The organism is Ruegeria sp. BB7, assembly GCF_056539365.1.
On the sequence record NZ_JBQFUV010000001.1, the window covers coordinates 628287 to 740822 of the forward strand.

The following is a 112536-nucleotide window of genomic DNA, read 5'->3' on the forward strand; positions in this document are numbered from 1 at the left end:
GGATGTCTTCCTCGGTCACGACGCCAATATCAGCGTTGCGCTGTTTGAAGATGCGGTTTTCGGTCAGCAACCCATCAATATCGTCGAGAACAGCGGGGAATTCGTGGCTCCATGCCTCGATATCGTCCAGCAGTTCCGGCGGCAGGTCCTGATGGACACCACCGGGACGGAAATACGCTGCGTGCAGGCGGGCACCGCAGGCACGTTCATAGAACACCATCAGCTTTTCACGCTCTTCAAAGCCCCAGAGCGGCGGGGTCAGCGCACCAACGTCCATCGCCTGCGTGGTCACGTTCAGCAGGTGGTTCAGAATGCGCCCGATCTCGGAATACAGAACCCGGATCAGCGAGCCGCGGCGCGGCACTTCCACACCGGTCAGCTTTTCGATGGCCAGACACCAGGCATGTTCCTGGTTCATCGGTGCCACATAATCCAGACGGTCGAAATACGGCAGGTTCTGCAGATACGTCCGGCTTTCCATCAGTTTTTCGGTTCCACGGTGCAGCAGGCCGATATGCGGGTCGCAGCGCTCGACAATCTCGCCGTCCAACTCCAACACCAGACGCAAAACCCCATGCGCCGCAGGGTGTTGCGGGCCGAAGTTGATGTTAAAGTTGCGGATCTTCTGTTCTCCGCTCAGCGCGTCTGTGCTGCCGTCATCGTATCTTGAGCCGTCCATCAACGCCCTCGTTTCTTCTTTTTCGCCTCGGCCCGTACCCGGACCTTTTCGGCTTCGGCTGCTTTGACAGCAGCCCCTGCAAGCAAGACGCCCAACGCGCCCAAAACGATCAGTTCGCCCATCATGTCAGCGTCGCTCCATCTCTTGCAGCTTCATCGCCATCATCCACAGCAGGACAATCACAACCGGAGAGATGATGCAGGCAAACGCCCAGTTCTTGTTGATCCCGAAATGCGGCAGCAGTTTCAACATCGGTATAACCGTCGCCACCACCAAAATTATCCAGATCAAGAACTCCATGATTACGTCTCCTGTTTCTCATCCCCTGGCAGAATGTAATTCGCGCCTTCCCATGGGGACATGAAATCAAACTGACGGTATTCTTGCACCAGACTGACCGGTTCGTAGACCACGCGCTTTTGCGCCTCGTCATAGCGAACCTCGGTATAGCCAGTGGTCGGGAAATCCTTGCGCAGCGGATGGCCGCGAAACCCATAGTCGGTCAGAATACGCCTCAGGTCTGGATGGCCCGAGAACAGGATGCCGAACATATCGAACACCTCACGCTCGAACCAGTTGGCCGAGGGGTGCACATCCACGATCGAAGGCACCATGTCCTCTTCACGAACCGATACCCGCAAGCGGATACGCTGATTCTGGTACATCGACAGCAAGTGGTAGACCACGTCGAACCGTTTGGCCCGCTCGGGGTAATCCACACCCGTGATGTCTACTAGGGTCGAAAATCTGCAGTTCTGGTCGGATTTCAGGAATTCCACAAACTCGACAAGGTTCGACGGGGCCACATCGATGTTCAGTTCTCCGTGGGTCACGTCCCAGGACAGAACGCAATCGACTCGTTTCAATTCCAGTTGCGCGCCGAGTTCCTTGAGTGCTTCGCTCATCTGCCCTCTCCTCAGCGTACAATGGTGCCGGTACGGCGAATTTTGCGTTGCAGCTGCATCAGCCCGTACAACAGAGCCTCGGCAGTCGGGGGACAACCGGGCACATAAATATCAACCGGAACAATGCGGTCGCACCCGCGCACTACGGAATAGGAATAGTGATAATACCCGCCGCCATTCGCACATGACCCCATCGAGATCACATAGCGCGGCTCAGGCATCTGGTCGTACACCTTGCGCAGCGCGGGGGCCATTTTGTTGGTCAGCGTACCAGCCACGATCATAACATCGGACTGACGTGGAGAGGCGCGCGGAGCGATACCAAACCGCTCTGCATCGTAACGCGGCATCGAGGTGTGCATCATCTCAACCGCACAGCAGGCCAGACCAAATGTCATCCAGTGCAGCGAGCCGGTGCGCGCCCAGTTGATGATGTCCTCGGTCGAGGTCAGCAGGAACCCTTTGTCCTGCAGCTCGGCGTTCAGGGCCTGAGTGGCGACTTCCTTGTCGACACCAGCGGTGTTTGCGCCCGTCATCACTCCCATTCCAGGGCCCCCTTCTTCCATTCATAGGCAAAGCCGATGGTTAGAACGCCCAGAAACACCATCATGGACCAGAAACCTACATCGCTGATGTCCTTGAAGCCCACAGCCCACGGGAACAGGAAGGCGATTTCCAGATCGAAGATGATGAAGAGAATCGATACCAGATAGAATCGGACGTCGAATTTCATCCGCGCATCATCGAAGGCGTTGAAGCCACACTCATATGCGCTGACCTTTTCGGGGTCGGGATTGCGGACTGCCAGAACCACAGCCGCCAGAATCAGGACGATTCCAAGGCCGACAGCAACGGCCAGAAACACCAGGATCGGGAGATATTCCCGCAACAGGTCTTCCACGAATAGCTCCTTTCCCGCGCACCTCAATCCGGGAGCGCCGTCAATTGGCGTGTTGACTGGACATTCTCTATCCGCGCCGGGTCAGAGGGTCAACCGAACACAAACGCGCAGGGCTTAATATTCCGCTTGCCAAGGCTTGCCGAAATCCAAGGAGATTGGCGAATCTGTAACGGGGTATCTTTGAATTAAACCTAACTATTCCATGCAGGTTTTCGCTTTTCGAAAAAGGCACTTATGCCTTCTTGCGCTTCTTCAGTTTCCCAGAGGTCGACCAGTGCCTGGATCGTTTGATCGATCACCTTATTGTCAATGGTCGGCCCCAGTGCCCGCACCAGTCTCTTGGCCGCGCCCACGGCCCCCGGCGCGCAGGACAAATAGGGCAGAATTTCAGCTTCGATAGCCTCGTGCAGATCGGTGACAGGGACAGCTTTGGCCAACAGCCCAAGCTCGACCGCTTCGGCAGCTTCGAACACCCGCGCGGACATAAACACGCGCCTCGCACGGGCCTCGCCCATACGCGCGATAACATAGGGGCCTATGGTTGCTGGAATCAGGCCAAGCCGCGTTTCGGTCAGAGCCATCTTTATTCCGTCCACACCGATTGCCACGTCGCAGACCGCAGCCAGACCGACGCCGCCGCCGAAGGCATTGCCCTGTAAAGCTCCGATCAATGGACGGGGCATGGTGTTCAGCGCCTGCAACATTTCCGCCAGTTTGCGTGCTTCGGAAAATCGGGTTTCGGGATCTGCGGCCATTTGGTCCTGCATCCAGCCCAGATCTCCGCCAGCGCAGAAACTCTTACCCGCGCCAGTCAACACAACGGCGCGAACCTTGTCATCGGCACCCAACCGGTGCGCTGCCTGTGTCAGTTCAGAGATCATCTGCGCCGACATCGCGTTGTGCTTTTCCGCCCGGTTCAGCGTGAGAGTCGCAATCCCACGCGCATTGGTGGTGACCGAAATCGTTTCAAACATGCCCATCCCTCACTCTGGCCTCATGGCCCGCGCCATCTGCGCAGCCTCGTCCACAATCGCCAGATCAAGCCCGGTTTGGTAGCCCAACCGCTCAAGATGGGCGGCCACCGCTTCGGTGGCGACATTTCCAGCGGCTCCGGGCGCGTATGGACAGCCACCAAGACCACCTACGGCGGTATCAAAGGTCCGCACGCCCAGCGCCAGCGCGGCGTCGATATTGTCGATGGCCCGACCGTTCGTGTCATGGAAATGACCAGCGAGGCGCGTCACTGGCACACGCTCACGCACCGCCAAAAGCATATGCGCGATGGTATCCGGCGTGCCCTGCCCAATCGTGTCGCCCAGCGAGATCTCATAGCATCCAAGCGAGAATAGTTTGTCGGCAACCTCGGCCACCTTCTCGGGCGGCGTCGGGCCATCGTATGGGCAATCGGTCACACAAGAGACATAGCCCCGTACCGGCAGGTCAATATGACGCGCGGCTTCAAGGATCGGCATGAACCGTTCAATGGACTCTTCAATTGTCGCGTTGATATTTGCTTTTGAGAAACCCTCGGAGGCGGACGCAAAAACAGCGATTTCATCCGCTTTGGCCGCCAGAGCATCCTCGTATCCGCGCATATTCGGTGTCAGCGCGGCATATCGCACCCCGTCTGCCCGCTTGATCCCGGCTAGTACATCTGCGCTGCCAGCCATCTGTGGCACCCACTTGGGAGAAACGAAACTGGCCACCTCGATGCGGTTGAAACCGGCACGGCTGAGGCAATCGACCAGCGCCACCTTCTCGGCCACCGGAATCTCACGCTGTTCGTTCTGCAAGCCGTCGCGCGGCCCTACTTCGAAAATCTCGACCCGCTCGCCCATGGCTGCGCTCCTTCCGGTTTTGTCACATTCTTCAAATGGATGACCTGACTGTGCCACGTGATGTTGCGCAGGAACAGGTTACTCTTCCTCCAACCTGATCAGGGCAGCTCCGGCTTCAACCTGAGCACCATCATCAGCCAGCACTTCGGCAACGATGCCATCACGGGCGGCTAGCAGAGAATGCTCCATCTTCATGGCTTCCAGAATGGCAAGCCGGTCGCCTTCCTGCACCGTCTGTCCCACGGTAGCAAACACAGCCTTGACCAGGCCTGGCATGGGTGCCTCGATCACATTGGTATCACCCGCGGCGCTGGTATCGCGGTCGAGTGGATCAACGACGTCAAACGCCTGCCCATAGTTTTCAAATACCGTGACCCGCCCGCCTGAAATCGCAACACACGGCATCGGCGTCCCATCAATGGACCAGGTACCGCCATTACGCTCGGCAATGACGGTTTCTCCTCCCACCGTCCAAGTCTGACGGTTCGGACCTTCAACCTGCACATCCAGATCAATGACGTCCCCGGCCGCCAATTGGACCGCCCTGTGCAATGGAGCCCAGAGGGAAAAGCCGGTCTGTCCAGATGTCTCAACAAGACCCAACGCCGTCATTGCAGCGGCCACGCTGGTCGCTGCCGAGACACGAGCGCCCTGCGTCAACGCCTCAAGATCGCGTCCGATCAACCCGGTATCCACGTCACCTGTTGCAAATCCTGCATGCCGCGTCAGCGCGCCCAGAAAGGCAAGGTTCGTGACGGTGCCCGCGACTTCGGTCTGATGCAAGACGCGGTGCAACTGCTCCAGCGCAACCGCGCGTGTGGGACCGTGGACGATAACCTTTGCGATCATTGGATCATACCACGGGCTGATCGTGTCCCCCGCACGGACACCACTGTCGGCGCGGCATGCGGGCGGAAACTGCAGATGGGTCAATGTCCCGGTCGCAGGCAGGAACCCCTTGGGTACATCCTCGGCGTAAAGCCGGGCCTCGAACGCATGGCCATTGATCGACAATTTATCCTGCGATTTCGGCAGCGTCTCACCCGAGGCGACCCGCAATTGCCACTCGACAAGATCGACGCCGGTGATCGCCTCGGTCACCGGATGTTCGACCTGCAGGCGGGTGTTCATCTCCATGAACCAGAACCGATCCGGGCGCAGACCGTCCGAGGCATCGACGATAAACTCAACCGTCCCTGCCCCTTTGTAGCCAATCGCCTCAGCGGCGCGCACACCAGCCTGTCCCATCGCTTCGCGCATCTCGGCTGTCATACCGGGGGCTGGAGCTTCTTCGATCACTTTCTGATGCCGCCGTTGCAGCGAGCAATCGCGTTCAAACAGATGCACCGCGTGGGTGCCATCACCAAAGACCTGCACCTCGATATGGCGTGGCTTTGCGACGAATTTCTCGACCAGCACCGCATCATTACCAAAGGCAGTGCGCGCCTCACTTCGTGCACTGTCGAGCGCGGTGGCGAAATCTGCGGGGCCTTCGACTAGGCGCATCCCCTTACCGCCACCACCCGCAACCGCCTTGATCAGCACCGGATAGCCGATGGTATCTGCAGCACCCGCCAGATGCTCGGGGTCTTGATTGTCACCGTGATAGCCGGGCACGACAGGCACCCCGGCCTGCTCCATCAGCACCTTGGCCGCATCCTTCAGGCCCATCTTGCGGATTGCATCCGCCGACGGGCCGATAAAGGTCAGCCCAGCCGCCTCAACCGCATCCACAAATTCGGGATTCTCGGACAGAAAGCCATACCCCGGATGAATCGCCTGCGCACCAGTATCCAGCGCAGCCTGAATGATCACATCGCCTTTCAGATAACTTTCTGAAGGGGCCGCACCGCCGATATGGACAGCTTCATCGGCCATCTGTACGTGCTTAGCGGAAGCATCCGCATCCGAATAAACCGCGACGCAGGACACACCCATCTTCTGGGCGGTTTCCGTCACCCGACAAGCAATCTCGCCTCGGTTGGCAATCAGAATTTTGTTAAACATTTTTTTCATCCTTCCGCCGCCAGATCCTCGATCAGATGAAACCGCTCGCAGACCAGTTCCATCTTGGGGTCAAACCCGCCATTGCGTTCGAAATACCGGCGATGCCCATCGCGCCAACCGTCCAGCGTGTCGTTTTCACCCTCTGCCAACGCGAAATCCTCGGTCACGTCACAAAACCTGCGTATCGAAACATCCACCGTTTCGATGACGAGAGCCGGTCTTCCATCCCACTCCAAAGCGATGTCGCGCCGACCGGGCTTTGGCATATCCGCACTGCCCTCGGGAAAGTCCCTAAGAGCGCCACACGTGGCCGTCTTCGCCCCAGATCGAACCAATGAAAGCAATTCGTCGCACAAGATTTGACTGTCACCGAATTTGAATGTCTGAGCTTCGGGATAGCGCGCTTTTATTCTGTCCAGTTCAGCGTTCATGCTACATCCTGAACACGCCGAAACGTGTCTCCTCAATCGGGGCGTTCAGCGCGGCGCTCAGTGATAGGGAAAGCACATCGCGGCTTTTGCGCGGATCGATGATGCCGTCGTCCCACAACCGCGCCGAAGCATAAAGCGGGTGCGACTGTTCCTCGAACATCTCCAGCGTCGGGCGTTTGAACTCGGCTTCTTCCTCGGCGGTCCAAGTGCCGCCCTGCCGCTCGATCCCGTCGCGCTTGACGGTGGCCAGCACGCCCGCCGCCTGCTCACCGCCCATCACGGAAATACGCGAATTCGGCCATGTCCACAGGAAGCGCGGCTGATAGGCGCGACCCGACATACCGTAGTTTCCAGCCCCGAATGAGCCTCCGACAAGCATGGTGATCTTGGGCACTGAGGTCGTGGCAACCGCCGTCACCATCTTGGCCCCATGCCGCGCGATGCCCTCGTTTTCGTATTTGCGACCGACCATGAACCCGGTGATGTTCTGCAGGAAGACCAGCGGGATACGGCGCTGAGAACACAGCTCGACAAAATGCGCGCCCTTCTGTGCCGACTCGGAAAAAAGCACACCGTTATTGGCGATGATCCCGACCGGGCAGCCTTTGACATGGGCGAAACCGGTAACCAGCGTCTCACCGAACCGAGGCTTGAACTCATCGAACCGGGACCCATCGACCAGACGCGCGATCACTTCGCGGATGTCATAAGGTGTGCGCAGGTCGGCAGGAACGACACCGAGAATTTCCTCGGGGTCATAGGCCGGGTCCTTGGGGCTGGCCCAGTCCACTGTCAGTGGTTTGCGCAGGTTCAGCGACCCAACCGCGCGCCGCGCCAATGCCAATGCGTGCGCGTCATCCTCGGCCAGGTAATCCGCAACACCGGACAGGCGGGTGTGGACGTCACCACCGCCCAGATCCTCAGCACTCACAACCTCACCCGTCGCGGCCTTGACCAGAGGCGGCCCGGCCAGAAAGATCGTGCCTTGTTCCTTCACGATGATGGTCACGTCCGACATCGCAGGCACATAGGCTCCGCCTGCAGTACATGAGCCCATCACGACGGCGATCTGGGCGATCCCCTTGGCACTCATCCGCGCTTGGTTATAAAAAATTCGGCCAAAATGGTCGCGGTCAGGGAAAACCTCATCCTGGTTGGGCAGGTTCGCACCGCCGCTATCCACCAGATAGATGCAGGGCAGATGGTTTTCCTCGGCAATCTCCTGCGCGCGGAGGTGTTTTTTGACGGTCATCGGATAATATGTGCCGCCCTTCACGGTGGCGTCGTTGCACACCACCATGACCTCACGCCCCTGCACCCGGCCAATGCCCGCAATAACCCCGGCACAGGGCGCGGCATCGCCATACATCCCATGCGCCGCCGTCGCACCAATTTCCAGAAATGGAGACCCCGGATCGAGCAGATTAGCCACCCGACGACGCGGCAGCATCTTGCCCCGCGATTCATGCCGCGCGCGAGATTTCTCACCGCCCCCCATGCGGGCCGCTTGGGCGGCGTTCGAGATTTGCGCCAGCGCGTCGAGATGGGCCGCGCGGTTCGCTTTGAAGCCCTCCGAGGCGGGCATGGCTTTGGATGTGAGTTTCATGTGGCCTCTATTCAAAGTTCTCAGTATTGGATGCCCAGGCTCGTTCAATTATTCGGGACGCGCGCCAACCTGCCAGTGCATCGGCGTAAGAGCATACTGCCTCTTCCGAAATATCCCCGACGTCAATTTCCCTGCAATCAGGCAGCGGCAAACTAGGCCCAAGACCAATTTCGCTTTCGGACATTTCTTTTGCTGTAGGTGGGCTTTCGAAACCTAACTTTTGCTCGTCAGGAAGCCGCTGCCAGCGGATCTCTGCGTCAAGCCGCATCCACGCAGTGACCTCACCAAGACAGTATTCGTTCTTTTCTAAATCATATGCATATTCGCACATTTTGCGAACGTGGCTAACGCACTCCCCATCCATGATAATCGCCAATTCAGTATTTGGAATACTGTCTGAACAGAATTGCAGAAGGGTGCCTACGCTGAGTTTGCCCTCTTTGGCAGCCAGCACGCTAGACATCTGGGCAAAGCCCAACATTGCCAAGAGGAATATCTTCACAATTGCTTTCACTGACTCACCTCCCCCGCAGCTCGCGCCTTCAATTCCTTGCGGATCACCTTCCCTGTCACCGTCATCGGCAATTCCTCAAGAAACGCCACCTCACGTGGGTAGGAGTAATGCGCCAGACGGTCCTTGACCCAATCCTGCAATTCCTGCCCCGAGGCCTCAGCCCCCGGCTTAAGCACCACATAGGCCTTCACGATCTCGGTCCGCAGCGGGTCGGGCTTACCGACCACGCCCACCGTCGCCACCGACGGGTGGGTCAGCAGGCAATCCTCGATCTCGGCAGGGCCAATGCGGTATCCGGCCGAGGTGATCACGTCATCATCACGGCCGACGAAGCGCAGATAGTCACCCTCCCACACGCCGCGATCTCCGGTGATCAGCCAGTCGCTACGGAACTTCTCAGCCGTTGCCTCGGGCCGATTCCAGTATTCCAGCAGCATCGAGGCCGAGCCGCGCCGGATGGCCACATCGCCCTCTTCGTCGGTCGGGTTGCCATCCTCATCAATCACAGCCACCTCGTACCCCGGCACCGGCTTGCCAATGCAGCCGGGTTGCACCGGGAAATCCTCGGCGCAGGAGGAGACGACCATGTTGCATTCGGTCTGGCCATAAAATTCGTTGATCGTCAGGCCAAACGCCTTTTGACCCCAAGCAAGCATTTCAGCCCCCAAGGGTTCACCGCCAGATGCAACCGAGCGCAGACCCGGAATCGCCTGATCCGCAGCCTTGAGCATTCGCAGAGCCGTGGGCGGGAAGAACACATTGCGCACCGCACCCCGCGCGATCACATCAGCGCAAGCTTCGGGCGAGAATTTCTCAAGACGCGCGGCGACCACAGGAATGCCCAGCGCCAAACCGGGCATCAACACATCGAACAACCCTCCGATCCAGGCCCAATCGGCGGGCGTCCAAAGGCAATCGCCATCGCGCAAATGATTATGGCTGATCGACACGCCCGGCAAATGGCCGGTCAGCACCCGGTGACCGTGCAGAGCGCCTTTTGGTTTACCCGTCGTCCCCGAAGTATAGATCAACACTGCTGGGTCTTCTGGCCCTGTATCGACAAATGGCATCGGATCATCCGACGGTGAGACCTGATCAACCAGCAACGGGTGGGCGAGATCGCCCAGCAACGCCGCGCCCTCGGCATCCGTTACAACCAACCGCGCGCCTGCATCCCCAATGCGCGAAGCCAGAGCATCACGTTTGAACAACTTGAACAACGGCACCGAGATCGCCCCCAGCTTCCAAATCGCCAGATGCGCCGCTGCGCACCAAGGAGACTGGCTTAGCAACACACCGATGCGGTCCCCAGCCTGAACCTGTGACTGAAGTACACGCGCGAGCCCATCAGCCATGCGCGCCAACTGACCATAGGTGACACGCTCGGCTCCATCATTGGTCAGGTCAATGATCGCCACGCGCTCACCAGGATGCGCGAGACACTGCTGTGCCATGTTGAGCCTGTCTGGAATCGCCCAGTCTCCGGAATTTCGCATACCGGGTATGCGCCTATCGGGATTCATGGCGAGAAACCCTTGTTTTTATAAACTTATTACGCGCCGGAAGATCTTTTCCCCTTACAAGAACTTGATGCAGATCAGAGTTCCCGGCGGTCTTGCCTTGCAGAAGCGACCCATCAACAAATTCAAAGGCCATAAAATGACCAAAACACTCGTCGCTTTGACATTCTCGACCGCGCTTGTCGCGCTTGCCGCCCCTGCAATGGCCCAAAATCAGGGCGACTGGACCGTGGGTGTCGGTGTTGGCTACCTTGAGCCGAAATCCGACAACGGCACTCTGACCGGCGGTCTCGACGTCGAAGTGGATTCGGATACGCGACCGATCTTCACCGTGGAATACTTCGTCCGCGACAACCTCGGCATCGAATTGCTGGCTGCTACCCCGTTCGAACACGACATCACTTTGAATGGCAGCATTGACGCGGGCAGCGTCAAGCACCTGCCGCCCACCCTGTCGCTGAACTACCACTTCCCGACCAACAGCGTTTGGAAGCCCTATGTCGGTGCAGGTCTGAACTACACAATTTTCTTCGACGAAGAGCTGCCCGGACTCGAGCTTGACAACTCCTTCGGCATCGCGCTGCAGGCTGGCCTGGACTACATGGTCACCGAAAAAGGTGCCGTACGTCTGAACGTCCGCTGGTTCGACATCGACTCGGACGTTTCGCTGGGCAGCACCGATATCGGCACCGCCGAAATCGATCCTTGGCTGGTCGGCGTATCCTACGTCCATAGCTTCTGATCCTTTGAAAGAACGCCCCACAGTTCCCTCGTATGTGGGGCGTTTTTTCATCACAGCATTTCGCTCATCATTTCCCGCCCGATCAGCATCCGGCGGATTTCACTGGTGCCTGCCCCGATCTCCATCAACTTGGCGTCGCGGAAAATCCGGCTGACAGCCGAATCTGACAGGAACCCGGCACCACCCATCGCCTGCACAGCCTGATGCGCCTGCGTCATTGCCTGCTCCGAGGCATAAAGGCAGCACGCTGCCGCATCCTGACGGGTTACATCACCCCGATCGCAGGCTTTGGCGACCTCATAGACATAAGCCCGCGCGGAATTCATCGCGGTGTACATATCCGCAATCTTGCCCTGCATAAGCTGGAAGCTACCAATCGGTTTTCCGAACTGCTTTCGCTCGGCCAGATAGGGCATGACCTCGTCCAGACAGGCAGCCATGATGCCCGTTCCGATCCCGGCCAGAACCACACGCTCATAGTCCAGGCCAGACATCAGAACCGCGACGCCCCTGCCTTCTTCGCCCAGAACGTTCTCGAAGGGCACCTCGACATCTTCAAAGATCAACTCGGCCGTATTCGACCCACGCATCCCCAGCTTGTCGAAATGGGGCGAAGTCGAAAACCCCGTCATCTCCTTTTCGATCAGAAAGGCTGTAATCCCTTTCGAGCCCGCATCCGGATCCGTCTTGGCGTAAACAACCAGAGTATCCGCATCCGGCCCGTTGGTGATCCAGTATTTGTTGCCGTTCAGACGGTAGTGGTCGTTGCGCTTTTCCGCGCGCAGCTTCATCGAAACCACATCAGACCCAGCCGATGCCTCGGACATTGCCAATGCGCCGACATGCTCACCCGAAATCAAACGCGGCAGGTACTTCGCCTTCTGTTCGTCGGTTCCGTTCAACTTGATCTGATTGACGCATAGATTTGAATGCGCCCCGTAAGACAGAGAAACCGAGGCCGAAGCCCGCGCGACCTCTTCCACCGCGACTGTGTGGGCAAGATAAGACATGCCAGCGCCGCCATACTCCTCGGGTACGGTTATGCCAAGCATCCCGAGATCACCCATCTCTTTCCAAAGCTCATTGGGAAATGCGTTGGATTTGTCGACCTCGGCAGCCATCGGCTTGACCCGCTCCTGCGCCCAGCGATGCACCATTTCACGCAGGGCATTCACGTCTTCGCCCAGATCAAATTGCATTGTAGCTGTGAACACGTCGCGGCCTCCTCACCAACTTAATGAACACTTGTTCAATAAATAGGTAGCAGCGAATCCCCTACAGGTCAATGCGCAGGTAGCGGGCACAAAAAATGCCGCCCTGCACAGGGCGGCATTTCACGGGAAACGAGAGTGCGCCAACGGCGCACACCTTTGGATCACGCTTGGAACACAGCCCCGACCTCCGCCCGAATGATCCGCGCGATCAATCGGCAATCGTCCAGTGAGAAAGTCAGCGGCACGCGCATATCCATCACCCCAGCAAGGATGCGGTCACTGGCGGGCAAAGGCTCGCTGTCCGCATAGCGCCAACTGTCATAGCGCGAGGTGAACCCGGTCGGTTCAGCACCCCCGAACCACTTCAATTCAACCCCCCGCGCAGCGCAACGCCGGATAACCTCGGCAATACACTCGGGCGACCAATCCAGCAACAAGAACTGGATCGACGAGCCGACATAGGTCTCTTCTTCGGGGCGCTCCACAATTGTTAAGCCGGGTGTGTCTCGCAAACCGGCTGCGATCTCGTCATAACGCTCATTCCACCGCTGCACCTGCTGGTCCAGATCGTGCAGTTGCGGGCGCAGGATCGACGCACGCAGGTTGTCCATGCGACCAGACACGTTGGGGGTTGTGTATTTGATTTTTTCGAACACCTCTGGCCCCGGCGCAGCAAGGTGGCGTTCATACAGCATATAAGACCCCGACAGCATCGTGGCCTTGGCCGCCAACTCTTCGTCGTCGGTGATCAACAACCCGCCCTCACCGGAATTGACGTGTTTGTAAGTCTGACAGGAGTAGCACCCGATCGCCCCTTGCCGTCCCGACAACTGGCCGCGCCACGCGGCCCCCATCGTGTGGGCGCAATCCTCGATCACCGTAACGCCCGCCGCATCGCACATCTGCATCAGACGATCCATGTCGCAGAGATGCCCTCGCATATGACTCAGCATCAGAACCCGAGCCTGATCCAACTTGGCTGCCAGATCATCCAGATCAATCGTCAGGTTTTCGGTCACACCCACGAAAATCGGCCTTGCCCCGACCGAGGCAATCGCCCCCGGCACTGGTGCCAGAGTAAACGCGTTGGTCAACACCGGATCACCCGGCTTTACCCCGACCGCTCGCAACGATGTCGCCAATGCATATCCACCAGAAGACACCGCTAAGCAGTATTTCGCCCCCATCTGCGCCGCGAATTCCTGTTCCAGCAGAGCAGTTTCGCCCAACTCACCGGGCACCACGTTATAACGATGCAGACGCCCATGGCGCAGAACGGCCATCGCGGCCTCTATCGCATCATCGGGAAGGGGTTCTTGCTGGGTGAAACTACCAGTGAATATCTCGCTCATTGGCTCGTTCTGATCCTACTTTAGGTTGGGGTCAAGAGATCACGCCGCCGCGCCGATCAGGCCAGTGACCAACTCGGGCAAATCATCGAAGTGATGCAACAGCGCTTCGGGCTCCAACGCTGCCATGTCTTCGCCGGACGGGCCGAATGTCACCAGCACCGAAGGCACACCCGCCGCCCGCGCCGTGTTGCGATCGGTGTCTGAATCGCCAATCAGAACGCACAGCTCGGGATGTCCACCCGCCCGGCGCGCGGCTTCGCGCAAGGGCTCGGGATCGGGCTTGCGTACTGGCAGGGTATCTGCCCCGACCAGAGATGCGAATTGATCCCGCACCCCCATCTGGGTCAACAACTGTTCAGCCAGCGCTTCGGGCTTGTTGGTGCAGATACCCACGCCGTAACCTGCCGATTTCAACATTTCGACAGCCTCAAGTGCGCCCGGGTAGAACTGCGTATGGGTATCGATGGCTTGCGAATAGGCCCTGAGCAACGTCGGATAGTAGGCATGAACAGTGCCTTCATCATAGGCCCCAAGCCGCTTGAGCCCATGAGTCAGCATCATTCGCCCACCCCGTAGTGCAACGGCTGCATCCTGCTCGTGGATCAGCACATCCCCATGCCCCATCTCACGGAAGCAATGGTTGGCAGCAGCCAGCAGATCACCCGATGTATCGGCCAAAGTTCCGTCCAGATCGAAGATAACCGTGCGCATTGTGTCTCCTGTCTCGGCGGGTTTTTGCCGCGTCATGTTGCAAACGGCAATCTTGTTTGATGGCTGAACCGCTTGCGCCTTTGTCCTCAGCGGATAAAACGGACCGCAACAAAACACAAAGAGAAATCGGTTTCATGAGCACTGCCCTTGTCATCCTTGCCGCTGGAAAAGGCACCAGGATGAATTCGGATATCCCCAAAGTTCTGCACCCCATCGCCCAGGCCCCCATGCTGATTCACGCCATGCGCGCGGGTGCCGTGCTGTCGCCCGAGCGCACCGTGATCGTCACCGGACATGGGGCCGAGACCGTGGCAAAAGTTGCCACTGCCGAAGACGAAGGCGCACAGATCGCGGTTCAGGAAGAACAGTTGGGAACAGCCCACGCCGTCGCACAGGCCCGCGACGCGTTGGACGGATTCATGGGTGATGTCGTGGTTCTATATGGTGATACACCATTTATTTCGCCCGATACACTAGAACGCATGATCGCTGCACGGGCGGAAAATGATCTGGTCATTCTGGGGTTCGAGGCCGCTGATCCCGCGCGCTATGGCCGCTTGGTCATGAAAGGCGACAATTTGGAACGGATCGTCGAATATAAAGACGCATCGGATGAAGAACGTGAAATAACCTTCTGTAACTCAGGTCTTTTAGCATGCAATGCACAGACGCTGTTTTCGCTGATCGACGCGGTCGACAATAACAATGCTTCGGAAGAATACTACCTGACTGATGTTGTCGAAATCGCCCGCGAGCGTGGATTGCGGGTGACGGCAGTGGCCTGTGATGAAACACAAACACTGGGCGTCAACTCGCGCACTGATTTGGCCGCAGCAGATGCCGTGTTTCAGGCCAGTGCGCGCGCCGAACTGCTGGATCTTGGTGTGACCCTTATGGCCCCGGATACCGTCTATCTGGCCGCCGACACCATTATCGGCCGTGATACGGTGATCGAACCTAACGTGGTCTTCGGCCCCGGTGTCACCGTCGAAAGCGGTGCAACGATACGGGCATTTTCGCATCTGGAAGGCTGCCATGTCAGTCGCGGCGCCGTTGTTGGCCCCTACGCCCGCCTGCGCCCCGGAGCGGAGCTGGCGGAAAACACCCGCATCGGCAACTTTGTCGAGATCAAGAACTCTGAGATCGCCGAGGGCGCCAAGGTCAATCACCTCAGCTATATCGGCGATGCTTCGGTCGGTGCGGCTTCGAATATCGGCGCGGGTACAATTACCTGCAACTATGATGGCGTGATGAAACACCGCACTACGATTGGTGAGAATGTATTTGTCGGCTCAAACACCATGCTGGTTGCTCCGGTGACTCTGGGCAACGGCGCGATGACGGCGACCGGCACTGTAGTGACACGTGATGTTGAACCTGATGCTCTGGCCGTGGCCCGAGCCAAGCAGGACAACAAGCCCGGCTACGCACGTAAATTATTTGACATGTTGAAGGCGAAGAAGGCTCGCCGCGACAAAGGAGCCTGAACATGTGTGGAATCGTAGGTGTACTGGGCGAACACGAAGCCGCCCCCATTCTGGTCGAAGCCCTGAAGCGGCTGGAATACCGCGGTTACGACAGTGCGGGCATTGCCACGGTCAATAACGGCGCGCTTGGTCGCCGCCGCGCGGTGGGCAAGCTGGTCAACCTCAGCGACTTGCTGGTGCATGATCCGCTGCCAGGGAAATCCGGTATCGGTCACACCCGTTGGGCCACCCATGGCGCGCCCACTGTCACCAACGCGCACCCGCATCAGGCGGGGCCGGTCGCCGTCGTACACAATGGCATCGTCGAAAACTACCGCGAATTGCGGGCCGAACTTGCCGAGCATGGTGTAAAATTCGTCACTGAAACGGACACTGAAACGGTGGCCCTGATGGCCGCGCATTACCTCGACAGCGGCCTTTCCCCTGTCGACGCTGCATTCAAGACCATCAACCGCCTTCAGGGCGCCTTTGCACTGGCCTTTTTGTTTGACGGCGAGGACGACCTGATCGTCGCCGCGCGCAAGGGCTCGCCGCTTGCAATCGGGCACGGAACTGGCGAGATGTTCGTCGGCTCGGACGCGATTGCCCTGGCTCCACTGACCGACCGCATCACTTATCTGGAAGAAGGCGATCGAGCGGTGTTGACCCGCACTTCGCTGGAAATTCGCGACGAGGCCGGAGAACTGGCCAACCGCGAGACCCGAAAAATCAAACTGGATCAAACGCGTGCGGACAAGGCTGGCCACAAGCACTTTATGGCCAAGGAAATCGCCGAGCAACCCGTTGTGGTTGCCGAGGCAATTCGATCCTACCTGCCAACTGGCGGGGATGAGGTCGTCCTGCCCGGTGATCTGGACTTCACCAAGCTGGACCGTCTGACCATGGTTGCCTGCGGCACAGCGTTCTACGCCTGCCTGACCGCAAAATACTGGTTCGAACAGTTGGCGAAGATACCCGTCGAAGTTGATATCGCCAGCGAGTTCCGCTATCGCGAGCCTCCGATTCCTGGCCGCACGGCAGCTCTGTTTGTCAGTCAATCGGGCGAAACTGCAGATACGTTGGCCGCGTTGCGGTATTGCGAGGGCAAGGCCGACAAGATCGTGTCGGTGGTCAATGTCCCCGAAAGCTCAATCGCGCGGGAAAGCGATATCGCACTCCCCATCTATGCTGGGGTCGAGATTGGCGTGGCCTCGACCAAGGCTTTCACCTGCCAGCTAAGTGTGCTGCTGATGCTGGCGCTCAAGGCTGCTGCGGATCGCGGAACGCTGAGTGACGAAGAACTGGCAGATCACGCTGCAGCCCTTCGCGGGTTACCCACGGCTTTGAACACAGCCTTGGATCAAAACCGCGCCATTAAGAAATCCGCTCAGCGCCTGTCCGAGGCCCGCGATGTGCTGTTTCTGGGCCGTGGATTGATGTATCCTCTAGCGATGGAAGGTGCACTGAAACTCAAGGAAATCAGCTATATCCACGCCGAAGGTTATGCATCCGGAGAACTGAAGCATGGCCCGATCGCCCTGATCGACAAGCACATGCCGGTGGTTGTCATGGCCCCCCGCGATGCGGTGTTCGACAAGAGCGTCTCAAATATGCAGGAAGTCATGGCGCGCAAAGGCAAGGTCATTCTGGTCTCGGATGATGACGGTATCGCCGAGGCCGAGGACGGCGTCTGGAGCACCATTCGCATGCCTCATGTCCATCCCAGCCTAGCCCCGATCCTCTATTCGGTACCGGCACAGTTGCTTGCCTATCACACAGCGGTTGCCAAAGGGACGGATGTGGACCAACCTCGTAATCTGGCAAAATCCGTTACGGTAGAGTGAGACATGGCCAAGAAATTCCCGGAACTGGACGCCAACCAGCGCAAGTTCATTGAAGAGCAGCACATCTTTTTCGTTGGCACTGCAGCGTCCGAGGGGCAGGTAAATATCTCGCCAAAGGGCATGGATTCCTTGCGTGTTCTGGGGCCGAACCGGATTGTCTGGATGAACCTGACAGGAAGTGGCAACGAAACCGCTGGGCATTTGCTCGACGCCAACCGCATGACGCTGATGTGGTGTTCTTTCACCACGCGTCCGCTGATCCTGCGTACCTACGGGACGGCGCACACATTTCATGTCGGCGACGAAGGCTGGGACGAACTGGCTGGTCTGTTCCCTGTTCACCGCAGCGCACGTCAGATTTATGATCTGAAGGTCGATCTGGTCCAGACCTCCTGCGGCTATGCGGTGCCCTTCATGGATTACCAATCCGACCGCGACACCATGCAGAAATGGGTGGACGGCAAGTCGGATGACGACATCCGCGCCTATTGGGTAGAAAAAAACCAGCAAACCATCGACGGCAAGCCCACCCGCCCCGCCGACTGAACCGTAGATGCTGAATACCTATCTCGACCAGATCAAGGCGCACGCCGAACCCGAGCGCGCCGAACAGATGTTGGCCTATCACAAGGTTGACCGCCCCTATCTGGGCGTCGCAAATCCTGTTCTGAACGACCTGACCAAAGCCTGGCGCCAGGAACTGGACATACCCATGCGCGTGAATCTGGCGGACGCTCTCTGGCAGACCAATATCCATGAGGGCCGTGTAGCGGCGGCCAAGTTGCTCACGCAGGCGCGCATTCGGCCCGACGAAACGGTTTGGCAGTTGCTGCAAAGCTGGCTACCCGATTTCGACGGATGGGCCGTGGCCGATCACGCCTGTATGGCGATCCAAAAACGGCTTTCAGCCGACCCGACCCGGCTGGACCAGGTGGAAACCTGGACAACCTCGGACCATATGTGGACCCGGCGTGCGGCATTGGTGGCCACCCTGCCCTGGACCAAACAAAACCACCCTAAAACCGATGATCTGGCGCGGCGCGACCGAATCCTGAGTTGGACAGCGGGCTATGTGCCCGACCGCGACTGGTTCATCCAAAAGGCTATCGCCTGGTGGCTGCGTGAACTGTCGAAACACGACGCCCCCAGAGTGCTCGCCTTTCTTGATAAGCATGGCGATGCAATGAAACCCTTTGCCCGCCGCGAAGCCGGAAAATACCTGAAAGGTCAGTTGGAATAGACCTGTAGCTCGACCAATTCGTCGAACGGCAGCAGCAGTTCTCGCATCGCGTCCAGCGACAAACGGCTGCCTCCGCTTTCTGGCCCCGGCGCTGGCACAAGGGTGATATAAGCCTGCGCGCCAGTTCTTGGCACAACCACGCGTCCTGTAAATTCCGTATCGACCAGCGGCGTCTCTAACCAGCGCCCCGGTGTCGTTGGATCACCCAATGCGGCAATCGTGGTTTTTGCACCAACCCAACTGGCAGCAGTGGCTGCTACGGGCTCCGGCTCGAAAACCTCTTCTGTCACGACCTCTTCTTGCTCGGCGACTACGTCGCCCTTTCCAAAAACGCGATCCGTCGTCGACCGCACGGTGTCGCAACCCGCAATAAGAACACACAAAGCCAAAAGCATAAATCTCATGCCTAAAGCCTACCGTCCTGCGCGCATCTGTACCAGCGCAAAGGAAACTTCGCCCTTGTCGCGACCCTGTCGCAGCTTTACCTATACCGAATGACTGCTCCGCTTATCGACCCGTTCGCTCGTGCGATTACCTATCTCCGCGTCTCCGTCACGGATCGCTGCGATTTCCGCTGTGTGTACTGCATGTCCGAGGACATGAAGTTCCTGCCCAAAAAGGATCTGCTCACGCTGGAAGAGTTGGATCGTATGTGCTCAACCTTTGTAAAGATGGGGGTTGAAAAGCTGCGGATCACCGGGGGCGAACCGTTGGTGCGCCGCAATATCATGACGTTTTTCAACAGCATGACCCGGCATCTGGACAGCGGCGCATTGAAAGAGCTGACGCTGACCACCAATGGATCTCAGCTGCATCGCTTTGCTGACGATCTCTATACCGCAGGTGTGCGCCGGGTGAACGTGTCACTGGATACATTGGATGAGGACAAATTCGCCCAGATCACCCGCTGGGGCCGCCTGAAACAGGTGTTGAACGGCATCGATGCAGCGCAGAAGGCCGGACTGCGGATAAAAATCAATGCGGTGGCCCTGAAGGGGTTCAACGAAGAAGAGCTGCCCACCATCACAAACTGGTGCGCCGAGCGCGACATGGACCTGACCTGGATTGAGGTCATGCCGATGGGCGATATCGGCAACGAGGATCGTCTGGACCAATACTGGTCACTGAAAGACGTACGCAAAGAATACGAAAACCACTTTACCGTCACCGACCTTGCTGAACGAACCGGTGGGCCAGCGCGCTATGTGCGGCTCGAGGAAACCGGGCAAAAGATTGGCTTCATCACGCCACTATCCCATAACTTCTGCGAAAGCTGTAATCGGGTGCGTCTGACTTGCACTGGTGAGCTGTACATGTGCCTCGGCCAAGAGGACATGGCCGACCTGCGCGGCGCTCTGCGCGACCATCCTGACACCGAGCAACCGCTCGAAGACGCAATCCGCGCGGCGATCAACCTCAAGCCCAAGGGCCATGATTTCGATTATTCCCGCCAAGCGGTCGACGGAAAGATGAGCCGTCACATGAGCCACACCGGCGGCTGACATGCCGAACCAAACTGGTCGACCGACCCTGCTTTATCACCTGTATTGCGGTGTGACTGCCGTAGCAGGCCCATTGGTCTGGCGCACGGTAAGGAAGAAATTGCAGGCAGCTGGCGTCTCCACGGACCGTCAACGGGAACGCTTGGGCTATGCCAGCCTGCCCCGCCCCGACGGTCAGCTAGTCTGGTTTCATGCAGCCAGCGTAGGCGAAACGCTATCTGTCATCAGCCTGATCACGCGGCTGGGTAAGCGGCTACCGCAGGCCGAGTTTCTGATCACCTCCGGCACACCCACCTCTGCCGCATTGATCAAAAAACGCATGCCCCCGCGTGCGCGTCACCAATACCCACCTCTGGATACTTCCGGCCCTGTGCGACGTTTTCTGGATCATTGGCAGCCAAACGCCGCCATCTTTGTCGAAAGCGAACTCTGGCCACGTCTGATTGTCGAAGGTGCCGCGCGCGGCATTCCTTTGACCTTACTGAACGCTCGTCTGTCGGACAGGTCGGTTGAAGGCTGGAAGAAACGACCCAACACGGCGCGGTTCATTCTGGACCATTTCCGCCTGTTTCTGACCCAGAACGACAAGACAGCGCAAAACCTAACCGACATGGGCGCGCGCGCCGAACGCGTGCAGCCCGGCACAAACCTCAAAGCCATGTCCGACCCCCTGCCGGTGGATCAGATCACGCTGTCTGATATTCGTGCACAGATCGAAAACCGCCCCATCTGGATCGCCAGCTCAACACACGCGGGCGAAGAGGAAACCGTACTGGCCGCACATACCGAGCTTCTCAAACGCTGGCCAGACCTGCTGTTGTTGCTGATCCCGCGCCACCCGGAACGCCGGTCCGAGGTGGCTACTCTCGTGGAACACGCCGGGCAAATCGCAGCCATCCGGTCCCAGGAAGATAAAATCACTCAACAAACGCAGGTCTACATTGCCGACACGCTGGGTGAAACCGGCACTTGGTACGCGCTCTGCCCCATCGTGTTTCTGGGTGGTTCATTAAAAGAAATCGGCGGCCATAACCCCTTCGAACCCGCACAAGCGGGCGCAGCAGTGATCACTGGCCCTGGTTTTTTCAACTTCGCCGAAACCTTCGCCCCGCTGATCGAAACCGGCGGCGCACTTCAAGTCCAAACTGCCCCCGAACTGGCCAAGGCTGTTGCAACCTGGCTATCAGATCAATCCGCTTTGGACACGGCGCGCATGGCGGCGAAATCCTGCGTAAACACCCAAAAATCGGCACTGGATGCAATCGTCGAAACGCTCTGCGCCCAACTCGACCTGACAGACCCGGATCCAAGTTCATCTGGCTAAAAATATCCCGGGGGTGCGGGGGCAGAGCCCCCGCCCTTTCCATCAAGCAGCCGGCATACGCTGCTCGACAATCTCAGCCCACCAACTGCACCCAGCCGGAATAGCTTCGTCGTTAAAATTATACTCCGGATGATGCACTGCGGCCGTATCGCCATTACCGACTAGAATGTACGCTCCCGGCCGCTCTTCGAGCATAAAGGCGAAATCCTCACCGCCCATGATTAATGGCGCCTCATCACAGTTACCCGAAACAGACCGGGCGACATCGGCGGCGAAATCGGTCTGCTCATCGCTGTTTACCATCACGGGATAACCGCGGTAGTAAGTCACCTCGGCAGTCCCACCAAACGTCGCGGCAACACCCTCGCAGATTTCCCTGATGCGTTTCTCCGCCAGGTCCCGCATCGCTGTGCTCATCGTGCGGACGGTGCCTTTGATCTGCACCCTTTGCGGGATCACATTGAAGGCCGTGGACGACGTCTCAAATGACGTGACCGAAACCACGACCTGATCCACCGGATCGGCATTGCGCGACGCGACCGTCTGCAGCGCCAGAACCGCCTGCGCCGCCATCACGGTCGTATCCACAGTTTCATGAGGTTTGGCAGCGTGGCCGCCCTTCCCTTCGAATGTAATGTCGAACTGGTCCGTGGCCGCAAAAAACGCACCGGGTCGAATGGCAAAACTGCCTACGGGACGTCCGGGCCAGTTGTGCATACCGTAGACTTCCTGAATGCCCCAGCGATCCATCATTCCGTCTTCGCACATCTCGCGGCCGCCACCGCCGCCCTCTTCGGCGGGCTGAAAAATCACAACCACTTTGCCGTCAAAGTTCCGGGTTTCCGAGAGGTACTTCGCCGCCCCAAGCAACATCGCCGTATGCCCGTCATGCCCACAGGCATGCATCGCCCCATCCGTCTTTGAAGCATAGTCCAGACCCGTCGCTTCATGGATCGGCAGAGCATCCATATCGGCCCGCAAACCGATCACCTTGCCGCGTGTATCAACTTTGCCCCTGATCACTCCTACAACTCCGGTGCGGCCAATACCGGTGACCACCTCATCACAGCCGAATTCTTTCAGCTTCTCGGCAACCAGCGCGCTGGTTCGATGCGTTTCAAACAGGATCTCCGGGTTTTCATGAATGTCACGCCGCCATTCAGTGATTTCACCCTGCAATTCAGCGAACCGGTTTTTGATCGGCATGGTTTTCTCCCATTTTATTTTGTTGCTCGGGGTACTGCCCCGGCGAACAATCGTAATTTCAATTTGCCGACGCAGGCCGCAGCGCTCCAGACAGAAGGACAATCAGTACGGCCAACGGCAACAAAGCTGCAAACGCTAAGCGCAATGTAAGCATTTCGGCCAGAAACCCAATAAGCGGTGGGCCGATCAGCAACCCTCCATAGCCCAGCGTCGCCACACTGGCGATCGCCTGACCCGGCGGCACATGCGGGTCATTGGCAGCCCGGCTAAAGGCCAACGGCATGATCACGGCATATCCGATGCCCATCAAAGCGAAGCCCGCCAGCGCAATCTCGGCCTCTGCCGCAGAGACCACAGCGAGCACACCCAATGCGGCGCAAACACCCCCGAAACGCGCAGTGGCAACGGGTCCGAACCGAGCAATGACCAAACCACCCGCCAGCCGGAAAACCACCATTGTCACCGAGAACACCGCATAGCCCAGCGCCGCGACGCTTTCTGCTGCCCCGGTCTCGTCGCGCATGAAAATCGCGCTCCAGTCCGCCACAGCCCCCTCTCCCAACGCTCCGCAAAGCGCGGTGAAACCAACAAGGATCAGTGCACCCGAAGGCAAGGCAAGGACGGCACCGCCTGCAGATACAGCCTTGCGAGATGTCCAGTGTACCCAAGACAGAGCCAACGCCGAGATCACGACAAGCCCTCCTGCCAGCAGGAAATGCTGCATCACCGTCAACCCTGCTTGCACCGCTCCGTACCCGCTGAACGCACCCAACCCGGCCCCAAGGCTCCACATCGCGTGAAACGAGGACATGACGGGCTTTTCATAGGCTTGCTCAACTTCCGCCGCCCAAGCGTTCATGGCAACGTCCATCGAGCCGTGAAACGCACCGAAGAAAAACAGAAACGCCGCCAATGACCAAAACCCACCGGCCATGGCCAGCAGGATCAAAGACAACGTGTAAAGCACAGCAATGACGCGAGTGATCGTTACTGCGCCGAACCAGTCTGTCAGCCGACCCGTTACCGGAAATGAACACACAGCCCCCGCTGCCATGAACAACAAGCCATAACCCAAAGCCTCATGCGATAGGTCCAACCGGTCCCGCACGGCGGGAATACGAGACGCCCAGATGCCAAACAGTGCACCATTCAGGATGAACATGGCAGCAACGGCCCGCCAAGCGGCCAACAATCCGATCAAAGGGCATCCTTCGCAACTAGCGCTAAATGCACCTGTTTTACAGGCTAGTGACGCTTTGGCAAATACGCCTATTCCAACCGCTTGCGTATTCGGCGAATGGCCAACCAAACACAAAAAACAACCGGAATTGTTACCGCTGAAGTCAGCATTCCTTTGCTTAGCTGGTCCTCAGCAAACGGGTGCAAAAGATCGCGAACCAACGAGACCGCATAATAGCTGATTGCAACGACCGACAGCCCCTCGACGGTGTATTGCAGCCGCAACGCAATATCAGCGCGACGATCCATGCTCTCCAGCAACGCTTGGTTTTGGGCGCTCCGCTCGACATCCACCCGCGTTCGCAGCAACTCGCCCGCGCGAATGGCGCGGTCAGACAGCGCCTGCAGACGGCGCTCCGTCGATTTCACAGTACGAATGGCTGGGTCATAGCGGCGCATCATGAAATCAGCAAAGCTCTGACCGCCTTCGAAACGCTCTTCGCGCAAGACCTCGATCCGCTGGTTTACGATAGCCTCATAAGCGCCTGTTGCTCCGAAGCGGAAAGAACATTGCGCTGAAAGTGTCTCAAGTTCGGTCGATATAGACAACAGATCGGGCAGCAACTCGTCGGGATGGGCCATATTATCGGTCATCTGACCCATCAGCTCTGTCAGTTTCGCATCCAGTTCGCCAATCCTGGGGGTCAGTTTCTTGACGCGAGCAAAGCCTAGCATGGACATGGCTTTGTAGGTCTCGATTTCACAAAGACGTTGGATAATACGTCCCGTTCTGCGCCGTCCGGCGCCTTTGGAAACGAAAAGCGCAAATCGCATGTGCCCCGCCGGATCGATGCGAAAATCGCTGGCGCATACCGCAGCATCGTCTAACACACGAGCCGCCGCCAGGCTTTCAGGCTCGAACCAATTCAGCAGCGACGCTTTGACAGCATCATCCTCTTGCCGCTCAACTACCCGGATCATGGCCGAAGTAATGCGCTGACCTTCGCTGGCCTTCAGCCAATCAGGGGGGAACACCTCAAAATCGGCCGGATTGAAGGGGCGGTCGCTCACGTTCTTCGTAATTGCTGTAAAGGTCACGAATTCGGTGTGCTGTTCCCATTTCAGCCAATGACGCCCAATCTGGCCAGCATAGTGTGTGGCCTGAGGCTGCGGATGCTGCGCCCCGTGACGATCCAACAGATTGATCAGATGCGCCAGCTCCTTGTCCCGATCCCGAGCTACAGCGGCCACCGGATTTTTGATCGCCAAAAAGGTTACAGTGCAAGGCGTATCAGCCACAGGAAATGGGCGCGCGTGCAGTTCATTGGCCAGAGAATAGCGCAAAGGGTGGTCGTCGATGGTCGTCATAAGGGGCTCCGGTTCGTCCACCGCACTATACGGCACACCAAGAATACATCAATTATCTTTTTATTTCATGCACTTACAAGGATACAACGGTATACATTCCAGCTATCCTATTGATTTGGTTGCCACAGCTCGACGGGATTTCCTTCGGGGTCGTGAATACGGGCGAATTTTCCAACCTCACTGTCCCATTCGGCACGAGTTTCAACCGGAATCCCCGCTGCTTCTAACTGAAAGATCATGGCCTCCAGATCATCGACACGAAAGTTGATCATCCATTGCCGATTAGTCGGCCCAAAATACGTCGTGTCCTGCGCGAAAGGGGCAAACACAGTGTACCCTTCGCGCTGCTTCCACGGAACAGACCCGCAGGGATCAACTCCAAGATTTTCTTCATACCAAGCGCTCAAGGCTTTAGGATCACGGGCCCGAAAGAACACGCCGCCTATGCCGTTCACCTTCTGCATTGCAGTCCCCCCACTGTGCTCAGGTTGAACATAGCACACCCCGCCCGCTTCATCTGGCCGCAAATATCCTGGGGGCTTGGGGGGCAAAGCCCCCTACCAAACAAAAAAGAAAAGGGCGCCCAAAGGGCGCCCTTTGCAGTTCGAAAAACCTAAATGATCAGTCGATCATCGGCAGCAGCTTATCGAGCGACTCCTTGGCGTCGCCATAGAACATGCGGGTGTTCTCTTTGAAGAACAGCGGGTTTTCGATGCCCGAGTAGCCAGTGCCCTGACCACGCTTGGACACGAACACCTGCTTGGACTTCCAGCATTCCAGAACCGGCATCCCGGCGATGGGGCTGTTTGGGTCTTCCTGCGCCGCAGGGTTCACGATGTCGTTCGAACCGATGACGATGGCCACATCCGTCTCAGGGAAGTCCTCGTTGATTTCGTCCATTTCCAGAACGATGTCGTAAGGAACTTTCGCCTCAGCCAGCAGCACGTTCATGTGGCCCGGCAGACGACCGGCAACTGGGTGGATCGCGAAACGCACCTCTTTGCCCTTGGCGCGCAGCTTGCGGACCAGTTCGGAAACCGACTGCTGTGCCTGCGCAACGGCCATACCGTAACCCGGGATGATGATAACGCTGTCGGCGTCGTTCAGAGCTGCGGCAACACCATCGGCGTCGATCGCCACCTGCTCACCTTCGACCTCCATCTGCGGCCCCGAAGTGCCACCAAAGCCACCCAGGATCACGCTGACAAAGTGACGGTTCATCGCTTTGCACATGATGTAGGACAGGATCGCACCCGACGAGCCCACCAGCGCACCGACCACGATCAGCAGATCGTTGCCAAGGCTGAAGCCGATCGCAGCAGCCGCCCAGCCCGAGTAGCTGTTCAGCATCGACACAACCACCGGCATGTCGGCGCCGCCGATGCCCATGATCAGGTGATAACCGATGAACAGAGCAGCCAGCGTCATCAGGATCAGCGGCAGCAGGCCACCGGATGCTGTGTACCAGACCAGGCAGATCAGCGAGAGACCCGCAGCGGCTGCGTTCAGCGCATGACCGCCGGGCAGCTTAGTCGCCGCCGAGGTCACCTTACCTGCCAGCTTACCATAGGCCACGACCGAACCGGTAAAGGTGATCGCACCGATGAAGATGCCCAGAAACAGTTCCACATGCAGGATTGCAAGCTCGGCCGAGGATTTCTTGGCGATCAGTGCAGCGAAGGTTCCAAAACCTTCCTTGGCCAGCTTCGCATCAGCAGAAGCAAGCGCCTGCGCCACGTTTCCGATCTCGAAATGCGCGTTGAAGCCAACGAAAACAGCCGCCAGACCAACTAGCGAGTGCATCGCGGCCACCAGTTGCGGCATCTCGGTCATCTGGACGCGCTGCGCCACATACTGACCAATCAGACCACCGCCGATGATCAGCAGCAGCGACAGCAACCAATAACCCGAACCGGGGCCAACCAGCGTGGCAAAGACCGCCAGCGCCATACCGACGATGCCGTACCAGACCGCGCGCTTGGCGCTTTCCTGGTTCGACAGACCGCCGAGCGAAAGGATGAAGAGAACAGCCGCAACAACATAGGCGGCAGTAGTGAAGCCAAATTCCATCTACCCGGCCTCCTTAAGATTTCTGGAACATGGCGAGCATGCGCCGGGTGACAAGAAAACCGCCGAAGATATTGATCCCGGCCATGAAAACGGACAGCGCCGCCAGCAGAATAACAAGGAACGAGCCCGATCCGATCTGCATTAGCGCCCCGACGATGATGATCGACGAGATCGCGTTGGTGATCGCCATCAGCGGCGTATGCAGGCTGTGCGCAACGTTCCAGATCACCTGGAAGCCAACAAAGATAGCCAGCACAAAGACGATGAAGTGCTGCATGAAGCTGGCCGGAGCGATCAGCCCCACCAGCAGCATCAGCGCACCGCCGACACCCAGCAGGGTGAACTGCTGCTTGGTCTGCGCCTTGAAGGCCGCGATCTCCTGCGCCTTTTTCTCTTCCGGGGTCAGTTCCTTGACCTCAGGCTTTTTCTGCGCCGCGATGGCCTGAATTTTAGGCGGCGGCGGCGGGAAGGTGATCTCTCCCTCATGGGTCACGGTCGCGCCGCGGATCACGTCATCTTCCATGTTGTGATTGATCTGACCGTCCTTCTCGGGCGTCAGGTCAGTCATCATGTGACGGATGTTGGTCGCATAGAGCGAAGAGGATTGTGCCGCCATCCGGCTGGGGAAGTCGGTATAGCCGATGATGGTCACGCCATTGTCGGTTACGATCTTCTCGTCCGCGACGGTCAGTTTGCAGTTGCCGCCCTTTTCCGCAGCAAGGTCAACGATAACCGAGCCGGGCTTCATGCGATCGACCATATCCTTGGTCCAAAGCTCAGGAGCCTCACGGTTCGGGATCAGCGCCGTGGTAATGACGATGTCCATCTCGGGTGCCAGCTCGCGGAACTTGGCCAGCTGCGCGTTGCGGAATTCTTCGGACTGAACCGAGGCATAACCGCCGGTGGCCGCGCCATCCTGTTGGTCTTCTTCGAAGTCCAGATAGACAAACTCGGCCCCCATCGATTCGACCTGTTCGGCCACTTCAGGGCGCACGTCGAATGCATAGGTGATCGCGCCCAGAGAGGTCGAGGTGCCGATCGCCGCCAGACCAGCCACACCAGCGCCGACAATCAGCACTTTCGCAGGCGGCACTTTACCAGCAGCCGTCACCTGACCAGTGAAGAAACGGCCAAAGTTGTTACCGGCCTCGATCACCGCGCGGTAACCAGCGATGTTCGCCATCGACGACAACGCATCCATTTTCTGAGCGCGCGAAATACGCGGCACCATTTCCATGGCGATGACGTTGGCACCTTTGGATTTAGCCAGCTCCATGCCTTCTTCATTGCCCGCAGGGTTGAAGAATGAAATCAGTGTCTTACCCGCAGACAACCGCTTTAGCTCGGCCTCTTCGGGCTGGCGAACCTTGGCGATGATATCCGCAGTTTTCCACAGCGATGCAGCCGTCTTGACGACTTCAACGCCTACAGCTTCGTAAGCTGCATCAGAAAAGCCCGCAGCTGCGCCTGCGCCCTTTTCGATCAGGCATTCATAGCCCAGTTTCTGTAACTGAACCGCAGAATCAGGCGTCATCGCGACCCGGTTCTCTCCGTCCAGTATTTCCTTTGGTGTGCCTATCTTCACTGGCAGATCCCCCTAATTTTCACTCAGACTGAGCGGGTGGTCGGTATTGTTTGTTAAGCGAACGTGTATCCTGCGCAACATTATTTCGCAAGCGCAGCATTTGCTGCGTTGCATCATGGTCACGGTTCCTTCATATCCAGCGCCGTGTCCGGCGTTCATAGCGGGCGAAATCAGCGCGAAAAGTGCGACGCAAACGATCCTCTTCCGGCAGGATAAAACGGCGCTCAAGCACCCACACAAACACGGGTACGAGCACCAGCGACAGGACCGCATCAAATCGTAGAACCAAGCCCGCCAGGATTAGGACATCACCAAGATAGATTGGATTACGGCTACGCTTGTAAATGCCCGATTGCACCATGGCAGTTGGCGTTTCATGCGGAATTACTGTTGTTTTGTGGCGGCGAAACTCAACAATAGCCAATACCGCAACCAGGATACCTGCGCCGATCAGAAGTCCGCTGAGCAGATCGGTCAGCCCGCTATCCAGCGACAACCCGAGTGGAAAATGACGCGCTTGCAGCCATGCCAGCAATGCAAATCCAATCAGCCAGACGGGCGGTATGTCGATCCAGCGCATGCGCACTCTCCGCAAGTGGCGCCACGCAGAGCACGTGTCGCTTCTGACCGATGTCCTACCGCTTTCAGACCCAAATGGCAAAGCTTGGGTTGTCGCATCAATGGACAGGCATAAATGGATCGGATAGGCCGAATCAAAGCACTGACCCAGATCAAAAGATTGTGAGCCCCCGATGACCGACTTTGCCGTGACAAAAGCCATGTTCGACCTGCCAGATGGCGTCATCTATCTGGACGGAAATTCGCTGGGTCCGTTGCCCAAGGCAGCAGGAGGCCGGGTTAACGACATGCTGGTCAAGGAATGGGGGCAAATGTTGATCACCGGCTGGAATAAGGCCGGATGGATGGCTTTGCCGACGGGGTTGGGCGACCGCATTGGTCGCCTTGTCGGAGCAGAACCCGGTACTGTGGTGACCGGGGATACACTCTCAATCAAGGTCTATCAGGCCGTGGCCTCGGCCCTTGAGTTGCGCCCGGATCGCAAGGTTGTGCTGTCGGACAACGGCAATTTCCCTTCGGACCTTTATATGGTGGACGGTCTGTTGCGCTCTCTGGGCCCAGATTACGAACTGCGCGTCGTTGCACCTGAAGAGGTCGCCGCAAGCATCACCGAAGATGTCGCCGTTCTGATGCTGACCGAAGTCGACTATCGCCGCGGAAGAATGCACGACATGAGGGCGTTGACCGAGTTGGCTCATGCGAATGGGGTGGTCACTGTCTGGGATCTGGCCCACTCTGCCGGAGCTATTCCAGTGGATCTGTCCGGCTGCAACGCCGATTTCGCAGTGGGCTGCACCTATAAGTACCTCAACGGTGGCCCAGGCGCCCCCGCCTTCATTTATGTCGCGCCGCGTCTGACCGACCGTGCGCGCCCTGCCCTGTCGGGCTGGCTGGGGCACGAGGCCCCTTTTGCCTTTGATCTGGATTACCGCCCCGGCAGCGGGATCGAGAGGATGCGTGTCGGCACCCCTCCTATCATCCAGATGACCGCCCTCTCCGCTGCAATGGACATCTGGGACATGGCCGATATGGCCGATGTGCGCGCCAAATCCATCGAACTAACCGAGTTGTTCATCTCCCGCGTGGAAGCGACCTGCCCCAAGTTAGAACTGGCCAGCCCGCGCGATCCAAACCAGCGCGGCAGTCAGGTGTCGTTCCGATTTACTGATGGCTACGCGGCTATGCAGGCGCTGATCGCGCGCGGTGTGATCGGAGATTTCCGCGCGCCTGATATCATGCGGTTTGGTTTCACGCCGCTTTATATCGACGAACAGGACGTTGAACGCGCAGCCGACATCATGGCCGACATCATGAGCAACCGCCTGTGGGACGCGCCAGAATACAAAGTGCGGCAGCGGGTTACTTGACCTCAAGCCCTGCGCTGATCAGCGCTGCGATCTGCGCGACCTGCTGTTCATAAACATCAGCACCTGCGCCGATCAGCTTAAGCCCTTTCAGCGTAGCCGTGATCGTCCGGCCGGTCTCGGCCGCACTCGTCAGCAGACGCACACGCCCCAACTGTTCTTGCTGCGAAAGCCACTCGGCATAGACGCCCGCCAATCCGGCTTCTCCCTCTGCAATGATTTCAGAGGACATGGACTTGGTGTTATCCAGCATCTCAAGCCCGTGAGGCGACGCCAGTATCTTTGCAATCCCTGCCGTCTGGGTCTGAATCGCGTGGGTCAGAACCTCAGCCACTGAACCCTGCGTCGCCAGCGCTGCGGCAACTGCTGCCGTTTTTTCAACGTAGTAAAACTCGGTCAGTTTGCTGACGATCGCCTCTTTGTTCTTGAAATGCAGATACAGCGCTGGCCGGGACATCCCCGCCCCGCGCGCTATGTCATCCATCGAGGTCTTTCGATACCCATATGTGGAAAAGGCCTGAAACGCCGAGTCCAGGATCGCCTTTTGCCGTGAATCGTCAACTGCTTCCACCATACCTGAACTCGTGACATTATTTGTTTGTTTTGTCAATTGACACACTGACACTTTTCGACAATTATGTCAGAAACCAGCCACAGCTAAATGAGGTGCGCAATGGCGACCGCTCTGAAGATCAACGGAAAGCAACATCAGATTGACTTGCCCGATGACGTCCCCCTGCTTTGGGTACTGAGGGATGAGGTCGGGTTGACCGGAACTAAGTTTGGCTGCGGCGTCGCCGCCTGCGGCGCATGCACCGTGCAAATTGATGGCGAGGCCGTACGTTCGTGTCAGGTGGCCTTGTCAGATGTTTGGGGTGATGTGACCACGATTGAAGGCATCGGAACACCAGACGCTATGGCTGCAATCCAACAAGCCTGGGTCGATCATCAGGTTGCACAGTGCGGATACTGTCAATCGGGCCAGATCATGCAGGCCGCCGCATTGCTGGCAGAAAACCCCGCACCATCGAACGCGGACATAGACGAAGCGATGCAAGGCAACTTGTGTCGCTGTGGCACCTACCCCCGTATTCGCGCTGCGATCCACGACGCAGCCGGCAAATTGAAGGAGGCGTAATCAATGGCTTCTGTTGGAAAAATCCTCCGTCGAACCTTCCTGATCGGGTCCGCCGCGATTGTCGGCGGCGTGGCTTTTGGCGCCTATTACGTAAGCCGCCCCTCCGCAAACCCGCTGAAACCCACCGAAGGTCAGACAGCACTGAACCCATTTGTTCTGATCGACCAGAACGGCGTGACCCTCTTTGCCCCCCGCGCCGAGATGGGACAGGGGGTGAAAACAACATGGGCTGCGCTTATTGCCGAGGAACTGGACGTTGATCTGGACCAGATCACCGTTCTGCACGGCCCGGCGGCGGCGGCCTACTACAACTCGGCGCTGATGAGGGAAAGCCTGCCCAACAAGGGCTATGACATCTCGAACTTCCAGCACAATCTGGGTGAAGCGCTTGGGGTGCTTGGCAAGGTGCTGAGCCTGCAAGTCACCGGTGGCTCGACCTCGATGAAGGACGGGTTCGAGCGTATGCGTCAGGCCGGGGCCTCGGCTCGTGAGACGCTGAAACGCGCGGCTGCCAACCGTCTGGGCGTCGACCCGTCCGAGTTAAAGACCGCTTCGGGGCATGTGATTTCCTCGAGAGGCGATAAGATCGCCTACAATGAACTGGCTGTAGATGCGGCGGGGCTTGAACCGGTCGAGGTGCCGCTGCGCGATCCGTCCGAATGGCGCTATCTGGGCCAGACCCAACCGAGACTGGACATGGTCGAAAAGGTGACAGGTACGGCCGGGTTCGGTGTCGACGTACGCTTGCCGGGCATGAAATTCGCCGCCGTCCGGATGAACCCAAAACTCGGCGGTGCGATGAACGGTTTTGACGACAGTGCCGCCAAAGCCATGCCCGGGGTCGAGAAAATTGTCGATCTGGGCACTGGTGTCGCGGTTATCGCAAACAACACTTGGCTCGCCAATCAGGCAGTTGAGGCAATAGATGTGGATTGGGGCGACGCCCCCTACCCACCCGACACCGCGGGCATCTTTGCCAAAATTGCTGAAGCTTTCGACGACGCTCCGAACTCGACCATGCGCGACGATGGCGATGTGAGCGTCGCGCTCGATGGCGCGACCGAGATCACGGCTGAATATCAGGTGCCCTATCTGGCCCACGCCACGATGGAGCCGATGAACGCAACCGCACTTTACACCGGCGACGCGTTGGATCTGTGGTGCGGCAATCAGGCCCCGACGCTGATCCGGTTCCGCGTGGCCAACACAGCCGGTCTGGACACCGAGGCGGTGCAGATCCACACCACATATCTGGGCGGCGGATTTGGCCGACGCGGTGAGCTGGATTTCGGCGAGATCGCCACCAAGGTCGCCATGGCCATGCCCGGCACTCCGGTTCAGACAACTTGGAGCCGCGAAGAAGACATGCGCCACGACTATTTCCGCCCTGGTGCCATCGCCCGGCTGCGAGGAGCGGTTCAGGACGGCAAGGCGGTGCTGATCGACGGTAGGGTCGCATCCCAATCCAGTACTCAGCAGGCCGTTACACGCTATACTGGTCTGCCCGGTTCAGGCCCGGACAAGGTGCTGGTCGAAGGGTTCTTCAACCAACCCTACGCGGTGCCGAATTACAGGGTAAGCGGACACATCGCTGAACTTGATGTTCCCGTCGGGTTCTGGCGCTCAGTCGGTAACAGCCATAACGGCTTTTTCCATGAAACCTTCATGGATGAGATGGCCCATGCCGCAGGCCGCGACCCGCTGGAGTTCCGACTGGAGTTGATGAAGGACGAACACGCACCGTCGGCAGGTTGCCTGCAAGCCGTAAAGGAAATGTCCGGCTGGACTGGTCAAACACCCAACGGTATCGGGCGCGGCGTGGCCTTCACCTACAGCTTCGGCACCCCGGTTGCTCAGGTGATCGAAGTGGTCGATGAAGACGGCACCATCCGCATCAACAAGGCATGGATCGCCTGTGATATGGGGCTGGCGCTAGACCCGGAAAACGTCAAGGCGCAGATGTTCGGTGGCATGATGTACGGGTTGTCGGCGGCCTGCTATGGCGAGATCACCTTCGCCGAGGGCGAGGTCGAACAGTACAACTTCCCTGACTATGATGCGCTGCGCATGCACACTGCCCCGCAGGTCGAGGTGCGCGTGCTGGAAACCAACCGTCACATGGGCGGCGCAGGCGAGCCGGGAACACCTCCGTCGATGCCCGCGCTCGGTAATGCTCTGTTCGATTTGACCGGAGAACGTGCCCGTACCCTCCCCCTGATCAATCAGTTTAACTTGCTGGTCTGATCGCAACGCGCCGGTCCGGTCCCCCTCTTGCGGATCGGCGCGAAAATCACGCTGTCTGCTGTATCAGGCTGACATCCGATCCGGTCGCCCATGCGCGCACAGCAGCACCGAACGCTTCGAATAAAGGTCGGGAAACAGGATCGTTGATTGCATCCCATTCCGGGTGCCATTGCACCGACAACGTAAACCCGGGTGCATCCTTGACATAGATTGCCTCAGGCGTGCCATCCGGCGCGTGTCCGTCTATAACCACGCGATCACCGACTGTCTTGATACCCTGCCCGTGAAGGGTGTTCGTCATCACCTCAGGCGCGCCGAATAGTTGGTGAAACACGCCGCCCTCGTCCAATGTTACCACATGGCGCAAAGCGAATTTCTCTTCCAGCGTGCCGTCCGGCGGCATGCGGTGGTTCATTCGCCCCGGTAGATCACGAATTTCGGGGTAAAGCGTCCCCCCCATGGCAACGTTCACTTCTTGGAACCCACGGCAGATCCCCATGAACGGCTGCCCTCGCTCAACGCAAGCCCGAACCAGAGGCAGCGTGATAGCATCCCGTGCCCGGTCGAACTCGCCATGGGCGTCAGTGGCGTCTTCGCCATATTCCTCGGGGTGTACATTTGGACGTCCGCCAGTCAGCAGAAACCCGTCGCAGACCTCCAGCAATTCTTCGACCGTGACATATCGCGGGTCAGATGGGATCAAAAGCGGCAGGCAGTGGGAAACATTTGCCACGGCGTCCGAATTCATCGTTCCGCCCGCATGGGTCGGATATTCATCGTTCATGAGATAAGAGTTGCCGATGATACCGACGACAGGTCGAGACATTCCGCTTTCCTTACTGGTTCCCTGATTAAAAAGAAAGCTATCCGCAGCGAGGAGAACGTGCAACAGAGCACGCCCTGCATGACAGCGCAAGGACGTGTTCAGTTCTGCACGCATCTTTCAGCGTAAGTTAGAGAAAATCAGATTTCTCCGGTCAGGCCCGCCGCCTCAATCCCGGCCATGCCTGCAACCGCGTCATTGTCCGACGTATCGCCGGTAACACCCACGGCACCAATCACGGCACCTTTGCGATCCCGCAACAAGATACCGCCCGGAACCGGAACGACCTGACCACCATAAACACCATTCACCGCGGCCATGAAATAAGCTTGCGCCTCGGCCCGCTGCATCTGCGCAGTGCCCGCCATGCCCAGCATGACCGATCCATACGCCTTGCCATGCGCGATCGGGAACCGGCCCGGTGCCGCGCCATCTTCACGCTCAAATGCGATGACGTGGCCTCCGGCATCCAGCACAACAACCGAGAGAGGCTTCAGTTCCATCTCGCGCCCCTTCTCAAGGGTTTTCCGGATGATAGTGCGAGCTTTGCGCAGATTGACTGCCATGTTGTGTCCTCTCGTTCCTTGGGATTAAAGGCTGGCTTTCAGTTCCAGACGGCGGGCATGCAGAACCGGCTCGGTATAGCCCGAGGGCTGAATGCGCCCCTTGAAAACCAGATCGCAGGCCGCCTGAAACGCGATGCCGTCGAATCCCGGCGCCATCGGTGAATAAGTCGGGTCGTCTTCATTCTGGCGATCCACTACAGCGGCCATCTTCCGCATTGCTGCCATCACCTGGTCTTCGCTGACAACGTCGTGGTGCAACCAGTTGGCCAGCGCCTGTGACGAAATCCGGCAGGTTGCCCGGTCTTCCATCAGGCCAATATCATTGATGTCTGGCACTTTCGAGCATCCCACCCCCTGATCGACCCAACGCACTACATAACCCAGAATGCCCTGCGCGTTGTTTTCGATCTCGCGCGCGATTTCATCTTCGCTGAGGTTACGGCCACCCAGCAGTGGAATGGTCAGCAAGTCGTTCAGCGTACCGCGCGCGCCACCGGCAGCCAGTTCGTCCTGACGGGCCAGCACGTCGAACTTGTGATAGTGCGTCGCGTGCAAAGTCGCGGCAGTTGGCGACGGCACCCAAGCGCAAGTGGCACCCGATTGCGGGTGGCCGATCTTGGCCTCCAACATATCGCCCATCCGATCAGGCATGGCCCACATGCCCTTGCCAATCTGCGCCTTGCCCTTCAGGCCACAGGCCAAGCCGATATCAACGTTGCGATCCTCATACGAAACGATCCACGGCGTGTTTTTGATGTCGCCCTTTGGCAGCATCGGGCCCGCCTCCATCGAGGTGTGAATCTCATCCCCCGTCCGATCCAGAAAACCGGTGTTGATAAAGGCCACACGCGATTTCGCGGCCCGGATACATTCCTTAAGGTTGGCCGAAGTGCGACGCTCTTCATCCATGATACCCAGCTTTACCGTGTTGCGCGGCAGGCCCAGAATATCCTCAACCATATCGAAAATCTCGACCGAGAATGCGACTTCTTGGGGACCGTGCATCTTGGGCTTGACCACATAGACCGATCCTTTGACCGAGTTGCCGCCCTCACGCTGCAGATCGTGCATGGCGATCAGAGTCGTGCAAAGCGCATCCATCAGTCCTTCGCCGATCTCATTGCCCTCGCCATCCAGAACAGCGGGGTTGGTCATCAGGTGCCCCACATTGCGCACCAACATCAGCGAGCGGCCCTTCAACGTGGCCTTCTCACCGCTGGTGGCGGTGTATTCCACATCCTCGGCCAGCTTGCGGGTGAAAGTTTCGCTACCTTTCGAGACCTCTTCGGTCAGATCGCCTTTCATTAAGCCCAGCCAGTTGCTATAGGCCACAACCTTGTCGGCAGCATCCACGCAAGCAACCGAATCCTCGCAGTCCATAATGGTGGACAATGCCGATTCCAGCCGTACATCGGCGATGCCCGCCGGATCGGTGGCGCCAATGTTGCTGGAGGGATCGATCATGATCTGCACATGCAGACCGTTGTTCTTCAGCAGTACAAATTCCGGTTTTTCCGCAGCTCCGCCAAAGCCCACAAAACCCGCAGGATCAGCCAGCGCCGGAATCAACGCCCCGCCTTCGACGCTCAGCCCGGTGACGTCCGCCCAGGACCCTTCGGCCAGCGGCGCGGTGTCATCCAGAAACGCCTTGGCCCATGCAATCACGCGGGCCCCACGATCGGCGTCGTAACCTATGGCCTTGGGCTGTTCGCCCATTGCGTCAGTACCATAGAGCGCATCATAAAGGCTGCCCCAGCGTGCATTGGCGGCGTTCAAGGCAAACCGTGCATTGGTGATCGGTACCACCAACTGCGGTCCGGGGGTCAGGGCAATCTCAGGATCGACGTTGGCGGTTTCGATCTGAAAATCCTCGCCCTCCTCGACCAGATAGCCAATCTCACTCAGGAATGCCTGATATGCTGCTGCGTCATGTTCCCGACCTATGTTGGCAATGTGCCAGCCATCGATACGGCCCTGAATCTCGGCCCGCTTGGCAAGCAGCGCCTTGTTCTTTGGCCCCAGCTCTTGAACCATGCGGGATAAACCTGACCAAAAAGCCTCGGATGAAGTATCGGTTCCGGGCAGCGCCTGATTTTCGATGAAATCCGCCAGTTCGACGGCGATCTGCAAACCGTTTCTGGTTTCCCTGCTGCTCATTTCAGGCCTCTCCCGCAATTGTACGCCACTGTATGCCGTCTTCAATTAGGACGGAAGTTTCCGATAGGCAACATGTCTTGAACCCTTTAATTGCCGATCCGCGGGATTAGTTCAAAATCATCACGTACCTGATTGCCTGGCAAAGCGGTCACGTGGCTTGCAGCCCAACGCTACAGCCCATAACGTCGCGCCGAACACGAACCGACACGAGGCCCCAGATGCGCGACGCCGCCCCCACCACGATCTATCTGAAAGACTACACGCCATTTGGCTATCTGGTGGACAGCGTGCATCTGACCTTTGATCTGGCAGATCATGCCACACGCGTCACCTCACGCATCGCATTCCGCCCTAATCCCGTGGCCACGGATCACACGTTTTTCCTGCATGGCGAAGAACTGACCCTGATCCGTGCCGTCATCGACGGGGTCGAAGTCACGCCCGACGTCACTGACAAGGGCCTGACCGCAAATGTCCCCGACGCGCCTTTCATTTGGGAATCTGTGGTCGAAATCGACCCCGGCAACAACACCGCACTTGAGGGGCTATACATGTCGAATGGCATGTACTGCACCCAATGCGAGGCCGAAGGGTTTCGCAAGATCACCTATTACCCCGACCGTCCGGACGTGATGTCCACCTTCACCGTGCGCATCAACGGCGACCTGCCGGTACTGCTGTCCAACGGTAACCCGTCGGGCAAAGGTGAAGGCTGGGCCGAATGGACCGATCCGTGGCCAAAACCCGCTTACTTATTCGCGCTGGTCGCAGGTGACCTGATCGCACACCCAGGCCAGTTCACCACCTTGTCCGGTCGCGATGTGGAACTGAACCTCTGGGTCCGCCCCGGCGACGAGGGAAAATGCGCCTTTGGCATGGAGGCGCTGAAGAAGTCGATGAAATGGGACGAAGACGTCTATGGCCGTGAATACGATCTGGACGTGTTCAACATCGTGGCGGTCGATGACTTCAACATGGGCGCGATGGAGAACAAGGGGCTGAACATCTTCAACTCCTCCGCCGTTCTGGCCAGTCCCGAAACCTCGACCGACGCCAATTTCGAACGAATCGAAGCAATCATCGCGCATGAGTATTTCCACAACTGGACCGGCAATCGGATCACCTGCCGCGACTGGTTTCAGCTATGCCTCAAAGAAGGGCTGACTGTCTTCCGCGATGCGCAGTTTACATCCGACATGCGCTCGGCCCCGGTCAAACGCATACACGACGCGATCGATCTGCGCGCACGGCAGTTCCCCGAGGATAACGGGCCGCTGTCGCACCCTGTCCGGCCTGAGAGTTTTCAGGAGATCAACAACTTCTACACCGCGACCGTCTACGAGAAAGGCGCCGAGGTCATCGGCATGTTGAAGCAGTTGGTGGGCGATGAGGCTTACTCCAAGGCACTTGATCTGTATTTCGACCGCCATGACGGGCAAGCCTGCACCATCGAAGACTGGATCAAAGTTTTCGAGGATACGACCGACCGCGATCTGACCCAGTTCAAACGTTGGTATAGCCAGTCCGGTACACCTCGCGTTTCGATCACCGAAGATTGGCGGGACGGCACCTATACGCTGACTCTGTCACAGCGCACCGAGCCCACCCCCGGACAATCTGAAAAGCTGCCGCAAGTGATCCCGATCGCCGTCGGCCTGCTGGGTCCAAACGGCGACGAAGTGCGCGCGACTGAGGTTCTGGAACTGACCGAGGCCGAACAGCGCTTTGAGTTTACCGGGCTGGCGGCTAAGCCTGTGCCCTCAATCCTGCGGGATTTCTCGGCTCCGGTCATTCTGGAACATGATCACACGGATGCCGAGCGCGCGTTCCTGCTGGCTCATGACACCGATCCGTTCAATCGCTGGCAGGCCGGGCGCTCGCTGGCGCAAGATACGTTGCTGCGCATGATCCGCGAGGACACAGCACCCAGCTCCGACTATCTGGACGGTATTCTTGCCGTGTTGCGGGATGGCGATCTGGATCCGGCCTATCGCTCTTTGATGCTGGGCCTGCCAACGCAAGCCGAACTCGCAGCAGCCTTGTTTGAAGCCGGGGACACACCCGACCCGATGGCGATCTGGACCGCAGTTGAAACCCTGCGTCAGGCGACAGCGCAGCATGTGCAGGATCTGCTGCCCCGGCTACACGGTGAAACGCTGATCGAAGCGCCGTTCAACCCCGACGCCGAACAGGCAGGAAAGCGCGCGCTTGGCGGCGCGGCTTTAGCCCTGACATCGCGGCTGGACGGTGGCGCAAAGGCAGCCGAGGACTATGCCGCTGCAGACAACATGACGCTGCAACTGACCGCATTGTCCTGCCTGCTGCGTGCTGGCAAAGGACAAACGGAACTGAGCGCCTTTTACGACCAGTGGCAGCACGATCGTCTGGTGATGGATAAATGGTTTGGCCTGCAGGTCTCAATGTCCACCCCCGAGGGGACCGCCGACACCGCCCGCGACCTGACGGAACACGCTGACTTCAACTGGAAGAACCCGAACCGGTTCCGCGCAGTTATGGGCGCGCTGGCGATGAACCATGCGGGTTTCCATCGTGCGGACGGTGCTGGTTACGCGCTGTTGGCAGATTGGCTAATCCGGCTGGATCCGGTGAACCCGCAGACTACGGCGCGGATGTGCTCGGCCTTCCAGACATGGAAGCGTTACGACGCAGATCGTCAGTCGCTTATGCAGGCCCAATTGACCCGTATCGCCGACACGCCGAACCTGTCCCGCGACACCACGGAAATGGTGTCTCGTATCCTCGACGCATGACCCCGTTCCGCTTTACACGCCACAACAGAACGCCGCGCACGATCCTAATCCTGCTTGGCGTCTACCTGGCGCTGGTGGCGCTGCAGGTTATGTTTGATGCGGCTTGGTGGCTCGTTGGCCTGTTGGCGTTAACCACTCTTCCCGCGCTTTGGGACATCGCGCGCGACACCCGCGCCGGGATATTTGTGGACCACGACGAGATACGCTGGTTCTCGGGAAATCGTGAAGGGCATGTCGATTTGGCGGATATCGACTATGCGCGGTTTGACACACGCTGGGACTTTTCGGTGCGCATTTCGTTGGTGCTGAAGTCTGGCAAGCGGATTCGGTTGCCCGATGAATCCACGCCCCCCAGCAAGGATTTGGAAGAGGTCTTTCAGCAGGCCGCGCTGCGTGTTGAACGCCACCATTTTAGCATTTTGTGAAACAATCAACATGAGTGTGGTCCATTGCGCCACATCCGCGCTCAAATTCATATGCAAAGCTTGAGTTGGAGGGTCGTTTCAGTAACATTTAAAATTCAAGACCACCTGTTTGTTACGGTTTCGAGTGTTACCATGTTTCGGTTTTTCAAGGCGCGTCACGCCCATTCCTCTCTGCCCTGTCCTCATCCCGCGCAAGAATTGTGCGCTTTGGATGGGCCTGCAACGGCGGCAATGCCGGATAAAGGGCAACTGAATATTCCTCTTGGCGATATCCGGGCCGAAGACCTGGCTGCACACGAAACCATTGAACATGGTCGCAAGCTGGCAAGGCAGGATCAGTGGTCCGAACTGTCCCGACAGATGCGCGAAGCTGATGAAGCGCGCGAGACGGCACCAGATGGCACGCCAATAGCGGACTTGCTGGCCTTTGGCGCCCGATCCGACGTTGTTCTGGCGGTTGAGCATGCGCTGTCTGACGTAAATGCTCTACGCGAATACGACCTGCTGAGCGGCATTTCCGAGCTTGAAGATGAAATGCGCGCGCATCCGGATGATCCGATGATTACTCTGGTGGTTGCCTTGGCGCATATCGATCTAGCTTGGGCTTGGCGTGGGACAGCAACGAAGGCGACATTGCCGCCGCTGCACCAATCGCGCTGCGCAGCGCATTTTGACCGGGCTGCGGCACTTTTGCCGAAATGCCGTGCGGTTGCTCCGAACAGCCCCATGGTTGCTGCAGCAGGATGTGCCCTGCTGGCAGGCCAGCGGAAATCCAAACTGCGCGTTGCGGACGAATATGAACGGCTGATCACGCTAGACCCGCAAAACCAGCGCCACATGCGGGCAATGGGCACGCATCTGTTACCGCGCTGCTTCGGCAGCTATGAAGAACTTGAGGTTCAGGCCCTGCGCAACGCCGCGCGCACCCAGGATATCTGGGGAGCCGGCGGATATACCTGGGTTCAGTTTGACGCCATCGCACTGGATGAAGAGGCCTGCGCACGACTGGATGTGGAATACTTTCTGGAAGGTCTGCACGACATCCTGCATCGCCGACCGGATCAGCCGACCGTCAACATGCTGTCGGCCTATTGCGCCATCACGATTCAAAACGGGTTGGGCTTGAACGACAAGGCCGATCAGGTGCGTGCACAAATTCACGAGGCGGCCAATTGGCTGATCCGTGATCATTTGACCGAGTTGCACCCGCTCCTCTGGGCTCATGCCGCAAACGGATTCAACAACAGCGCCCGTATCAACTCACCAGAGCGATTCGCGGCCCGAGGCCATCGCGACGCGCTGCGGGCCATTGGTGATCTGTTTCGGGAAGAGCTGCGCAGCGGCATGGACGTGACGTTTACTCCGTCGGGGCTGCGCCTGTCTCAGCACTGATTCCCCCTTGCCCCTTTGGCGCGGCACGCCTAATACGCAGGCTTAGACTTCTGCGGAAATGAGGCGCGCCATGCTCGACCTGACATACGAAATGCCCAAACCCAAGACCATTGCCGGGGCCAAGCACGACTGGGAACTGGTGATCGGGATGGAGGTGCATGCTCAGGTCTCATCCAATGCCAAGCTGTTTTCCGGTGCGTCGACCCAGTTCGGGGCCGAACCGAACTCGAACGTGGCCTTTGTGGACGCGGCGATGCCGGGGATGTTGCCGGTGATCAACGAATACTGCGTTGAGCAGGCCGTACGCACCGGGCTGGGTCTGAAGGCGGATATCAACCCGAAATCGGCCTTTGACCGCAAGAATTATTTCTACCCCGACTTGCCGCAAGGCTATCAGATTTCCCAGTTGTACCACCCCATCGTCGGCGAAGGCGAAGTGCTGGTCGAGATGGGCGACGGTACAGCGCGCATGGTCCGTATCGAACGCATCCATATGGAGCAGGACGCGGGCAAATCGATTCACGACATGGACCCGCATATGTCTTTCGTGGACCTGAACCGGACCGGCGTTTGCCTGATGGAGATCGTCAGCCGCCCCGATATTCGTGGCCCGGAAGAGGCCGCCGCTTATATCGCCAAGCTACGCCAGATCATGCGGTATCTGGGCACCTGTGATGGCAACATGCAGAACGGCAACCTGCGCGCGGACGTGAACGTCTCGATCTGCCTGCCGGGCGCATATGAGAAGTATCAGGAAACACAGGATTTCTCGCATCTGGGCACACGTTGTGAGATCAAAAACATGAACTCGATGCGCTTTATCCAGCAGGCGATCGAGGTCGAAGCCCGCCGTCAGATCGCCATCGTCGAAGCTGGTGGGAAGATCGATCAGGAAACCCGCCTGTATGACCCGGACAAAGGCGAGACCCGCTCGATGCGGTCCAAGGAAGAAGCGCATGACTATCGCTATTTCCCCGACCCCGACCTGCTGCCGCTGGAAATCGAGCAGGCGTGGGTTGACGACATCGCAAACAACCTGCCTGAGTTGCCGGACGACAAGAAAGCCCGCTTTATCAGCGAGTTTGGCCTGACCGACTATGACGCTTCGGTACTGACTGCCGAGGTGGAATCTGCCGCGTATTTCGAAGAGGTCGCACAGGGCCGCAACGGCAAACTGGCCGCGAACTGGGTGATCAACGAACTGTTCGGTCGCCTGAAGAAAGAAGACCACGACATCACCGAGTCGCCGGTTTCCCCTGCGCAATTGGGTGGGATCATTGACCTGATTTCATCCGATGCAATCTCGGGCAAGATCGCCAAGGATCTGTTCGAGATCGTCTATACCGAAGGCGGCGACCCGGCGCAGATCGTCGAAGAGCGTGGCATGAAACAGGTGACCGATACCGGCGCCATCGAATCCGCTCTGGATGAGATTATCGCCGCCAATCCAGCGCAGGTTGAAAAAGCCAAGGTTAACTCGAAGCTGGCGGGCTGGTTCGTTGGTCAGGTGATGAAAGCGACCGGCGGCAAGGCCAATCCGAAGGCTGTCAACGAGCTGGTGAGCAAAAAGCTGGGTTCCTAAGTCGATCAGAAATCACGTCATGGGCGGCAGGGGTTGCAAAAACCTCTGCCGTTTATTGTCTGGGACTTGCGTTTCGACGACAGCTCCGGCGGAATTCAGCATGTTTGTGATGATGACTTTCCCAAAATCCTCAACATGTTAGATTGTCAGGGATCGGCAACCAGGAATATCTGATGCAGCGTTACGAATACAAAGTCGTCCCCGCCCCTCAAAAAGGCACTAAAGCCAAGGCGGCGAAAAATGCCGAGGATCGGTTTGCGGCTTCGATTGAGCACGTGCTGAACCAGATGGGAGAAGACGGATGGGAATATCAGCGCGCGGAATTGCTTCCTAGCGAAGAACGCTCGGGCCTCACCAGTTCGACGGTGAACTGGCGCAATGTTCTGGTCTTCCGGCGGAAAATTGAAGTTACGTTTACCACCACCCGAGGCCCATCAGAAATGCCCGAGGGCGTGGCGCAAGCGAAACCGGTGCCGGGCCCAGAGGCGGTTGTCGCCCCAGCCCCCATTTCGCAAGAGGTGAAAGAACCACCGCTGTCGCTAAAAGGTTCCGAGGCCAAAATAGACCCTGAGGAAAAACCCTAAAGCCCAGGCGCCCCACAAAGATTCACTTGCAGCAGGATTTACCTTCTTGAATCGGGGGACATGGAACAGTGCCAAAAGAACAATAAACGCAACAATCACCTTCCAGTGGCTTTAGAACCGCCTGACACGATTTGCACTCGTAAAACCACTGGCACGCATCCGTTGGCATCACTTCAACCTCAACATGGCCACACAATGGACAGGTCAGAGCGGATTCTAATGTGAAGGCATGTTTTTCTTCTGCCATTGCTTCCCCCTTACCATTTTTTCGTCTGCGGTTTGCCAGAAGGTCAACCGCCGATATCCAGCGCCAGAGCATGTATTCGCGGAACTATGTCGCCCAGCGCCTTGTGCACCGCGCGGTGGCGAGCCACGCGAGATTTGCCCTCAAACGCGCTGGCACGAATGAAAACGTTGAAATGGCTCTCACCACCATCCTGGTATCCTGCGTGACCGCGATGGCTCTCGCTATCGTCAACCACCTTCAACTCGCGCGGATTGAATGCCGCATCAAGGGCTTTATAGATTTCGTCGGCCACGGTCATTTTTTCGCTCAGCAGTAAAAAATTTACCGCTCCCCCTCTTCTACTTTCGGCTACTTAGACTAAACTGCTGCCTCCGAGTCGAAAAGATACCTTCGAGAGGTTCAGAGCATGGTGAAGTCAGACCCCTTCGGATTCGATATGTCCGTTTCCAGCGCCAAGAAAAAGAACCCGCGCGGGCGCCGGGGCATGTCGGGTGCGTCTGAAACCTCGGTGCGAATCTGCGACCATGAGGGCTGTGAAGAGGCCGGTAAATTCCGCGCGCCCAAAGCACCCGACGTGCTGGATGATTTTTTCTGGTTCTGCCAGCAGCACGTGCGCGAATATAACCAGAAATGGAATTTCTTCGACGGCACGACCGAAGCCGAGCTGAACGCACAGCGATCCAAGGACAAGGTGTGGGAGCGTGAAACCAAGCCCATGGGTGATCCCGAGGCACGTGCCTGGGCCCGTTTGGGCATCGAAGATCCGCACCAGGTACTGGGCGAGAACGCAACCAAAAACCCCGGTCGCGCCAATTCAGGCGGTCGCCGCCTGCCTCCGACCGAACGCCGCGCGATCGAAATTCTCGAAGCTCAGGACAGCTGGTCCAAGGCCGAGGTGCGTAAGGCCTACAAAAAACTGATCAAGGTGCTTCACCCGGACATGAACGGGGGCGATCGCTCGCAGGAAGAACAGTTGCAAGAGGTTGTCTGGGCCTGGGATCAGATCAAGGATAGCCGGAACTTCAAATAAGCTTCGTTTTAGTCCTGAAGCATGCCCTGCAGCGCTTGTGCTTCGGGGCGTTTCAAGCAGCGCAAACTGGTTTGCGGTATTGGTGCGCCACTGCTCAATTCGGGAAAAAGCGCGTGCAGTTCGTCAAGGTATTCCCGGCCAAACGACCTGAGCGCCCCATCGCCAAGATACAGGCTTTCGCTCTGCAAGCCATGTGATGTCAGAATGGCGTGCCGTTCACAGGCAATGTGGTAGTACGTAACGGCCTCGTCCTTCTGCAACTGGCGGATCGTATCGTCATTGACCAGGTGAATCGCGGCAGAAAAAACCATCGGTTCGCCAAACAGCAATTCGGCACGCCAACCTTCAATAACGATCCGATGTTGCGGGGACACGTACAGATCACGATCCGGCAGGCCTTTGCCCAGCGCGTCACGCGTGATTAATACGGGCCGGAATTTTGACTGGAGGCGTAAAGTCTGAGCACTGAGTGTTCGGTTACCAATCCAGATTATCGGCAGTGTCTGGCCGTTGGACACACAAACCCTGTCACCAACCTCCAATTCTTCGACTGGTCGCGGGCCTGTGTCAGTTTCGATCAAAGTACCAGCGACAAAACACGGTGGGTTATCCGGGTTGAGATCGACCTCGGTAATCTGCCAATTCCCGGTGCTCAGCGAACTAGTGGGATCTTCTGTATTCCAAGCGTAAACCTGCCCACCTACCCGAATGAAATCCCCGGATTCGCTTGACCCCGACCTGAAACCTTGCCCAAGGAATTCATATTCCTCAAACGTCAGTCCCCCATCAAACGAGATCATGTCACCATCAATAATGGCTGGCTGTGTCTCACCCTGAACAACCAAGTCGCCCGGGCCAGTTACATTTACAGTGTGGAGAAGGACATCAAACGACATCACACGCACCGTGGACAATTGTGGCAATCAAAATAGGCATACCATATTGTGGGGATGGTGTGAGCATACTCTTGCAGTAGGTTCTATTCTTCATCGCCCTCTCGCACAAACTCACTCACACAGTACCAATATGGATAGTTTACGAGAACTCAGGTGAACCCAAAATTAATATTTTTAATATCGCATCCATGAACTCAAAAAAGTCGGCATCGCTGTCACCCAACGCCAGCGACTGGCTGTTTCGCTACAACCTGATGCAGACCTGCGATGCAATTCTCGACTGACCCGCACACGACAAGGCCAATTTCAAAGAAAGACTTGCCGACTTCGTAACCTGCGCGGCTTTCCCTTGCCCTTGCCCGCAATATGTTGCACCACACACAGGTTCAAACCCGGCAATGCGGGCCATAGGATAAGGACAAGGCGAATGGCTGACGGATCGATCGATATCAACGCAAAACCCACCGAGGAAATCTCGGTCCGTGACGTGTTCGGCATTGATACCAACATGGCTGTCAAAGGCTTCGCCGAACGCAGTGACCGGGTTCCGGCCATCGACCCGACCTACAAGTTCGACCCGGAAACCACACTGGCGATTCTGGCTGGCTTTTCTCATAACCGCCGCGTGATGATCCAAGGCTATCACGGCACTGGTAAGTCTACACATATCGAACAGGTTGCCGCCCGTCTGAACTGGCCCGCCGTACGTGTGAACCTGGACAGCCATATCAGCCGGATCGACCTTATCGGTAAGGACGCAATCAAGTTGCGCGATGGCAAGCAAGTCACCGAGTTCCACGAAGGCATCCTGCCATGGGCGCTGCGCAACCCCGTTGCCATCGTGTTCGATGAATATGACGCGGGCCGCGCAGACGTGATGTTCGTGATCCAGCGCGTGCTTGAGCATGACGGGAAACTGACTCTGCTGGACCAGAATGAAATCATCACGCCGAACCCAAATTTCCGCCTGTTTGCCACCGCAAACACAGTCGGCCTGGGCGACACCACCGGCCTGTATCACGGTACGCAGCAGATCAACCAGGCGCAGATGGACCGCTGGTCTCTGGTCTCGACGCTGAACTACCTTAGCCACGATGCAGAGACGATGATCGTCCTGTCTAAGGCGCCGCATTACAACACCGCAGAAGGCCGCAAGAAAGTCAGCCAGATGGTAACAGTCGCCGATCTGACCCGGACTGCCTTTATGAACGGTGACCTTTCGACCGTGATGAGCCCCCGGACCGTGATCAACTGGGCCCAGAATGCCGAGATTTTCCGCGACGTGGGCTATGCCTTCCGCCTGTCCTTCCTGAATAAATGTGACGAGCTGGAGCGCCAGACCGTCGCCGAGTTCTATCAGCGCTGCTTTGACGAAGAACTGCCGGAAAGCGCGGCGAGCGTAAGCTTGGGATAACCCGCAGAATTGCGCCCGTGCCGGGCGCAATGCCTCCGGCGGGGATATTTTTAGCCAGATGAAGGCGGATCCGAGTTCACGGTTGTTGAAATTTGGGGCCGCGATGTGAAAGGCTTGGGGACATGGCACAGAAGAACGACAACCCTGCTGATCCGTTTAAGAAGGCTCTGGCTGAGGCCACAAAAGTTATGGCCGACGACCCGGATCTGTCGGTTAGCTATACCGTCGACCCTTCGGGCTTGTCTGGCGAGTCGATGCGTTTGCCTCAGGTCTCACGCCGGATGACCCGTGAAGAAGTGCTGCTGGCACGTGGAACAGCGGACGCACTGGCATTGCAGCGCAAGTACCACGACGATGCGACGCATGCGCGCTATGTCCCGCCGGGCGATATGGCACGAGATCTATATGAAGCGATGGAAGTTGCCCGTTGTGAGGCGATGGGCGCGCGGGATATGCCCGGCACCGCCTCAAATATCGACGTCAAGATCGGGCACGAAGCGATCCGGCGCGGCTATGATCAGTGTAAGCAGCCCGCAGATGCACCGCTTGCGGTTGCTGCCGGTTATCTGATCCGCCACTTGGCAACAGGGCGCGATCTGCCACCTGCTGCTGATAATATAATGAATCTGTGGCGCGGCTTCATTGAGGAACAGGCTGGCGGGACGCTGGAAAACCTTGATGAGATTCTCTCGGATCAGGCTGAGTTTGCCAAGTTCGCACGCCAGGTGATCAAGGATCTGGGCTATGGCGACCAGCTGGGCGAAGACCCGGATGAGCTGGACGAGGAACAGGAAGATCAGGCCGAGGACGACGCTGAGGAACAGCCGGACCCCGACAGCACCGGCCAGGATGATCAGGATGAACAGGACGCGGATGCCACGCCTGAGCAGACTCAGGAAGAGCAGCGGGACCAGTCTCAGGCGCAGGTCTCAATGGATGAGATGGCCGAGGACGAGATGGGCGATGAGGCAGAGATGCCTGACGGGGAAGCTCCTCTGGAACCCCCTGCCCCACAGCCCGCGTCCGAGGCCGACCCGGACTATAAGGTCTATCTGGACACGCATGACGAGGAGATTGCGGCCGAGGATCTGGCCGAGCCTGCCGAGCTGGAGCGTCTTCGCGCCTATCTGGATCAGCAATTGGAGCCATTGAAAGGCGCTGTGAGCCGTCTGGCCAACAAGTTGCAGCGTCGTTTGCAGGCGCAACAGAACCGCAGTTGGGAGTTCGACCGCGAAGAAGGTATTCTGGATGCGGGCCGTCTGGCGCGTGTGGTTGCCAACCCGACCACTCCGCTGAGCTTCAAGGTCGAGAAAGACACCGAGTTCCGCGATACCGTCGTGACATTGCTGCTGGACAATTCCGGTTCGATGCGCGGGCGACCGATTTCCATTGCGGCCATCTGTGCAGATGTTCTGGCGCGGACGCTGGAGCGCTGCAATGTGAAGGTCGAGATTCTGGGCTTTACCACCCGTGCGTGGAAAGGCGGACTGGCGCGTGAGGCGTGGCTGAATGATGGCCGCCCGCAGCAGCCGGGACGTTTGAACGATCTACGCCACATCATCTACAAAGGCGCTGATGCGCCGTGGCGACGGGCGCGGCCAAACCTGGGTCTGATGATGAAAGAGGGCCTGCTGAAGGAAAACATCGACGGTGAGGCGCTTGAATGGGCGCATCGCCGGATGCTGGCGCGGCGCGAGCAGCGCAAGATCCTGATGGTGATTTCCGATGGCGCCCCTGTCGATGATTCAACGCTGAGCGTTAACCCGGCGAATTATCTGGAAAAACACCTGCGTGATGTGATCGCGATGGTGGAAAAACGCAAGATGGTAGAGCTGTTGGCGATCGGTATCGGCCATGACGTAACGCGTTATTACGACCGTGCGGTAACGATCACGGATGTGGAACAACTGGCAGGTGCCATGACCGAGCAGTTGGCGGCGCTGTTTGACAGCGATCCACGTGCGCGGGCCCGCGTGATGGGTATGAAAAAGGCCAGCTAAGGCTGGCCTTGCCTCCGGCGGGAGTATTTTCAAAAAGATGAAGGGGTAAACCCCGCATAGGAGAGGTCCGAGATGTTTCAATCCTTTGAGGTAACCGCACGCCCGGAACAAGGGCCGCCACGGCTGGTCGCTCTGCGGAGCGAGATGGTGAAAGAAGGGTTGGATGGTTTCCTGATCCCGCGCGCTGATGTGCATCAGGGTGAATACGTGGCGCCTAGGGATGAACGGTTGGCGTGGTTGACGGGATTTACCGGCTCGGCCGGGTTTTGTGCAGCGCTCGCAAATGTAGCTGGCGTTTTCGTCGATGGCCGCTATCGGACACAGGTCAAGGCACAAGTTGCGGCTGATTTCACCCCAGTTCCATGGCCAGAAGTCAGCCTGAGCGCATGGTTAAGAGAGCAACTACCCGACGGCGGCAAGGTCGGGTTTGACCCCTGGCTACATGCTGCGGGTCAAATCGCCAGCACGCAGAAAGACTTGGCAGACAGCGGTATCGAATTAGTGCGCGTGGGAAACCTGGTGGATCGGGTCTGGGAAGATCAACCCGCGCCGCCAATGAATCCGGTCAAGGCGCATCCGATTGAGTTTTCTGGTGAAACGGCGGACAGCAAAATCACGCGTCTCGCTAAAGGTCTGCAAGAGGCGGGTTGCACTGCAGCTGTGATCACACTGCCGGATTCGATCATGTGGCTACTGAACATTCGCGGTTCGGACATCGGGTACAACCCGGTCGCTCATTGCTTTGCCATTTTGCATGCCGATGGTCGGGTCGATCTGTTCATAGTCAAAGAAAAGCTGACAATGTCTTTGGGTGATCAGGTATCCGTTCACGCGCCAGAGGCTTTTCTGGACGCAGCAGCGGTGCTGGAAGGGAACGTTCAGGTCGATCTGGGAACGTTACCTCAGGCCATAGCAGATGTGCTGGCAGATCGAATGATTGATAGCGGGGATCCCTGCGCCCTGCCAAAAGCCTGCAAGAACGACGCTGAAATCGCGGGCAGTGCCGAGGCGCATCTGCGCGATGCCGTAGCGGTGATCGAAACGCTGTGCTGGTTGGATGCGCAGCGCCCCGGCACAGTGAAAGAGACGCAGGTTGTCACGCGACTAGAGAGCAACCGGCGAAAGGATAGCGCGCTTCAGGATATCTCATTCGACACCATCGCCGGCACCGGCCCGAACGGCGCAATCATGCACTATCGCGTGACCGAGGAAACCGACAGCACATTGGAAGATGGGCACATTCTGGTTCTGGACAGCGGAGGGCAATATCTGGACGGCACCACCGACATTACTCGCACAATAGCCATTGGTGACGTTGGTGATGAAGAAAAGGCCTGTTTCACCTGCGTCCTGAAAGGCATGATCAATCTGTCCATGTTGCGCTGGCCGGTGGGTTTGGCCGGGCGTGATATAGAAGGGATCGCACGGGCACCGCTCTGGGCCGCTGGGCAGGACTTTAATCATGGCGTGGGGCATGGCGTCGGCGCATATCTCAGCGTTCACGAAGGCCCGCAGCGCCTGTCCAAAACCAGTCATGTACCGCTGCAGCCGGGCATGATCCTGTCCAATGAGCCGGGCTATTACCGCGAGGGTGCCTTTGGGATTCGCATCGAAAACCTTATTGTCGCGCAAAAAGCCCCGGCCCTGCCCGGGGGTGACGACGAACGCGCCATGCTGAATTGGCGTACTTTGACCTTCGTACCCATTGACCGGCGGCTGATTTTGGTCGACATGCTAACCAGAGCAGAACGGGACTGGCTGAACACTTATCACAAAGAAGTTGCCGAAAAACTCAGGCCTAGACTGGGCGATCAGGCGCAACTGTGGTTGGATGCCGCAACCGCGCCGATCTGACATCGGACTGTTACAATCACCGGGCAGAGGAGAAGCCCAGACTAAAGACGAGGGAAGAAAAATGGTAGAGATTACAATTCGCAAGGCTCCGGGCAAATGGAGCGTCCGCTCCGGTGGTGCGGTTCTGGGCGAAACCACGGCTGCGCTGGAACTGGCCGAGGGCGACCTGCCCCCCGTGATCTATTTTCCTCGTAAAGACATTGCGATGGCTTTTCTGGATACAACGGACAAGATTACCCATTGTCCGCACAAAGGGGACGCCACCCATTTCTCGATCGTCAACAAGTCTTCGGTGACCGAAAACGCAGCGTGGAGCTATGAAGCTCCGGTTCAGGCCATGGCCGAGATCAAGGGCTATGTGGCGTTCTATCCAGTAGAGTCTGTCAAGGTCGAGCAGATCTAGGGTCTGGCCTCTGATACATTGAAACTTCAGGCGACGGTGGGTCCTGCGACTTGGCACCTGTCAGGCCAAATATCGGGTTTCGTCGGGCAGTGGCCTGAGGATAGCTAGGAATGCTCCTCGGCCGCAGTCGCCGCCAGCGCCCGGTTATAGGCCTTGAGCGCGTCAATGTGATACAGCGCACCGACTGGTGTTTCGTTCCCCTCGCTATCGAGCACCACGACAGGGATGCAGGGTATGTCGTCATGGTCGAAATAGGGCATTGCGGCTTCCAGCGTGGCATCGGCCTGCACGCAGAGGCCCTGCTCGATCAGTTCCTGTGCCTGTTCTCCGGTAATCGAACGCGCATCTCCAATTGGACGCATGACCGCTCCTGCGCTCAGCATCGCCAGCAAATAGGCCTGCGGCCCAGCTGCCAAGTGCACGTTGCGCCGTTCCAGCTGTGTCAGGAAAAATGACCGGTCCACTAGGCGCGAAGCCAATGCGGTAGACATCGAAACCGAGGCCATCACGGCGATCCCGATCTGCCAATCTCCGGTCAACTCGAAAACAATCATCGTGGTTGAGATCGGCGCACCCAGCACGGCGGCGGCCACAGCCCCCATTCCTGCAAAAGCGTAGAGTGTATGGGTGCCCGATACATCAGGCAGTAGCCCCGTGGCAATCAGCCCGAAGGCCAAGCCGGTCAGCGCACCAATCATCAGAGAAGGTGAGAATACCCCGCCACCCATACGCCCCCCCATGGTTATGGCCAAGGCAACTGTCTTGATCACCGCAAACAGGATCGCCACGGTCAGTGTAAGATCTCCGGCCAGTGCACGGATTGTCGTCTCATAACCGACGCCGATGATATGTGGAAACCAGATGGCGATCAGCCCCAGCAACGCTCCGGACACGGCCGGTCGCAACCATCGCGGCAAGGACAAACGGTTTTGGATATGGGAACCAATATCTTCGGCAAAGAAAATCGAACGCATTAGCAGCAGGGAGACGAGCCCGCAGATCAGACCCAGGATCAGAAACGCGGGCAATTCCACATAAAATTGCAGCGAACCGGGGGTCTCCAGAACGAACTCCGTCACATCACCATATTCCAAGCGGTTAATCACCGTGCCCGCAACCGAAGCGATGACGATGGGCGCAAAAGCATGCACCGCGAAGTGGCGCAACACGACTTCAAGTGCAAACAGCGCGCCCGCGATGGGGGAGTTGAAGCTGGCCGACACAGCCGCCGCAACGGCACAACCCAATAGATCGCGGCCCGTGATACCATCCGCATGGATACGGTCACTGACCCAAGTTGAGATTACACCGGCCATATGCACCACCGGCCCTTCTCTCCCGCTCGACCCCCCGGTGCTGAGTGTGATCAGCGAAGCGAAGAACGAGGCGATCCCCGCCTTCCCCTCGACCCGGCCATTCGTCAGCGCCGCACCTTCGATCACGTCCGCAACCGAGCGTACCCGCCCGTCGTCCGTAAATTTGTGCAAAATGACCCCCACGACCAAACCGCCGATAATCGGTATGATCAGGATCATAACCCAAGGCAGCTTTTCGGCATGGCTGTGCAACAACAGAATATCATCTGTGTCATAGACATAGGCCTGCAACGCGCTGATTGCCTTGCGAAAACCCAGTGCCATGAACCCCGCAGCAATCCCAATTGCCAGAGCAATAAACCAGAATTGGATCTGGCTTGGTCCACGCCGCAACATCACCCGCCACGCATCCTTCATCGCGGCCAGAGCCTGATTAAGCTGGTTGCGCAAAACGGTGCGGGTCGATTGGGTCATTGGCCCTCTGAGATCAATTCATAACCCTTAGTAAGCCACGGAGCGCCCTTATAAAAGTGAGATCGCGACGGATTGCGAACCAGAAAGCGGCAGAATGGCTTCAGGCGTCCAACAGAGCACGAGCGGCGGCGCGGGCCTCTTCGGTTATTGTGTCGCCTGCGACCATGCGGGCGATTTCGTCCACCCGGTCAGGATCAGCCAGCGGGATCACGGTCGAAAGTGTTTGTCCGTCATTCACTTGTTTCTGCACTCGCCAGTGGTGCGCCGCACGCGCAGCAACCTGCGGTGAATGCGTGACCACCAGAACCTGGCCCCCCTGCGCCAGCGAGGCCAGGCGACGACCTACCGCATCAGCAGTGGCGCCACCGACGCCCCGGTCAATCTCGTCAAAGATCATGGTTCGGGCGCTGTCATCCCCCGTCAGACACACCTTGAGTGCCAGTAGAAACCGACTGAGTTCACCACCCGAGGCTATCTTGTTCAACGGCCCAGACGGTGCCCCGGGATTGGTGGCGACGGTAAAGGCTACTGCATCGGTCCCCTCGGGCCCTGGGTCAGCTACTGTGATTTCAGTTCGAAAAACTGCGCGTTCCATTTTCAGCGGTGCGAGTTCCGCCATGACCGCAGCATCCAATTGTCCTGCAGCCTGCTGACGCACGGTGCTAAGTGCGGCTGCAGCTTTGTCATAAGCCATCTGAGCGGCCTCGACCGAAGCGCGCTGATCTGCCAGATCAGCATCACCAGCGTCCAGTCGGTACAAACGCTCGCGCAACGTGTCTGCAAAAGCCCCTAGATCGTCCGGTGTCACATCATGCTTACGGGCCAACGCACGGATGGCAAACAGGCGTTCTTCAGCCGCTTCAAGTTCTACCGGGTTGAAATCCAGCGCTTGAAGACAGGTATTAACACCATCCTGCGCCTCACCGAGTTCAATTAAAGCGCGGCCAAGCGCGGCAATCGGTTCCTCCAATTGACCGCCTGCATTCTCAGAAACGCCCTCCAACCAGCGGACAGCATCGGACATCGCCCCTTCAGCCCCATCCCCGCCTAGCAGGTCAAAGGCGCGCGCGACATCATCGCGGATGCGCTCGGCCCCCTGCATCATCCTGCGGCGGGCGTCCAGTTCGGCATCCTCGCCCGGCTGCGGGTCCAACTTATCCAGTTCAGCAACGGCGTGACGCAGAAATTCTTCCTCGGCACGCATGGCGGCAAGGCTCGCCTCAGTCTCGGCCAGCGCCTTCCTGACGCGGGACATCTCTGCCCAGGCGGCCCGTACAGTGGCCAAGTGATCCGCTGCACCGGCATAATCGTCCAACATTGACCGATGGCCACGCGGGTTCAGCAAACCACGGTCATCATGTTGACCATGCAATTCGATCAACGTCTCGGAAAGCGCGCGCAGCACCTCGCCCGAGCAACGCCGGTCATTGACCCACGCCGTCTTGCGCCCCTCGGCCGTATTCACACGGCGCAGGATCAATTCCTCCCCGCCGGGAATACCAGCTTCGGCCAGTACCGCATGGGCAGGATGGTCATCCGGCAGCTCAAACTCGGCCACAACCTCGCCCTGCGCTGCCCCCTGACGGACCAGTTCGGCGCGACCACGCCAACCCAGCACAAAGCCCAGCGAATCCAACAGAATCGACTTGCCCGCGCCCGTTTCTCCGGTCAACGCGTTCAAACCCGGCTGAAACGTCAGTTCCAGCCGGTCGATGATCAGCATGTCGCGGATATCAAGGGCGCGCAGCATCGGGTCTTAAAGTCCCACGCCTTTAAACATGGCGATTACAACCACTCACCTTTGATCGTCTGGCGGTAAATCGTGCTCAGCCAGTTGTTACCCCGGCTCTTCAGCTTCAGCCCGCGCGAGGTCAGCAGTTTGTAGCCCGCATCATACCACTCGGACGACTGGTAGTTGTAACCCAAAATAGCACCGGCCGATTGCGCCTCGTCCACAAGGCCCAGCGACAGATAGGCCTCGATCAAACGATATAGAGCCTCAGCCGTATGTGATGTGGTCTGGAAATCCTCGACCACGACGCGGAAGCGGTTGATGGCTGCCGTATAGTGGTCCTGACGCAGGTAATAGCGCCCGATCTCCATCTCTTTTCCGGCCAAGTGGTCGAAAGCCAGATCGAATTTCAGAACAGCCGAAGTGGCGTATTCACTGTCAGGGTAAACTTCAATCACCGTGCGCAGCGATTGCAGAGCCTGAAAGGTAAGGCCCTGATCGCGCCCAACCTCGTCTATTTGGTCATAATAGCTGAGCGCCAGAAGATACTGCGCATAGGCCGCGTCTTCGTCCGTAGGATAGAAGTCGATATAACGCTGTGCGGCAGCCCTGCTTTCTTCGTAACTCTTGTCCGTGTGATACGAGAACGCCTGCATGATCAGCGCGCGCTTTGCCCAATCGGAATAAGGATACAGTCGCTCAACTTCCGAGAAGTACCACGCTGCATCATCCGAGCGATTCTGCGACAGCTCAAATTCACCGCGTGTGAAAATCTGTTCCGGCGTATAGCCTTCCAGATTCTGGTTGCGGTCTGCGCCTTTGCCACTGCACGCCGTCAAAACTGCTGCCAGAAGAATCGCGCTTGCGAATCTGACTGCCGCTTTGGTGCCAACCATTCCGCCTATCCTTGTCGTATTACCTTGCGGGGCAAACCCCGGATTGGCCTTTGGTCTAGCATATATAATTCCGGGGCAAAACGCCTTAGTACGCCACCTGACGGAATTGTCGGCCGACTTGATCCAATCAGGCAACTTCGGGGATTTCATCCCAAACAAGCCCCTGCCCTGGCAGCCGCGCTGCCATTTCAGGAGTGCACAACACCGGACGCACAGCCCCAGGTGTTTCGAACAGCTTGCGCAGCAGCGTGTTCGTCATAGCGTGACCGGACTTGTCTCCGGTGAAGTGGCCCAGAATCGGACCTCCTGCCAGATATAGATCGCCCAAAGCGTCCAGCATCTTGTGACGCACAGCCTCATCGGCGCGGCGGAACCCGCCAGGCGTCAGTACCTCGTCGCCCTGAACGACAACTGCGTTGTCCAGTGTGCCACCCAAAGCCAGGCCATTCGCGCGCATTGCTTCCACGTCGGTACGGCGACAGAAAGTGCGGCAATCACTAAGCTCACGTGCGAACGAGCCATTACGCATATCCAAGGTTTTGGTCTGCGTACCGATAGCGCCATCTTCGAAATCGATGTGAAAGTCGATGATCAGTCCATCTGCCGGAGCGATCGATGCACTCGCACCTTCGCGCGTGGCCGTTATAGGCTTGAGAACTTCAAAGGCCAGAACCGGGCTAGCCTGACGGCGAACGCCCTTGGCCATGATGCCACGCACAAATTCAATCGATGAGCCGTCCATGATCGGTACTTCGGGGCCATCAATCTCGATAAGGGCATTGTGCACGCCACACCCGGCAAGCGCGGCCATAATATGCTCGACAGTCGACACCGAAACACCCGCATCGTTCACCAGACGGGTGCAAAGCGGGGTGCGCTCGACCACATCGTAAATCGCAGGAACCAAGGCATTGCCCAACTCAATGTCCGTACGTTTGAACCAGACCCCATGACCGGCAGCCGCCGGTTTCAGGACCATCGTTGCGGGTTTGCCGCTGTGCAGGCCAACGCCTGTAAACGTGATCGGAGATTTGAGCGTATGTTGCAAGGTGAACCTCGGTGAGTGGTGTCCGGCCTATGCGGTCCGTGTTGGGCACTCAGTTAAGGAAGCAAACGCCAAGGCTCAACTCACTCTTTGTAACTGAATGAAACATGTTTGTAACAGATCGGCAAAAGCCTGCTTAGAACCCAGCAAGCCCATGTATTGCAACGAAAAAGGGTCGCCAGATGGCGACCCTTTCTTTCGATTTTGTTACCAGGGTCAATTGGCCTGACGGCGCAAGAAGGCCGGAATTTCGATCCGATCCTGCTCGGGGTCGGCCTCATCATGTGCAGGTGCCGTAGCGTCAGCTTGGCGCATCGGAGGCTGCTGGCGCACCGGCTGGGTCGGGGTATCTGCGGCGTGGCCGGTCATCCGATCGATCAGGCGATTGAAGCCGAACCGGGAGCGATCCTGTGCATCAGCTTGCGGAGCCGGGACAGGTTGCGGTGCCTGCGGACGAGGCGCTGCGTGGCTACGCTCCGACGCGGGAACGTTCTGCACAGCGGCCTGCAATCGCTGCAGCGCTTCCGGTGACGGAGTACCTGCTGCCGGTTGAGGCTGAGGTGCAACATAGCTTTCAGGTGCGGGTTCAACCGGTTCAGGTGTCGGCTCGAACTCAGCAACGCGGGGCTGATAGGCTGGCGGTGGCAAACCATCGTCATCCTGCTCGACCTGCGGCTGGAACTGCGCCGGTTCTTCGGTTGCTTCGAACAGCGACGGCTCACGGTTCATCTCGGCTTGGGGAGCCGGAGCGGTTTCTTCTTCCGCAACAACAGGTGCCTCTTCCTGCTGAGGCTCTTCTGCCGAAACAGTGCGTGTCAGCGGTGCCGACATGGTACGACGCGCAACCGGCACGTCTTCGGTTTTTTCGCTGGCGTCGATGCCGGTGGCAACAACCGATACACGCATTCCGCCTTCCATCGCTGTGTCCAAGGTCGAACCGACGATGATGTTGGCTTCGGGATCCACTTCTTCGCGAATGCGGTTGGCCGCTTCGTCCAGTTCGAACAGGGTCAGGTCGTGCGAACCGGTGATATTGATCAGCACGCCCTTTGCGCCTTTGAGGCTGATTTCGTCCAGCAGCGGGTTGGCAATCGCTTTCTCAGCCGCCTGAACCGCGCGATCCTCGCCAGTGGCTTCACCGGTGCCCATCATCGCCTTGCCCATCTCGTCCATAACGGCACGAACGTCAGCAAAGTCGAGGTTGATCAGGCCGGGACGGACCATCAGGTCGGTCACACCTTTGACGCCCTGATACAGAACGTCATCCGCCATCGAGAACGCCTCGGTGAACGTGGTTTTTTCGTTGGCCAGACGGAACAGGTTCTGGTTCGGGATGATGATCAGCGTGTCGACGACCTTCTGCAGCGATTCAACGCCGTCTTCGGCCTGACGCATCCGCTTGGCGCCTTCGAACTGGAAGGGCTTGGTGACCACGCCAACAGTCAGCACGCCCAGTTCACGGGCAGCCTGTGCGATAATCGGAGCCGCGCCAGTGCCGGTGCCACCGCCCATACCAGCGGTGATAAAGCACATATGTGCGCCAGCCAGATGATCGACAATCTGCTCGATGCTTTCTTCGGCAGCTGCGGCACCGACGGTCGGACGCGCACCTGCCCCAAGACCTTCGGTCACTTTCACACCCAACTGCACCCGCGCAGAAGACTGGCTTTGCTGCAGCGCCTGCGCGTCGGTGTTCGCGACGACAAAATCCACGCCGTCCAATTCTTTTTCAATCATGTTGTTGACGGCGTTGCCGCCTGCACCGCCAACGCCAAATACTGTAATCCGAGGCTTCAGTTCGTCGTGCCCGGGCATCGAAAGATTCAATGTCATGCTCTGTCCGCCTGTTTTATTGACCCGCCAAAGCGGTGTTTTTCTTACCTATCCACTAACAATCCTACCGATCGAAACGGCAAACGTCACGCCAAAAATCGTCGAATTCCACAAAATATGGAGTAAATAAGGCGGCGCTAAGCGGTATTTCGTATTAATCGCCAGATGTTGCGGAATGAACTCAATGCACCACAAAGCATGCGACACGCGCGCCGCAACTGACGTGCGCGTCACCTGACTCTTTTCAAACCTTTACACTGCGGAAAACTGCTCAAGTCCTGCCGCGAGGCCTCTGACGGGCCTTGTGGATATCTTGCTGGAATCTCAAGCGCGCTGCAACCCATTTGTTTAGCTAATTGGGGTACTTGGGCAATTTAGGCCACCCTCAGTAACACTGCGCACTTCTTGGATTTCGCTTTGGTTTAAACTGGCCAGACGTACCATGAGCCGACCTTCGTACTGAAAGGTCCACCAACATACCGGCAGACCATCAGTGTCGTCGTCATACAAAAAGCAAAGCTTGCCGTCCGGAGTGGTGATCTGCCCATAGACACAGCCTCGCCCTTCCATTCGCCAGACCGACAGAGTCGGGCTGAGAAACTCTTCAGTCCCCACCAAGATGCCAGTTGGAAAGTCATGGAACATGACAGTTTTACCCTGAACAGCATCTAGAAAAGCCTCGGGCGTGATCCGGGTTTGGGCGTTGGCCGCAATTGGACACGCGGCGGCAAGCGCCGCGGTCCCAATCACCTTACCAATTGTCACGGAACCAGCGCATAGCGCGCTTGAAAGGCCGCGTGGCATAAGTGTCGACTGGTATTTCGAAATCCCACCACTCATCCTGCGGATGCGCCGCAAACAGGCTGAGACCAACCGCCGACGAGAATCCGGGCCCCGTCGCCGATTGCGGAAGGCCATGCACGCGCAGCGGGCGGCCCAAACGCACGCGCTGACCCAGTATCCGGGTGGCCAAGCCATCCAGGCCCATGATCTGACTGCCACCGCCGGTCAGCACGATCTGCTGGCTTGGCATATGCTCGAAACCAGCGGCATCCAGTCGGACACGCACCTCTTCCAGAATCTCTTCGACCCGGGGGCGCATGATGCCGATCAACTCGGCGCGGCTGACGGTGCGACGGTCATGCTCCCAGTCACCGGTATCGCCACCGATATCAATCAGGTCACGATCATCGGCCCCAGTTGCGTGGACACCGCCATTGAAGGTCTTGATCCGCTCGGCCACCGAGGCCGGAACTCCCAGCCCCATCGAGATGTCAGAGGTCACATGGTCGCCGCCCATGCGCACGCAATCGGCGTAGATCATGTGTTTTTTCATGAAGATCGAAACGCTGGTCGTGCCGCCCCCCATGTCGATACAAGCTGCGCCCAACTCCTGCTCGTCCTCGACCAAAGCCGAAATGCCCGATACGTAGGCCGAGTTCGCAATCCCCGCCAGCTCCAGATCACAACGCTTGATGCAGCGGACGATATTCTGGATCGCCACCGCATCGACGGTCAGCATATGCATGTCCACAGCAAGCGTCTGACCCATCTGCCCGCGCGGATCAATCAAGCCCGAACGGTTGTCTAGCGCAAAGTTCACCGGCTGTGCGTGCAGCACCTCGCGCCCCGCCCCGTAATCTGGTACGTCGCAGGCATTGAGAACACGCCCGACCTCGGCCTCGGTCACCTCCTGACCGCCAAGATCGACCTGCGCATCCAACCCATAGGATCGCGGGTTTGCGCCCGAGAAACTGGCAATGACATGATCCACGCGTATATCGGCCATCTTCTGCGCCGCCTGCAACGCAGTGCGAATGGCGCGCTCGGTTTCCTGCATGGCGGTGACTTCGCCAAACTGCACGCCGCGCGATCGCGTTGTGGCCGCACCGATGACGCGAAACCCACTCTGACCGGCCAGTGAGCCGATGCTGTTGTCCTCGCTCAACCGACCAGTACCGTCGAACCGCAGAACAAGGCAGGCAATCTTGGAACTGCCCACGTCCAAAATGGCGACAACACCGCGTTGCATCGCCTGCCTGCGCATCTGCCGCATGGCACGTTGGGACTGATAAAGATCGGTCATCATGGTCGTTATTGCCCGTTACCCACTGTCACTTTTGTATTCCACCAGTCTTCGCTGGCAGCTTTGGTCATTCTGATTGTCGGACGCTGCCCAAGGCGCATGTCCACCACGGCCACATCGCGCTCCAAAAGGTCCTGCACCTCGTTCACCGCAAGTACGCGTTCCAGTGCACGCACCGGTTTCTCGGTCGGCAGCATGACACGCTGACCGCGATCCAGAACCAGATCCCAGCGCCGCTCACCTATACGAACCAGCCCGCGCACACGACCGCCCAGACTGCGGGCAGTGGTCAGTAAAGCCATTGCCTCGGCCACATGACCGTCCGCCCCCTTGCCCGCGATCAGTGGCAAGTTCGGATGATCCTTTCGGGACACAACTCGCTCGACATGCGCGCCAGTTTCGTCCAGCAACTCGATCCCGCTCCGTGTCCGCCAAACGACAACCGGCTGCCGCTCGACCACATCCACTTGCAGAATACCGCCAGGGCGCACGCGCACGGTCGCGGATTTAACCGGATTCAGCCCTGTGATCGTGTCGCGGATCTGCTCAACATCCAGATCCCAGGAACTGATCGGGAAATCCAGCGGCACCACCTCGCGGATATCTTCGGACAGATTGGTACCTGCACCGTCAATTGCCATCAGGTTGACCATGAATTCCGGCCGCTGCTGGATCGAGGTCTTTACGTCAGAGACATACGCCACCACTGCCTCGCGCCGTTTCTCTGAACCAAAATAGACGCCAGCCGCAGCGCAAACCGCCAGAACTGGCAGCCCGACCCGCAGTCCCCGCCTCACACCGGGCGTCAGCATCCAGCGCTGCAGGCGGTAGCTCAGCCGCGACGGTGCGGGGTCAAAACGCTGCGACTTGCGCCCAAAGAGTTTAACTCCACTCAAACGCAGCTTGGGCTCGACCTCACGCTCGGCGCCCGACGCAAAATCGGCATCCGGTCCAGCCAGCGGTTTCGAGCGATGAATCACCGGTGCTCGGGTGGCCCTCAGCGGTCGCATGATGCATCCTCCACCATCCACGCGCAGAGTTGACCGAAGGTCATGCCGTTATGCTCGGCCTGCTCGGGCGCCAGCGACGTCGGGGTCATACCTGGCTGTGTGTTGGTTTCCAGCAGAAACAGCCCATCAGCGCCTATGCTGTCATCCCAGCGAAAATCTGTTCGGGTTACACCTTTGCACCCTAGCGCGTTATGGGCCTTCAGCGCGTAGTCCATGCAGCGGTCAAAAATGTCCTGTGGGATGTCAGCAGGCAGCACGTGCCAAGATCCGCCAGGTTTGTACTTGGCGTCATAGTCATACCAACCGCCATCCGTCATGATCTCGGTCACCGTCAGAGCCCGATCACCCATTACGGTTACAGTCAGTTCCCGGCCTGCGACGTATTTCTCGACCATCACATGTTCGGGCATGTCATCCGATAGCTGTGGAGGCCCGTTCGAGCCTTCATGCACGATATAGATGCCAACGCTGGAGCCTTCGTTATTGGGTTTGGCCACATAGGGCGGCTCCATAACATGGGCTTTGGACACCTCAACCTTGGGAACGATCACGCTGGGCACAACAGGTAATCCTTCGGCCTGATACACCTCTTTACTGCGCTGCTTGTCCATTGCCAGCGCCGAAGCCAGCACCCCGGAGTGCGTGTAGGGAATGCGCATCCATTCCAGCAAGCCTTGAACACAACCATCCTCACCCCAACGACCGTGCAGTGCGTTGAAAACCACATCCGGTTTAATGTCCAATAGGCGCGCGTAGAGGTCGGGACCTGCGTCCAGCTCAACCACTTCAAAGCCTTCTCCCACAAGGGCGGCTGCGCATTCGCGCCCAGAGCTGAGAGACACCTCGCGTTCCGCCGAGGGGCCACCCATCAATACCGCCACTTTGGGGTTTGTCCTGCTCGACTTACCCACTTCGTGCGCCTCAATGTCCCCGGACCTTATGTCGTGGTCCGTACTGTGTTATGCCTTTGATCCGTCGCCTGAATTTGCCTGTTATGGTCTGACGGTTGGGGCTTTATTCTTTCAGCGGCTCTCCGACCCGCATGATTTCCCATTCTAGCGTGATGCCGCTTGTTTCGTAAACCTTTTTTCGCACATCCTCACCTAGCCCTTCGAGGTCCGCGGCTGTGGCATCGCCGGTATTGATCATGAAATTCGAGTGCTTGGGGCTCATCTGTGCGCCGCCTCTGGTGGCGCCCCGCATCCCCGCGTTGTCTATAACCTTCCACGCCTTGAGGTCATGCACATCATCGTCACGGCCAGTCGAGGAAAACCCCGCCGGATTGCGGAACGTGGACCCGGCACTGCGGTCCTTGGTGGGTTGAGTTTCGTCCCGTTTCTGCAACTGGGCGGTCATCCGGGCATGCAATTCTTCGGGATCACCCATTGGCCCTTCAAACGTGGCCGAGATCAGCACCGCACCTTCGGGCATGTCCGTCTGGCGATATCGGAAATTCAGATCCGCGGGGGTTAAATCCTCGATCTCTCCTTGTCGCGTGACGATGGTAGCTTTGTGTAGAACATCCGCCGTATAGCTGCCATAGCAACCCGCATTCATCCGAACCGCCCCACCGACAGAGCCGGGGATAGTGCGCAAAAAGGTCAGATCCACACCCGCATCCGCCGCCCTACGCGCAACATGCGCATCCAATGCGGCCGCGCCGGCAATCACGGTGTTGCCCTCAACAGTAATGCCATTGAAACCACGTCCCAAACGGATCACAACAGCGCGTAGGCCACCATCCCGCACAATCAGGTTCGAACCGACGCCCATCGGGAACACCGGCACATCCGCGGGTAAATCACGCAGAAAGCTCTGCAAATCTTCAGTATCAGCGGGCTGAAACAGATAATCCGCCGGACCGCCAACGCGGAGCCAGGTGAGGTCGTTCAACGCGCGAGCCTGAGTTAGACGCCCCCGGACAGCCGGCAGATCAATCATGTGCTGCCCTTCCAGCCAGACTGCGCCCACCGACACCGCCCATGATGACTGCGAATAGGAAAGGCAGGACCGCGCCGGTCAACCATACGAAGGGACCAAAGGCTTGCTCCTCTTCTCCGGTTCCAACCCCTGTCAGCATTACGATCAGCACCAGCGCACCGGCAGAGGTCAGGCCGATCAGCCAAAGCAGCCCCTTCGTGCCTATCCAGCGACCAGCAACAAAACCGGAAAGAGCGCCAAGGATCAAGGATACCAGCGGTAAATAAGCGAATGTGGCGATGTCGACCATGGGGGCCTCCTGAAAATGGCCGTTACTTCTTTGCCGCCTTCATGCCCTGCATTTTCGCCTTTGTCCAACGGGTGAAGTAAATCACCGGCCATCGGAGCACCGACATACCCATCGCCATCACAAGCAAACCCACCCAAGGCCCGTTTTGAAGCGTTACATAACCAATGATCGGGATCCCTACTGCGATCAGAATATAGGCGCGGGTCCAGTGGTTGTCTTTACTGGGGATCATGGCCAACACGTTCGCAGCAATCCCCCAAAGTGCGGCCAGAGCTATGGAAAAGTTCATTGGTCGATCTCCCGGCCGGTCCAACGGCGCCAGTAGTAACGGATGGGGTTACGGAACATGGATGCAAAGCCCGCCAAGGCCAGCACCGAGAAGAACCAACCGTAATCGAAACCCAACCAGATGATCAGTACAGGCGCGGAAGCGAACAGAACAATGCCAGGCGGGAACTGTAGGCGCATTGGCAACATAGCCACAATGGTCGAGGCCACGACCCACAAGGCTGCGAACACCACAGAATATGCCAATTGCCCCTCCGAGGACGTCATCTTTTGCGGTTGCGACGCTACTCTTTAGAGTTGCATCGCAGAAATGTCCATCACATCAAACAGCCTGTTTCTGCTGCAGCCGAGCCGGCAACCCGTTGGCCCAGGCGCTGATCGTACCCGCTCCGAGGCAAACAACCATATCTCCTGGGCGTGCCTGTTCACGCACCAACCGTTCGAGATCGTTTTCATCCAGCAGCGCGCGGGCGTGGCGGTGGCCGTGGCGGATCAAACCTTGCACGAGGTCATCGCGGCTGGCCCCTTCGATCGGCGTCTCTCCGGCCGCGAAAATGTCAGCAATTGCCACGACGTCGGCATCATTGAAGCAGGTGCAGAAATCATCAAACAGGTTTGACAGGCGTGAGTAACGGTGCGGCTGATGCACGGCAATAACACGGCCTTCCGTTGCCTGACGCGCAGCTTTGAGAACAGCGTTAATTTCAACTGGGTGGTGGCCATAATCGTCAATTATTGTGACACCATCGATCTCACCCACCTTGGTGAAGCGGCGGTTGACGCCTCCGAAATTGGCCAGAGCGTCGCGAATTTCGCTGGCTTTCATGCCCAAATGACGTGCCACAGTAGCGGCAGACAACGCGTTCGAGACGTTATGATCCCCCGGCATAGGCAGCGTGCAGCCCTCGATCAACGTGTCTTCGTATTGCAGGTGAATGTCGAAATGCGCGACACCGCTTTTATAGGTCAGGTTCACCGCCCGCACATCCGCCTGCGCGTTGAAGCCATAGGTGCGCACACGCCGGTCGGTGATGCGACCGACCAACGTCTGAACTTCGGCATGGTCGGTGCAGCAAACGGCAAGGCCATAGAACGGCAGGTTCGTGACGAATTCATAAAACCCGTCGCGCAGAGTGTCGAAATCACCCCAATGCTCCATATGCTCGGGGTCGATATTGGTGACGATGGCGATGGTTGCGGGCAGGCGGTTGAACGAACCATCGGATTCATCGGCCTCGACCACCATCCATTCACCCTGCCCCATCCGCGCGTTCGATCCATAAGCATGGATGATACCGCCATTGATCACGGTCGGGTCGAAATCACCCGCCACCATCAACTCGGCCATCATCGTGGTCGTAGTGGTCTTGCCGTGGGTTCCGGCGATGGCAATGTTGGACTTCAGGCGCATCAATTCGGCCAGCATGTCGGCGCGGCGCACCACCGGAAGGCCGCGCGCGCGGGCGCCGTCCAGTTCCGGGTTGCCGGGTTTAATTGCGGTCGAAACCACCACAACGGCAGCATTTTCAAGGTTCTCGGCCCGTTGGCCGACAAAGATTTCGGCACCCAATCCCGCCAGGCGGTCGGTGATCTTCGAAGCTTTCAGGTCCGATCCCTGCACCCGATAACCCAGGTTCAGCAGCACCTCGGCAATGCCTGACATACCAATCCCGCCGATCCCCACAAAGTGAATCGGCCCTACGTCTTGCGGCAGTTTGGTTGCAGGATTCATGCGGTCTCCTTCTGCGCCAATTCTTCGACAAGGTGCACCAGACGATCTGTTGCGTCGGGGGCACCGGCCGAGAGGGCCGCATGGGCCATCTTTTGCGCGGCTTCGGGGTTTGTCAGAACTGCGGTGATTTGCTCGGTCAGAGACGAAACGTCAAGGGCGTTTTCAGGGATCATGATCGCCCCGCCCGCCTGAACCAGCCCACGTGCATTGGCGGTCTGGTGATCTCCGGCAGCGGCTGCAAAGGGGATCAAGATCGAAGGCCGCCCGATCACCGAGATATCGGCAACACTGGATGCGCCCGAGCGGCTGATCACCAACTGCGCATCCGACATGCGGCGCGGAACATCCTGAAAGAAAGGTTTGACCTCGGCCCGGATACCATGATCGGCATAAAACGCTGCGACCCGCTCACCATCTTCGTCACGCGCCTGATGGGCGACACGGATATGGCTGCGCAATTCATCGGGCAATGCTGCAATCGCACCCGGCACCACGTCGCTGAGGATACGCGCGCCCTGAGAACCGCCCATCACCAGAATCGACATTGGATAGTCGCCGGGCGGGATATAACCCGCCGCGGCGCGCTCCAGCACTGCGGCGCGGACAGGGTTTCCGGTATGGATGCCCCTTGCCCCGTCGGGCAGATCGGTCGGCCAGATACCGCAGGCCACCTGAGACACACGGGTTGCAAACAGTTGATTGACCCGGCCCAGTATACCGTTCTGTTCATGGATCATACGCGGGATTTTCAGCATCGTCGCCGCGCTCAGCGCCGGGATTGACGGATAACCACCAAAACCCACCACCACGTCGGGCCGGTCGCGCATCATCTGCAACGACATGCTGGTCACTCCACCCGCAATCTTTGGCCCAACTAGTGCCTTGTCTGCCAGCCCTCCACGCGCGAATGTGGCCGAGGACGCCTCGACAATCTCAGTCGAATGCGGAAACCCACTGGTATACCGGGCACCGCGCGGATCGGTGGACAGACGCACGCGCCAGCCTTTGTGGAGCATCGCCTCGGCCAGTGCTTGTGCCGGGAACATGTGGCCCCCGGTGCCGCCAGCTGCAATCAGTAAGTAAGGTTTGCTCATCACCCTCGTCCGCGCAGAATATCTCCAAACTCGCCCTGGGGGCGGGTCCGGGTGAAGGCCAGCAACATACCGACCGCAATGCCGCCCGCAATCAGGGACGAACCACCATAGCTGACAAAAGGCAGCGTCATACCTTTGGCGGGCAGCAGGCGTACCGCGACACCCATGTTGATCATTGCCTGAACGCCGAACATACAGGCCAGCCCTGTACCCGCCAAACGGATAAACATATCCCGTTCACGCATCAGCCGCAGAAGCGAACGCACTACGATGATCGAATACAGCGCGATGATGATCAGCACCAGGATCAGGCCATATTCTTCGGCCGCAACAGCAATGACAAAGTCCGTATGCGCATCGGGCAGAGACCATTTCACCTGTCCCTCGCCGACTCCAACACCAAACAACCCGCCCTCACGGATTGCATTGGTAGCGTAGCCGATCTGAGTGGTCGGATCGACCTCTTGGTTCAGAAACCCATCAATACGGCGGGCAAAATGTTCCGAATTCGAATAAGCCAGCATTCCGCCCAGCACGACCGCTCCGGCCATTCCGACCAGCAACAACATCGGCGCCCCGGCCACGAAATACATCACGCCCCAACCGAACAAGATCAGACAGGCTTGACCGAAATCAGGCTGCAGCACCAACATCCCGACAATGGCCATACACAGCGCAAACGACCACAGCCGCCCTGGCGGGCCGTTGATCTCCTGCGACGCGGCCAGCAGCCATGCGGCCACGACCATAAAGCCGGGCTTCAGGAACTCGGACGGCTGCAGCGATGCAAAGCCCAGCGAGTACCAGCGCACTGCGCCCTTGCCGAAATCAGTGCCAAAGACCGGCAGAAAGGCCAGCGCCACGAACGCGCCCAAAAAGCCCAGCACCGCCAGACGCCTTACCAGCGTCGGCGACATCATCGAGGTCAGCAGCATCGCAATAAGCGCCAATCCGCCGAAGATCGACTGCCGCTCGACATAATGGAATGGATCAAACCCATTTCGCCCGGCCAGCGGCGGGGATGACGCCAGCCCCAGCAACAATCCGATGACGAACAGGATCAGCACGCAGGACATCGTCCAGCGATCAATTGTCCGCCACCACTTTGGTAGAATCGGTTCGCCGCGCTGGTCCTGGACCGCGCCATACACCATCTCAGTCATGAGATACCGCCACTTACTGCCTCGTTCACGTCCCGTTTTCGGGATCTGATTGAGAGTCTACAGGGATTTTGGCGTTTGGGCTAGCACAATGACAGAGCGTTTGCGGAAATCGGCCCCCTCCCAAAGATTACACTCTGAACACTGGCTTCTCTAATTCGGACTGTCCGGTCGTTAACCGACAAGATCGTAGTGCTTGATTTCTCTGGACTCGACTAATTCCGCTTCAGCCGGATCAATATGCGGGCTTTTGTAGTCCTCACCAACAAACGCCTTTAGCGCGTCAAGACTGCTCCAAACCATTACAAAACTGAACTCGCGCGGTGTGTCAGAACGCGGCGCACCCGGCAGCACCTGAACAATACCATCGGTGTTTCGCATCAAAGGTATCGCGGTTTCATGGAAAAACTTTGAGAACTCGGCTTCTTTGCCGCGCCGAACCGTGACTTGGAAAATCCGCATGATCATTTTGGCGCCCCTTTGCAATGAAAAAACTTGAGAACTTCGATGGCAGAACTTTACCACATGCCTCCCTGCTTTTTTGCGCTGAGTTTCGGTTGCTCTTGCCATATTCGGCAATCCACGCCATCCCCCGCCCATGACTTATGACACGATCATCCTTGGTGCCGGTGCTGCCGGTATGATGTGCGCCGCGCATTGCGGCGGGCGTGTGCTGGTGATCGACCACGCCAAGGCTCCGGGTGAGAAAATCCGCATCTCGGGCGGTGGGCGTTGCAATTTCACCAATATGTATGCGGGTCCGGGTAACTTTCTGTCGCAGAACCCTCATTTCTGCATATCCGCGCTGGCACGCTATACGCAGTGGGATTTTGTCGATCTGGTCGGGCGTCACGGCATCGCGTGGCATGAGAAGACGTTAGGGCAGCTTTTCTGCGACGGGTCCTCGAAACAGATCATCCAGATGCTGCTGGCCGAGATGGAGCGCGCCGGCGCCGAGCTGTGGGTGCGGACCGAGGTGAAGGACCTGCGCAAGACCGAGGCCGGGTTCGCGCTGGAGGTTGACCGCGAGGGGCAGCGCCACAGCCTTACTTGCACCAATCTGGTGCTGGCCACCGGCGGCAAATCGATCCCCAAGATGGGCGCAACTGGGCTAGCCTATGATATCGCAAAACAGTTCGGCTTGCGGATGACCGAGACACGCGCGGCGCTGGTGCCGTTCACCTTCTCGAACGGGAAATTCAAAGACCTTTCAGGCGTGTCCCTGCCCGCTCGCCTATCGAACGAACGCACCAGATTTGACGAGGCACTGCTGTTCACCCATCGGGGCCTCAGCGGGCCTTCCGTGCTCCAACTATCGTCATACTGGCACGAGGGTGAGGCGATCCGGGTGAACCTGATCCCCGATCTGCCCCTGTTCGACCTGCTGCGCGATCAACGCCAGGCCGGAGGCCGTAAAGCCCTGACCACTGAACTTGCCCGTCATCTGCCGGGGCGACTTGTGGATTACCTCTCGCAATTGATCCCCATGCGGGGCAATCTGGCCGACCAATCCGATGCTGCGATGGCTGAGTTGATCGACGCACTTTCGAACTGGCAGCTAACCCCTTCGGGTACCGAAGGATATCGCACCGCCGAGGTCACGCTGGGCGGGATCGATACGGATGACTTGTCGTCAAAAACGATGGAGGCCAGGGATGTCCCCGGCCTCTATGCGATTGGTGAAGCGGTGGATGTCACCGGCTGGCTGGGCGGCTACAACTTCCAGTGGGCGTGGTCATCGGGCCACGCCGCAGGAATTGCAATCGCGGGCTGTTAGCCTACGACGTTGTAACCACGACCGCGCATGCAGTTGCGCACGATGACTTCCTGATTCTGAGTGTTATTGACCGCGCTTGCACCAGCCCCGACCAGCGCACCTGCTACGGCCGCACGACCCAAGTCGCTGGCGCTGTCGTCAATGATAGCTTTCGCGCCCGCCGCACCAGCGGCACCAATCGCCGCAGCACCTGCAGTGTTGCTGTTGACCACCGGCTGCGACCGCGCGAGAGCCTGACATTGCGCCAAATCTGCGTTGTAATTCGGGCCAACCGGTCCATCGACAATCGGCTGGTAATTCGCGCCCACGTTCGTGCAGGCACCAACCACCAGAATGGCAGGCAGGATCAAAGATAATTTACGGTACGGCATATTCATGACCTCGTGTTGAATTTGCAGGCAAGCAAAACCAATAAGTAGGGCGCGTCAAGTTGATAGCATCTCAACTTGGCTCAACCGGCGATCTATTGCAAATCACTAGTCTTCTAGCCTCTGACGAACCTGTTCGGCAAAGTCCTCTCCGCGCTGTTCGAAATTGTCATACTGGTCGAAACTGGCCGCTGCCGGGGCTAGCAGAACGGTCTCTCCCGGCTGGGCATCTGCCATGGCTTGCGAAACAGCATCTGCCATAGTGGTGCACACCTGTGCATCGACGGTAAGCTGCATTGCAAAACCAGCCGCCTCACGTCCGATCACATAGGCCCTGATCACTTGGTCGCTGGCACTGTTCAGCGCACCTATCCCCCCTTCTTTCTCTAGACCCCCGCAAATCCAGCGGATTTTTTTGAACGCGCTGAGCGCTTTCAGCGCACTGTCCACATTGGTGGCTTTGGAGTCGTTTACATAGGTCACGCCGCCGGCCTCGGCAATGATCTGGCTGCGATGCGGCAGCCCCGGATAGCTGTGCAGCGCATCCTCGATCACCCGAGGCGCAAGCCCCAGCGCGCGGCAGGCCGCATACGCGGCGCAGGCATTTTGATGATTGTGCGCGCCGGGCAGACCCTTGATCTCGCGCAGGTCAATGGAACCGGTCTGACGCCCTTTGCGGTATTCAGCCAGATACCCTTTGCGCGCAAAGACCTGCCAGCCCGGACCGGTCAGCTTCCGCGCAACCGAGATGCGGATCACCCGATCATCCGCAGGCCCTTCGGACAGTTGCCCGGCCAGAAACGCGCCTTCGTCTTCATCCACCCCGATCACCGCACGATCCGGACCACCCTCGGCAAACAATCGGCGTTTGGCAGCAAAATAGCCGCCCATCCCACTATGCCGATCCAGATGGTCGGGCGACAGGTTGGTGAACACTGCCACATCCGGCGTCAGCGCACGCGCCAGTTCGGTCTGGTAGCTGCTGAGTTCCAGCACCACTACCGATCCGTCCCTTCCCGGATCAATATCCAGAACACCCCGGCCTATATTGCCCGCCAACTGCGCCTCTCGCCCGGCCTCTGTCAGAATGTGATGGATCAAAGCAGCCGTGGTCGACTTACCGTTTGAACCGGTCACCGCAATCACACGCGGAGGGATGTCGTAGTTGTTCCATTCTGGCCCAGCAAAAGATCGGAAGAACAGGCCAATATCGTTGTCCACCGACACACCAGCATCCAGCGCCGCTGCCACGACAGGGTTAGGTTCGGGATAGAGATGCGGAATACCCGGAGAAACGATCAGCGAGGCGATCTCGTCAAACGCTCCATGGCGGCGCAGATCAACACAGGTAAAACCTTCGGCCTCGGCCTTTTCCCGTGCGGCAGGATTGTCATCCCAGCACACCGGCTCGGCCTTGCCCGCCCGCAACGCGCGCGCGGTCGCCAGACCTGACCGGCCAAGCCCCAGAACTGCAACTTTCTGCCCTGAAAACCCTTTGACCGGGATCATGCCGACCACCTTCTTCTGACGTCCAATTGGCCGTCACACTGCGCAGAAGAAATCCCCAAAGGCAAGGGCGACAAAAGGCTCGCGCGGCAGCGCGAGCCCGGCCCAACAGGTGACAGGCGGGCCCCAGGCCCGCCGAACCTGGCGGGAGCGCTACCTGACTTTCAAAGTCGCCAGACCAATCATCGCCAGGATCAGCGAAATGATCCAGAACCGGATCACAATCGTCGGCTCGGCCCAGCCCTTTTTCTCATAGTGATGATGGATCGGTGCCATCAGGAACACGCGGCGACCGGTGCGCTTGAAGTAGAGGACCTGAATGATCACGCTCAGCGCCTCGACGACGAACAAGCCGCCAACAACGGCCAACACCAGCTCGTGCTTGGTTGCAACCGCAATCGCACCCAAAGCACCACCCAAGGCCAAGGAACCGGTGTCGCCCATAAAGACAGCGGCAGGTGGCGCGTTATACCAAAGAAAGCCCAACCCACCTCCGAACAACGCTGCCGTGAAGATCAGAATTTCTCCGGTGCCTGGCACGTAGTGGACGTCCAGATACTCGGTAAAGTCGACCCGCCCGACCGCATAGGCGATGATACCAAGAGTAGTCGCCGCGATCATTGCGGGCATGATGGCCAACCCATCCAGCCCGTCCGTCAGGTTTACCGCATTGGCTGCCCCTACGATCACGACAATCGAGAAAGGAATGTAGAAAATCCCCAGATTAACCAGCGTATCCTTGAAGACCGGCACAGCCAGTTGGTTCTGCAACGCCTCGGGATGATGCAGAGTCGCCCAGGCCGAGGCCAAAACTGCGATGATCACGCCCAATGCCAGTCGCATCTTACCCGATAGGCCTTTGGTGTTTTGCTTCGACACCTTGGCATAATCATCGGCAAATCCTATTGCCGCATAGGCCAGAGTCACGAACAGCACCATCCAGACATATGGATTGTCCCACCGCGCCCAGGCCAACGTTGAAGTCACCAGCGCACCAACAATAAGCAGCCCACCCATGGTCGGTGTGCCCGCTTTCGAAAAATGCCCCTCGGGGCCGTCCTCGCGGATCGGCTGACCCTTGCCCTGCTTGCGGCGCAGCACATTGATCAGCGGTTTGCCAAAGATAAACCCAAAGATCAGCGCCGTCAGAAAGGCTCCGCCCGCACGGAAAGTGATGTAGCGGAAGAGGTTAAAGAAATCCCCCCCATCCGACAGGGCGGTCAACCAATAGAGCATATCAAAACCTTTCTCGTGCCGCGATCATGAGTCAAGCGCGCTCACTTGCCCCATTTCCCGCAAACCGTCAACAATCTGTGCCAGCGCCATGCTCAAGGAACCCTTGGCCAACACCGTATCCCCGGCACTGATCAACTCCGGCAGGTGTTCGGCCATTTCGGCACTGGTTTTAAACCACAGCCCGCGCTTGGCGGCAGGCAATGCCTCATGCAGCGCCTTCATGAGCGGACCTATGCAATGCACCCGATCCACGTTCGCCATCGCGGTGACACCCGCCATTCCTGCGTGCATGGCAATTTCCTGTGCACCCAACTCTTTCATGTCGCCCAGAAAAGCGATCCGGCGTGCACCATGCGTTGCCGCCAGAACATCCAGCGCGGCCTCCATCGATGTTGGGTTGGCATTGTAGCTGTCGTCCAGCAACTCGATCTGCCCACCAGTCGCCAGAGATAAAACCTCACGCACGCCGCGCCCCTTGACGGGGGACCATTGGCGCAAGCCGCTGATGGCTGCATCAAATTCAACGCCCAGTTCCACACAGGCCGCCAAAGCACCCAGCGCGTTCATGGCGAAATGCTTGCCCGCCGACTGCACGTCATAGGTAACCGAAACATCACCCACTATGGCATCGGCCTGAACCGAAGCATCCCCTTGCATCACGTTGGTCAAAATGTAGTCGGCAGCCTTGCGGCCAAAATCGACGATCCCGGCGCCATGCTCTATTGCGGTCTGGCGCAGGATATCCGCATGCTCGATATCGGCATTCACGATTGCAGCTCCACCGGGCTCAAGCCCTTCAAAGATGGCAGCCTTTTCATGAGCAATCCCTGCAACCGACTCGAATGCCTCAAGGTGTACGGCAGCTACGGTCGTCACCAACGCCACATGCGGGCGGGCCTGCCGCGCCAACGGAGCAATCTCTCCGGGGTGGTTCATCCCGATCTCAATCACTGCAAATTCGGTGTCGCGCGGCATCCGCGCCAGTGTCAGGGGTACGCCCCAGTGATTGTTGTAGCTGGCAACACTGGCATGGGTTTTACCTTGCGTTTCCAATATGGTCGCCAACATTTCCTTGGTTGATGTCTTCCCGACGCTGCCTGTGACGCCGAGCACGCGCGCGCCGGTTCTTGCGCGGCCTGCCTTACCCAAAACCTCGAGCCCGGTTTGAACGTCATCGACAATCAACAGAGGGGCATTTTCGGGCACACCTTCTGGAATACGTGACACCAGCGCAGCACCTGCGCCTTTTTCCAAGGCTTGGGCCACAAAGTCATGACCGTCTCGTGCCGCCTTCAACGCAACGAACAAGTCGCCGGGCTGAAGAGTTCTGGTGTCGATCGACACGCCATTCACTGACCAATCAGTCGTGGCGCGCCCGCCCGTTGCTTCGGCGGCCTCGGTTGCAGTCCAAAGTGTCATGCAACCCTCCCATCCAAAGCGGCTACGCTGATGGAAGCTTGCTCCACGTCATCAAACGGCAGGACCTGATCACCAACGATCTGGCCCGTCTCATGCCCTTTGCCCGCAATCAACAAAGCATCACCCGGCTGCAAAGCATCAATTCCGCGCAGGATGGCTTCGGCCCGATCACCGACCTCGGTGGCCTCCGGTGCGCCAAGCAGGACGGCGGCGCGGATTGTAGCCGGATCCTCGCTGCGGGGATTATCATCCGTGACAAAGACAAGATCCGCATGATCGGCAGCAGCCTTACCCATCAGCGGGCGCTTGGTGGCGTCGCGATCCCCGCCAGCCCCAACAATAGCAATCAGGCGCCCCATGACATGCGGTCGCATCGCCTTGAGCGCCGTGGCAACCGCATCTGGAGTGTGGGCATAATCGACAAACACAGTCGCGCTGTTTTCCCGCGTGGCCGCCAGTTGCATACGGCCCCGAACCGTCGTCAGATGCGGCAGGGTTTCGAACACGCGTTCGGGCCCTTCCCCCGCGGCAATGACCAGACCGCAGGCGAGCAGGATATTTTCGGCCTGAAACCCGCCGATCAGGTTCAGGCGGGTATGGAACACCTTACCCTGCCATGAAAAGCGCAGGTCCTGTCCGGTTGCGTCAAAGCGTTGGTTCATCAGGCACAGATCAGCATCACCCAACCCAACAGTCAGAACCGATTGCCCGCGCGCCTTGGCGATTTTGCGAACCTCTGCGCCCTTGGGATCACTCATGTTGATCACTACGGTGCCGTCCTGAGGCAGGACGCGGTCGAACAAGCCGGCCTTGGCGGCAAAATAAGCCTCGAAAGTTTCGTGATAGTCCAGATGGTCCTGCGTGAAGTTAGAAAACCCTGCGGCTGTCAGATGCACCCCGTCCAAACGACGCTGTTCCAGACCGTGCGAGGACGCCTCCATCGCGGCATGGGTCACGCCGTTTTCCGCGGCCTCAGCCAGACAGCGGTGCAGTGTGATCGGTTCGGGCGTGGTATGCGCCAATGGTGCCGTCCAGACCCCCTCGACCCCCGTTGTCCCAAGATTCACCGCAGCGTGGCCAAGCTCCATCCAGATCTGTCGCACGAATGTGGCAACCGAGGTTTTTCCATTGGTCCCCGTGACGGCCACGATGTTCTGCGGCTGCGCTCCAAACCACAACGCGGCACATCCAGCCAGCGCCTGCCGGGGGTCTTCGACCACGATCAAGGCAGCATCTGACGACGCCAATTCATCAGCGGCGATTTCAGCACCCTCGGCATCAGTCAGAATTGCCGCCGCACCCATACGCAGGGCGTATTGAATGAACTCTCCGCCATGCACGCGGGTGCCAGGAAGCGCTGCGAACAAGTAGCCTTCTTTGACTTCGCGACTGTCAACGGCCAACCCGGTAATGTCAGGATTCGCACCACCCCGAGCGGTCAGGGCCAGTTGGCTAAGTGTTTTCGTCCTTGCGCCCATGCCCCACCTCTTTCCGGACAGCCTAATTCGAGGTCAGCGTTATAGCAGCGCCCGCCTCAGGCTCAAGCCGGGGACGCAGCCCTAGCAATGGTGCGATCCGGGCAATCAACTCTGCCGCAACCGGAACGGCGGTCCAACCCGCTGTCCGGCGCTTTTCCCCATAGGCGACGATGGAAGGCTCATCCAGCGTGACAATCAGCACATATTTCGGATCGTAAGCTGGGAAAATCGTCGCAAAAGTGGCAATGACCTTGTCATCATAGTAACCGCCGCGCGGTTTGGGCTTATCCGCCGTGCCCGTTTTACCGGCCACGTCATATCCTGCCACATCGCCGAAGCTGGCCGTACCGTCCGTCACCACCTTCCGAAGCATCTTTTGTGCCTGCGTCGCCGCGCTTTCAGACATAACCCGCGGTCCGTATTGCGGACCGTTTTTACGCAGGATGGTCGGGCTGACATAGTTCCCACCATTGGCAATCGCAGCATAGCCAGCCGCCAGGTGCATCGGACTGGTCGAAAGCCCGTGGCCATAGGAAATGGTTACTGTGCTGAGTTCACCCCATTTTTTAGGCTTCAGCGGCTCGCCGCCTGCGGCCTCGACAATTTCAAACGGTGTGGGCTCGAACATACCCAGGGCCTTCAGAAAGTTCTGCTGTCGTTGGGCGCCGATCTGCAGCGCCAGCCGCCCGGTACCGCGATTTGAACTGTGAACGATGACATCCGCCACACTAATCTTGCCGTAATTCTTGCCGTTAAACTCACCAATCGGAAAACGCCCAATCCGCATCGGACCCGAGGTGTCGATTATCGTATCCGAGTTCACCAGCCCCAGCTGCACGGCCTGTGCGGCTGTGAAAATCTTGAACACCGACCCCAGTTCATACACACCCTGCACATAGCGGTTAAACAGAGGGCTGTCCGACGGGTCAAACCCCGAAGTCGGCGGGCGTGGTCGGTCATTCGGGTCAAACGACGGCAGCGACGCGGCCGAGACGACTTCTCCTGTATGCGCATTCATCAGGACGGCCGAGGCACCTTTGGCGTTCATGATCTTCATGCCACCATAAAGCACCTGCTCGACCGCCGCCTGAACAGTCAGATCCAGTGATAGTTGCAGCGGCTTGTTGCCGTTGGCCGGATCACGCAAATAGTCGTCGAATTGCTTCTCAACTCCCGCAACGCCGATCACTTCGGCAGCACTAACGCCTTCGCGCCCAAAGCCGGACCCGCCCAAAATATGCGCAGCCAGACGGCCATTCGGGTACAGTCGCATTTCCCGCGGACCGAACAGAATGCCGGGATCGCCGATGTCATGCACCGCCTGCTTCTGCTCGGGTGAGATGCGTTTCTTGATCCACAGGAACTTGCGGTTGCCAGTGAAATCCTTAACCAGTCGTTCTTTATCCAGATCCGGGAAGATTGCCACCAACTGATCTGCGACAGCAATCGGATCTATCATCATGGGCGGTTGGGCATAGACCGAATACGTGTCCAGGTTGGTCGCCAGAATACGGCCTTCCCGGTCGACAATATTGGCCCTTTGCATGGCAATCGCTGCACCCGGCGCGCTGGCCAGAGGCTCTTGCGCTTCGGACGTGGCCAGCATGCCCATGCGTACACCCACGACAGAAAACGCGCAAAAAAAGAACAGACCCAACACCAAAAGACGCCCTTCGGCGCGGGCGCGGGCGCGATCTTTCATGTCTTCGTGACGCTGGCGGATATTTTCCCGTTCAATAGTCTTAGGATTCTCGCCCCGCGCACGGGCATCGAGAATACGCGCGAGTGGACGCAGAGGCGTACGGGTCATGGGATCTGCACCTCACCAAAGGCTTGAATGTTGGTGATAGCCTGCAACTCGATTGGATCAACGATGGGCAGGTCCGGGTCCTCAGCATAAGAAATCTGGTCGGCGCGCCCGAACTGTTCCGCGAGCAGCGGCAACAGACCCAGACGTTCAAAGTTTAAATCGGCCAGCTCACGCAGACGGTCCGGACGGTTCAGGTACGCCCATTCCGCATTCAGAACGGCCAGCCGCACCTGCGCCATTCCGATTTCACGCTGCAAGCTTTGCGTTTCCTTCACCACCTGCTGTGTGCGGTAATTTTCCTGATACGCCCAAAGTGCCAACCCGAACACGGACAGAGCAGTCAACACATACAAAATACTCTTCATTTCGCCCTTCCCCCAAGTTGCGGCATCCCTATAACGCGGGCATCAATTTCCCCCGCAGGAGCCTCGGTTCGCACCCCAACTCGCAGCTTGGCCGAGCGCGCACGCGGGTTTTCCTGCAATTCCTGTTCATCCGGACCCACAGCTTTGCGGGTCTTGAGCGTGAATTGCGGCTGCTCCTGTTCCATTTCAGGTGCATAGCGATTGGCACGGCCGGTTTTCCCTGCACGAGATTGAAAGAACCGCTTGACCATCCGATCCTCGATGGAGTGGAAGGTAACGACAGCCAGTTGCCCGCCCGGTTTCAACGCCCGCTCAGCAGCCATAAGCCCTTGGAACAGCTCTTCATATTCCGCATTCACCGCGATGCGCAGCGCCTGAAAACTGCGGGTCGCAGGGTGAGATTGACCAGGTTTCGGGCGCGGCAGGCAAGATTCGATAATTTGAGCCAGCTGCAAAGTAGTCTCTATGTATTCTTCAGCGCGGGCTGTGACGATTGCTTTGGCAATGCGCCGACTCGCCCGTTCCTCGCCGTAAAGATAGAGAAGATCAGCCAAATGGCTTTCTGACGCATGGTTGACGATGTCATCCGCCGCTTCGCCCTGCTGGCTCATCCGCATGTCAAGCGGGCCATCCTTCATGAAGGAAAACCCGCGCTCGGCCTGATCCAACTGCATTGACGACACACCAAGGTCCAGCACAATGCCATCCAGATTCTGCGCATATTCATCCATACGCGAGAATACTCCGGGCTGCATTACAAGCCGGTCACCATATTCACCCGCCCATTCAGCTGCCATATCAAAAGCCAGAGGATCGCGATCGACACCGATGACCTTGTCGGCACCAGCCTCTAGCAAACCGCGCGTGTACCCACCCGCCCCAAAGGTGCCATCCAGCCAGACACCCGACACCGGCGCTACAGCTGCCAGTAACGGGCGCAGCAGAACAGGGATATGAGGCTTGTCGGAAGGGGTCTCAGCGCCGGCCATGCCGTTACGCGTCCCTGACGCCGTCTAAGAACTCCAGAGGGTCGAAATCCTCGGGCTGTTCGTCCAGCCATTCCTCAGATGCGGCCAGTTCCTCTGACTCGTAAGTCTCTGGCTTCCAGATCTGGAACGTATCACCCGCGGCGATAAAGAACGCCTCGCCCTCAAGCTTGATCTTGTTTCGCAATTTAGCGGGCAGCACCAGGCGACCGGTTTCATCCACGGTGGTCGGGAAGGATTGACCGTGGAACATGCGCTGCAACATCTTCCGCTGCATCGAGCCGCGCGGCAGCGCGTCAATTTTGCTGTCAACCTCGTCGATCGCTTGCATTGTATAACATTCAAGGAACTTGCGGCGGTGATCACCGTAGACAATCACCAGTTCGGGGCTATCACCGGGCTGCCAGTTGGGGTCCGAGGCTTCAAGCACGCGGCGAAAAGAGGCCGGGATCGACACCCTGCCCTTTGCATCCACCTTGTGGTGGCTTTCACCTCTAAACCTACGCGCCAAGACGACTGTCCCTTTCGCTTGCGCCCCACCTAAATTTCACGCCCCCGGATGAAAAACGGCGGGTTGATCTGCTGCCACCGATCAACCCGCCGCATTGACCCGCCTTGCGGGATGTCCAGCTGCGCGCGCCACCTGGGGGGATGTCTGCTCGCCCGCGCGCCGGATCTCTTGAGTGATGAAAGCGAGATGCCTGTATGAAACCTGTTTTTGTTGGTTCGGGGTCGTTTAGCGCCCCATGTGCCTCGTCCTCATCGGATGTATAAGGGATGACATGGGAATTCATGGAAATCAATAGGAAATTTCAGATTCCTTTTTCAAGAATCGCAACGATATCAAATACACAACAAAAGAAAATAGTAGATTTGCACCACAAATAGAAAAACTTCAAAAGGCAGACACTACATATAGTCTATTATGCTCACACCCTTCACTTCCCATGATTTCCCCAAAAAAATTCTCAAAGCGCCACAGAAACTTAGAACAGCCGGAAGTGTGGCGCAGCCTTATGACGAATCATCCATTCCAAAATGAATAATGACTGCAGATATATGCCCACCTCATACTAAGCCCATGAATTCCCATATCGGCAATCCGCACCTACATCCTTTGAATTCTTTAAACAGAAAGTAGGTCACAGGGCCTTACACAAGGGAGCAGCCCGCTCTCTAGACATGCTCGGAGCGTCTCAGAACAGGCGAAAAACGCCCGAACTCCCTCAAATGAAGTACTACGCGATCATCATACCGACAAAGCGTTGATATCCATGCAATTGCTGCATAGCAGCATTGACAACACGTGTATTGTGCACCTGCAGCATTTCCTTATTTTCATTCTCAAGCAAACGCCGGAACAAACCGGCAGCAACGAAAGAAATCGAGTAACGGACATGGCTGTAGCAACACATCAGACAGCGCTCAAAGGCGCACCGGTAACTGGCCTGGCTTTCCTGATCGAAGCTGCAAAGACCCGGTTTATCCGGCACCGCATCTACCGCCAGACAGTCAACGAACTGTCCGTACTGTCGAACCGCGAGTTGGCCGACCTGGGTCTGCACCGCTCGATGATCCGCCGCGTAGCTATGCAGGCGGCGGAAGAAAACACCGCGCTGTAATCGCGCAACGATTTACCGAGATCAGGTCCACCTCCTCCCTATAGGACCTGTATTTCAGCGGCGATATCTCCTCCTCCCTGATATCGCCGCAGATTATACCGGCCTCGAACGCCGGACGCAGACACACCGGGTATTCCTCCTCCCTTACCCGGTGTTGAAAGCGCGCGGCGACGTCTTCCTCCTCCCTGACGTCGCCGCGTCTTACACATACCGGGGTCGAACCCGGGTTCGGATACATCGGGGCTTCTCCTCCTCCCTGCCTCGATGTTGAAAAGAACGGCGGTTCCCTTTCCTCCTCCCTGGGAACCGCCGTTTTTCTTTTTTCCCAGACGTGTAGAATGAAGCTCCGAGGTGAATTTCAGGAGTTCCCAATGGCCGCTTATTTCATAGCCCAAATTTCAATTCACGATCCGGATGGATATCAGAAATACCTTGAAGGGTTCATGCCAATATTCGACCGCCACGGCGGCAGGCTTCTGACCGTATCGTCCAAGCCTGTAGAGTTAATTGAAGGAAATTGGACGGAAAACGGCGTTGTCCTGATGGAATTCCCGTCTATCGAAGCCGCCAATGCGTGGAAAGACGACCCCGACTACATCGAGCTTGCCAAAATCCGTCATCAGACGGCCACAACGAATATGGTCTTGGTCGAAGGCCTATAGCCGTTCAGAACGGCACGTCATCCTTCGCGGACAGAAAACGCGAGACCACCTTTTTGGTGCCTGCCTTGTCGAAATCGACCTCAACCTTATCCCCTTCGATGCCGATCACCGCGCCGTAACCGAATTTCTGATGGAACACCCGCTCACCCAAAGTGAAGCTTGCCACGGCAGTCGCGTCAATCACCGTATTGCGGGCTTCACGCGGCTGAGACGTTCCATATTGCCCTTGCCGCGCCTGCATGCGTTTCCAGCCTGGCGAATTATAAACATTCGCCTCGGCCGCGCGGGTTTCAATCCCCGCCGCAGGTTGCCCGCCACCATATAGCCCCGGAGGCGTCAGCACCTCCACATGGTCCTCGGGTAATTCGTCAATGAACCGCGACGGCATTGCGTTCTGCCACTGCCCAAACACCCGCCGGTTGGCGGCGAAGGAGATCGTACAGACCTCCTCGGCGCGGGTGATGCCGACATAGGCCAGCCGCCGCTCCTCTTCGAGGCCCTTCAGTCCGGATTCGTCCATGGACCGTTGCGAGGGGAACAAGCCATCCTCCCACCCCGGCAGGAACACGGCAGGAAATTCCAACCCCTTGGCCGCGTGCAGGGTCATGATCGAGACCTTGGCCCCATCGCCCTCCTGCTCATTGTCCATGACCAGGCTGACATGTTCCAAAAACCCCTGCAGGTTTTCGAAATTGTCCAGTTGGTTGACCAGTTCCTTAAGGTTTTCCAGCCGCCCCGGAGCCTCGGGTGTCTTTTCGTTCTGCCAATGGGCAGTATAGCCGGATTCGTCGAGGATGATCTGTGCCAGTTCGATATGCGAAACCTCGGGCTCACCGAACCGCATGGGCGCGCCATCATCAATCACCGACTCGTCGTCCACTTCGATTCGCGGCCCGCGCGTCATCGCGTTCCACCGCGCCAGCCCGTCGATCAACTCGCGCAGAGCCTTGCCGCCCTTGCCCTTGATCAACCCGTTATCAACCGCAATCCGCGCGCCATCGACCAGCGACACGCCGTTTTCCCGCGCTGTCATCTGGATCGTCTGCTGCGCCTTGTCGCCCAAACCGCGTTTGGGCGTGTTCACGATCCGCTCAAAGGCCAGGTCGTCACCGGGGCTGACCACCAGCCGGAAGTAGGCCATGGCATCGCGAATCTCCATCCGCTCATAGAACCGAGGGCCGCCGATCACTTTGTAGGGCAAGCCAATGGTCAGAAACCGGTCCTCGAACGCGCGCATCTGGTGTGAGGCGCGCACGAGGATGGCCATTTCATCCAGCCCCATCGGACGCACACCGCGCGTCCCACCTTGCATCGCGTCGATTTCCTCACCGATCCAGCGGGCTTCTTCCTCTCCATCCCAATGGCCGATCAGACGGACCTTTTCGCCCTCTTTCGCGTCGGTCCACAGCTCTTTGCCCAGACGGCTTTCGTTGCCGCGAATGACATTCGACGCCGCTGCCAGAATATGCGGGGTCGAGCGGTAATTCTGCTCCAGCCGCACCACATGCGCGCCGGGAAAGTCCTTTTCGAACCGCAGGATGTTGCCAACCTCGGCCCCGCGCCAGCCATAGATCGATTGATCGTCATCACCCACGCAGCAGATATTCTTGTGCGCCCCGGCCAGCAGTCGCAGCCACAGGTATTGGGCGACGTTGGTATCCTGATACTCGTCCACCAGAATGAAGCGGAACCAGCGCTGGTATTGTTGCAACACGTCCGGGTGGGTCTGGAAGATCGTGACCATGTGGAGTAGCAGGTCGCCAAAATCCACTGCGTTCAGCTCGCGCAGGCGGGTCTGGTACTGGGCATAAAGCTCGATGCCCTTGTTGTTGTAGGCCCCGGCATCCGCTGCTGACACCTTATCAGGCGTTAAAGCCCGGTTTTTCCAATCATCGATGATGCCCGCCAGCATCCGTGCGGGCCAGCGCTTGTCATCGATATTGGCGGCCTGAATCAGTTGTTTGAGCAGGCGCAACTGATCATCCGTATCCAAAATGGTAAAATTCGATTTGAGATCGACTAACTCGGCATGACGACGCAGCAGTTTGACGCAGATTGAGTGGAAGGTGCCTAGCCACGGCATCCCTTCGGCTGGTTGCCCCAACAGCCGCCCAACACGCTCTTTCATCTCGCGCGCCGCTTTGTTGGTAAAAGTCACCGACAGAATCTCATTCGGGCGCGCTCGCCCGGTGCTGAGAAGATGCGCAATACGGGCGGTCAGCGCCTTGGTCTTACCAGTCCCTGCCCCGGCCAACATAAGTACCGGACCATCTAACCGCTCGACGGCTTCGCGCTGCGCCGGGTTTAGCTCATCCAGATAAGGCGTAGGGCGCGCGGCCATAGCCCTCTGCGATAGCGATGCACCCTCAAAGGCGTCCATTTCGTCAAAACTGCTCATCCGCACAAGCTACGCTGAATACGTAGGAAGGGAAAGGGTTTGTTCACGCCTTGTTCGCTCAATTTTTCCACCCACTTGCAGTCAATTGTAGGCAAATCGGTCCGCCTTGCCGAGCAGCGTTAACCCTCTGTCAAAGCTTGCCTTCGATGCTGGGCCCAAAGCTGTGGGAGCGCGGATCATGAAGAAACGTACTGAAACGGGCATCGCGTCCCGCCTGAAAATAGCGGTTATCGTCCTGATAATCGGGCTTCTGGCTGCCTTGTCAGGTTGGGGCATATATTCGATTCCCGCCCCTGTGGTTGACCGAATGCTGGAATCAGACATGCGCCATGCTGCAATGCAGTTGAACCGCCAGGTGACCTCGCACCTTGAGGACGTTGATGACACCTTCCTGACGGGTGTGATGGGCGATCATGACGACGAATTTCTGGAGCTGCTGCCCGCAACGTCAGATATTTATCGCTTCAAGCTTTTTGACACATCTGGGCGAGTGTTCTGGTCAACGCGCGATTCCGATGTCGGCACACTCAATATGAAGCCATACTTCAAGGATGTGATCGGAAAAGGGAATCTATACTATGAGCATGAAGAAAAGCCCCTGACCGAAGTTGATAATCTGGATCGCGACATGGCCGCGGGGAGGCAAACCCGTCACGTTGCCGAAATCTACACACCCATCATCCGCGAGGGGCGCTTTGTTGGCGCAATCGAGTTCTACTCGGACATAACCCAGGTCCGGAACCTTTTTATAAATCGGGTGCGTTGGTCACTGGCGCTGCTCAGCGGTGTAGCATTACTGGCAGTGCTGGTGGTGACACTGGTGATTTTCCGCGCGAACCGGCGGCAGGTGCGCGACTTGCAGGGCCGTGCAGCCAAGGAACGGGCACTGATGGATGACCAACTGCGGCTGGCTCGAGAAGTGCGGCTGCTGGGTGAGTTGAACGAATGGCTGCAATCCAGCCGGTCACTGGATGAGCTGTTTGACATGGTGTCTCGCTTCATGACTCATATCCTGCCTGAGGCCGAGGGCAGCGTGTATGTCTACTCCAACTCGCGGGATGTGCTGGATGGGTGTGCCAGTTGGAATGACGGCACTCATAAGTCGCATATTCACCCCGAAGGGTGCTGGGGTCTGCGGCGGGGGCGGACATATGAATATGGCGCATCCGAGATTGATTTTGTTTGCGAGCATGCCGAACCGCATGACGGGCGACCCTATTTCTGCTTTCCCATACTGGCGCATGGCGAGACGGTTGGGCTGCTGCATCTGCGGGCCCATGAAGGCAGCTACGAGGTGTTTCATTCCAACAAGAAACTGGCCCAGCTTTGCGCCGAACAAATCAGTATGGCGATCGCGAATGTACGGATGCGGGATCAGTTGCATGACCAGTCGGTCCGCGACCCGCTAACCGGGTTGTTTAACCGTCGGCACATGACTGAGACGCTGCGCAAATCCATCAGCCGCAGCCAGCAAACCGGCGCACCGTTGAGCTTGATCGCCGTCGACGTGGACCATTTCAAGAAATTCAACGACACCCATGGGCACGATGCCGGAGACATGGTGTTGCGTGCCGTCGGCTCAGCGCTTGAGCAGGGCTGCGACCGGGACGAGACTGCTTGCCGGATCGGCGGGGAAGAGTTTATGTTGATCCTACCGGACAATACCCCAGAAGACACAATGACCCGGGCAGAGCAATTACGCCAGGCAGTCGAGGCCGTTTCGGTTCGGTATGGTGAAAAATCCCTGCCGCGCATCACGATTTCTGTCGGCGTGGCCCATTACCCTGCGCATGGCACCATGCCGCAGGACCTGATGCGCGCCGCAGATGACGCCTTGTATATGGCCAAGGACAAAGGGCGCAATCAGGTGCAGATCGCCAATGGGGCAGCCTCTATTTCTCATGCGCCCGTGAAAAATGAAGGCCAGCCGAAACAAACACCTCGGACATCAGCGGCCTGAAAACCTTGCAGAATCGCGTCGTAGGTCGGATCAATTCTTATGGACCTGCACAGCTCATTCCCCGGCATAGCCGATCTGAAACGCCGCGCGCGGCGCAGAGTTCCGCATTTCGTCTGGGAATTTCTGGAAAGTGGTACAGGGGCCGAGGCCACTGTGCGCCGAAACAGGACCGCGCTGGATGACATAGAGTTTTTGCCTTCGATCCTGCACGGCCCAATCGAATGCGATACCAGCACACATTTTCTAGGTCAGCACTTCCCCCTGCCCTTTGGAGTTGCGCCTATTGGGATGTCAGGGCTGATCTGGCCAGATGCAGAAAGACTGCTGGCGCACGCAGCAGCCCAAGCCGGGCTGCCTTATACTCTGTCGACCGTCGCCAGCCAAAGCCCCGAGGATCTGGCCCCTCATATCGGCGAGAATGCGTGGTTTCAGCTTTACCCGCCGAAAGACCCTGACATTCGCTCTGATCTGCTGCGCCGAGCCAGAACTGCTGGATTCTCGACGCTTGTCCTAACGGTTGATGTTCCGGTCGCTTCGCGGCGAGAGAGACAGGTTCGGTCTGGCCTTACGAACCCTCCCCGATTGCCCCCCCGTTTGCTGGCTCAGATCGCACTGCGCCCGTCATGGGCCGTTGGCATGGCCCTGGGCGGGATGCCGCGGATGCGAACACTAGACAAATACATCGACAGTGACAGCGCCCTGTCTCCGACCGCTCATGTCGGGTACCTACTGCGCACCTCGCCGGATATGGATTACGTCAATTGGCTGCGCGACGCATGGGACGGGCCGTTCATTGTCAAAGGCGTCATGCGCGCTGAAGATGCAGGTCGGTTGGAACAGGCCGGTGTTGATGCCGTCTGGATATCGAATCATGGAGGGCGGCAGTTTGACGGCGCTCCGGCCAGTATTTCCGTTCTTCCCGCCATTCGTACGGCCACGAGTATGCCGCTGATCTGTGACAGCGGAATCGAAGGCGGGCTCGACATCCTCCGCGCCCTGGCTCTTGGGGCGGATTTTGTCATGTTGGGACGCGGGTTTCTTTATGGTCTGGCTGCCCTAGGTTCGGGCGGCCCAGCCCATGTAATCGACATCCTGCGACAAGATATGTTGGCGAACATGGGCCAGATGGGTCTTGAACAGTTGAATCAGCTAGTGACCAATCAACACAATTGATGCTGCAGCGCAGAATTGCTAATAGGATTGCGCCAACAAGCGGCGCTTGCGAGCGTTAACATGCCGGTTCTACCCAGAACGACTGATATACGAGCGCGTATTGTCCGCCTATGAACACGGCCAAACCACAAAGACCGGGACCTGATATGACCGACTTCACCAAGATCCTGATCGCCAATCGCGGCGAGATTGCCATTCGCGTGATGCGCGCAGCGAACGAGATGGGCAAACGCACCGTCGCAGTGTTCGCAGAAGAAGATAAGCTGGGCCTGCACCGGTTCAAGGCCGATGAAGCCTATCGCATCGGCGAAGGGATGGGGCCGGTTGCTGCCTATCTGAGCATCGACGAGATTATCCGCGTCGCCAAGGAATGCGGCGCTGACGCAATCCATCCCGGTTATGGCCTTCTGTCGGAAAACCCGGACTTTGTAGATGCCTGTGTGCAGAACGGCATCACCTTCATCGGCCCCAAGGCCGAGACCATGCGCGCTTTGGGCGACAAGGCCAGCGCGCGGCGCGTGGCCATCGAAGCTGGCGTTCCAGTGATCCCGGCCACCGAGGTTCTGGGCGATGACATGGATGCCATCCGCGCTGAAGCGAAAGAGATTGGCTATCCGCTGATGCTGAAGGCCAGCTGGGGCGGCGGTGGGCGTGGGATGCGTCCAATCGAATCCGAGGATGAGCTGGAAGAGAAAGTTTTGGAAGGCCGTCGCGAGGCCGAAGCCGCCTTTGGCAACGGCGAGGGCTATCTGGAAAAGATGATCACCCGCGCCCGCCACGTCGAAGTGCAGATTCTGGGCGACAAGCATGGTGAGATTTACCACCTCTATGAACGCGACTGCTCGGTCCAGCGCCGGAACCAGAAGGTCGTGGAACGCGCCCCTGCCCCGTATCTGTCCGAAGAACAGCGCGCAGAAATCTGTGAACTGGGCCGCAAGATCTGCGCCCATGTGAACTATGAATGCGCGGGCACCGTCGAATTCCTGATGGATATGGAAACCGGCAAGTTCTACTTCATCGAAGTGAACCCCCGCGTGCAGGTGGAACACACGGTGACCGAAGAGGTCACCGGCATCGATATCGTGCAGGCTCAGATTCTGATCGCCGAGGGCAAGACCTTGGCTCAGGCAACGGGTGCGGCCAGCCAGGCAGATGTGCGGCTGACCGGTCATGCGCTGCAAACCCGGATCACCACCGAGGACCCACAGAACAACTTTATCCCCGATTATGGCCGCATCACCGCCTATCGCTCGGCCACTGGTATGGGCATCCGTTTGGACGGCGGCACCGCATATGCTGGCGGGGTGATCACGCGGTACTATGACTCGCTGCTGACCAAGGTGACGGCGAAGGCGCCGACGCCCGAGGCTGCAATCGCACGTATGGACCGCGCCCTGCGCGAGTTCCGTATTCGCGGTGTCAGCACCAATATCGACTTTGTCATCAACCTGCTGAAGCACCCGACCTTCCTGTCGAACGAATACACCACCAAGTTCATCGACACGACGCCGGACCTGTTCACCTTCAAGCGCCGCCGCGACCGGGGCACCAAAGTTTTGACCTATATCGCGGACATTACTGTTAACGGTCACCCCGAGACCGCAGACCGACCCGAGCCACGGGCCGACCTGAAAGAGGCCAAGCCGCCAGCGCTGAAGGGTGAACCCAAAATGGGCACCCGCAATCTGCTGGAACAGAAAGGACCGCAGGCCGTCGCCGACTGGATGAAGGCTCAACGGCAGCTGTTGATCACCGACACCACCATGCGCGATGGCCACCAATCTCTGCTGGCGACCCGGATGCGCTCGATCGACATGATCAAGGTGGCTCCGACCTATGCGGCCAACCTGCCGCAGCTATTCTCAGTTGAATGCTGGGGCGGTGCGACATTCGACGTTGCCTACCGCTTCCTTCAGGAATGTCCGTGGCAGCGTTTGCGTGACCTGCGCGAGGCGATGCCGAACCTGATGACCCAGATGCTGCTGCGCGGTGCAAACGGAGTTGGCTACACCAACTACCCGGACAATGTGGTACAGGAGTTCGTCCGCCAAGCGTCCAAGAATATAGACGTGTTCCGCGTCTTCGACTCGCTGAACTGGGTCGAGAACATGCGCGTGGCGATGGATGCGGTCGTCGAGAACGGGAAAATCTGTGAGGGTACCGTCTGCTATACCGGTGATATTCTGGACCCTGATCGTTCCAAGTATGACCTGAAATACTATGTAGGCATGGCGAAGGAACTGCGCGACGCTGGGGCGCACGTGCTGGGCCTCAAGGATATGGCGGGTCTGCTGAAACCGGCCTCGGCAAAAATCCTGATCCGCGCGCTAAAGGAAGAGGTCGGCCTGCCGATCCACTTCCACACGCACGACACTGCCGGCATCGCCAGCGCGACCATTCTGGCTGCCTCTGAGGCGGGCGTGGACGCGGTGGATTGCGCGATGGACAGCTTCTCGGGCAATACCAGCCAAGCAACGCTGGGCACCGTGGTCGAGGCGCTGCGCCATACCGAGCGCGACACTGGACTGGACATCAAAGCCATCCGCGAGATCAGCGATTACTTCGAAGCCGTTCGCGGTCAGTACGCGGCCTTTGAATCCAGCCTGCAGGCTCCGGCGTCCGAGGTTTATCTGCACGAGATGCCCGGTGGCCAGTTCACCAATCTCAAGGCGCAGGCGCGTAGCTTGGGTCTGGAAGAGCGCTGGCACGAGGTCGCTCAGATGTATGCCGACGTGAACCAGATGTTCGGTGACATCGTCAAGGTGACGCCGTCCTCCAAAGTGGTTGGCGACATGGCGCTGATGATGGTCAGCCAAGGCCTGACCCGTGAAGAGGTGGAAAGCCCCTCGACCGATGTGGCCTTCCCTGACTCGGTCGTGGACATGATGCGCGGCAATCTGGGCCAGCCTCCGGGCGGGTTCCCCGACACAATCATCAAGAAGGTACTGAAGGACGAAGCGCCAAACACCAAGCGCCCAGGCAAAGATGTGCCTCCGGTCGATCTGGAGGCAACCCGTGCCGAGCTGTCAAAGCAGTTGGAAGGCAAAGAGGTCGATGATGAGGACCTGAACGGTTACCTGATGTATCCAAAGGTCTTTTTGGACTACATGGGCCGTCACCGGGTCTATGGCCCTGTCCGCACCCTGCCCACGCGCACCTTCTTCTACGGCATGGAGCCGGGTGAGGAAATCACGGCCGAAATCGACCCTGGCAAGACGCTGGAAATCCGTTGTCAGGCCATTGGCGAAACCGATGACAAGGGTGAGGTCAAAGTGTTCTTTGAACTCAACGGCCAACCCCGCGTGATCCGGGTACCGAACCGCATGGTCACCTCGACCACACAGGCGCGCCCCAAAGCCGAGCCGGGCAACCACGATCATGTCGGCGCGCCGATGCCGGGTGTGGTGGCCACCGTAGCGGTTACGGCTGGCCAAGAAGTCAAGGAAGGCGACATGCTGCTGACCATCGAAGCGATGAAGATGGAAACCGGCATCCACGCCGAGCGCGACGCAACGGTCAAAGCCGTTCACGTGCAGCCCGGCGGCCAGATTGACGCCAAGGACCTGCTGGTCGAACTGGAATAAAAAATAAAGGCGCGCAGTTTGCGCGCCTTTTCACTTTTGGACGGGCGGCAGTATCAGCCGTCGACGACCTCATCTTCTTCGGTCGTCTCAGCCCCTGCATCAGCCTCAGCCTCAGCCTCAGCCTCAGCCTCAGCCTCTTCCGAGATTTCTTCGAGTTCCTCCGGATCGGGCAACCCCAGTAGATCATGCAACTCGTCCATTGCATCCGGCGACAATTCGCGACCACCTGTCAGTGCGTCGAAAGTCTCCTGCGGGTCTGCCGCGTTTGCCAGATCATTTTCGGCATCCTGAACAGCCTGTTCAGCGTCGGCTACCGCATCATTGTACTTGTCTTCAGTCGTGATGCCCTGCTCAGCCTCTTCCTCGGTCGGCGCAAACTGTTCTTCGATTTGCTCGTCTGTCAAACCTTGCAGGTCGGAAAGTTCTGTCTGCTTTTCTTCCAAATCCACAGTTGCGTCCGGGTAGCCCAGTACACTTTGCTGATACGAATAAAGCTTACCGGGCATACTATTGGGCGCCGCATTTCTAAGCCCCGTCTGGCTCGCATGCGCTGCGTTGAGCGATTTCAACTCGGAAGCGATTTTTCCATGTTTGTTAGGTGGAACTGCTTCTTCGTCAAGCGTGACAACCTCTTTGGGCTTTGCACGCGTCACAGCCTTGGCCTGGTTCTTGTTGCCCTTAACAATGTCTTCCAGCTTGGTCATGAATGCCGGCTTGTTCTTGTTTGCAGAGCTGGATTTCGTAGATTTTTTCTGGTCGGTTTTCTTGAGACCCAATCTGCCCAGCAGCCCCTTGCCTGTACCAGCCGATGTCTTGCCTGAATTTCCCTTGGCTTTTGCGCCTTGTTCGCCGGATTTACCGCCGCTATTGCCTTTGTCGCCACCGTTTCCTTTACCGCCGCCATTGCCGCCGCCGTTTCCACCGCCGTTGCCGTTCTTGGCGATGGCTACGTCAGGAGCAGCAACAACCGCAACAAAGCTGGCTGCCCCAAGCAACAGCACAGAGGTCGCAAAAACGCGAGAGAGCATCATAACTCGTTTCATAATATTCACCTGTCCCTTTCATTGATGGCAGCGGGAGCCACGGTATTGCATGTTCAAAAAATTATATTTGCATAAAGTGACTGCGGAATTCGACGAAATTGCGGCGGAAGTTTGGCCGACATCTGGGCAACTGGAACTTGCTAGCAAAAACTAACACTTCTCCCTCTCTGGAACAGGCCACTAAAACGGCTAATGTTCAAGGCATCGTGCAAACACCCGCGCAGCTTTTGATGAATAGAAAGAGACCTCTATGCTGACCTTCACTCCAATCTATGCCGCGTTGCTGGCGATCCTGTATGTCCTGCTAAGCCTAAAGGTCATCAGCCAACGCCGTATCGGCAAGATTTCTTATGGTGACGGCGGGAATACAGATATGCTCAAGGCGGTGCGGACACATTCGAATTTTATCGAATACACGCCTTTTGCCCTGCTGCTAATCTTGATGGTCGAACTGCAGGCAGGCACCGGTCTGCTGGTGAACCTGCTTGGATTGAGCCTTGTGGTCGGCCGGGTGCTGCATGCCTATGGCTTCGGCCGCAGTCCGCAGATCGTAATTCTGCGCCAGATCGGGATGTTGCTGACATTCACGGCCATTCTGGTGGCCGCCCTCGCGAATCTCGTACTGGTACTCTGACTCAGTTGGCGGGGCTTATCCCGTCAATGTCTGTGTCTCTATCAGCGGCGCTTTCATTAGGATCGGCTCGACCTTGACCAGCTTGTCCTCATCTTGTGCGCAAATTACGGCCGTCAAAGCGATCAGCGCGGCCAACAGTGCCATTTTCATATCTGCGATCCGTGTCATTTCCTCTCCTCGAACCTTCTTGTTTTATAAAGCTCTTTGTTTTGAACGTACGTTGGTGTGATTTCCGTCGAAAGATTTTTCCGCGTTTTTGTGTTTTTCCGCTTGCAGCCCCGCGTCGGAATTTATACATCCCTCCTCACTCAACGGCGCGGGCGTAGCTCAGGGGTAGAGCATAACCTTGCCAAGGTTAGGGTCGGGCGTTCGAATCGCCTCGCCCGCTCCATTGAGAGGTCTACGGACCATATATGTATCTGATGCGGGCGTAGCTCAGGGGTAGAGCATAACCTTGCCAAGGTTAGGGTCGGGCGTTCGAATCGCCTCGCCCGCTCCAGATACCAAACTCTCCGAACATGCTGGTTCTTCGTGAGGCATTGCGTCATTCTGGTGGCGCTGCGCAACACAGGGTTCACTCATGTCTGAATACGTTATCCGCCCTCTCACCGCTGACGAGATGCAGCAGGCCGTGGATTGGGCCGGACGCGAGGGGTGGAATCCCGGCCATCATGATGGTGCGTGTTTCCACAGCACCGATACTGACGGGTTTCTGGGCGGGTTTCTAGATGGCGAGATGATCGCCTCAATATCGGTGGTCCATTACGACGATACGTTCGCTTTCCTCGGGTTCTACATCGTGCACCCAGAGCATCGCGGTGCCGGACACGGGCTGAAGCTTTGGCAGGGTGCATTGGCCAACTGCACTGCGCGCAATGTTGGGCTGGATGGGGTCGTCGATCAGCAGCACAATTACCGAAAATCGGGCTTTGCCTTTGCCTACAACAACTATCGATTCACCGGGACCGTAGCGGATATTCAGCAGGCTTTGCCACCGTCGGTTGGCACCGAAGCTTTGGCCACGGTTTCGGATGAACTAAAGGCTTATGATTGCCAACTATTCCCGACCCCACGTGACACTTTCCTGCAGGGCTGGATCAGCACCCCAAGCCATGTTTCCCGTGTATTTTCCGAGGACGGACAAATCAAAGGCTATGCCACGTTGCGCCCATGCAAAAACGGCTACAAAATCGGGCCACTCTTCGCAGACCGCGCCGACATTGCCGAAACCTTGCTGGCCAGCTTGCTGGAAACGTTACCGGAAGATCAAAGCACGCAAGAGGTCTTCATCGACATGCCGCAGCCCAATGAAGCCGCCTTTGAGCTGGCAGCGAAACTTGGGCTGGAGAAAGTATTTGAAACGGCCCGGATGTATTCAGATCACAAACCGGACATCGACCTAAACCGTATCTTTGGCGTGACGACGTTCGAGCTTGGTTAAAACGCTTTGAACGTCATCGTGGTCAAAGACCGCTCGATATCGGGAATGACCAGCAGGTTTTCGTTGATGAAATGCCCTACGTCCTCGGTTTCGGGGATGTAGAGTTTCAGCAACAGGTCATATTCACCACTGGTCGAGTAGAGTTCGGAGTGGATTTCGCGCAGGGCGATTTCCTCGGCCACTTTGTAGGTGGTACCGGGTTTGCAGCGGATCTGGATGAAAACGCAGGTGGACATGGACCGGACCTTTGTTGGTTGAGTTGCCCGCAGGCTTGCATGGGCCGCGCCCGGGTGCAATCCCCTGCAACAGTTTGCGGTGAAAGCCACGTGTGGTCTGGATAAGCCGACCCAACCCCGTCTATAAGCGCGCCTGTAGCAAAAGGAATTCGCCCATGCGCAGCGCAAAGATCAGCCGTCGAACCGCCGAGACCGAGATCTTGGTCGAGGTAAATCTGGACGGCACCGGCACCTATGACAACCAGACCGGCGTCGGGTTCTTCGATCATATGCTGGATCAGCTAGCGCGCCACTCACTGATCGACATGACGATCCGCGCCAAGGGCGACTATCACATCGACGACCACCACACCGTCGAAGATACCGGCATCGCGCTGGGACAGGCATTGACGCAGGCGCTGGGTGACAAAAAGGGCATCCGCCGTTACGGCGAATGCCATTTGCCCATGGACGACGCTCAGGTACGCTGTGCGCTTGACCTTTCAGCACGCCCGTTCCTGATCTGGAATGTGGAATTGCCGACCCAGAAGATCGGCACATTCGACACCGAACTGGTGCGCGAATTCTTTCAGGCACTCAGCACTCATGGCGGCATCACGCTGCATATCGACCAGTTGCACGGTTTCAACAGCCACCACATCGCCGAGGCTGCTTTTAAGGCTGTCGCCCGCGCCCTGCGTGACGCGGTTGAAACTGACCCGCGTAAGGCGGATGGGATTCCCTCGACCAAAGGTGCGCTGTAAATGCTAACCGCCATCATCGACTACGAGAGCGGCAACCTGCACTCGGCCGAAAAGGCATTTCAACGCATGGCGCGCGAGGTGGATGCGGGTGAGGTCGTGGTGACCTCGGACGCGGATGTCGTGGCGCGTGCCGACCGGTTGGTACTGCCCGGAGACGGCGCGTTCCCCGCCTGCGCGGCCGAGCTGCGCGGGCACAAGGGCATCTACGACGCGATGGTTGAGGCCGTCGAACAGAAAGGCCGCCCCTTTCTTGGCATCTGTGTCGGCATGCAGCTGATGGCCTCCAAGGGTCACGAATACAGCGAAACCGAGGGGCTGGGCTGGGTGGCTGGCGACGTGGTTCGGATTGAACCATCCGACCGTACGCTAAAAGTGCCGCATATGGGTTGGAATGATCTGGTTCTGGAAATCGATCACCCCGTTTTTAGCGGGATCAAATCAGGCGACCACGCTTATTTCGTCCACTCTTACCATTTTCGCGTTGCCGATCCGGCCCAGCGTTTGGCCTATGTGGACTATGGGCAAGAGGTCACGGCCGTAATTGGCCGCGACACGATGATCGGAATGCAATTCCACCCAGAGAAAAGCCAGGACGTGGGCCTGCGCATGATCGGAAATTTCTTGACCTGGACCCCCTAAGGATTACTGAACCCGCGTCCAGGTTTGCCCACGGCAGACCAGCCCCCCAACCGCGCACCCTTTGACCGTTAGCTTGTTCTGACTGTCCAGCGTCATCTTGGATTTGTAGGTTTTGTCACGGTCCGGCGCCCAGATCTTGCCGCTGTCGTACTGGCCATCACCTTCGGGCACCATGTCCCAGATGATTTGCTTGCCCAGATTTTCATATTCCAGTTGTTGGTTACCATCGCCATCAAAGGCGCTGTCGATGGTGCCGCAAATGGCGCTTCCGCACTCGGAAATGGTCACGTGAAGATATCCGCCCGTGTCGCCCGGCTCTGTCTTCCACAGACCATCAACCGGATCGGCGGCAAAGGCTGTTGTCGCTATCCCAGCAATACCTGCTGCGAGTAGAAGTTTCTTCATGATGCTCTCCCTGTTTTACAGTCACTCTGGCCCGGTGACCGGCTTCGGGCAAGAATGACTTTGCGTCGCGTTGCATCCCCTGCCCTGCTTGTGCGATACGCCGCCCGTGTAACACTGATATAGGGCCGCCCGACATGATCCTCTACCCCGCCATCGACCTGAAAGACGGCAACGCTGTGCGCCTGCTGCGTGGTGAAATGGACAAGGCCACTGTGTTTAACGAAGATCCCGCCGCACAGGCCCGCACCTTTGTCGAAGCGGGTTGCGAGTGGCTGCATCTGGTCGACCTGAACGGCGCTTTTGCAGGCGAGCCGGTCAACGCTGCCCCAGTCGAGGCAATTTTGAAGGCCTGCAAAGTGCCTGCTCAGCTGGGTGGCGGAATCCGCGATATGGCTACCATCGAGACCTGGATCGAAAAAGGTCTGGCACGGGTCATTCTGGGGACGGTTGCAGTGGAAAACCCCGACTTGGTGCGCGAAGCCGCAAAGGCCTTTCCCGGCAAGGTTGCCGTAGGTATCGACGCCCGCAACGGAATGGTTGCCACTAAAGGTTGGGCCGAGGAAACCAACGTGCAGGTCACCGATCTGGCCCGCAGCTTTGAGGATGCAGGCGTCGCGGCCATCATCTACACTGACATCAACCGCGACGGTGCTATGCAAGGCCCAAATATCGAAGCAACCGCAGATCTGGCCCGTGCTGTTTCGATTCCGGTAATCGCGTCCGGCGGCGTCAGCTCTCTGGACGACCTGATCGCCCTGCGCGACTGTGGCGTAGAGCTAAACGGCGCAATTTCTGGCCGCGCTCTCTATGATGGCGCGATTGACCTGAACGAAGCCATTCGCGCCCTGTCTTAAATCACCTACTGCGCGGCAACCGAGGTCAGCTTGGCCAGCGCGCCGCGCATCTTTTCGATGATCGGAGAGCTCTCGACCCCATCAAGGTCATCCATGGTCTCTTTCGGGTCTTCATAGGCCAGCCAGACCTGCCCGTTTTCATCCTCATAGGCCTGAACCTTCAATGGCAAAAACAATCCCGCACGCGGGTCGATCTGCATGGCGGGTGTGCCCAGCGCCGGGTTTCCGAAGATCAGTACTTGGTTTGCCGGAATAGTCAAACCGACCTTTTCGGCACCGGCCGCGTGGTCGATGCGGGCAAAGACCGTTGCTCCGGCGTTGCCGATCGCACCCTCTAGCGCATCCAGCGCTTCGGACACCGATTTATCTGTATTTACCTTGATGATATCATCTGCCATCGCCGCGACGGTTCCCCCTATGACAAAAGCGGTTGTTAAAAACAATTTGCGCATCTCATTGATCTCCTGATGAATTTAGGGGCAGTTTTCACAGGTTTGAGAGATGTGGCAATCACAAGTCTGGCATCGGCAAGGCTTTGCCGGTAGAGGTGCGCCAATAAAGGAATCCGACATGCTGAAAACCCGCATCATTCCCTGCCTGGATGTCGCTGATGGCCGTGTGGTCAAGGGCGTCAATTTCGTTGGCCTGCGCGATGCGGGTGACCCGGTGGAATCGGCCAAGGCTTATGACGCTGCCGGCGCGGATGAAATCTGTTTTCTGGACATCCACGCCACTCATGAAAACCGCGGCACCATGTTCGACGTCGTACAGCGCACGGCCGAGCAGTGCTTTGTCCCCCTGACGGTTGGTGGAGGTGTCCGCACCAAGGATGACGTGCGTGCCCTGCTGCTGGCCGGTGCGGACAAAGTCAGCTTCAATTCCGCCGCTGTGGCGAATCCGGATGTGATTGCCGGGGCTGCGGATCAGTTTGGCAGCCAATGCATCGTCTGCGCCATTGACGCCAAGACTGTCAGCCCCGGCAAGTGGGAGATTTTCACCCATGGCGGCCGCAAGCCCACCGGTATCGACGCGGTTGAGTTTGCAAAAACCGTTGTGGCCAAAGGCGCTGGGGAAATCCTGCTAACGTCAATGGATCGCGATGGCACCAAGGCGGGCTTCAACCTGCCGCTGACCCGCGCAATCTCGGACGCGGTGGATGTGCCGGTTATCGCATCAGGCGGTGTAGGAAACCTGGACCATCTCGTCGAAGGTGTAACCGAAGGCGGGGCCAGCGCTGTTCTGGCTGCTTCGATCTTTCATTTTGGCGAATACACCATTCGCGAGGCCAAGGAACATATGGCCGCCGCAGGCATCCCGATGAGGCTGACATGAGCATTCTGCACGATCTGGCTGCAACGATAGACACCCGCAAAGGGGCTGATCCCGACTCCAGCTGGACTGCCAAGCTGTTGGCCAAAGGCCCCGAGAAATGCGCCGAGAAATTCGGAGAAGAGGCCGTTGAGGCGATTATCGAGGCCGTAAAGGGTGACAAAGGTGGGCTTACAGCTGAAGCTGCGGACGTGCTTTATCATCTGCTGGTCATGCTGGCAGCGCGGGATGTGGCTCTGGACGACGTGCTGTCCGAGCTGGCCCGACGCCAAGGCACCAGCGGTATTGCCGAAAAAGCCGCGCGCCCCAAAGGATAATCCGCAGGGTTCCGTCATCTTGAACCACCCTTTATGATCAGGTTTCACAGTCCCCGGATCAAAGGGCACAAGAATGATCAGAGCCTTGGCCATTGTTCTGGCCTTTGTGACACTGTCGGCCTGCGCAACCCCGCCCCCTTCGGCCGGGGATGAAGTGCAACGCTTGGCGAGTGAAATCCGCAGCCTTGGCCCTGACATTGACCCCGAAGAAGCGGACCGAGCAGCCCGCATCGCCTATTCCTACACCGCGCAACTGGTGCAGGAGTATGAGATCACCGACCCTCCTCTGATCCACAACGCCAAGGTCAATAAGGGCCTTCGCCCGCGCGGCCTGTGCTGGCATTGGGCCGAGGACATTGAACGCCGTCTGAAGCAAGAAAATTTCAAGATGCTGGACCTGCACCGCGCCATCGCAAATGCGGACAACCCATTTCGGATCGACCACAGCACCACCATCATCAGCCGCAAGGGCGAGACGATGTATGACGGCGTGGTGCTGGACCCATGGCGCTACGGCGGGGTGCTGTTCTGGTCGCCTTTGGAGGAAGATACCAAGTATGAATGGGTGCCGCGCGATATCGTATTGGAAAAGCGCCGTCAGGAGCAATACGGTAAACTGCTACCCTATGCTGGCGAATAGCCGTCACAGCTTGGACGAGATCACTCCTGTGGCGAAACCACCCATGCGCAGCTCGCCAAAAAGACGCTGATATTCGATCTTTGGGCAACGGTTCATCACCACATCCATTCCCCGCGCCTGCGCGGTTGCGGCAGCATCCGTGTTTTGCACACCGATCTGCATCCAGATCGTGCGCAGCATGGGTAATACAGCCAAAGCCTCGTCTACAATTGGCGGCACAGCTTCAGAACGACGGAAGATATCGACCATGTCCACCGGCTCGGAAATTTCGGCCAATGACGCCCTAACGGTCCGACCAAACAATTCTTTCCCAGCGTGGCCAGGGTTGACCGGGATGACCCTATACCCCTTAAGCGAAAGGTAACGCGCCACGTAATAGCTGGGCCGCACCGGGTTCATCGACACACCAACCACGGCGATCACCTTGGTGCGCTGCAAGATCTCTTTCAGATAAACATCAGTGTATTCAGCCATGCGGGCACCCTAGTCGGTGTGTGCAAAAGAAAAAAGCGCCCAGGTCGGACCTGAGCGCCAGTTGTTGGAACGAGGGACAGTGAAATGACCCGCGGCAGTTCCGTTCCGCGGTCACTGTGACATTTAGGCATAATTTGGAAGAAAAAAAGAGGCAGCGCGCATTTTTGTGATGACAGCTCACGAATGGCGATAACTGGCCTATTGCTCGTAGAGAATTCCGGGCCAATACATCTCGGCCATGGAGATATATTCGGCAGTGGCTTCGCGCCACATCTCTTCGACCTCGGGGGAATGTGTCAGGTACAAACGGCCATCCACAACACCCCAGAGCGTCGGCTCCGTGCTTTTCAGCTTACCGTGCGCCATAGCATAGGCACAATACCCGCCGAATTGGGGCGCAAAGGCGTGCGGGTTGCGTTCAAATGCATCCCGGTTCTCAGCCGAGGCAAATTGCCACTCGGCCCCTTTCCATACGACCGCGTATTCCGGCCGCCCCAGAACAGGCGCATTTCCACTGAAATAGGATACCACGTCATACCCGGCCACCGCGGCACCATCGGTCGCGTAAAATACGGGCATATCCTGCGCTTTTACGGCAGGAGCAAACAGAACGGCGGTCAGTGCGCCCAGAAGGAAACGTCGAGTCAGCATCACAGAATTCGATTCAAAAACTTCAGGGTCTCAAAATGCAATATTTTCGGCCCAGTTGAACCCCATTTAACGAGGTTGTGATCGCAATTGTCATCCAGAGGCTTTGTCAGTCAAAGATATCTTCGATAACATCCCACGCCTCATCCAACACGCGCGAAAAAACACTCTTCTTCTTTTTCTGCTTCTTTTTTCTTTGACCAACAGTCGATTTAGATACGTCGCGCCTTGGTTTGCCCTCAGCTAGCTTGCGCTTGGGCAGCATCTTGAGATCATGCAGCGGTGCCCCGCAACTGGAACAACTCAATTCATGTCGTTGCTGGCCTTTCAGAACCAGCGCAGCGCGGGTCCCACAATAGCAGCAGGTAGCAATCTTGGATGGGCTGGGAATGGGCGCTCTCCTGTCTATCTTCATCTGTGCCTGGAAGCATATAGGGCAATTGCAGCAGCATTTGAGACATTGAGCGACCCAAATCCGCCCGCAGCGTCGATTTTCACCAGATGATCAACGGTTTCCTTAGTTTTCTGCCGCAATCCGGGCCCTTCAGCCCCCAGCACCAGCGCCACGGGCTGATCCAACTTGCCACCCAGGGCCGTCTCAATGGTCTCTTCAGCCTCACCATCCAGCCCCAGAACCAAGAATCCCATATTCTGCAATTCAACGATGGCGTCAGCCAGATTTCGAACTCGCAGATAGGGTTGGCGCTCTAACGCGCCACTTGCTGTTTTGGCCAGTGCACCGGTTTCCGGCGCCGAGTGATGCCGCGTACCGATAACTGCGCTGGCGCCCAAAACCTCGGCCGAGCGTAGAATCGCCCCGACGTTATGCGGGTCGGTCACGCGATCCAGCAGAATCACGCGAGGATGTTCGCGCCCGATGCAGTTCTCAGCCAACCCGCCCCAATCCAGCGGCTTGACTTCAAGAGCTGCGCCCTGATGGACAGAGCCCGGATCAATTGGCGCAGTGAATTTTCGAGGATCGACCATTTCAGCCTCAACCCCTGCAAAATCAATCGCTTCGGCCAGTTTGTCACGCGCGTTGCGTGTCACGATCAGGCGCAGTTTTTGCCGACTTGGGTTCATCAAAGCGTCCCGCACGGCGTGCAGGCCAAACAGCCAGACGGTTTCCGCAGAGGCCGCTTTGCGGGCCTGCTCCTTTTCAACGACCCACTTGGGTTTCTTCATTTCTTGGGCCTCCGGGCCGGGAATTCGGTTTCATGCGTCAAAGCGGAATTTTCCTGTTGACGCTCCTTTAAGGCGCTAGTAATCACGCCTCCACGTCAGGTGCAACGCCTGACAGTGGGCGACAGGCCGCAAGGTGTGGCAGGGGACTGTAACTCCCTCGCGGAGACGCACGCCTGGTTCGATTCCAGGGTCGCCCACCATCTTCCTTAGATAGTGACAAAGTTCAACTGGCCGTTAATTCGGCAGAACATCCCATTTTTCCACAACCTTCCCACCCCGCACCGCCAGTACGATTCCGAACTGGTTCAAAACCGCCTCGCTTTGGTTTGGGCGCAGCAATGCGATATCTCCAGGCGCGACCAAAGCAGAGCGCGGGCCGGTCCACACCTCTTGATTGGTTGAACGTCCAAAGACCGACGAATAACCGAACCCCTCGGGGAAAATGGGCGCGGCCTGATAATACCCACCGAAAATGGCAAGGTCAGTCTTCTGACGGGGCAGAAAATCCAAACCAGGCAAAGAATTGCCCGGCATTGTCTTCAAAATTGGCGTGGCGATGAAGGCCGCGGGCTGAAAGTTTTGCGTCGTGGTGTGGTCGAAATCTCCGGGTTTGACCAGAACCGAGCCAAAGGCAATCTCGGTAGCGGTTCCACCAGAACTGTGGCACTGAAAGGTCAGACTGCCCCCTGTGTTCAGGCACAACCCGTGTGCATCATTCGGCAGTTGCGATACCGCATGACGAAAGTTGTCTGAACAAGCCTGTATCGCGCGCTTGCGCAGCAAACCGGGCAACTTTGCCAAATGTGCCTCATACCCCATGACGCCGGACAGCCGAGCAAAGGGGTTAGATTCGATCTCTTGCGCAATCGACGCAATCTGGTCAGGTCGAAACCCGCCGCGATGCAGCCCAATATCAACCTCAAGCGACAGGCGAAGCACAGATTGCCGCTCTGCCGCCAAATTCAAATACTCCCGCAATCTTTCCGGTGAATCGATCAGCCATTGAACACGCGCTGCAGCGTCAGGGCATGCGCAAAGAACCCGCGCCGCCGAATTGACGGGCAACGGCTTGCCGATCAGGTGATCGGTTTCGCCCTCAGCCTGCAACAAAGCCTGCAGCATAGGCTCGGAAAAGGTCATCAAGCCACTGGTCGGGATCTGCCTGCGTATGTGATCCAGTAAAGGCAGGCACGGCAAAGACTTGGCAACCAAACGGTAATCCAGTCCTTCATCCGCAGCCTGCACCGCCAAGGAACAATTCGCATCCAAGCGGTCCAGATCGACCACTGCAACCGGTTTATCGACGCCATAAACCCGAAGAACTGTAGAAAGAGATTGCAGGTATGCTGTCATGGTCGAAACAGCTTTGCCAATGCGGGCGTAAGGAATTTTCCCGTGGGGTCCAGTTGCTTGCGCAGCGCGCAGAACCGGTCAAAATCCGGATAAAGGGTAGCAAGGTTTTTGTAAGTCAGGCTGTGCATTTTTCCCCAATGGGGGCGCCCACCGGCTTCGACAAATAGCGGTTCTATCGCATCGAAATATCGGCTGTGATCCTCGTTCGCGTCGGTGTGGATGGCAATTGAAATCCGAGGCCCACCCTGAAACGGGGAAAGACAGGCGGTGTCACCCGCGGTCTGGCGCACCTCGATCGGAAAATAGATGTCCTTGTGGTCGCGATGCAGGCGGGTGATGACCTCTTGCAGCACGTCGCCCGCGACATCGGGCGGCAGATGGTATTCCATCTCATTGAACCGGATGCACCGGTCGCTGCACAGCACGCGCCAGCTTTCGCCCACATAGTCTTCGTCAGAGTGCGCCATGGTCAGCATTTTAAGCAGCGCACGGCGCAATCCGCCACTGACTCTGCCTGTATTGCGCGCCAGCTTCAGCACCTTGACGGCGATCATGTCGAGATCACGCGGCACCTTACCCTCAGGCGCGTCAGACACCTCATGGCGCAGTTCAACAGCTTTGCCGGTGAAGGGGATATAAAAGAACTCGAAATTCCGGTTCTCACTCCAGTTCCGATGCATGTTTGCGATGCTGTCCTGCAGGTCGACCAATCGCACCTGACGGCGCAAATTGTATTTCGGCACCACCGAAATTTGCGCTTCGATCAGGATGCCCAGCATCCCCAAAGTGACTTGAGCCATCTCAAGTGGGAGATCGTCAGTGGTCAGAATATCCCCCTCCGCGCTGACCAACTTTGCCGCCGTAATTTCCGCCGCAAGGCATGGCAGTGTACGTCCGGTGCCATGCGTCGCGGTCGAGACTGCCCCGGCCAGCGATTGCGCATTGATATCCCCAAGATTGCGGAAGGCCAGCCCGTGGTCCGCCAATGCAGGTGATAAATCCCGCAGACGCGCATTTGCATTGACCCAAACCTGACCACCACTGACCTCGCCTAACTTTGGCAGGTTCAGGTTCGACAGGTCCAAAATCCGGTCGCCCCCGGCGACAATGGGCGTAAAGGAATGACCCGCCCCCACAACGCGCAGATTACCAGGCTGGGCCACGGCTCGCTGCAAATCAGTGACAGAGGTCAGGCGTGCAATGGCCGTGTTTGCCTGTTGGTTTCCTGCCCAATTGGTCCACATCTGCTACCTCCTCAGGGATCGAGGATTGCAGCACATGGGCATTGAAACAAGACAGGATTACAGAGACTTACGCAACGGCAGGTTACCTCAAGCGGCCGCCGCGCGCTGTGAATTGACCCGTTCAAACCACGCCGAGATTGCCTCGAGACTAGGGTCGATCTGCTCGGCTGCGCCATCCGTAAAGGCCTGAAACTTGTCGTTGTTCAGGCCATTCACACCAACCAGAACAGGGATGTCCTGCGCCAGGGCCTCGGCGATCACCGGGCGGAAACCCCGCCCATCAGATTCATGCTTGCCAAACTTGTTGATGATCAAGAGTTGCGGGTCGTCTCCCAAAGAATTGCTGACCAATCCCACTGCCTGCTCCAGAGCGGCAGGGTCCAGACGGCAGCCCCGTGCATGATCCCCCAGCGACTGTGAGATGCGAATGGTCTCTCCGTCCGGCAGGACGCGGACATCCATGTCGCATTTACTGCTGTCGACGCATTCGGTGTTGGTCTGCACCACACCGGCCAGACGGGCACCTTTGGACAACAAGTGTTCTGCAGCCGCGCTCAGCAAGCGATCAGTTGCGCCGCGGTCGGTTGTGGTGACATAGGCCAGATACATTGAAAGACCCTCATAGTCTAAAGTGTGACAGTTCAGATAGCACGCGTGGCCCGGTCCGACCACTCCTGAGTGCTACGGCAGAGGCGAAAGGCCGATCACAGGTGCGTGCAGGTGAAGCAGGACGGCGAAGACGGCAAGAGCAACCACCCCGATCCAGAAACCGGGCCAAGGTTGAGGAGCGCGCAGGGAAAACCGGGCGGTATTGCGGGACAGGCGCGTCCATTCGATCCCCATCTGTTGGGCCTTGCGGCGGTCTATCAATGCCATGCCCATCGCGGCAAAACCCGCGAACAGACCAAACAGAATGACGTGAGACAGGCTGCCATTGGCCAATAGATGCGCGCAGGCCCATAGCATAAGCGCGGCCAGAATCGGGTGGCGTGTAGTGCGAAGGATACCGGGGTTTTCCGGATCAAATGATCGATGTCCCAATCCACCGAAGGAAAACGGATTATCAATAGACAACCCGGCCACAGCCAGCCAGCAAACCACCGGCATGACCAGCAGCGGAGCCCAACGAAATATGCTGAGCGGAGGGATGACTTCAACATATGGCGCCTGAGCAGCCGCGATGATCAGCCAGCCCAGCACCAGCAAGGACAATGCGGAATAAGCTGCGAAGTACCGTCTGCGCCCCATGGTTTCAATCAACCATCCACGCACTGCCGGACGCGCCGGGATGACGTGTGTCAGCAGAAAGGTGATCAGTGCTGCAAGGAAAAGGCCCCAGCCCATCATGGTAGTCTCCGAACATATTTCGCCCGGTTTAGGCCGCTGCATCGAGGCAGTCCTTGTCCGAAATCAAGTCGAATTCGGGGGCGCGAGCAAAGGGGCGAAAGGGCCGCCCCTGCTCTTGTTTACAGGCCCAGCGCCTTGCGCCGTTCCTCGGCAAAGCCCTGTACCATACGGTCTGCGATTAGCGCCAGAATGGCCATCGCCGCCCCAGCCGAGATACCAAGCCCGACATCCGCCTGCCCCAGCGCCAGATAGATCGACTGACCCAGACCGGTGGTCCCGATCAACGCCGCGATCACCAGCATGGCGAAGGCATAAAGGATGGTTTGGTTCAGCCCCAACAGGATGGTTGGCGCAGCATAAGGCGCGCGCACATCGCGCATGATCTGCCACTCGGTAGCGCCACTGGAAATGGCGGCCTCCATCATCTCATCAGGTGTGTTGACCAGCCCGTGCCGCGTATAGCGGATCATCGGAACGATGGCATAGGCGCAGATCGCCAGAAAGGCCGAGAACTCACCAATCTGAAACACCATCAGAACCGGGATCAGGAACACGAACAGAGGGATCGTCTGCAGCATATCGCAGATCGGGCGAACCACCTTCCACGCTGGCTCCCACACAGCGCTGGCCAGACCGATCAGCCCGCCAACAACGGCACAAGAGAATACGGCCGCGCCGCTGAGGTACAGCGACAATAGCGCCCTCTCCCACAGGCCCGAAACGAGGATGGTGCAAAGCAGCCCCACCGACAATGCCGCCAGACGCCAGCCGCCCGCGACCCAACCCAGCGCAGCCGCGCCCGTCAGGACGAACGGCCAAGGCAGGTTGGCAATGCCGGTCTCCAGCATGCCGATCAGGATCAGGACCACAAGCCCACCGGTCAAATGCCCGCGCCACGCCATTAGCAAGGCAATCACCGCGCCGACCGCGAAGAGGCCGTAGCTCATGACAGGTGTCCACTGGAAACCCCACGTGAATGGCAGTACCGCCTGATCCAACCCGATGCGCAAAGGCAGAAGCACGTAGAACAGCGAGTTGTTCTTCAGCGCATCCAACCACGGACCGTTTGCCTGTGTGAACGCTGTCAAGCCGCTGTCCACCGCCTCGGCCATCGGGTCCAGCAGTGTCAGCTCTGACGGGTTCGGAAGCCACGCCCAGAATGCGGCTGTGAACAGTACTGCAAAACCCAGAACCGCCCAGACGACACGCTGGTCGTAACGCTTGCGCTCGGTCGCTAAGGTGCCACTCATCCGGTCGATCACCACGGCAAAAACCACGATCACCAGACCGGCCATCAGGGATTCACCAAACTGCGCCTTGCGCATGGTCAACAGAACTTCCCAACCAATATCGTTGAACCCACCGATAACGGCAGCGATGATCACCATCGACAGCGCAGCCATCAGACATTGGTTTACGCCGACCATGATCTGGGTCGCAGCCGCCGGAATCTCGACCTGAAACAGTTGCTGAAACCGCGTGCCACCGGACATGATGGCCGCTTCTTTGATCTCGGGCTCTACCCGTTCCAGCCCCAACATCACATTGCGCGCCATCGGCGGCGCGGCGTAGATGGCCGAGGCGATCAGACCTACAACGGGACCGAAACCAAATAGCAACAGCAACGGGGTCAGGTATGCAAAGGTCGGCACGGTCTGCATTACATCCAGAACCGCCTGCACAAAGGATTTCACCCGCGGTACTTCATTTGCAAGGATGCCAATGGCCCCGCCCACAAAAAGCGCAACGGGAACCGAGACGGCGACCAGCGCCAGTGTGTTCATGCTCTCGGCCCAATAGCCTGAGGCCAGCACAAAACTGAGACCAATGAACCCCAACAAAGCCATCGGCAATCCGCCCAGATACCAGCCCAGCGCGGTCACCAGACCGATCAGGATCGGCCACGGTGTATTACCCAGCACATGATTGGCTGCATCCATCGGATAGGTCATCAAATCGGAAAACAGACGCATTGCTGGTTTGATGCCGTTCAGAAACCAGTCCAGAAACGCTCCAACCCACTGAGTTGCAGGCAGTTCCCACGCGGCAGGCCATTTGACCAGCCATGGCGCGACACCTTCCAGCGCCAGGCACACTGCACCTACGATCACCGTGATCAGCGCGGCCTTAGCACCCGCTGTCAGTCGCGCCGCGTGCCGAGAGGGGATGTCTGTGACCGCCGTCATGTCTCATCCACCTGCAACGCTGCAGCCAGATCGGACGGGTGGACGTTACCGACAATGTTGCCGGCCTCATCGCGGACGGGTACGGGTTCGTACAGTTCCATGCAATGCGCCAGCGCCGCGTCCAGTGTCATCGCGGTGGTCAGGCCCGGATCGTCCGGCCCACATTCGCTTTCATCGCCACGCATGACCGAAGCAACCTTGGCATGCTGCCCTTTGGCCACGTCCTTTGAGAACTCTCGCACGTAGTCGTCGACCGGGCGCAGTACGATATCAGTCGGCGTACCGATCTGAACGATCTTGCCATCGCGCATGATTGCGATGCGGTCGGCCAGTTTCAGCGCCTCTTGAATGTCGTGCGTGATGAAAACAATGGATTTCTTCAACGTCGCCTGAATACGCAGAAATTCATCCTGCAGCTGACGGCGGATCAGTGGATCGAGGGCCGAGAACGGCTCATCCAGAAACCAGATATCTGGGTTCACGGCCAAAGACCGCGCGATCCCTACGCGCTGACGCTGACCACCGGAAAGCTGGCGTGGAAAGCTATCTTCGCGACCTTCCAGTCCGACCAGCGAAATCACCTCTTGTGCGCGGGCCAACCGTTCTTTGCGGCCAACGCCCTGAACGCGCAGCGGGTAAGCCACGTTTTCAGCAACCGTCATATGAGGAAACAAGCCAAAATGCTGGAATACCATGCCCAGCTTTTTCCGCCGCAGTTCCGTCAGCGCCTTCTTCGACGCGCCGATGACGTTTTCACCGTCGACTCTGATTTCGCCGCCCGTTCCTGGCAGCAATTGAGAGATGCAGCGGATCAGCGTGGACTTACCCGATCCCGAAAGCCCCATGATGACGAATAATTCGCCCTCTTTGACTTCGAAATTCGCGTCCTGAACGGCGGGGATGAACCCGCTTTCGCGCAAGTCGGCAGCGGCCGTGTCAGCATCATTCCCTGACCGAGACAACGCGTCGGTCAGGGCTTTGTCAGCACCGGGGCCAAAAACCTGCCAGAGATTCTGGCAGGCAATGGCTGGTGTAGTTGCATCAGTCACTTAAGCAGGCTCACTGAGTTGCCGCGTCAACGACCGGACGCCATTTGCCTTCGTTCTCGGCCATCCATGCGGCGACGACCTCTTCGACGGAGCCGCCATCAACGTCGATTGCGCCCATCATCGGCTGTTGGTCTTCGACCGCCAGTTGATAGTTGGTCAGGATCTCATAGGCGGCTGGCCATTTGTCCGCCATGCCGCTCCACCCTGCCTTGAAGATCCGCGAGGGCGAGAAATCACAATCATTCACCGCATTCGGGTTCGGACCCCAAGCCGGATCAGTAAAGCAAGCCTCCTCGCCTGCGGGTAGGTCCACAAACTGCACGTCATAGGCGGACATCGCCCAATGCGGCTGCCAGAATGTGATCAACAGGGGCGATTTCCGCTCGGTCGAAGCACGCAGCTCGGCGATCAGAGCGCCTTCGGAACCTGCAGGAACAGCTTTGAATGGAAGTTCCAATCCAGTCATTCGATCCGCGCCGGGTGTGCCCCAATCCGCCGGATAATCGACAAGACGACCGCCCGGTAGCGTTTCAGCCGTGGCAAATACCTGCGCACAGTCCTTCAACGCTTCCCACGCAGGCAGACCTGGGCACAGGTCGGCGACGTGCGCCGGGTATGCAATACCCTCTTTGGCGTCCAGCCCCAGATCACCGATTTCGACAACTGTTCCTTCTTCGATTTTCTTGGCGTATTCGTCGGATACGTTGGACGACCAGATTTCCAGCGTCGCATCAATGTCGCCATCGGCCAGCGCCTGGAACTGGTTCATCATGCCTGCAGTGACGTATTCCACGTTGTAACCTGCGGCTTTCAGCATCTCGCCCGCAACATGGGTGGTGACATGCTGACCGGTCCATTCGTTAATCGCCAGTTTGATCGGCTCATCCACGGCGCCCATATCAGCGGCATAGGCGGAACTGGCAACGGTCATTGCCAACAGGCTTACACTGAGTTTTTTCATCGACATTACTCCCTGTCATATTTTGTTTTTGCCCACCCGGCGCGAAGTCTGACACCGGAAAGCTTGTCTAACGACAATACCATGTCGCAACATGCACAAAATCAGCCGGAAAAGGGAAGTGAACTATTCGAGCTAAAGCGGATTTATCGCCATATAGCCCAACAATTTTTCCCCCACCTGCTGCGTCGTGCAGAACGCTCAGCCCCCGGTTTTCGTATTTTCTGGGTTTTGAGGTTGACTGACGAGTCAATCAGAAACCCGATTCCCCCTTTTTGTCGAGCATTTCTTTTTCTTTTCCGCTGTTTTTTTCTGCCTTGTTTCAAACTTGGCAGGATCGGTTACGCGTAAAGCGATCAAGATTATGGGCCTTGAAACTGCGCGCCCAACACGCAAGCTTGCCAATGGAGGACCCTGCAGATGCATCACTTCGACGAGATCTTCACCATGGCCGCGAACCGCCACGGCGGTCCGGGCGCTCTGAACGAAAAGCTGCGCAAACCCAAAAGCATAACCGAGCTGGCTGAAATGCCGGATGATCGCTGGTTGTCTATTATCACCAAGACCATCTTTCAGGCAGGGTTCAACTGGAAGGTCATCGAAAACAAATGGGACGGGTTCGAGACTGCCTTTGACGGGTTCGACGTCGGGCGCTGTGCGTTCATGGATGATGAGAAATTCGATACCCTGCTGCAGGACAAGCGCATTGTGCGTAACGGCACCAAGATCGCCGCTGTTCGGGACAATGCGGCCTTTTTGCTAGAGCTGCGTCAGGAAGGCGGAGTAGGACACATTCTGGGCGGGTGGCCTTCGACCGACTACATTGGCCTGCTCGCGATGCTGGGCAAGCGCGGCTCACGTCTTGGCGGGGCCTCGGCCCAATATGCGATGCGGTTTGCTGGGCGCGACAGTTTCATCCTGTCGCAGGATGTAACGGCTCGCCTGATCGCTGAAGGTATCGTCGACAAAGCCCCGAGTTCAAAAAAGGCAATGGCAGCCGTACAAGACGCCTTCAACACATGGATGGATCAATCCGGGCGGTCGCTGACCGAAATCAGCCGCGTTTTGGCGATGAGCCTGTGAAAACCTGTTGCAGAGCGGATGCATCGGATTAGGCTTGGTTTATGGCTTGGCGAATTTTTATGACGTTTTTGTTGATGCTGGCCTCCTGTGGTCGCCCGCTAACTGATCAGGAGCGCGCGTTTGCGAGTGCCGTTCAAGGCGACACGCTGAATCTGGACCGAGTACGCCTAGTCGAAGGTGCACCAGTCGCACCGATTACCTACTATCGAAAATCCCGCCCCCGCCTTGCATGCCGCGAACGTATTCTGCCGCCTCCGAAAGAGGGGGTTGTTACCGGCAAGCCCGCTGCTGTCGCTCTGTTCAATAAGGTCTATTTCACGCAGGACTGGTATCTTGAGGACTACATGTCCGAGTTTCCCGATCAGATGAATCTGATCGCCGCTATGTTGCTGGCCCATGAGCTTACCCATGTCTGGCAATGGCAGAACCGAAAGACCACCGGTTACCACCCACTGCGGGCTGCCGCCGAACACGGTGGCAGCAAAGATCCTTATCTGTTCGATCTGGAAACGTCGCCCGATTTTCTGGCTTACGGGTTCGAGCAACAAGGCGCAATTGTCGAGGAATATGTCTGTTGCCGGGCGCTTGACCCGCAAGCCCCTCGTACGCAGCGCCTGCACGACATGCTGGGTGAACATTTCGATCTGGCGCAACTGCCGGACCAGCCACGCGAACGCGCCGTGGTCATCCCCTGGAGCGGGGCCGAGATCGAAGGCATTTGCCGCTAAGGATTACTGCCCCTGCAACGTCTCAAGATAGGCGACCAGATCCACAATCGGCTGACTTGTCAGTATCGGCTGGCCTGCCGGGGTTTT

At 58.0% G+C, this 112536-nt stretch carries 111 protein-coding genes and 3 tRNA genes (2 of these 114 running past the window's edge); 39 read left to right on the forward strand and 75 right to left on the reverse strand.

Going from position 1 to position 112536, the window contains the following annotated elements:
- The 13 genes from ACR0D7_RS03100 to ACR0D7_RS03160 all read right to left on the reverse strand — a co-directional run.
- On the reverse strand, positions 1-679 hold the 5' portion of the coding sequence (locus ACR0D7_RS03100) for an NADH-quinone oxidoreductase subunit D (protein ID WP_480677688.1). The gene continues 545 nt to the left of window position 1, outside the view; only the first 679 of its 1224 coding nucleotides appear in the window; its start codon is at positions 677-679; its stop codon lies off the left edge, out of view.
- Positions 679-804 carry a hypothetical protein gene (locus tag ACR0D7_RS03105; protein WP_302476981.1) on the reverse strand — a complete coding sequence of 42 codons (126 nt, stop codon included), beginning with the start codon at positions 802-804 and terminating at the stop codon, positions 679-681. Before ACR0D7_RS03105 ends, ACR0D7_RS03100 begins: the two co-directional genes overlap by 1 nt.
- A gap of 1 nt (position 805) precedes the next feature.
- Positions 806-979, reverse strand: a complete 174-nt coding sequence (locus tag ACR0D7_RS03110) for a hypothetical protein (protein ID WP_480677689.1) — start codon at positions 977-979, stop codon at positions 806-808.
- Positions 980-981: 2 nt separating this feature from the next.
- Positions 982-1584, reverse strand: coding sequence for an NADH-quinone oxidoreductase subunit C (locus tag ACR0D7_RS03115; RefSeq protein ID WP_170381683.1), 603 nt, complete (start codon positions 1582-1584; stop codon positions 982-984).
- 11 nt (positions 1585-1595) lie between these two features.
- On the reverse strand, positions 1596-2129 hold the full coding sequence (locus ACR0D7_RS03120; protein WP_037307875.1) for a NuoB/complex I 20 kDa subunit family protein: 534 nt from the start codon (positions 2127-2129) through the stop codon (positions 1596-1598).
- Positions 2120-2485: an NADH-quinone oxidoreductase subunit A gene (locus ACR0D7_RS03125; protein WP_050602775.1), complete on the reverse strand. Its 366-nt coding sequence runs from the start codon at positions 2483-2485 to the stop codon at positions 2120-2122. The genes ACR0D7_RS03120 and ACR0D7_RS03125 overlap by 10 nt, the downstream gene beginning before the upstream one ends.
- A gap of 191 nt (positions 2486-2676) precedes the next feature.
- Entirely contained in the window at positions 2677-3459 is a 783-nt protein-coding gene (locus tag ACR0D7_RS03130) for a crotonase/enoyl-CoA hydratase family protein (protein ID WP_480677690.1), read from the reverse strand.
- Positions 3460-3468: 9 nt separating this feature from the next.
- Positions 3469-4323: a hydroxymethylglutaryl-CoA lyase gene (locus tag ACR0D7_RS03135; RefSeq protein ID WP_480677691.1), complete on the reverse strand. Its 855-nt coding sequence runs from the start codon at positions 4321-4323 to the stop codon at positions 3469-3471.
- A gap of 78 nt (positions 4324-4401) precedes the next feature.
- Complete coding sequence (locus ACR0D7_RS03140) at positions 4402-6330, reverse strand: acetyl/propionyl/methylcrotonyl-CoA carboxylase subunit alpha (protein ID WP_480677692.1); 1929 nt, start codon at positions 6328-6330, stop codon at positions 4402-4404.
- A gap of 5 nt (positions 6331-6335) precedes the next feature.
- Positions 6336-6761 carry an ASCH domain-containing protein gene (locus ACR0D7_RS03145; RefSeq protein WP_480677693.1) on the reverse strand — a complete coding sequence of 142 codons (426 nt, stop codon included), beginning with the start codon at positions 6759-6761 and terminating at the stop codon, positions 6336-6338.
- Position 6762: 1 nt separating this feature from the next.
- Positions 6763-8367 (reverse strand): carboxyl transferase domain-containing protein, encoded by a 1605-nt coding sequence (locus tag ACR0D7_RS03150; RefSeq protein ID WP_480677694.1) that lies wholly within the window; start codon positions 8365-8367, stop codon positions 6763-6765.
- A 7-nt stretch (positions 8368-8374) separates the two neighbouring features.
- Positions 8375-8881, reverse strand: a complete 507-nt coding sequence (locus tag ACR0D7_RS03155) for a hypothetical protein (RefSeq protein WP_480677695.1) — start codon at positions 8879-8881, stop codon at positions 8375-8377.
- Complete coding sequence (locus tag ACR0D7_RS03160; RefSeq protein WP_480677696.1) at positions 8878-10404, reverse strand: AMP-binding protein; 1527 nt, start codon at positions 10402-10404, stop codon at positions 8878-8880. The genes ACR0D7_RS03155 and ACR0D7_RS03160 overlap by 4 nt, the downstream gene beginning before the upstream one ends.
- Before the next feature lie 136 nt (positions 10405-10540).
- Between ACR0D7_RS03160 and ACR0D7_RS03165 the strand changes: the two genes are divergently transcribed.
- Complete coding sequence (locus ACR0D7_RS03165) at positions 10541-11143, forward strand: OmpW/AlkL family protein (RefSeq protein WP_480677697.1); 603 nt, start codon at positions 10541-10543, stop codon at positions 11141-11143.
- A 50-nt stretch (positions 11144-11193) separates the two neighbouring features.
- Here the strand turns inward: ACR0D7_RS03165 and ACR0D7_RS03170 are convergent, their stop codons facing one another.
- The 3 genes from ACR0D7_RS03170 to ACR0D7_RS03180 form a co-directional block, all read right to left on the reverse strand.
- A complete protein-coding gene (locus tag ACR0D7_RS03170) occupies positions 11194-12357 on the reverse strand; it encodes an isovaleryl-CoA dehydrogenase (RefSeq protein WP_480677698.1) in 1164 nt (387 codons plus the stop codon).
- 161 nt (positions 12358-12518) lie between these two features.
- On the reverse strand, positions 12519-13709 hold the full coding sequence (locus tag ACR0D7_RS03175; protein WP_480677699.1) for a DegT/DnrJ/EryC1/StrS family aminotransferase: 1191 nt from the start codon (positions 13707-13709) through the stop codon (positions 12519-12521).
- Between the two features lie 39 nt (positions 13710-13748).
- Positions 13749-14420 carry an HAD-IA family hydrolase gene (locus ACR0D7_RS03180; RefSeq protein ID WP_480677700.1) on the reverse strand — a complete coding sequence of 224 codons (672 nt, stop codon included), beginning with the start codon at positions 14418-14420 and terminating at the stop codon, positions 13749-13751.
- 134 nt (positions 14421-14554) lie between these two features.
- Here ACR0D7_RS03180 and glmU point away from each other — a divergent pair, with 134 nt between their 5' ends.
- The 4 genes from glmU to ACR0D7_RS03200 are packed head-to-tail and all read left to right on the forward strand — an operon-like array spanning position 14555 to position 18970.
- The gene (gene glmU, locus ACR0D7_RS03185) at positions 14555-15907 is read left to right on the forward strand and encodes a bifunctional UDP-N-acetylglucosamine diphosphorylase/glucosamine-1-phosphate N-acetyltransferase GlmU (RefSeq protein ID WP_480677701.1); all 1353 of its coding nucleotides are present in this window, start codon (positions 14555-14557) and stop codon (positions 15905-15907) included.
- A 2-nt stretch (positions 15908-15909) separates the two neighbouring features.
- Complete coding sequence (glmS, locus tag ACR0D7_RS03190; RefSeq protein ID WP_480677702.1) at positions 15910-17730, forward strand: glutamine--fructose-6-phosphate transaminase (isomerizing); 1821 nt, start codon at positions 15910-15912, stop codon at positions 17728-17730.
- A 3-nt stretch (positions 17731-17733) separates the two neighbouring features.
- Entirely contained in the window at positions 17734-18276 is a 543-nt protein-coding gene (locus ACR0D7_RS03195; protein WP_480677703.1) for a pyridoxamine 5'-phosphate oxidase family protein, read from the forward strand.
- 7 nt (positions 18277-18283) lie between these two features.
- Positions 18284-18970, forward strand: a complete 687-nt coding sequence (locus ACR0D7_RS03200; protein ID WP_480677704.1) for a DNA alkylation repair protein — start codon at positions 18284-18286, stop codon at positions 18968-18970.
- On the opposite strand, the gene ACR0D7_RS03205 is transcribed toward ACR0D7_RS03200, so the two are convergent.
- The gene (locus tag ACR0D7_RS03205; protein ID WP_480677705.1) at positions 18958-19374 is read right to left on the reverse strand and encodes a hypothetical protein; all 417 of its coding nucleotides are present in this window, start codon (positions 19372-19374) and stop codon (positions 18958-18960) included. The two genes, ACR0D7_RS03200 and ACR0D7_RS03205, sit on opposite strands and share 13 nt — an antisense overlap.
- A gap of 90 nt (positions 19375-19464) precedes the next feature.
- Here ACR0D7_RS03205 and moaA point away from each other — a divergent pair, with 90 nt between their 5' ends.
- Positions 19465-20472 carry a GTP 3',8-cyclase MoaA gene (moaA, locus tag ACR0D7_RS03210; RefSeq protein ID WP_480677706.1) on the forward strand — a complete coding sequence of 336 codons (1008 nt, stop codon included), beginning with the start codon at positions 19465-19467 and terminating at the stop codon, positions 20470-20472.
- 1 nt (position 20473) lies between these two features.
- Entirely contained in the window at positions 20474-21796 is a 1323-nt protein-coding gene (locus tag ACR0D7_RS03215; protein ID WP_480677707.1) for a 3-deoxy-D-manno-octulosonic acid transferase, read from the forward strand.
- Positions 21797-21838: 42 nt separating this feature from the next.
- On the opposite strand, the gene ACR0D7_RS03220 is transcribed toward ACR0D7_RS03215, so the two are convergent.
- The 7 genes from ACR0D7_RS03220 to ACR0D7_RS03250 all read right to left on the reverse strand — a co-directional run bounded on the left by ACR0D7_RS03220 (position 21839) and on the right by ACR0D7_RS03250 (position 29784).
- Entirely contained in the window at positions 21839-23002 is a 1164-nt protein-coding gene (locus tag ACR0D7_RS03220) for a M20 aminoacylase family protein (RefSeq protein WP_480677708.1), read from the reverse strand.
- 58 nt (positions 23003-23060) lie between these two features.
- Positions 23061-24203, reverse strand: coding sequence for an MFS transporter (locus tag ACR0D7_RS03225; protein WP_480677709.1), 1143 nt, complete (start codon positions 24201-24203; stop codon positions 23061-23063).
- Between the two features lie 68 nt (positions 24204-24271).
- Complete coding sequence (locus tag ACR0D7_RS03230; protein WP_480677710.1) at positions 24272-25549, reverse strand: DUF3422 family protein; 1278 nt, start codon at positions 25547-25549, stop codon at positions 24272-24274.
- A gap of 107 nt (positions 25550-25656) precedes the next feature.
- Positions 25657-26013 carry a VOC family protein gene (locus tag ACR0D7_RS03235; protein ID WP_170568968.1) on the reverse strand — a complete coding sequence of 119 codons (357 nt, stop codon included), beginning with the start codon at positions 26011-26013 and terminating at the stop codon, positions 25657-25659.
- A gap of 157 nt (positions 26014-26170) precedes the next feature.
- The gene (locus tag ACR0D7_RS03240) at positions 26171-27619 is read right to left on the reverse strand and encodes an NAD(P)(+) transhydrogenase (Re/Si-specific) subunit beta (protein WP_170568966.1); all 1449 of its coding nucleotides are present in this window, start codon (positions 27617-27619) and stop codon (positions 26171-26173) included.
- 13 nt (positions 27620-27632) lie between these two features.
- A complete protein-coding gene (locus ACR0D7_RS03245) occupies positions 27633-29204 on the reverse strand; it encodes a Re/Si-specific NAD(P)(+) transhydrogenase subunit alpha (protein WP_480677711.1) in 1572 nt (523 codons plus the stop codon).
- 130 nt (positions 29205-29334) lie between these two features.
- On the reverse strand, positions 29335-29784 hold the full coding sequence (locus ACR0D7_RS03250; RefSeq protein ID WP_480677712.1) for a methyltransferase family protein: 450 nt from the start codon (positions 29782-29784) through the stop codon (positions 29335-29337).
- A 172-nt stretch (positions 29785-29956) separates the two neighbouring features.
- Between ACR0D7_RS03250 and kynU the strand changes: the two genes are divergently transcribed.
- Positions 29957-31150 (forward strand): kynureninase, encoded by a 1194-nt coding sequence (kynU, locus tag ACR0D7_RS03255; protein ID WP_480677713.1) that lies wholly within the window; start codon positions 29957-29959, stop codon positions 31148-31150.
- On the opposite strand, the gene ACR0D7_RS03260 is transcribed toward kynU, so the two are convergent.
- A complete protein-coding gene (locus tag ACR0D7_RS03260; RefSeq protein ID WP_480677714.1) occupies positions 31143-31721 on the reverse strand; it encodes a TetR/AcrR family transcriptional regulator in 579 nt (192 codons plus the stop codon). The genes kynU and ACR0D7_RS03260 overlap by 8 nt on opposite strands.
- Before the next feature lie 99 nt (positions 31722-31820).
- On the opposite strand from ACR0D7_RS03260, the gene ACR0D7_RS03265 reads away from it, so the two are divergent.
- Positions 31821-32285, forward strand: coding sequence for a (2Fe-2S)-binding protein (locus ACR0D7_RS03265; protein WP_480677715.1), 465 nt, complete (start codon positions 31821-31823; stop codon positions 32283-32285).
- A 3-nt stretch (positions 32286-32288) separates the two neighbouring features.
- Positions 32289-34529: a xanthine dehydrogenase family protein molybdopterin-binding subunit gene (locus tag ACR0D7_RS03270; protein ID WP_480677716.1), complete on the forward strand. Its 2241-nt coding sequence runs from the start codon at positions 32289-32291 to the stop codon at positions 34527-34529.
- A 46-nt stretch (positions 34530-34575) separates the two neighbouring features.
- Here the strand turns inward: ACR0D7_RS03270 and ACR0D7_RS03275 are convergent, their stop codons facing one another.
- The 3 genes from ACR0D7_RS03275 to ACR0D7_RS03285 form a co-directional block, all read right to left on the reverse strand.
- Positions 34576-35355, reverse strand: a complete 780-nt coding sequence (locus ACR0D7_RS03275) for a gamma-glutamyl-gamma-aminobutyrate hydrolase family protein (RefSeq protein ID WP_170381712.1) — start codon at positions 35353-35355, stop codon at positions 34576-34578.
- Positions 35356-35492: 137 nt separating this feature from the next.
- Entirely contained in the window at positions 35493-35918 is a 426-nt protein-coding gene (locus tag ACR0D7_RS03280; protein WP_170381713.1) for a GlcG/HbpS family heme-binding protein, read from the reverse strand.
- Positions 35919-35942: 24 nt separating this feature from the next.
- Complete coding sequence (locus ACR0D7_RS03285) at positions 35943-38075, reverse strand: malate synthase G (protein ID WP_480677717.1); 2133 nt, start codon at positions 38073-38075, stop codon at positions 35943-35945.
- A 218-nt stretch (positions 38076-38293) separates the two neighbouring features.
- Between ACR0D7_RS03285 and pepN the strand changes: the two genes are divergently transcribed.
- The 5 genes from pepN (at position 38294) to ACR0D7_RS03310 (ending at position 44829) form a co-directional block, all read left to right on the forward strand.
- A complete protein-coding gene (gene pepN / locus ACR0D7_RS03290; protein ID WP_480677718.1) occupies positions 38294-40846 on the forward strand; it encodes an aminopeptidase N in 2553 nt (850 codons plus the stop codon).
- A complete protein-coding gene (locus ACR0D7_RS03295; protein WP_480677719.1) occupies positions 40843-41271 on the forward strand; it encodes a hypothetical protein in 429 nt (142 codons plus the stop codon). The genes pepN and ACR0D7_RS03295 overlap by 4 nt, the downstream gene beginning before the upstream one ends.
- A 132-nt stretch (positions 41272-41403) precedes the next feature.
- Positions 41404-42663 carry a hypothetical protein gene (locus ACR0D7_RS03300; RefSeq protein ID WP_480677720.1) on the forward strand — a complete coding sequence of 420 codons (1260 nt, stop codon included), beginning with the start codon at positions 41404-41406 and terminating at the stop codon, positions 42661-42663.
- Between the two features lie 70 nt (positions 42664-42733).
- Positions 42734-44245 (forward strand): Asp-tRNA(Asn)/Glu-tRNA(Gln) amidotransferase subunit GatB, encoded by a 1512-nt coding sequence (gatB, locus tag ACR0D7_RS03305; protein ID WP_480677721.1) that lies wholly within the window; start codon positions 42734-42736, stop codon positions 44243-44245.
- Between the two features lie 173 nt (positions 44246-44418).
- Positions 44419-44829: a DUF4177 domain-containing protein gene (locus ACR0D7_RS03310; RefSeq protein WP_480677722.1), complete on the forward strand. Its 411-nt coding sequence runs from the start codon at positions 44419-44421 to the stop codon at positions 44827-44829.
- Between the two features lie 22 nt (positions 44830-44851).
- On the opposite strand, the gene ACR0D7_RS03315 is transcribed toward ACR0D7_RS03310, so the two are convergent.
- Positions 44852-45148 carry a GDCCVxC domain-containing (seleno)protein gene (locus ACR0D7_RS03315; RefSeq protein WP_480677723.1) on the reverse strand — a complete coding sequence of 99 codons (297 nt, stop codon included), beginning with the start codon at positions 45146-45148 and terminating at the stop codon, positions 44852-44854.
- A complete protein-coding gene (locus ACR0D7_RS03320) occupies positions 45120-45374 on the reverse strand; it encodes a BolA family protein (protein WP_480677724.1) in 255 nt (84 codons plus the stop codon). Before ACR0D7_RS03320 ends, ACR0D7_RS03315 begins: the two co-directional genes overlap by 29 nt.
- A 108-nt stretch (positions 45375-45482) precedes the next feature.
- On the opposite strand from ACR0D7_RS03320, the gene ACR0D7_RS03325 reads away from it, so the two are divergent.
- The gene (locus ACR0D7_RS03325; protein ID WP_170381721.1) at positions 45483-46106 is read left to right on the forward strand and encodes a J domain-containing protein; all 624 of its coding nucleotides are present in this window, start codon (positions 45483-45485) and stop codon (positions 46104-46106) included.
- An 8-nt stretch (positions 46107-46114) separates the two neighbouring features.
- Here ACR0D7_RS03325 and ACR0D7_RS03330 read toward each other — a convergent pair whose 3' ends face one another.
- Positions 46115-47002, reverse strand: coding sequence for a Hint domain-containing protein (locus ACR0D7_RS03330; protein ID WP_480677725.1), 888 nt, complete (start codon positions 47000-47002; stop codon positions 46115-46117).
- 427 nt (positions 47003-47429) lie between these two features.
- Between ACR0D7_RS03330 and cobS the strand changes: the two genes are divergently transcribed.
- The 4 genes from cobS (at position 47430) to ACR0D7_RS03350 (ending at position 52673) form a co-directional block, all read left to right on the forward strand.
- Complete coding sequence (cobS, locus tag ACR0D7_RS03335) at positions 47430-48416, forward strand: cobaltochelatase subunit CobS (protein WP_170381723.1); 987 nt, start codon at positions 47430-47432, stop codon at positions 48414-48416.
- A 122-nt stretch (positions 48417-48538) separates the two neighbouring features.
- Positions 48539-50416 (forward strand): cobaltochelatase subunit CobT, encoded by a 1878-nt coding sequence (cobT, locus tag ACR0D7_RS03340; RefSeq protein ID WP_480677726.1) that lies wholly within the window; start codon positions 48539-48541, stop codon positions 50414-50416.
- A 72-nt stretch (positions 50417-50488) separates the two neighbouring features.
- Complete coding sequence (locus ACR0D7_RS03345; protein ID WP_480677727.1) at positions 50489-52270, forward strand: aminopeptidase P family protein; 1782 nt, start codon at positions 50489-50491, stop codon at positions 52268-52270.
- A 61-nt stretch (positions 52271-52331) separates the two neighbouring features.
- Complete coding sequence (locus ACR0D7_RS03350) at positions 52332-52673, forward strand: DUF427 domain-containing protein (RefSeq protein ID WP_170381726.1); 342 nt, start codon at positions 52332-52334, stop codon at positions 52671-52673.
- Positions 52674-52777: 104 nt separating this feature from the next.
- Here the strand turns inward: ACR0D7_RS03350 and ACR0D7_RS03355 are convergent, their stop codons facing one another.
- The 17 genes from ACR0D7_RS03355 to ACR0D7_RS03435 form a co-directional block, all read right to left on the reverse strand.
- Positions 52778-54463, reverse strand: a complete 1686-nt coding sequence (locus ACR0D7_RS03355; RefSeq protein ID WP_170568925.1) for a chloride channel protein — start codon at positions 54461-54463, stop codon at positions 52778-52780.
- Between the two features lie 100 nt (positions 54464-54563).
- Positions 54564-56213 carry a DNA repair protein RecN gene (recN, locus tag ACR0D7_RS03360; protein ID WP_480677728.1) on the reverse strand — a complete coding sequence of 550 codons (1650 nt, stop codon included), beginning with the start codon at positions 56211-56213 and terminating at the stop codon, positions 54564-54566.
- A 35-nt stretch (positions 56214-56248) separates the two neighbouring features.
- Complete coding sequence (locus tag ACR0D7_RS03365; RefSeq protein ID WP_480677729.1) at positions 56249-57091, reverse strand: outer membrane protein assembly factor BamD; 843 nt, start codon at positions 57089-57091, stop codon at positions 56249-56251.
- A 127-nt stretch (positions 57092-57218) separates the two neighbouring features.
- Positions 57219-58139, reverse strand: coding sequence for a UDP-3-O-acyl-N-acetylglucosamine deacetylase (gene lpxC, locus ACR0D7_RS03370; RefSeq protein WP_480677730.1), 921 nt, complete (start codon positions 58137-58139; stop codon positions 57219-57221).
- Positions 58140-58352: 213 nt separating this feature from the next.
- A complete protein-coding gene (gene ftsZ, locus ACR0D7_RS03375; RefSeq protein WP_480677731.1) occupies positions 58353-59969 on the reverse strand; it encodes a cell division protein FtsZ in 1617 nt (538 codons plus the stop codon).
- Between the two features lie 348 nt (positions 59970-60317).
- The gene (locus ACR0D7_RS03380) at positions 60318-60734 is read right to left on the reverse strand and encodes a hypothetical protein (protein WP_480677732.1); all 417 of its coding nucleotides are present in this window, start codon (positions 60732-60734) and stop codon (positions 60318-60320) included.
- The gene (ftsA, locus tag ACR0D7_RS03385) at positions 60721-62055 is read right to left on the reverse strand and encodes a cell division protein FtsA (RefSeq protein ID WP_480677733.1); all 1335 of its coding nucleotides are present in this window, start codon (positions 62053-62055) and stop codon (positions 60721-60723) included. The genes ACR0D7_RS03380 and ftsA overlap by 14 nt, the downstream gene beginning before the upstream one ends.
- A gap of 8 nt (positions 62056-62063) precedes the next feature.
- Positions 62064-63065 (reverse strand): cell division protein FtsQ/DivIB, encoded by a 1002-nt coding sequence (locus tag ACR0D7_RS03390; RefSeq protein ID WP_480677734.1) that lies wholly within the window; start codon positions 63063-63065, stop codon positions 62064-62066.
- Positions 63053-63976 carry a D-alanine--D-alanine ligase gene (locus tag ACR0D7_RS03395; protein ID WP_480677735.1) on the reverse strand — a complete coding sequence of 308 codons (924 nt, stop codon included), beginning with the start codon at positions 63974-63976 and terminating at the stop codon, positions 63053-63055. The genes ACR0D7_RS03390 and ACR0D7_RS03395 overlap by 13 nt, the downstream gene beginning before the upstream one ends.
- Before the next feature lie 103 nt (positions 63977-64079).
- Positions 64080-65006 (reverse strand): UDP-N-acetylmuramate dehydrogenase, encoded by a 927-nt coding sequence (gene murB / locus ACR0D7_RS03400; RefSeq protein WP_480677736.1) that lies wholly within the window; start codon positions 65004-65006, stop codon positions 64080-64082.
- A complete protein-coding gene (locus ACR0D7_RS03405; RefSeq protein WP_170381736.1) occupies positions 64999-65295 on the reverse strand; it encodes a hypothetical protein in 297 nt (98 codons plus the stop codon). Before ACR0D7_RS03405 ends, murB begins: the two co-directional genes overlap by 8 nt.
- A gap of 22 nt (positions 65296-65317) precedes the next feature.
- Positions 65318-65584 (reverse strand): DUF2484 family protein, encoded by a 267-nt coding sequence (locus ACR0D7_RS03410; protein ID WP_480677737.1) that lies wholly within the window; start codon positions 65582-65584, stop codon positions 65318-65320.
- Positions 65581-65829, reverse strand: coding sequence for a DUF2484 family protein (locus ACR0D7_RS03415; RefSeq protein WP_480677738.1), 249 nt, complete (start codon positions 65827-65829; stop codon positions 65581-65583). The genes ACR0D7_RS03410 and ACR0D7_RS03415 overlap by 4 nt, the downstream gene beginning before the upstream one ends.
- Positions 65830-65905: 76 nt before the next feature.
- Positions 65906-67315, reverse strand: a complete 1410-nt coding sequence (gene murC, locus ACR0D7_RS03420; protein ID WP_480677739.1) for a UDP-N-acetylmuramate--L-alanine ligase — start codon at positions 67313-67315, stop codon at positions 65906-65908.
- On the reverse strand, positions 67312-68409 hold the full coding sequence (locus ACR0D7_RS03425) for a UDP-N-acetylglucosamine--N-acetylmuramyl-(pentapeptide) pyrophosphoryl-undecaprenol N-acetylglucosamine transferase (RefSeq protein ID WP_480677740.1): 1098 nt from the start codon (positions 68407-68409) through the stop codon (positions 67312-67314). The genes murC and ACR0D7_RS03425 overlap by 4 nt, the downstream gene beginning before the upstream one ends.
- Positions 68409-69572 (reverse strand): putative lipid II flippase FtsW, encoded by a 1164-nt coding sequence (gene ftsW / locus ACR0D7_RS03430; RefSeq protein WP_480677741.1) that lies wholly within the window; start codon positions 69570-69572, stop codon positions 68409-68411. The genes ACR0D7_RS03425 and ftsW overlap by 1 nt, the downstream gene beginning before the upstream one ends.
- 171 nt (positions 69573-69743) lie before the next feature.
- Positions 69744-70037, reverse strand: a complete 294-nt coding sequence (locus ACR0D7_RS03435) for a putative quinol monooxygenase (protein ID WP_170568897.1) — start codon at positions 70035-70037, stop codon at positions 69744-69746.
- Positions 70038-70167: 130 nt separating this feature from the next.
- On the opposite strand from ACR0D7_RS03435, the gene ACR0D7_RS03440 reads away from it, so the two are divergent.
- Positions 70168-71346, forward strand: a complete 1179-nt coding sequence (locus ACR0D7_RS03440) for a BaiN/RdsA family NAD(P)/FAD-dependent oxidoreductase (RefSeq protein WP_480677742.1) — start codon at positions 70168-70170, stop codon at positions 71344-71346.
- Here ACR0D7_RS03440 and ACR0D7_RS03445 read toward each other — a convergent pair.
- From ACR0D7_RS03445 to mraZ, 9 genes are all read right to left on the reverse strand, one after another.
- Positions 71343-71717: a glycine zipper family protein gene (locus ACR0D7_RS03445; RefSeq protein ID WP_480677743.1), complete on the reverse strand. Its 375-nt coding sequence runs from the start codon at positions 71715-71717 to the stop codon at positions 71343-71345. The two genes, ACR0D7_RS03440 and ACR0D7_RS03445, sit on opposite strands and share 4 nt — an antisense overlap.
- A gap of 105 nt (positions 71718-71822) precedes the next feature.
- Entirely contained in the window at positions 71823-73223 is a 1401-nt protein-coding gene (gene murD, locus ACR0D7_RS03450) for a UDP-N-acetylmuramoyl-L-alanine--D-glutamate ligase (RefSeq protein WP_480677744.1), read from the reverse strand.
- 150 nt (positions 73224-73373) lie between these two features.
- Positions 73374-74456, reverse strand: a complete 1083-nt coding sequence (gene mraY / locus ACR0D7_RS03455; RefSeq protein ID WP_170381746.1) for a phospho-N-acetylmuramoyl-pentapeptide-transferase — start codon at positions 74454-74456, stop codon at positions 73374-73376.
- 24 nt (positions 74457-74480) lie between these two features.
- Positions 74481-75875, reverse strand: a complete 1395-nt coding sequence (locus ACR0D7_RS03460; protein WP_480677745.1) for a UDP-N-acetylmuramoyl-tripeptide--D-alanyl-D-alanine ligase — start codon at positions 75873-75875, stop codon at positions 74481-74483.
- Positions 75872-77353: a UDP-N-acetylmuramoyl-L-alanyl-D-glutamate--2,6-diaminopimelate ligase gene (locus tag ACR0D7_RS03465; protein ID WP_480677746.1), complete on the reverse strand. Its 1482-nt coding sequence runs from the start codon at positions 77351-77353 to the stop codon at positions 75872-75874. The genes ACR0D7_RS03460 and ACR0D7_RS03465 overlap by 4 nt, the downstream gene beginning before the upstream one ends.
- A 22-nt stretch (positions 77354-77375) precedes the next feature.
- Positions 77376-79163, reverse strand: a complete 1788-nt coding sequence (locus tag ACR0D7_RS03470) for a peptidoglycan D,D-transpeptidase FtsI family protein (RefSeq protein ID WP_480677747.1) — start codon at positions 79161-79163, stop codon at positions 77376-77378.
- Positions 79160-79528: a cell division protein FtsL gene (gene ftsL / locus ACR0D7_RS03475; protein ID WP_480677748.1), complete on the reverse strand. Its 369-nt coding sequence runs from the start codon at positions 79526-79528 to the stop codon at positions 79160-79162. Before ftsL ends, ACR0D7_RS03470 begins: the two co-directional genes overlap by 4 nt.
- Positions 79525-80517, reverse strand: coding sequence for a 16S rRNA (cytosine(1402)-N(4))-methyltransferase RsmH (rsmH, locus tag ACR0D7_RS03480; RefSeq protein ID WP_480677749.1), 993 nt, complete (start codon positions 80515-80517; stop codon positions 79525-79527). The genes ftsL and rsmH overlap by 4 nt, the downstream gene beginning before the upstream one ends.
- Before the next feature lie 4 nt (positions 80518-80521).
- Entirely contained in the window at positions 80522-81025 is a 504-nt protein-coding gene (gene mraZ, locus ACR0D7_RS03485; RefSeq protein WP_480677750.1) for a division/cell wall cluster transcriptional repressor MraZ, read from the reverse strand.
- 886 nt (positions 81026-81911) lie between these two features.
- On the opposite strand from mraZ, the gene ACR0D7_RS03490 reads away from it, so the two are divergent.
- Both ACR0D7_RS03490 and ACR0D7_RS03495 read left to right on the forward strand, forming a co-directional pair.
- Entirely contained in the window at positions 81912-82136 is a 225-nt protein-coding gene (locus tag ACR0D7_RS03490) for a DUF1127 domain-containing protein (protein ID WP_170381753.1), read from the forward strand.
- Positions 82137-82507: 371 nt separating this feature from the next.
- A complete protein-coding gene (locus tag ACR0D7_RS03495) occupies positions 82508-82798 on the forward strand; it encodes a DUF1330 domain-containing protein (protein ID WP_480677751.1) in 291 nt (96 codons plus the stop codon).
- Between the two features lie 4 nt (positions 82799-82802).
- Here the strand turns inward: ACR0D7_RS03495 and ACR0D7_RS03500 are convergent, their stop codons facing one another.
- Positions 82803-85196, reverse strand: a complete 2394-nt coding sequence (locus ACR0D7_RS03500) for an ATP-dependent helicase (protein WP_480677752.1) — start codon at positions 85194-85196, stop codon at positions 82803-82805.
- Positions 85197-85374: 178 nt separating this feature from the next.
- Here ACR0D7_RS03500 and ACR0D7_RS03505 point away from each other — a divergent pair, with 178 nt between their 5' ends.
- The 3 genes from ACR0D7_RS03505 to ACR0D7_RS03515 all read left to right on the forward strand — a co-directional run bounded on the left by ACR0D7_RS03505 (position 85375) and on the right by ACR0D7_RS03515 (position 91913).
- Positions 85375-87156 (forward strand): sensor domain-containing diguanylate cyclase, encoded by a 1782-nt coding sequence (locus ACR0D7_RS03505; RefSeq protein WP_480677753.1) that lies wholly within the window; start codon positions 85375-85377, stop codon positions 87154-87156.
- Between the two features lie 39 nt (positions 87157-87195).
- Positions 87196-88329, forward strand: a complete 1134-nt coding sequence (locus ACR0D7_RS03510) for an alpha-hydroxy acid oxidase (protein WP_480677754.1) — start codon at positions 87196-87198, stop codon at positions 88327-88329.
- 146 nt (positions 88330-88475) lie between these two features.
- On the forward strand, positions 88476-91913 hold the full coding sequence (locus ACR0D7_RS03515; RefSeq protein ID WP_480677755.1) for a pyruvate carboxylase: 3438 nt from the start codon (positions 88476-88478) through the stop codon (positions 91911-91913).
- Between the two features lie 53 nt (positions 91914-91966).
- Here the strand turns inward: ACR0D7_RS03515 and ACR0D7_RS03520 are convergent, their stop codons facing one another.
- Positions 91967-92956: a hypothetical protein gene (locus ACR0D7_RS03520; RefSeq protein ID WP_480677756.1), complete on the reverse strand. Its 990-nt coding sequence runs from the start codon at positions 92954-92956 to the stop codon at positions 91967-91969.
- Positions 92957-93206: 250 nt separating this feature from the next.
- On the opposite strand from ACR0D7_RS03520, the gene ACR0D7_RS03525 reads away from it, so the two are divergent.
- The gene (locus ACR0D7_RS03525; protein ID WP_480677757.1) at positions 93207-93590 is read left to right on the forward strand and encodes an MAPEG family protein; all 384 of its coding nucleotides are present in this window, start codon (positions 93207-93209) and stop codon (positions 93588-93590) included.
- A gap of 15 nt (positions 93591-93605) precedes the next feature.
- On the opposite strand, the gene ACR0D7_RS03530 is transcribed toward ACR0D7_RS03525, so the two are convergent.
- Positions 93606-93758 (reverse strand): hypothetical protein, encoded by a 153-nt coding sequence (locus ACR0D7_RS03530; RefSeq protein WP_480677758.1) that lies wholly within the window; start codon positions 93756-93758, stop codon positions 93606-93608.
- Between the two features lie 148 nt (positions 93759-93906).
- On the opposite strand from ACR0D7_RS03530, the gene ACR0D7_RS03535 reads away from it, so the two are divergent.
- From ACR0D7_RS03535 to ACR0D7_RS03545, 3 genes are all read left to right on the forward strand, one after another.
- Positions 93907-93981, forward strand: a tRNA-Gly gene (locus ACR0D7_RS03535).
- A gap of 33 nt (positions 93982-94014) precedes the next feature.
- Positions 94015-94089 (forward strand) — tRNA-Gly (locus tag ACR0D7_RS03540).
- An 81-nt stretch (positions 94090-94170) separates the two neighbouring features.
- Positions 94171-95031 (forward strand): GNAT family N-acetyltransferase, encoded by an 861-nt coding sequence (locus tag ACR0D7_RS03545; RefSeq protein WP_480677759.1) that lies wholly within the window; start codon positions 94171-94173, stop codon positions 95029-95031.
- On the opposite strand, the gene ACR0D7_RS03550 is transcribed toward ACR0D7_RS03545, so the two are convergent.
- Complete coding sequence (locus ACR0D7_RS03550) at positions 95028-95267, reverse strand: Lrp/AsnC family transcriptional regulator (protein WP_170383224.1); 240 nt, start codon at positions 95265-95267, stop codon at positions 95028-95030. The genes ACR0D7_RS03545 and ACR0D7_RS03550 overlap by 4 nt on opposite strands.
- Positions 95268-95422: 155 nt before the next feature.
- Here ACR0D7_RS03550 and hisB point away from each other — a divergent pair, with 155 nt between their 5' ends.
- Both hisB and hisH read left to right on the forward strand, forming a co-directional pair.
- Positions 95423-96010 (forward strand): imidazoleglycerol-phosphate dehydratase HisB, encoded by a 588-nt coding sequence (gene hisB, locus ACR0D7_RS03555; protein ID WP_480677760.1) that lies wholly within the window; start codon positions 95423-95425, stop codon positions 96008-96010.
- On the forward strand, positions 96011-96649 hold the full coding sequence (gene hisH / locus ACR0D7_RS03560; RefSeq protein ID WP_480677761.1) for an imidazole glycerol phosphate synthase subunit HisH: 639 nt from the start codon (positions 96011-96013) through the stop codon (positions 96647-96649).
- 3 nt (positions 96650-96652) lie between these two features.
- Here hisH and ACR0D7_RS03565 read toward each other — a convergent pair whose 3' ends face one another.
- Positions 96653-97054, reverse strand: coding sequence for a DUF2147 domain-containing protein (locus ACR0D7_RS03565; RefSeq protein ID WP_480677762.1), 402 nt, complete (start codon positions 97052-97054; stop codon positions 96653-96655).
- Positions 97055-97188: 134 nt separating this feature from the next.
- Here ACR0D7_RS03565 and hisA point away from each other — a divergent pair, with 134 nt between their 5' ends.
- On the forward strand, positions 97189-97908 hold the full coding sequence (hisA, locus tag ACR0D7_RS03570; RefSeq protein ID WP_480677763.1) for a 1-(5-phosphoribosyl)-5-[(5-phosphoribosylamino)methylideneamino]imidazole-4-carboxamide isomerase: 720 nt from the start codon (positions 97189-97191) through the stop codon (positions 97906-97908).
- Between the two features lie 5 nt (positions 97909-97913).
- Here hisA and ACR0D7_RS03575 read toward each other — a convergent pair whose 3' ends face one another.
- Positions 97914-98360 (reverse strand): DUF302 domain-containing protein, encoded by a 447-nt coding sequence (locus ACR0D7_RS03575; RefSeq protein WP_480677764.1) that lies wholly within the window; start codon positions 98358-98360, stop codon positions 97914-97916.
- Between the two features lie 118 nt (positions 98361-98478).
- Between ACR0D7_RS03575 and hisF the strand changes: the two genes are divergently transcribed.
- From hisF to ACR0D7_RS03590, 3 genes are all read left to right on the forward strand, one after another.
- Complete coding sequence (gene hisF / locus ACR0D7_RS03580; protein ID WP_480677765.1) at positions 98479-99240, forward strand: imidazole glycerol phosphate synthase subunit HisF; 762 nt, start codon at positions 98479-98481, stop codon at positions 99238-99240.
- Positions 99237-99554 carry a phosphoribosyl-ATP diphosphatase gene (locus ACR0D7_RS03585; protein WP_480677766.1) on the forward strand — a complete coding sequence of 106 codons (318 nt, stop codon included), beginning with the start codon at positions 99237-99239 and terminating at the stop codon, positions 99552-99554. The genes hisF and ACR0D7_RS03585 overlap by 4 nt, the downstream gene beginning before the upstream one ends.
- A gap of 73 nt (positions 99555-99627) precedes the next feature.
- On the forward strand, positions 99628-100194 hold the full coding sequence (locus ACR0D7_RS03590; RefSeq protein ID WP_480677767.1) for a hypothetical protein: 567 nt from the start codon (positions 99628-99630) through the stop codon (positions 100192-100194).
- 3 nt (positions 100195-100197) lie between these two features.
- Here the strand turns inward: ACR0D7_RS03590 and ACR0D7_RS03595 are convergent, their stop codons facing one another.
- From ACR0D7_RS03595 to rlmB, 4 genes are all read right to left on the reverse strand, one after another.
- The gene (locus ACR0D7_RS03595; RefSeq protein ID WP_480677768.1) at positions 100198-100668 is read right to left on the reverse strand and encodes a CoA-binding protein; all 471 of its coding nucleotides are present in this window, start codon (positions 100666-100668) and stop codon (positions 100198-100200) included.
- A gap of 198 nt (positions 100669-100866) precedes the next feature.
- Positions 100867-101319 (reverse strand): YHS domain-containing (seleno)protein, encoded by a 453-nt coding sequence (locus tag ACR0D7_RS03600; protein WP_170383243.1) that lies wholly within the window; start codon positions 101317-101319, stop codon positions 100867-100869.
- A gap of 106 nt (positions 101320-101425) precedes the next feature.
- Positions 101426-101731 (reverse strand): hypothetical protein, encoded by a 306-nt coding sequence (locus tag ACR0D7_RS03605; protein WP_480677769.1) that lies wholly within the window; start codon positions 101729-101731, stop codon positions 101426-101428.
- Positions 101728-102501, reverse strand: a complete 774-nt coding sequence (gene rlmB / locus ACR0D7_RS03610; protein WP_480677770.1) for a 23S rRNA (guanosine(2251)-2'-O)-methyltransferase RlmB — start codon at positions 102499-102501, stop codon at positions 101728-101730. Before rlmB ends, ACR0D7_RS03605 begins: the two co-directional genes overlap by 4 nt.
- 116 nt (positions 102502-102617) lie before the next feature.
- Between rlmB and ACR0D7_RS03615 the strand changes: the two genes are divergently transcribed.
- Positions 102618-102701: transfer RNA gene (locus ACR0D7_RS03615), tRNA-Tyr, on the forward strand.
- Between the two features lie 34 nt (positions 102702-102735).
- Here the strand turns inward: ACR0D7_RS03615 and ACR0D7_RS03620 are convergent.
- The 7 genes from ACR0D7_RS03620 to ACR0D7_RS03650 all read right to left on the reverse strand — a co-directional run bounded on the left by ACR0D7_RS03620 (position 102736) and on the right by ACR0D7_RS03650 (position 110641).
- Positions 102736-103854, reverse strand: a complete 1119-nt coding sequence (locus ACR0D7_RS03620) for an alanine racemase (protein WP_480677771.1) — start codon at positions 103852-103854, stop codon at positions 102736-102738.
- Positions 103851-105098, reverse strand: a complete 1248-nt coding sequence (locus ACR0D7_RS03625; protein WP_480677772.1) for a D-arabinono-1,4-lactone oxidase — start codon at positions 105096-105098, stop codon at positions 103851-103853. Before ACR0D7_RS03625 ends, ACR0D7_RS03620 begins: the two co-directional genes overlap by 4 nt.
- An 87-nt stretch (positions 105099-105185) precedes the next feature.
- Entirely contained in the window at positions 105186-105707 is a 522-nt protein-coding gene (locus tag ACR0D7_RS03630) for a DUF2478 domain-containing protein (protein WP_480677773.1), read from the reverse strand.
- Positions 105708-105779: 72 nt separating this feature from the next.
- The gene (locus ACR0D7_RS03635; protein WP_170383254.1) at positions 105780-106445 is read right to left on the reverse strand and encodes an NnrU family protein; all 666 of its coding nucleotides are present in this window, start codon (positions 106443-106445) and stop codon (positions 105780-105782) included.
- Positions 106446-106564: 119 nt separating this feature from the next.
- Positions 106565-108631, reverse strand: a complete 2067-nt coding sequence (locus ACR0D7_RS03640) for an ABC transporter permease (protein ID WP_480677774.1) — start codon at positions 108629-108631, stop codon at positions 106565-106567.
- A complete protein-coding gene (locus ACR0D7_RS03645; RefSeq protein ID WP_170383258.1) occupies positions 108628-109680 on the reverse strand; it encodes a quaternary amine ABC transporter ATP-binding protein in 1053 nt (350 codons plus the stop codon). The genes ACR0D7_RS03640 and ACR0D7_RS03645 overlap by 4 nt, the downstream gene beginning before the upstream one ends.
- A gap of 10 nt (positions 109681-109690) precedes the next feature.
- Entirely contained in the window at positions 109691-110641 is a 951-nt protein-coding gene (locus ACR0D7_RS03650) for an ABC transporter substrate-binding protein (protein ID WP_480677775.1), read from the reverse strand.
- A 417-nt stretch (positions 110642-111058) separates the two neighbouring features.
- On the opposite strand from ACR0D7_RS03650, the gene ACR0D7_RS03655 reads away from it, so the two are divergent.
- Together ACR0D7_RS03655 and ACR0D7_RS03660 are read left to right on the forward strand one after the other, a co-directional pair.
- Positions 111059-111721 carry a DNA-3-methyladenine glycosylase I gene (locus tag ACR0D7_RS03655; protein WP_480677776.1) on the forward strand — a complete coding sequence of 221 codons (663 nt, stop codon included), beginning with the start codon at positions 111059-111061 and terminating at the stop codon, positions 111719-111721.
- Positions 111722-111780: 59 nt separating this feature from the next.
- A complete protein-coding gene (locus ACR0D7_RS03660; RefSeq protein WP_438826425.1) occupies positions 111781-112449 on the forward strand; it encodes a hypothetical protein in 669 nt (222 codons plus the stop codon).
- Between the two features lie 3 nt (positions 112450-112452).
- Here ACR0D7_RS03660 and ACR0D7_RS03665 read toward each other — a convergent pair whose 3' ends face one another.
- Positions 112453-112536, reverse strand: the 3' portion of a protein-coding gene (locus ACR0D7_RS03665) for a c-type cytochrome (protein WP_480677777.1). It continues 321 nt past the right edge of the window; the window shows 84 of its 405 coding nt (coding positions 322-405); its start codon lies beyond the right edge, outside the window — the gene reads right to left on this strand; it ends in the stop codon at positions 112453-112455.

Coding starts and splice junctions, on each gene's coding strand:
- ACR0D7_RS03195 (WP_480677703.1), top strand. CDS start 17,734: ATGGCCAAGAAATTCCCGGAACTGGACGCCAACCAGCGCAAGTTCATT.
- ACR0D7_RS03270 (WP_480677716.1), top strand. CDS start 32,289: ATGGCTTCTGTTGGAAAAATCCTCCGTCGAACCTTCCTGATCGGGTCC.
- ACR0D7_RS03355 (WP_170568925.1), bottom strand. CDS start 54,463: ATGACCCAATCGACCCGCACCGTTTTGCGCAACCAGCTTAATCAGGCT.
- hisH (WP_480677761.1), top strand. CDS start 96,011: ATGCTAACCGCCATCATCGACTACGAGAGCGGCAACCTGCACTCGGCC.
- ACR0D7_RS03320 (WP_480677724.1), bottom strand. CDS start 45,374: ATGACCGTGGCCGACGAAATCTATAAAGCCCTTGATGCGGCATTCAAT.
- ACR0D7_RS03315 (WP_480677723.1), bottom strand. CDS start 45,148: ATGCTCTGGCGCTGGATATCGGCGGTTGACCTTCTGGCAAACCGCAGA.
- ACR0D7_RS03180 (WP_480677700.1), bottom strand. CDS start 14,420: ATGCGCACGGTTATCTTCGATCTGGACGGAACTTTGGCCGATACATCG.
- ACR0D7_RS03330 (WP_480677725.1), bottom strand. CDS start 47,002: ATGTCGTTTGATGTCCTTCTCCACACTGTAAATGTAACTGGCCCGGGC.
- ACR0D7_RS03250 (WP_480677712.1), bottom strand. CDS start 29,784: ATGCGCTGGATCGACATACCGCCCGTCTGGCTGATTGGATTTGCATTG.
- ACR0D7_RS03220 (WP_480677708.1), bottom strand. CDS start 23,002: ATGCCGATCAAAAACCGGTTCGCTGAATTGCAGGGTGAAATCACTGAA.
- ACR0D7_RS03285 (WP_480677717.1), bottom strand. CDS start 38,075: ATGAGCAGCAGGGAAACCAGAAACGGTTTGCAGATCGCCGTCGAACTG.
- gatB (WP_480677721.1), top strand. CDS start 42,734: ATGCTCGACCTGACATACGAAATGCCCAAACCCAAGACCATTGCCGGG.
- rsmH (WP_480677749.1), bottom strand. CDS start 80,517: ATGGCCGGCGCTGAGACCCCTTCCGACAAGCCTCATATCCCTGTTCTG.
- recN (WP_480677728.1), bottom strand. CDS start 56,213: ATGCTGCGCGCCCTTGATATCCGCGACATGCTGATCATCGACCGGCTG.
- ACR0D7_RS03505 (WP_480677753.1), top strand. CDS start 85,375: ATGAAGAAACGTACTGAAACGGGCATCGCGTCCCGCCTGAAAATAGCG.
- glmU (WP_480677701.1), top strand. CDS start 14,555: ATGAGCACTGCCCTTGTCATCCTTGCCGCTGGAAAAGGCACCAGGATG.
- ACR0D7_RS03130 (WP_480677690.1), bottom strand. CDS start 3,459: ATGTTTGAAACGATTTCGGTCACCACCAATGCGCGTGGGATTGCGACT.
- ACR0D7_RS03295 (WP_480677719.1), top strand. CDS start 40,843: ATGACCCCGTTCCGCTTTACACGCCACAACAGAACGCCGCGCACGATC.
- hisA (WP_480677763.1), top strand. CDS start 97,189: ATGATCCTCTACCCCGCCATCGACCTGAAAGACGGCAACGCTGTGCGC.
- ACR0D7_RS03585 (WP_480677766.1), top strand. CDS start 99,237: ATGAGCATTCTGCACGATCTGGCTGCAACGATAGACACCCGCAAAGGG.
- ftsW (WP_480677741.1), bottom strand. CDS start 69,572: ATGACTGAGATGGTGTATGGCGCGGTCCAGGACCAGCGCGGCGAACCG.
- ACR0D7_RS03325 (WP_170381721.1), top strand. CDS start 45,483: ATGGTGAAGTCAGACCCCTTCGGATTCGATATGTCCGTTTCCAGCGCC.
- murD (WP_480677744.1), bottom strand. CDS start 73,223: ATGATCCCGGTCAAAGGGTTTTCAGGGCAGAAAGTTGCAGTTCTGGGG.
- ACR0D7_RS03165 (WP_480677697.1), top strand. CDS start 10,541: ATGACCAAAACACTCGTCGCTTTGACATTCTCGACCGCGCTTGTCGCG.
- ACR0D7_RS03640 (WP_480677774.1), bottom strand. CDS start 108,631: ATGACGGCGGTCACAGACATCCCCTCTCGGCACGCGGCGCGACTGACA.
- ACR0D7_RS03265 (WP_480677715.1), top strand. CDS start 31,821: ATGGCGACCGCTCTGAAGATCAACGGAAAGCAACATCAGATTGACTTG.
- cobS (WP_170381723.1), top strand. CDS start 47,430: ATGGCTGACGGATCGATCGATATCAACGCAAAACCCACCGAGGAAATC.
- ACR0D7_RS03120 (WP_037307875.1), bottom strand. CDS start 2,129: ATGGGAGTGATGACGGGCGCAAACACCGCTGGTGTCGACAAGGAAGTC.
- ACR0D7_RS03230 (WP_480677710.1), bottom strand. CDS start 25,549: ATGACGACCATCGACGACCACCCTTTGCGCTATTCTCTGGCCAATGAA.
- ftsL (WP_480677748.1), bottom strand. CDS start 79,528: ATGAAGAGTATTTTGTATGTGTTGACTGCTCTGTCCGTGTTCGGGTTG.
- ACR0D7_RS03500 (WP_480677752.1), bottom strand. CDS start 85,196: ATGAGCAGTTTTGACGAAATGGACGCCTTTGAGGGTGCATCGCTATCG.
- ACR0D7_RS03280 (WP_170381713.1), bottom strand. CDS start 35,918: ATGGCAGTCAATCTGCGCAAAGCTCGCACTATCATCCGGAAAACCCTT.
- ACR0D7_RS03575 (WP_480677764.1), bottom strand. CDS start 98,360: ATGCGCAAATTGTTTTTAACAACCGCTTTTGTCATAGGGGGAACCGTC.
- ACR0D7_RS03620 (WP_480677771.1), bottom strand. CDS start 103,854: ATGACAGCATACCTGCAATCTCTTTCTACAGTTCTTCGGGTTTATGGC.
- ACR0D7_RS03435 (WP_170568897.1), bottom strand. CDS start 70,037: ATGATCATGCGGATTTTCCAAGTCACGGTTCGGCGCGGCAAAGAAGCC.
- ftsZ (WP_480677731.1), bottom strand. CDS start 59,969: ATGACATTGAATCTTTCGATGCCCGGGCACGACGAACTGAAGCCTCGG.
- ACR0D7_RS03490 (WP_170381753.1), top strand. CDS start 81,912: ATGGCTGTAGCAACACATCAGACAGCGCTCAAAGGCGCACCGGTAACT.
- ACR0D7_RS03510 (WP_480677754.1), top strand. CDS start 87,196: ATGGACCTGCACAGCTCATTCCCCGGCATAGCCGATCTGAAACGCCGC.
- ACR0D7_RS03565 (WP_480677762.1), bottom strand. CDS start 97,054: ATGAAGAAACTTCTACTCGCAGCAGGTATTGCTGGGATAGCGACAACA.
- ACR0D7_RS03595 (WP_480677768.1), bottom strand. CDS start 100,668: ATGGCTGAATACACTGATGTTTATCTGAAAGAGATCTTGCAGCGCACC.
- ACR0D7_RS03600 (WP_170383243.1), bottom strand. CDS start 101,319: ATGCTGACTCGACGTTTCCTTCTGGGCGCACTGACCGCCGTTCTGTTT.
- ACR0D7_RS03550 (WP_170383224.1), bottom strand. CDS start 95,267: ATGTCCACCTGCGTTTTCATCCAGATCCGCTGCAAACCCGGTACCACC.
- ACR0D7_RS03350 (WP_170381726.1), top strand. CDS start 52,332: ATGGTAGAGATTACAATTCGCAAGGCTCCGGGCAAATGGAGCGTCCGC.
- ACR0D7_RS03345 (WP_480677727.1), top strand. CDS start 50,489: ATGTTTCAATCCTTTGAGGTAACCGCACGCCCGGAACAAGGGCCGCCA.
- hisF (WP_480677765.1), top strand. CDS start 98,479: ATGCTGAAAACCCGCATCATTCCCTGCCTGGATGTCGCTGATGGCCGT.
- ftsA (WP_480677733.1), bottom strand. CDS start 62,055: ATGACCGATCTTTATCAGTCCCAACGTGCCATGCGGCAGATGCGCAGG.
- ACR0D7_RS03460 (WP_480677745.1), bottom strand. CDS start 75,875: ATGACACTTTGGACTGCAACCGAGGCCGCCGAAGCAACGGGCGGGCGC.
- glmS (WP_480677702.1), top strand. CDS start 15,910: ATGTGTGGAATCGTAGGTGTACTGGGCGAACACGAAGCCGCCCCCATT.
- ACR0D7_RS03425 (WP_480677740.1), bottom strand. CDS start 68,409: ATGAGCAAACCTTACTTACTGATTGCAGCTGGCGGCACCGGGGGCCAC.
- murB (WP_480677736.1), bottom strand. CDS start 65,006: ATGATTGATCTGCCGGCTGTCCGGGGGCGTCTAACTCAGGCTCGCGCG.
- ACR0D7_RS03495 (WP_480677751.1), top strand. CDS start 82,508: ATGGCCGCTTATTTCATAGCCCAAATTTCAATTCACGATCCGGATGGA.
- ACR0D7_RS03440 (WP_480677742.1), top strand. CDS start 70,168: ATGACTTATGACACGATCATCCTTGGTGCCGGTGCTGCCGGTATGATG.
- ACR0D7_RS03655 (WP_480677776.1), top strand. CDS start 111,059: ATGCATCACTTCGACGAGATCTTCACCATGGCCGCGAACCGCCACGGC.
- ACR0D7_RS03275 (WP_170381712.1), bottom strand. CDS start 35,355: ATGTCTCGACCTGTCGTCGGTATCATCGGCAACTCTTATCTCATGAAC.
- ACR0D7_RS03650 (WP_480677775.1), bottom strand. CDS start 110,641: ATGAAAAAACTCAGTGTAAGCCTGTTGGCAATGACCGTTGCCAGTTCC.
- ACR0D7_RS03635 (WP_170383254.1), bottom strand. CDS start 106,445: ATGATGGGCTGGGGCCTTTTCCTTGCAGCACTGATCACCTTTCTGCTG.
- ACR0D7_RS03160 (WP_480677696.1), bottom strand. CDS start 10,404: ATGAATCCCGATAGGCGCATACCCGGTATGCGAAATTCCGGAGACTGG.
- ACR0D7_RS03145 (WP_480677693.1), bottom strand. CDS start 6,761: ATGAACGCTGAACTGGACAGAATAAAAGCGCGCTATCCCGAAGCTCAG.
- ACR0D7_RS03200 (WP_480677704.1), top strand. CDS start 18,284: ATGCTGAATACCTATCTCGACCAGATCAAGGCGCACGCCGAACCCGAG.
- ACR0D7_RS03300 (WP_480677720.1), top strand. CDS start 41,404: ATGTTTCGGTTTTTCAAGGCGCGTCACGCCCATTCCTCTCTGCCCTGT.
- ACR0D7_RS03625 (WP_480677772.1), bottom strand. CDS start 105,098: ATGTGGACCAATTGGGCAGGAAACCAACAGGCAAACACGGCCATTGCA.
- ACR0D7_RS03140 (WP_480677692.1), bottom strand. CDS start 6,330: ATGTTTAACAAAATTCTGATTGCCAACCGAGGCGAGATTGCTTGTCGG.
- kynU (WP_480677713.1), top strand. CDS start 29,957: ATGACCGACTTTGCCGTGACAAAAGCCATGTTCGACCTGCCAGATGGC.
- ACR0D7_RS03410 (WP_480677737.1), bottom strand. CDS start 65,584: ATGAACTTTTCCATAGCTCTGGCCGCACTTTGGGGGATTGCTGCGAAC.
- moaA (WP_480677706.1), top strand. CDS start 19,465: ATGACTGCTCCGCTTATCGACCCGTTCGCTCGTGCGATTACCTATCTC.
- rlmB (WP_480677770.1), bottom strand. CDS start 102,501: ATGAAGAAACCCAAGTGGGTCGTTGAAAAGGAGCAGGCCCGCAAAGCG.
- cobT (WP_480677726.1), top strand. CDS start 48,539: ATGGCACAGAAGAACGACAACCCTGCTGATCCGTTTAAGAAGGCTCTG.
- ACR0D7_RS03215 (WP_480677707.1), top strand. CDS start 20,474: ATGCCGAACCAAACTGGTCGACCGACCCTGCTTTATCACCTGTATTGC.
- ACR0D7_RS03515 (WP_480677755.1), top strand. CDS start 88,476: ATGACCGACTTCACCAAGATCCTGATCGCCAATCGCGGCGAGATTGCC.
- ACR0D7_RS03405 (WP_170381736.1), bottom strand. CDS start 65,295: ATGGTCGACATCGCCACATTCGCTTATTTACCGCTGGTATCCTTGATC.
- ACR0D7_RS03590 (WP_480677767.1), top strand. CDS start 99,628: ATGATCAGAGCCTTGGCCATTGTTCTGGCCTTTGTGACACTGTCGGCC.
- ACR0D7_RS03365 (WP_480677729.1), bottom strand. CDS start 57,091: ATGGTTGGCACCAAAGCGGCAGTCAGATTCGCAAGCGCGATTCTTCTG.
- ACR0D7_RS03470 (WP_480677747.1), bottom strand. CDS start 79,163: ATGACCCGTACGCCTCTGCGTCCACTCGCGCGTATTCTCGATGCCCGT.
- ACR0D7_RS03390 (WP_480677734.1), bottom strand. CDS start 63,065: ATGCGACCGCTGAGGGCCACCCGAGCACCGGTGATTCATCGCTCGAAA.
- ACR0D7_RS03520 (WP_480677756.1), bottom strand. CDS start 92,956: ATGAAACGAGTTATGATGCTCTCTCGCGTTTTTGCGACCTCTGTGCTG.
- murC (WP_480677739.1), bottom strand. CDS start 67,315: ATGAATCCTGCAACCAAACTGCCGCAAGACGTAGGGCCGATTCACTTT.
- ACR0D7_RS03260 (WP_480677714.1), bottom strand. CDS start 31,721: ATGGTGGAAGCAGTTGACGATTCACGGCAAAAGGCGATCCTGGACTCG.
- mraY (WP_170381746.1), bottom strand. CDS start 74,456: ATGCTCTATTGGTTGACCGCCCTGTCGGATGGGGGGGATTTCTTTAAC.
- ACR0D7_RS03630 (WP_480677773.1), bottom strand. CDS start 105,707: ATGTATCTGGCCTATGTCACCACAACCGACCGCGGCGCAACTGATCGC.
- ACR0D7_RS03105 (WP_302476981.1), bottom strand. CDS start 804: ATGATGGGCGAACTGATCGTTTTGGGCGCGTTGGGCGTCTTGCTTGCA.
- ACR0D7_RS03605 (WP_480677769.1), bottom strand. CDS start 101,731: ATGAAGATAGACAGGAGAGCGCCCATTCCCAGCCCATCCAAGATTGCT.
- ACR0D7_RS03310 (WP_480677722.1), top strand. CDS start 44,419: ATGCAGCGTTACGAATACAAAGTCGTCCCCGCCCCTCAAAAAGGCACT.
- ACR0D7_RS03525 (WP_480677757.1), top strand. CDS start 93,207: ATGCTGACCTTCACTCCAATCTATGCCGCGTTGCTGGCGATCCTGTAT.
- hisB (WP_480677760.1), top strand. CDS start 95,423: ATGCGCAGCGCAAAGATCAGCCGTCGAACCGCCGAGACCGAGATCTTG.
- ACR0D7_RS03135 (WP_480677691.1), bottom strand. CDS start 4,323: ATGGGCGAGCGGGTCGAGATTTTCGAAGTAGGGCCGCGCGACGGCTTG.
- ACR0D7_RS03545 (WP_480677759.1), top strand. CDS start 94,171: ATGTCTGAATACGTTATCCGCCCTCTCACCGCTGACGAGATGCAGCAG.
- ACR0D7_RS03660 (WP_438826425.1), top strand. CDS start 111,781: ATGACGTTTTTGTTGATGCTGGCCTCCTGTGGTCGCCCGCTAACTGAT.
- ACR0D7_RS03235 (WP_170568968.1), bottom strand. CDS start 26,013: ATGCAGAAGGTGAACGGCATAGGCGGCGTGTTCTTTCGGGCCCGTGAT.
- ACR0D7_RS03205 (WP_480677705.1), bottom strand. CDS start 19,374: ATGAGATTTATGCTTTTGGCTTTGTGTGTTCTTATTGCGGGTTGCGAC.
- pepN (WP_480677718.1), top strand. CDS start 38,294: ATGCGCGACGCCGCCCCCACCACGATCTATCTGAAAGACTACACGCCA.
- ACR0D7_RS03110 (WP_480677689.1), bottom strand. CDS start 979: ATGGAGTTCTTGATCTGGATAATTTTGGTGGTGGCGACGGTTATACCG.
- ACR0D7_RS03150 (WP_480677694.1), bottom strand. CDS start 8,367: ATGAAACTCACATCCAAAGCCATGCCCGCCTCGGAGGGCTTCAAAGCG.
- ACR0D7_RS03530 (WP_480677758.1), bottom strand. CDS start 93,758: ATGACACGGATCGCAGATATGAAAATGGCACTGTTGGCCGCGCTGATC.
- ACR0D7_RS03240 (WP_170568966.1), bottom strand. CDS start 27,619: ATGGAATTTGGCTTCACTACTGCCGCCTATGTTGTTGCGGCTGTTCTC.
- ACR0D7_RS03445 (WP_480677743.1), bottom strand. CDS start 71,717: ATGCCGTACCGTAAATTATCTTTGATCCTGCCTGCCATTCTGGTGGTT.
- ACR0D7_RS03175 (WP_480677699.1), bottom strand. CDS start 13,709: ATGAGCGAGATATTCACTGGTAGTTTCACCCAGCAAGAACCCCTTCCC.
- ACR0D7_RS03465 (WP_480677746.1), bottom strand. CDS start 77,353: ATGGGCGCAAGGACGAAAACACTTAGCCAACTGGCCCTGACCGCTCGG.
- ACR0D7_RS03115 (WP_170381683.1), bottom strand. CDS start 1,584: ATGAGCGAAGCACTCAAGGAACTCGGCGCGCAACTGGAATTGAAACGA.